General features: G+C 59.5%; 99 protein-coding genes, 1 tRNA gene and 2 pseudogenes (2 of these 102 only partly in view). 46 read left to right on the top strand and 56 right to left on the bottom strand.

Annotated elements, in window-relative coordinates; genetic code table 11:
- Nucleotides 1–224: the final stretch of a hypothetical protein gene (locus NF676_RS15285; protein ID WP_252886328.1), read on the top strand. The gene continues 1171 nt to the left of window position 1, outside the view; only the last 224 of its 1395 coding nucleotides appear in the window; the start codon falls outside the window, past its left edge; its stop codon occupies nucleotides 222–224.
- A 479-nt stretch (nucleotides 225–703) separates the two neighbouring features.
- Entirely contained in the window at nucleotides 704–5599 is a 4896-nt protein-coding gene (locus NF676_RS15280; protein ID WP_095180183.1) for an NAD-glutamate dehydrogenase, read from the top strand.
- A 61-nt stretch (nucleotides 5600–5660) separates the two neighbouring features.
- Here NF676_RS15280 and NF676_RS15275 read toward each other — a convergent pair whose 3' ends face one another.
- The 4 genes from NF676_RS15275 to pdxR all read right to left on the bottom strand — a co-directional run bounded on the left by NF676_RS15275 (nucleotide 5661) and on the right by pdxR (nucleotide 9679).
- Complete coding sequence (locus NF676_RS15275) at nucleotides 5661–6959, bottom strand: NHL repeat-containing protein (protein ID WP_252876433.1); 1299 nt, start codon at nucleotides 6957–6959, stop codon at nucleotides 5661–5663.
- A 275-nt stretch (nucleotides 6960–7234) separates the two neighbouring features.
- Entirely contained in the window at nucleotides 7235–7636 is a 402-nt protein-coding gene (locus NF676_RS15270; protein WP_252884338.1) for a cupin domain-containing protein, read from the bottom strand.
- A gap of 192 nt (nucleotides 7637–7828) precedes the next feature.
- A complete protein-coding gene (locus NF676_RS15265; RefSeq protein ID WP_252886327.1) occupies nucleotides 7829–8122 on the bottom strand; it encodes a putative quinol monooxygenase in 294 nt (97 codons plus the stop codon).
- Between the two features lie 123 nt (nucleotides 8123–8245).
- A complete protein-coding gene (gene pdxR / locus NF676_RS15260; RefSeq protein WP_252886326.1) occupies nucleotides 8246–9679 on the bottom strand; it encodes a MocR-like pyridoxine biosynthesis transcription factor PdxR in 1434 nt (477 codons plus the stop codon).
- A 443-nt stretch (nucleotides 9680–10122) separates the two neighbouring features.
- Between pdxR and NF676_RS15255 the strand changes: the two genes are divergently transcribed.
- Nucleotides 10123–10563 carry a carboxymuconolactone decarboxylase family protein gene (locus NF676_RS15255; RefSeq protein ID WP_095180179.1) on the top strand — a complete coding sequence of 147 codons (441 nt, stop codon included), beginning with the start codon at nucleotides 10123–10125 and terminating at the stop codon, nucleotides 10561–10563.
- A gap of 146 nt (nucleotides 10564–10709) precedes the next feature.
- On the opposite strand, the gene NF676_RS15250 is transcribed toward NF676_RS15255, so the two are convergent.
- Nucleotides 10710–11012, bottom strand: a complete 303-nt coding sequence (locus NF676_RS15250; RefSeq protein ID WP_122601922.1) for a hypothetical protein — start codon at nucleotides 11010–11012, stop codon at nucleotides 10710–10712.
- A gap of 150 nt (nucleotides 11013–11162) precedes the next feature.
- Here NF676_RS15250 and NF676_RS15245 point away from each other — a divergent pair, with 150 nt between their 5' ends.
- The 3 genes from NF676_RS15245 to NF676_RS15235 are packed head-to-tail and all read left to right on the top strand — an operon-like array spanning nucleotide 11163 to nucleotide 13401.
- Nucleotides 11163–11882 carry a secretin and TonB N-terminal domain-containing protein gene (locus NF676_RS15245; RefSeq protein WP_252887971.1) on the top strand — a complete coding sequence of 240 codons (720 nt, stop codon included), beginning with the start codon at nucleotides 11163–11165 and terminating at the stop codon, nucleotides 11880–11882.
- Nucleotides 11879–12430 carry an RNA polymerase sigma factor gene (locus tag NF676_RS15240; protein WP_122698125.1) on the top strand — a complete coding sequence of 184 codons (552 nt, stop codon included), beginning with the start codon at nucleotides 11879–11881 and terminating at the stop codon, nucleotides 12428–12430. Before NF676_RS15245 ends, NF676_RS15240 begins: the two co-directional genes overlap by 4 nt.
- Nucleotides 12431–12462: 32 nt before the next feature.
- Nucleotides 12463–13401, top strand: coding sequence for a FecR family protein (locus NF676_RS15235; RefSeq protein WP_252886325.1), 939 nt, complete (start codon nucleotides 12463–12465; stop codon nucleotides 13399–13401).
- Nucleotides 13402–13846: 445 nt separating this feature from the next.
- Here NF676_RS15235 and NF676_RS15230 read toward each other — a convergent pair whose 3' ends face one another.
- Together NF676_RS15230 and NF676_RS15225 are read right to left on the bottom strand one after the other, a co-directional pair.
- On the bottom strand, nucleotides 13847–14455 hold the full coding sequence (locus tag NF676_RS15230) for a type II secretion system protein GspJ (RefSeq protein WP_252886324.1): 609 nt from the start codon (nucleotides 14453–14455) through the stop codon (nucleotides 13847–13849).
- Nucleotides 14452–14898 carry a GspH/FimT family pseudopilin gene (locus NF676_RS15225; RefSeq protein WP_122506758.1) on the bottom strand — a complete coding sequence of 149 codons (447 nt, stop codon included), beginning with the start codon at nucleotides 14896–14898 and terminating at the stop codon, nucleotides 14452–14454. The genes NF676_RS15230 and NF676_RS15225 overlap by 4 nt, the downstream gene beginning before the upstream one ends.
- Nucleotides 14899–15018: 120 nt before the next feature.
- Between NF676_RS15225 and NF676_RS15220 the strand changes: the two genes are divergently transcribed.
- The 3 genes from NF676_RS15220 to NF676_RS15210 all read left to right on the top strand — a co-directional run bounded on the left by NF676_RS15220 (nucleotide 15019) and on the right by NF676_RS15210 (nucleotide 17404).
- Nucleotides 15019–15456 carry a general secretion pathway protein GspC gene (locus NF676_RS15220; protein WP_252886323.1) on the top strand — a complete coding sequence of 146 codons (438 nt, stop codon included), beginning with the start codon at nucleotides 15019–15021 and terminating at the stop codon, nucleotides 15454–15456.
- Between the two features lie 278 nt (nucleotides 15457–15734).
- Nucleotides 15735–16874, top strand: coding sequence for a DUF262 domain-containing protein (locus tag NF676_RS15215; protein WP_116658786.1), 1140 nt, complete (start codon nucleotides 15735–15737; stop codon nucleotides 16872–16874).
- Complete coding sequence (locus NF676_RS15210) at nucleotides 16871–17404, top strand: HEPN domain-containing protein (RefSeq protein WP_116658787.1); 534 nt, start codon at nucleotides 16871–16873, stop codon at nucleotides 17402–17404. Before NF676_RS15215 ends, NF676_RS15210 begins: the two co-directional genes overlap by 4 nt.
- Nucleotides 17405–17519: 115 nt before the next feature.
- Here the strand turns inward: NF676_RS15210 and NF676_RS15205 are convergent, their stop codons facing one another.
- The 3 genes from NF676_RS15205 to NF676_RS15195 form a co-directional block, all read right to left on the bottom strand.
- Nucleotides 17520–17861 (bottom strand): hypothetical protein, encoded by a 342-nt coding sequence (locus NF676_RS15205; RefSeq protein WP_252886322.1) that lies wholly within the window; start codon nucleotides 17859–17861, stop codon nucleotides 17520–17522.
- Nucleotides 17858–18481 (bottom strand): lysozyme family protein, encoded by a 624-nt coding sequence (locus NF676_RS15200; RefSeq protein ID WP_252886321.1) that lies wholly within the window; start codon nucleotides 18479–18481, stop codon nucleotides 17858–17860. The genes NF676_RS15205 and NF676_RS15200 overlap by 4 nt, the downstream gene beginning before the upstream one ends.
- A gap of 132 nt (nucleotides 18482–18613) precedes the next feature.
- Nucleotides 18614–19111, bottom strand: a complete 498-nt coding sequence (locus tag NF676_RS15195; protein WP_252886320.1) for a PAAR domain-containing protein — start codon at nucleotides 19109–19111, stop codon at nucleotides 18614–18616.
- A gap of 674 nt (nucleotides 19112–19785) precedes the next feature.
- On the opposite strand from NF676_RS15195, the gene NF676_RS15190 reads away from it, so the two are divergent.
- Complete coding sequence (locus NF676_RS15190; protein ID WP_252886319.1) at nucleotides 19786–20145, top strand: DUF6124 family protein; 360 nt, start codon at nucleotides 19786–19788, stop codon at nucleotides 20143–20145.
- A 274-nt stretch (nucleotides 20146–20419) separates the two neighbouring features.
- On the opposite strand, the gene NF676_RS15185 is transcribed toward NF676_RS15190, so the two are convergent.
- The gene (locus NF676_RS15185; RefSeq protein ID WP_252886318.1) at nucleotides 20420–20902 is read right to left on the bottom strand and encodes a GNAT family N-acetyltransferase; all 483 of its coding nucleotides are present in this window, start codon (nucleotides 20900–20902) and stop codon (nucleotides 20420–20422) included.
- Between the two features lie 537 nt (nucleotides 20903–21439).
- Between NF676_RS15185 and NF676_RS15180 the strand changes: the two genes are divergently transcribed.
- Nucleotides 21440–21799 carry a DUF6124 family protein gene (locus NF676_RS15180; protein ID WP_016774969.1) on the top strand — a complete coding sequence of 120 codons (360 nt, stop codon included), beginning with the start codon at nucleotides 21440–21442 and terminating at the stop codon, nucleotides 21797–21799.
- Between the two features lie 366 nt (nucleotides 21800–22165).
- On the opposite strand, the gene gspI is transcribed toward NF676_RS15180, so the two are convergent.
- Nucleotides 22166–22552, bottom strand: coding sequence for a type II secretion system minor pseudopilin GspI (gene gspI / locus NF676_RS15175; protein WP_236169100.1), 387 nt, complete (start codon nucleotides 22550–22552; stop codon nucleotides 22166–22168).
- 148 nt (nucleotides 22553–22700) lie between these two features.
- On the opposite strand from gspI, the gene gspG reads away from it, so the two are divergent.
- From gspG to NF676_RS15130, 9 genes are all read left to right on the top strand, one after another.
- Nucleotides 22701–23159, top strand: coding sequence for a type II secretion system major pseudopilin GspG (gene gspG, locus NF676_RS15170; RefSeq protein WP_123442313.1), 459 nt, complete (start codon nucleotides 22701–22703; stop codon nucleotides 23157–23159).
- 47 nt (nucleotides 23160–23206) lie between these two features.
- Nucleotides 23207–24127, top strand: a complete 921-nt coding sequence (gspK, locus tag NF676_RS15165; protein WP_252886317.1) for a type II secretion system minor pseudopilin GspK — start codon at nucleotides 23207–23209, stop codon at nucleotides 24125–24127.
- Complete coding sequence (gene gspL / locus NF676_RS15160) at nucleotides 24124–25245, top strand: type II secretion system protein GspL (RefSeq protein WP_252886316.1); 1122 nt, start codon at nucleotides 24124–24126, stop codon at nucleotides 25243–25245. The genes gspK and gspL overlap by 4 nt, the downstream gene beginning before the upstream one ends.
- Nucleotides 25238–25786, top strand: coding sequence for a type II secretion system protein GspM (gspM, locus tag NF676_RS15155; protein ID WP_252886315.1), 549 nt, complete (start codon nucleotides 25238–25240; stop codon nucleotides 25784–25786). Before gspL ends, gspM begins: the two co-directional genes overlap by 8 nt.
- A complete protein-coding gene (gspD, locus tag NF676_RS15150) occupies nucleotides 25783–28164 on the top strand; it encodes a type II secretion system secretin GspD (RefSeq protein WP_252886314.1) in 2382 nt (793 codons plus the stop codon). The genes gspM and gspD overlap by 4 nt, the downstream gene beginning before the upstream one ends.
- Nucleotides 28165–29326: 1162 nt before the next feature.
- Nucleotides 29327–30733, top strand: a complete 1407-nt coding sequence (gspE, locus tag NF676_RS15145; protein ID WP_122704102.1) for a type II secretion system ATPase GspE — start codon at nucleotides 29327–29329, stop codon at nucleotides 30731–30733.
- Entirely contained in the window at nucleotides 30733–31944 is a 1212-nt protein-coding gene (gene gspF, locus NF676_RS15140) for a type II secretion system inner membrane protein GspF (RefSeq protein ID WP_252886313.1), read from the top strand. The genes gspE and gspF overlap by 1 nt, the downstream gene beginning before the upstream one ends.
- A 465-nt stretch (nucleotides 31945–32409) precedes the next feature.
- On the top strand, nucleotides 32410–33513 hold the full coding sequence (locus NF676_RS15135) for a substrate-binding domain-containing protein (RefSeq protein WP_095180160.1): 1104 nt from the start codon (nucleotides 32410–32412) through the stop codon (nucleotides 33511–33513).
- A gap of 174 nt (nucleotides 33514–33687) precedes the next feature.
- Nucleotides 33688–46173 carry a filamentous hemagglutinin family protein gene (locus NF676_RS15130; RefSeq protein WP_252886312.1) on the top strand — a complete coding sequence of 4162 codons (12486 nt, stop codon included), beginning with the start codon at nucleotides 33688–33690 and terminating at the stop codon, nucleotides 46171–46173.
- Nucleotides 46174–46229: 56 nt separating this feature from the next.
- Here NF676_RS15130 and NF676_RS15125 read toward each other — a convergent pair whose 3' ends face one another.
- The 9 genes from NF676_RS15125 to NF676_RS15085 form a co-directional block, all read right to left on the bottom strand.
- A complete protein-coding gene (locus NF676_RS15125; RefSeq protein ID WP_236708189.1) occupies nucleotides 46230–46451 on the bottom strand; it encodes a type II toxin-antitoxin system RelE/ParE family toxin in 222 nt (73 codons plus the stop codon).
- A gap of 37 nt (nucleotides 46452–46488) precedes the next feature.
- On the bottom strand, nucleotides 46489–46683 hold the full coding sequence (gene relB, locus NF676_RS15120; protein ID WP_056789559.1) for a type II toxin-antitoxin system RelB family antitoxin: 195 nt from the start codon (nucleotides 46681–46683) through the stop codon (nucleotides 46489–46491).
- A gap of 230 nt (nucleotides 46684–46913) precedes the next feature.
- Nucleotides 46914–47132 (bottom strand): hypothetical protein, encoded by a 219-nt coding sequence (locus NF676_RS15115; protein WP_056789562.1) that lies wholly within the window; start codon nucleotides 47130–47132, stop codon nucleotides 46914–46916.
- Nucleotides 47133–47240: 108 nt separating this feature from the next.
- Nucleotides 47241–48920 carry an MFS transporter gene (locus NF676_RS15110; RefSeq protein WP_252884321.1) on the bottom strand — a complete coding sequence of 560 codons (1680 nt, stop codon included), beginning with the start codon at nucleotides 48918–48920 and terminating at the stop codon, nucleotides 47241–47243.
- 178 nt (nucleotides 48921–49098) lie between these two features.
- Complete coding sequence (phnE, locus tag NF676_RS15105; protein WP_252886311.1) at nucleotides 49099–49866, bottom strand: phosphonate ABC transporter, permease protein PhnE; 768 nt, start codon at nucleotides 49864–49866, stop codon at nucleotides 49099–49101.
- Nucleotides 49863–50690 (bottom strand): PhnE/PtxC family ABC transporter permease, encoded by an 828-nt coding sequence (locus tag NF676_RS15100; protein ID WP_150635119.1) that lies wholly within the window; start codon nucleotides 50688–50690, stop codon nucleotides 49863–49865. Before NF676_RS15100 ends, phnE begins: the two co-directional genes overlap by 4 nt.
- A complete protein-coding gene (locus tag NF676_RS15095; protein WP_056789573.1) occupies nucleotides 50684–51481 on the bottom strand; it encodes a phosphonate ABC transporter ATP-binding protein in 798 nt (265 codons plus the stop codon). Before NF676_RS15095 ends, NF676_RS15100 begins: the two co-directional genes overlap by 7 nt.
- Nucleotides 51478–52341 carry a putative selenate ABC transporter substrate-binding protein gene (locus NF676_RS15090; RefSeq protein ID WP_041480134.1) on the bottom strand — a complete coding sequence of 288 codons (864 nt, stop codon included), beginning with the start codon at nucleotides 52339–52341 and terminating at the stop codon, nucleotides 51478–51480. Before NF676_RS15090 ends, NF676_RS15095 begins: the two co-directional genes overlap by 4 nt.
- Nucleotides 52342–52498: 157 nt before the next feature.
- On the bottom strand, nucleotides 52499–52897 hold the full coding sequence (locus NF676_RS15085) for a RidA family protein (protein WP_252886310.1): 399 nt from the start codon (nucleotides 52895–52897) through the stop codon (nucleotides 52499–52501).
- Between the two features lie 113 nt (nucleotides 52898–53010).
- On the opposite strand from NF676_RS15085, the gene NF676_RS15080 reads away from it, so the two are divergent.
- The 3 genes from NF676_RS15080 to NF676_RS15070 all read left to right on the top strand — a co-directional run bounded on the left by NF676_RS15080 (nucleotide 53011) and on the right by NF676_RS15070 (nucleotide 56309).
- The gene (locus tag NF676_RS15080; RefSeq protein ID WP_056789579.1) at nucleotides 53011–53904 is read left to right on the top strand and encodes a LysR family transcriptional regulator; all 894 of its coding nucleotides are present in this window, start codon (nucleotides 53011–53013) and stop codon (nucleotides 53902–53904) included.
- 118 nt (nucleotides 53905–54022) lie between these two features.
- On the top strand, nucleotides 54023–55183 hold the full coding sequence (locus NF676_RS15075) for a radical SAM protein (protein ID WP_252884317.1): 1161 nt from the start codon (nucleotides 54023–54025) through the stop codon (nucleotides 55181–55183).
- A gap of 115 nt (nucleotides 55184–55298) precedes the next feature.
- Complete coding sequence (locus NF676_RS15070; protein ID WP_191636952.1) at nucleotides 55299–56309, top strand: GlxA family transcriptional regulator; 1011 nt, start codon at nucleotides 55299–55301, stop codon at nucleotides 56307–56309.
- A 219-nt stretch (nucleotides 56310–56528) separates the two neighbouring features.
- Here the strand turns inward: NF676_RS15070 and NF676_RS15065 are convergent, their stop codons facing one another.
- Nucleotides 56529–57563 (bottom strand): alpha/beta fold hydrolase, encoded by a 1035-nt coding sequence (locus tag NF676_RS15065; RefSeq protein WP_095180156.1) that lies wholly within the window; start codon nucleotides 57561–57563, stop codon nucleotides 56529–56531.
- A 306-nt stretch (nucleotides 57564–57869) separates the two neighbouring features.
- Here NF676_RS15065 and NF676_RS15060 point away from each other — a divergent pair.
- Nucleotides 57870–57944: transfer RNA gene (locus NF676_RS15060), tRNA-Gln, on the top strand.
- A 113-nt stretch (nucleotides 57945–58057) separates the two neighbouring features.
- Here NF676_RS15060 and NF676_RS15055 read toward each other — a convergent pair.
- Nucleotides 58058–60046, bottom strand: coding sequence for a peptidase U32 family protein (locus NF676_RS15055; protein WP_252886309.1), 1989 nt, complete (start codon nucleotides 60044–60046; stop codon nucleotides 58058–58060).
- Between the two features lie 224 nt (nucleotides 60047–60270).
- Between NF676_RS15055 and NF676_RS15050 the strand changes: the two genes are divergently transcribed.
- Complete coding sequence (locus tag NF676_RS15050) at nucleotides 60271–60747, top strand: hypothetical protein (RefSeq protein WP_252886308.1); 477 nt, start codon at nucleotides 60271–60273, stop codon at nucleotides 60745–60747.
- Nucleotides 60748–60911: 164 nt separating this feature from the next.
- On the opposite strand, the gene NF676_RS15045 is transcribed toward NF676_RS15050, so the two are convergent.
- Nucleotides 60912–61292, bottom strand: a complete 381-nt coding sequence (locus NF676_RS15045; RefSeq protein ID WP_024013136.1) for a RidA family protein — start codon at nucleotides 61290–61292, stop codon at nucleotides 60912–60914.
- A gap of 215 nt (nucleotides 61293–61507) precedes the next feature.
- On the opposite strand from NF676_RS15045, the gene NF676_RS15040 reads away from it, so the two are divergent.
- Nucleotides 61508–61921, top strand: coding sequence for a cupin domain-containing protein (locus NF676_RS15040; RefSeq protein WP_056789598.1), 414 nt, complete (start codon nucleotides 61508–61510; stop codon nucleotides 61919–61921).
- 12 nt (nucleotides 61922–61933) lie between these two features.
- On the opposite strand, the gene NF676_RS15035 is transcribed toward NF676_RS15040, so the two are convergent.
- The 10 genes and pseudogenes from NF676_RS15035 to NF676_RS14990 all read right to left on the bottom strand — a co-directional run bounded on the left by NF676_RS15035 (nucleotide 61934) and on the right by NF676_RS14990 (nucleotide 69255).
- Complete coding sequence (locus tag NF676_RS15035) at nucleotides 61934–62170, bottom strand: hypothetical protein (RefSeq protein WP_353956296.1); 237 nt, start codon at nucleotides 62168–62170, stop codon at nucleotides 61934–61936.
- Nucleotides 62171–62181: 11 nt separating this feature from the next.
- Nucleotides 62182–62439 carry a DUF6555 family protein gene (locus tag NF676_RS15030; RefSeq protein WP_041480147.1) on the bottom strand — a complete coding sequence of 86 codons (258 nt, stop codon included), beginning with the start codon at nucleotides 62437–62439 and terminating at the stop codon, nucleotides 62182–62184.
- A 231-nt stretch (nucleotides 62440–62670) separates the two neighbouring features.
- Complete coding sequence (locus NF676_RS15025) at nucleotides 62671–63222, bottom strand: ATP-dependent Clp protease proteolytic subunit (protein ID WP_041480149.1); 552 nt, start codon at nucleotides 63220–63222, stop codon at nucleotides 62671–62673.
- Nucleotides 63223–63598: 376 nt separating this feature from the next.
- Nucleotides 63599–63715 (bottom strand): annotated as a pseudogene (locus tag NF676_RS15020) (con-10 family general stress protein); the annotation flags it as partial.
- Nucleotides 63716–64024: 309 nt separating this feature from the next.
- Complete coding sequence (locus NF676_RS15015) at nucleotides 64025–64255, bottom strand: hypothetical protein (protein ID WP_076562638.1); 231 nt, start codon at nucleotides 64253–64255, stop codon at nucleotides 64025–64027.
- Between the two features lie 161 nt (nucleotides 64256–64416).
- Nucleotides 64417–65454 (bottom strand): DNA topoisomerase IB, encoded by a 1038-nt coding sequence (locus NF676_RS15010; protein ID WP_252886307.1) that lies wholly within the window; start codon nucleotides 65452–65454, stop codon nucleotides 64417–64419.
- Between the two features lie 71 nt (nucleotides 65455–65525).
- Entirely contained in the window at nucleotides 65526–66605 is a 1080-nt protein-coding gene (modC, locus tag NF676_RS15005) for a molybdenum ABC transporter ATP-binding protein (RefSeq protein WP_252886306.1), read from the bottom strand.
- A gap of 3 nt (nucleotides 66606–66608) precedes the next feature.
- The gene (gene modB / locus NF676_RS15000; protein ID WP_041480153.1) at nucleotides 66609–67289 is read right to left on the bottom strand and encodes a molybdate ABC transporter permease subunit; all 681 of its coding nucleotides are present in this window, start codon (nucleotides 67287–67289) and stop codon (nucleotides 66609–66611) included.
- Nucleotides 67290–68057: a molybdate ABC transporter substrate-binding protein gene (gene modA / locus NF676_RS14995; RefSeq protein ID WP_252886305.1), complete on the bottom strand. Its 768-nt coding sequence runs from the start codon at nucleotides 68055–68057 to the stop codon at nucleotides 67290–67292.
- 133 nt (nucleotides 68058–68190) lie between these two features.
- Complete coding sequence (locus NF676_RS14990) at nucleotides 68191–69255, bottom strand: NAD(P)H-dependent flavin oxidoreductase (RefSeq protein WP_056789622.1); 1065 nt, start codon at nucleotides 69253–69255, stop codon at nucleotides 68191–68193.
- A 206-nt stretch (nucleotides 69256–69461) separates the two neighbouring features.
- On the opposite strand from NF676_RS14990, the gene acuI reads away from it, so the two are divergent.
- Nucleotides 69462–70445, top strand: coding sequence for an acrylyl-CoA reductase (NADPH) (acuI, locus tag NF676_RS14985; RefSeq protein ID WP_252878298.1), 984 nt, complete (start codon nucleotides 69462–69464; stop codon nucleotides 70443–70445).
- Here the strand turns inward: acuI and ada are convergent.
- From ada to NF676_RS14965, 4 genes are all read right to left on the bottom strand, one after another.
- Nucleotides 70435–71496, bottom strand: a complete 1062-nt coding sequence (gene ada, locus NF676_RS14980) for a bifunctional DNA-binding transcriptional regulator/O6-methylguanine-DNA methyltransferase Ada (RefSeq protein WP_252886304.1) — start codon at nucleotides 71494–71496, stop codon at nucleotides 70435–70437. The genes acuI and ada overlap by 11 nt on opposite strands.
- Before the next feature lie 80 nt (nucleotides 71497–71576).
- A complete protein-coding gene (alkB, locus tag NF676_RS14975) occupies nucleotides 71577–72248 on the bottom strand; it encodes a DNA oxidative demethylase AlkB (protein WP_252886303.1) in 672 nt (223 codons plus the stop codon).
- 7 nt (nucleotides 72249–72255) lie between these two features.
- Entirely contained in the window at nucleotides 72256–72426 is a 171-nt protein-coding gene (locus tag NF676_RS14970; RefSeq protein WP_016774926.1) for a hypothetical protein, read from the bottom strand.
- A 28-nt stretch (nucleotides 72427–72454) separates the two neighbouring features.
- A complete protein-coding gene (locus NF676_RS14965) occupies nucleotides 72455–72757 on the bottom strand; it encodes a DUF1883 domain-containing protein (protein ID WP_007912251.1) in 303 nt (100 codons plus the stop codon).
- A 211-nt stretch (nucleotides 72758–72968) separates the two neighbouring features.
- Between NF676_RS14965 and NF676_RS14960 the strand changes: the two genes are divergently transcribed.
- Nucleotides 72969–73325: a hypothetical protein gene (locus tag NF676_RS14960; RefSeq protein WP_016774925.1), complete on the top strand. Its 357-nt coding sequence runs from the start codon at nucleotides 72969–72971 to the stop codon at nucleotides 73323–73325.
- A gap of 72 nt (nucleotides 73326–73397) precedes the next feature.
- A complete protein-coding gene (locus NF676_RS14955) occupies nucleotides 73398–73628 on the top strand; it encodes a hypothetical protein (protein WP_016774924.1) in 231 nt (76 codons plus the stop codon).
- A gap of 3 nt (nucleotides 73629–73631) precedes the next feature.
- Here the strand turns inward: NF676_RS14955 and NF676_RS14950 are convergent, their stop codons facing one another.
- Together NF676_RS14950 and NF676_RS14945 are read right to left on the bottom strand one after the other, a co-directional pair.
- The gene (locus NF676_RS14950) at nucleotides 73632–73919 is read right to left on the bottom strand and encodes a hypothetical protein (protein ID WP_016774923.1); all 288 of its coding nucleotides are present in this window, start codon (nucleotides 73917–73919) and stop codon (nucleotides 73632–73634) included.
- Nucleotides 73920–74059: 140 nt separating this feature from the next.
- Nucleotides 74060–74245, bottom strand: a complete 186-nt coding sequence (locus tag NF676_RS14945) for a hypothetical protein (RefSeq protein WP_016774922.1) — start codon at nucleotides 74243–74245, stop codon at nucleotides 74060–74062.
- Nucleotides 74246–74503: 258 nt separating this feature from the next.
- On the opposite strand from NF676_RS14945, the gene galU reads away from it, so the two are divergent.
- Nucleotides 74504–75343, top strand: coding sequence for a UTP--glucose-1-phosphate uridylyltransferase GalU (galU, locus tag NF676_RS14940; RefSeq protein WP_024013124.1), 840 nt, complete (start codon nucleotides 74504–74506; stop codon nucleotides 75341–75343).
- Nucleotides 75344–75472: 129 nt separating this feature from the next.
- A complete protein-coding gene (gene gorA / locus NF676_RS14935) occupies nucleotides 75473–76831 on the top strand; it encodes a glutathione-disulfide reductase (RefSeq protein WP_150740947.1) in 1359 nt (452 codons plus the stop codon).
- On the opposite strand, the gene NF676_RS14930 is transcribed toward gorA, so the two are convergent.
- Nucleotides 76828–77844, bottom strand: coding sequence for a DNA-binding protein (locus NF676_RS14930; protein ID WP_252886302.1), 1017 nt, complete (start codon nucleotides 77842–77844; stop codon nucleotides 76828–76830). The genes gorA and NF676_RS14930 overlap by 4 nt on opposite strands.
- 177 nt (nucleotides 77845–78021) lie before the next feature.
- Between NF676_RS14930 and NF676_RS14925 the strand changes: the two genes are divergently transcribed.
- The 3 genes from NF676_RS14925 (at nucleotide 78022) to ahpF (ending at nucleotide 81348) form a co-directional block, all read left to right on the top strand.
- Nucleotides 78022–78960, top strand: coding sequence for a site-specific integrase (locus NF676_RS14925; protein WP_056789641.1), 939 nt, complete (start codon nucleotides 78022–78024; stop codon nucleotides 78958–78960).
- Nucleotides 78961–79097: 137 nt separating this feature from the next.
- Nucleotides 79098–79661, top strand: a complete 564-nt coding sequence (gene ahpC, locus NF676_RS14920) for an alkyl hydroperoxide reductase subunit C (RefSeq protein ID WP_016774916.1) — start codon at nucleotides 79098–79100, stop codon at nucleotides 79659–79661.
- A 124-nt stretch (nucleotides 79662–79785) separates the two neighbouring features.
- A complete protein-coding gene (ahpF, locus tag NF676_RS14915; RefSeq protein ID WP_252886301.1) occupies nucleotides 79786–81348 on the top strand; it encodes an alkyl hydroperoxide reductase subunit F in 1563 nt (520 codons plus the stop codon).
- Nucleotides 81349–81599: 251 nt separating this feature from the next.
- Here the strand turns inward: ahpF and gloA are convergent, their stop codons facing one another.
- On the bottom strand, nucleotides 81600–82121 hold the full coding sequence (gene gloA, locus NF676_RS14910; protein WP_039762746.1) for a lactoylglutathione lyase: 522 nt from the start codon (nucleotides 82119–82121) through the stop codon (nucleotides 81600–81602).
- A 137-nt stretch (nucleotides 82122–82258) separates the two neighbouring features.
- On the opposite strand from gloA, the gene NF676_RS14905 reads away from it, so the two are divergent.
- Nucleotides 82259–82777 (top strand): DUF4946 domain-containing protein, encoded by a 519-nt coding sequence (locus NF676_RS14905; RefSeq protein WP_236169079.1) that lies wholly within the window; start codon nucleotides 82259–82261, stop codon nucleotides 82775–82777.
- A 215-nt stretch (nucleotides 82778–82992) separates the two neighbouring features.
- Here the strand turns inward: NF676_RS14905 and NF676_RS14900 are convergent, their stop codons facing one another.
- Nucleotides 82993–83358, bottom strand: coding sequence for a histone-like nucleoid-structuring protein, MvaT/MvaU family (locus NF676_RS14900; protein WP_041480175.1), 366 nt, complete (start codon nucleotides 83356–83358; stop codon nucleotides 82993–82995).
- A 227-nt stretch (nucleotides 83359–83585) separates the two neighbouring features.
- Complete coding sequence (locus tag NF676_RS14895) at nucleotides 83586–85121, bottom strand: EAL domain-containing protein (protein ID WP_252886300.1); 1536 nt, start codon at nucleotides 85119–85121, stop codon at nucleotides 83586–83588.
- 351 nt (nucleotides 85122–85472) lie between these two features.
- On the opposite strand from NF676_RS14895, the gene hppD reads away from it, so the two are divergent.
- Nucleotides 85473–86549, top strand: a complete 1077-nt coding sequence (hppD, locus tag NF676_RS14890) for a 4-hydroxyphenylpyruvate dioxygenase (RefSeq protein ID WP_016774910.1) — start codon at nucleotides 85473–85475, stop codon at nucleotides 86547–86549.
- Between the two features lie 173 nt (nucleotides 86550–86722).
- On the opposite strand, the gene rarD is transcribed toward hppD, so the two are convergent.
- Together rarD and NF676_RS14880 are read right to left on the bottom strand one after the other, a co-directional pair.
- Nucleotides 86723–87604, bottom strand: a complete 882-nt coding sequence (gene rarD / locus NF676_RS14885) for an EamA family transporter RarD (RefSeq protein ID WP_056789655.1) — start codon at nucleotides 87602–87604, stop codon at nucleotides 86723–86725.
- 289 nt (nucleotides 87605–87893) lie between these two features.
- Nucleotides 87894–89204, bottom strand: coding sequence for an MFS transporter (locus NF676_RS14880; RefSeq protein ID WP_252886299.1), 1311 nt, complete (start codon nucleotides 89202–89204; stop codon nucleotides 87894–87896).
- Nucleotides 89205–89375: 171 nt separating this feature from the next.
- Here NF676_RS14880 and NF676_RS14875 point away from each other — a divergent pair, with 171 nt between their 5' ends.
- The 4 genes from NF676_RS14875 (at nucleotide 89376) to NF676_RS14860 (ending at nucleotide 95035) form a co-directional block, all read left to right on the top strand.
- Entirely contained in the window at nucleotides 89376–90497 is a 1122-nt protein-coding gene (locus NF676_RS14875; protein WP_150635138.1) for a sugar diacid recognition domain-containing protein, read from the top strand.
- A gap of 238 nt (nucleotides 90498–90735) precedes the next feature.
- Nucleotides 90736–91875 carry a glycerate kinase gene (locus NF676_RS14870; protein WP_150635139.1) on the top strand — a complete coding sequence of 380 codons (1140 nt, stop codon included), beginning with the start codon at nucleotides 90736–90738 and terminating at the stop codon, nucleotides 91873–91875.
- Nucleotides 91876–92180: 305 nt separating this feature from the next.
- Nucleotides 92181–93806 carry a methyl-accepting chemotaxis protein gene (locus NF676_RS14865; protein ID WP_150740940.1) on the top strand — a complete coding sequence of 542 codons (1626 nt, stop codon included), beginning with the start codon at nucleotides 92181–92183 and terminating at the stop codon, nucleotides 93804–93806.
- Between the two features lie 41 nt (nucleotides 93807–93847).
- Nucleotides 93848–95035: a pyridoxal phosphate-dependent aminotransferase gene (locus tag NF676_RS14860; RefSeq protein WP_056789670.1), complete on the top strand. Its 1188-nt coding sequence runs from the start codon at nucleotides 93848–93850 to the stop codon at nucleotides 95033–95035.
- Nucleotides 95036–95184: 149 nt separating this feature from the next.
- Here NF676_RS14860 and NF676_RS14855 read toward each other — a convergent pair whose 3' ends face one another.
- From NF676_RS14855 to NF676_RS14835, 5 genes are all read right to left on the bottom strand, one after another.
- A complete protein-coding gene (locus tag NF676_RS14855; RefSeq protein WP_252886298.1) occupies nucleotides 95185–96147 on the bottom strand; it encodes a 2-hydroxyacid dehydrogenase in 963 nt (320 codons plus the stop codon).
- A 13-nt stretch (nucleotides 96148–96160) separates the two neighbouring features.
- Nucleotides 96161–97459 (bottom strand): MFS transporter, encoded by a 1299-nt coding sequence (locus NF676_RS14850; RefSeq protein ID WP_186569106.1) that lies wholly within the window; start codon nucleotides 97457–97459, stop codon nucleotides 96161–96163.
- A 57-nt stretch (nucleotides 97460–97516) separates the two neighbouring features.
- The gene (locus NF676_RS14845; RefSeq protein ID WP_056789679.1) at nucleotides 97517–98536 is read right to left on the bottom strand and encodes a sugar kinase; all 1020 of its coding nucleotides are present in this window, start codon (nucleotides 98534–98536) and stop codon (nucleotides 97517–97519) included.
- Nucleotides 98529–99311 (bottom strand): sugar phosphate isomerase/epimerase family protein, encoded by a 783-nt coding sequence (locus NF676_RS14840; RefSeq protein ID WP_150740936.1) that lies wholly within the window; start codon nucleotides 99309–99311, stop codon nucleotides 98529–98531. The genes NF676_RS14845 and NF676_RS14840 overlap by 8 nt, the downstream gene beginning before the upstream one ends.
- 150 nt (nucleotides 99312–99461) lie before the next feature.
- Nucleotides 99462–100490, bottom strand: a complete 1029-nt coding sequence (locus NF676_RS14835; protein ID WP_290128308.1) for a LacI family DNA-binding transcriptional regulator — start codon at nucleotides 100488–100490, stop codon at nucleotides 99462–99464.
- 237 nt (nucleotides 100491–100727) lie between these two features.
- On the opposite strand from NF676_RS14835, the gene NF676_RS14830 reads away from it, so the two are divergent.
- The 3 genes from NF676_RS14830 (at nucleotide 100728) to NF676_RS14820 (ending at nucleotide 106454) form a co-directional block, all read left to right on the top strand.
- Nucleotides 100728–101573, top strand: coding sequence for a hypothetical protein (locus NF676_RS14830; RefSeq protein ID WP_252886297.1), 846 nt, complete (start codon nucleotides 100728–100730; stop codon nucleotides 101571–101573).
- 105 nt (nucleotides 101574–101678) lie between these two features.
- The gene (locus NF676_RS14825; RefSeq protein WP_056789691.1) at nucleotides 101679–103763 is read left to right on the top strand and encodes a hypothetical protein; all 2085 of its coding nucleotides are present in this window, start codon (nucleotides 101679–101681) and stop codon (nucleotides 103761–103763) included.
- A 249-nt stretch (nucleotides 103764–104012) separates the two neighbouring features.
- Nucleotides 104013–106454 (top strand): autotransporter outer membrane beta-barrel domain-containing protein, encoded by a 2442-nt coding sequence (locus NF676_RS14820; RefSeq protein WP_252886296.1) that lies wholly within the window; start codon nucleotides 104013–104015, stop codon nucleotides 106452–106454.
- Nucleotides 106455–106504: 50 nt separating this feature from the next.
- Here the strand turns inward: NF676_RS14820 and NF676_RS14815 are convergent, their stop codons facing one another.
- From NF676_RS14815 to NF676_RS14800, 4 genes are all read right to left on the bottom strand, one after another.
- A complete protein-coding gene (locus NF676_RS14815) occupies nucleotides 106505–107014 on the bottom strand; it encodes a hypothetical protein (protein ID WP_252886295.1) in 510 nt (169 codons plus the stop codon).
- 167 nt (nucleotides 107015–107181) lie between these two features.
- Nucleotides 107182–107823, bottom strand: a complete 642-nt coding sequence (locus NF676_RS14810) for a DUF1345 domain-containing protein (RefSeq protein ID WP_252886294.1) — start codon at nucleotides 107821–107823, stop codon at nucleotides 107182–107184.
- 180 nt (nucleotides 107824–108003) lie between these two features.
- Nucleotides 108004–111102, bottom strand: a complete 3099-nt coding sequence (locus NF676_RS14805; protein WP_252886293.1) for a multidrug efflux RND transporter permease subunit — start codon at nucleotides 111100–111102, stop codon at nucleotides 108004–108006.
- A 15-nt stretch (nucleotides 111103–111117) separates the two neighbouring features.
- Nucleotides 111118–112275, bottom strand: coding sequence for an efflux RND transporter periplasmic adaptor subunit (locus NF676_RS14800; RefSeq protein ID WP_252867688.1), 1158 nt, complete (start codon nucleotides 112273–112275; stop codon nucleotides 111118–111120).
- Between the two features lie 253 nt (nucleotides 112276–112528).
- On the opposite strand from NF676_RS14800, the gene NF676_RS14795 reads away from it, so the two are divergent.
- Both NF676_RS14795 and NF676_RS14790 read left to right on the top strand, forming a co-directional pair.
- Entirely contained in the window at nucleotides 112529–113230 is a 702-nt protein-coding gene (locus NF676_RS14795; RefSeq protein WP_016774890.1) for a response regulator, read from the top strand.
- Between the two features lie 4 nt (nucleotides 113231–113234).
- Nucleotides 113235–114536: an ATP-binding protein gene (locus NF676_RS14790; RefSeq protein ID WP_252886292.1), complete on the top strand. Its 1302-nt coding sequence runs from the start codon at nucleotides 113235–113237 to the stop codon at nucleotides 114534–114536.
- Nucleotides 114537–114551: 15 nt separating this feature from the next.
- Here the strand turns inward: NF676_RS14790 and NF676_RS14785 are convergent, their stop codons facing one another.
- A complete protein-coding gene (locus tag NF676_RS14785) occupies nucleotides 114552–114731 on the bottom strand; it encodes a hypothetical protein (RefSeq protein ID WP_016774888.1) in 180 nt (59 codons plus the stop codon).
- A gap of 286 nt (nucleotides 114732–115017) precedes the next feature.
- Here NF676_RS14785 and ilvA point away from each other — a divergent pair.
- A pseudogene (ilvA, locus tag NF676_RS14780) lies at nucleotides 115018–115343 on the top strand (threonine ammonia-lyase, biosynthetic) (its annotated part continues 664 nt past the right edge of the window); the annotation flags it as partial.

The raw sequence follows: 115343 nt of genomic DNA, 5'->3' as shown, positions 1-115343 counted from the left end.
GATTCTCAAAGTCGCCGGGCATGTACTGGCGCGACGAACTGGTTCCGCAATTCTTCAGCGCCGTAGCGTTCGACAGCGACTTGCTGGGCAATCTGCGCCTGTTCTGCCGCGAATGCGATTCGAGCAACATTGACGCCAGCATGGACAAGCAGATCCTGCAGACGATGTGCTACGACTGCGCCACGGTGAGCAAATTCAGAGCCTTTGAGGAACTGCCGGACTGATCCGCGTCAACCGCCAGCGCTGAACCGGATGCCACGCTCAGGGTCGATAACAGGGCCTTGGGCGTTTTGGTTTCCGGATATGTAACGTTCCCAAGGATTGTCCTGGCACGAAAGTCCCGTGAAACCGGGGTATCGAGCCTGCATTTCAGCTCACGCCTGCTAGTGTTGATGCAGGCCAAACCCTGCATTTACGTGCCAATGACCGAATATGTCGCAGCACCGCAAGCAGACACATTGTCGCACCCATTAAGCTGCGCAACGGATGAGCACCCGTAAAGGCATTGTCGGCAGTGCTGGCAGTCGCTTTTGCAGATGCTCATTCATGGAAGGTGAATGTGACCTGAGTGTCCCGTCCAGCTTCACCCACCTGTCTCCCTGTTTCCTCTGCCCGAGAATCAGGAACAGGGCGACACCAGCCCCGAAAGGGGTGTTGCACGCGACGCTTTCCATCAATAACAAGCTTAAGCGGAGTACCACAGATGGCGTTCTTCACCGCAGCCAGCAAAGCCGACTTCCAGCACCAACTGCAAGCGGCACTGGCGCAGCACATCAGTGAACAGGCACTGCCACAAGTGGCGCTGTTCGCTGAACAATTCTTCGGCATCATTTCCCTGGACGAGCTGACTCAACGTCGCCTCTCCGACCTCGCTGGCTGTACTCTCTCTGCGTGGCGCCTGCTTGAGCGCTTCGATCACGCGCAACCGCAAGTGCGTGTCTACAACCCCGATTACGAACGTCACGGCTGGCAGTCGACCCACACCGCGGTCGAAGTGCTGCACCACGACCTGCCATTTCTGGTCGACTCGGTGCGTACCGAGCTGAACCGTCGCGGCTACAGCATTCATACCCTGCAGACCACCGTGCTCAGCGTGCGTCGTGGCAGCAAGGGCGAATTGCTGGAAATCCTGCCAAAAGGCAGCACCGGCGAAGGCGTGCTGCACGAATCGCTGATGTACCTGGAAATCGACCGTTGCGCCAACGCGGCCGAGCTGAACGTGCTGAGCAAAGAGCTTGAGCAGGTGCTCGGTGAAGTGCGCGTCGCCGTTGCTGACTTCGAGCCGATGAAAGCCAAGGTGCAGGACATCCTCACCCAGCTCGACAACAGCGCCTATCCGGTCGATGCCGACGAAAAGAACGAAATCAAGAGCTTCCTGGAATGGCTGGTGGGCAACCACTTCACCTTCCTCGGCTACGAAGAGTTCGTGGTTACCGATCAAGCCGATGGCGGCCACATCGAGTACGACCGGAACTCCTTCCTCGGCCTGACGAAACTGCTGCGCACCGGCCTGACCTACGAAGACCTGCGCATCGAAGACTACGCCGTGTCCTATCTGCGCGAACCGACCCTGCTGTCGTTCGCCAAGGCTGCGCACCCGAGCCGTGTGCACCGTCCGGCTTACCCGGATTACGTGTCGATCCGTGAAATCGACGCCGACGGCAAAGTCATCAAGGAACACCGCTTCATGGGCCTGTACACCTCGTCGGTGTACGGCGAGAGCGTGCGGGTCATCCCGTTCATCCGCCGCAAGGTCGAAGAAATCGAGCGCCGCTCCGGCTTCCAGTCCAAGGCTCACCTGGGCAAGGAACTGGCACAGGTCCTCGAAGTGCTACCGCGTGACGACCTGTTCCAGACCCCGGTCGACGAACTGTTCACCACCGTGATGTCGATCGTGCAGATCCAGGAACGCAACAAGATCCGCGTGTTCCTGCGCAAAGACCCGTACGGTCGCTTCTGCTACTGCCTGGCCTACGTGCCGCGCGACATCTATTCCACCGAAGTGCGCCAGAAGATCCAGCAAGTGCTGATGGAGCGCCTGAAGGCGTCCGATTGCGAATTCTGGACCTTCTTCTCGGAATCCGTGCTGGCCCGTGTGCAGCTGATCCTGCGCGTCGATCCGAAGAACCGCCTCGACATCGACCCGCTGCTGCTGGAAAAAGAAGTGGTTCAGGCCTGCCGCAGCTGGCAGGACGACTACGCCGCACTGACCGTCGAAAGCTTCGGCGAAGCCCACGGCACCAACGTGCTGGCCGATTTCCCGAAAGGCTTCCCGGCCGGTTACCGCGAGCGTTTTGCCGCGCATTCGGCCGTGGTCGACATGCAGCACCTGCTGAGCCTCAACGAAAAAAATCCGCTGGTGATGAGCTTCTATCAGCCGCTCGGTCAGGTCTCCGGCCAGCGCGAGCTGCATTGCAAGCTGTATCACGCCGACACGCCGCTGGCGCTGTCCGACGTCCTGCCGATTCTGGAAAACCTCGGCCTGCGCGTACTGGGTGAATTCCCGTATCGGCTGCGCCACACCAACGGCCGCGAATTCTGGATTCACGATTTCGCCTTCACCGCCGCTGAAGGTCTGGACCTCGACATCCAGCAACTCAACGACACCCTGCAGGACGCGTTCGTCCACATCGTGCGCGGCGATGCCGAGAACGATGCGTTCAACCGTCTGGTGCTGACCGCCGGTCTGCCATGGCGCGACGTGGCGCTGCTGCGTGCCTACGCCCGCTACCTGAAGCAGATTCGTCTGGGCTTCGATCTGGGTTACATCGCCAGCACTTTGAACAACCACACCGACATCGCTCGCGAGCTGACCCGGTTGTTCAAGACCCGTTTCTACCTGGCACGCAAGCTCGGCAGCGACGATCTGGAAGACAAGCAACTGCGTCTGGAACAAGCGATTCTGACTGCACTGGACGATGTTCAGGTGCTCAACGAAGACCGCATCCTGCGTCGTTACCTCGACCTGATCAAAGCCACCCTGCGCACCAACTTCTATCAGACTGACGCCAACGGCCAGAACAAGTCGTACTTCAGCTTCAAGTTCAACCCGCATGCGATCCCTGAGCTGCCCAAGCCAGTGCCGAAGTTTGAAATCTTCGTCTACTCGCCACGCGTCGAAGGCGTGCACCTGCGCTTCGGCAACGTTGCTCGTGGTGGCCTGCGCTGGTCCGACCGTGAAGAAGACTTCCGTACCGAAGTGCTCGGCCTGGTAAAAGCCCAGCAAGTGAAGAACTCGGTCATCGTGCCAGTGGGCGCGAAGGGCGGCTTCCTGCCGCGTCGCCTGCCACTGGGCGGCAGCCGAGACGAAATCGCGGCCGAGGGCATCGCCTGCTACCGCATCTTCATTTCCGGCCTGTTGGACATCACCGACAACCTGAAGGACGGCGCCCTGGTGCCGCCGGTCAATGTCGTGCGTCATGACGACGATGACCCGTACCTGGTGGTCGCGGCGGACAAGGGCACTGCAACCTTCTCCGACATCGCCAACGGCATCGCCATCGACTACGGCTTCTGGCTGGGTGACGCGTTCGCCTCCGGTGGTTCGGCCGGTTACGACCACAAGAAAATGGGCATCACCGCCAAGGGCGCGTGGGTCGGCGTACAGCGCCACTTCCGCGAGCGCGGCATCAATGTCCAGGAAGACAGCATCACCGTGGTTGGTGTCGGCGACATGGCCGGCGACGTGTTCGGTAACGGCCTGTTGATGTCCGACAAGCTGCAACTGGTCGCTGCGTTCAACCACATGCACATCTTCATCGACCCTAACCCGAACCCGGCGACCAGTTTCGTCGAGCGTCAGCGTCTGTTCGACCTGCCGCGTTCGGCCTGGACCGACTACGACACCAGCATCATGTCCGAAGGTGGCGGTATCTTCTCGCGCAGCGCGAAGAGCATCGCGATCTCGCCGCAGATGAAAGAACGCTTCGACATCCAGGCTGACAAGCTGACCCCGACCGAACTGCTCAATGCCTTGCTCAAGGCGCCGGTGGATCTGTTGTGGAACGGCGGTATCGGCACCTACGTCAAGGCCAGCACCGAAAGCCACGCCGATGTCGGCGACAAGGCCAACGATGCACTGCGCGTCAACGGTAACGAGCTGCGCTGCAAAGTCGTGGGCGAGGGCGGTAACCTCGGCATGACCCAACTGGGTCGCGTGGAATTCGGTCTCAATGGCGGCGGTTCCAACACCGACTTCATCGACAACGCCGGTGGCGTGGACTGCTCCGACCACGAAGTGAACATCAAGATCCTGCTGAACGAAGTGGTTCAGGCCGGTGACATGACCGACAAGCAACGCAACCAGTTGCTCGCGAGCATGACCGACGAAGTCGGCAATCTGGTGCTGGGCAACAACTACAAGCAGACTCAGGCCCTGTCCCTGGCGGCGCGCCGTGCCTACGCGCGCATCGCTGAGTACAAGCGTCTGATGAGCGATCTGGAAGGCCGTGGCAAGCTGGACCGTGCCATCGAATTCCTGCCGACCGAAGAGCAACTGACCGAGCGCGTCGCTGAGGGCCACGGCCTGACCCGTCCTGAGCTGTCGGTGCTGATTTCCTACAGCAAGATCGACCTCAAAGAGCAGCTGCTGGGCTCGCTGGTGCCGGACGACGACTACCTGACCCGCGACATGGAAACGGCGTTCCCGCCGACCCTGGTCAGCAAGTTCTCCGAAGCCATGCGTCGTCATCGTCTGAAGCGCGAGATCGTCAGCACGCAGATCGCCAACGATCTGGTCAACCACATGGGCATCACTTTCGTGCAGCGACTCAAAGAGTCGACCGGCATGAGCCCGGCGAACGTGGCTGGCGCTTACGTGATCGTGCGCGACATCTTCCACCTCCCGCACTGGTTCCGTCAGATCGAAGCGCTGGACTATCAGGTTTCCGCTGACGTGCAACTGGAACTGATGGACGAGCTGATGCGTCTGGGCCGTCGTGCCACGCGCTGGTTCCTGCGTGCCCGCCGCAACGAGCAGAACGCTGCCCGTGACGTCGCGCATTTCGGTCCGCACCTGAAAGAACTGGGTCTGAAACTCGACGAACTGCTCAGCGGCGAAATCCGCGAGAACTGGCAGTCGCGCTATCAGGCTTACGTCGAAGCCGGTGTGCCGGAATTGCTGGCGCGTATGGTGGCGGGTACTTCGCACCTGTACACGCTGCTGCCGATCATCGAAGCCGCCGACGTCACCGGGCAGAACCCGGCCGAAGTGGCCAAGGCTTACTTCGCCGTCGGCTCTGCACTGGACATCACCTGGTACCTGCAACAGATCAGCGCTCTGCCGGTTGAAAACAACTGGCAGGCTCTGGCCCGTGAAGCGTTCCGTGATGACGTCGACTGGCAGCAACGGGCGATCACCATCTCCGTCCTGCAACAGGGCGACGGCTCCCAGGACGTGGAAGCACGCCTGGCGCTGTGGATGGCCCAGCACGAAAGCATGATCGAACGCTGGCGCGCCATGTTGGTGGAAATCCGTGCTGCGAGCGGTACGGACTACGCCATGTACGCGGTGGCCAACCGTGAACTGCTGGATCTGGCGTTGAGCGGGCAAGCGATCGTGCCTGCGATCACTGCGAATGCCGAGCTTGAACTGGCGTAAGTAGTGGCTGAATGAAGAAGCCCCGCTCTCGAAAGAGGCGGGGCTTTTTCTTGTCTGTCATTCAGAACGTATCGGCGCAGCGAAAGGCGAAGCTACCGACGCCGTCCGTACGGGGCAGGGATGTTCCGGCTACGACAAGCTGATTGTTCTGAATGGCAAGGCCTCCCGCCATGTCGAGCACGGCGGTCAGATTGATGACCAGCACACCGTCGTCGGCAAAATCGCGATCTGGATAGCCTTCCGATTTGAACTGGGCAATGACGATTTCCGAGTCTTGTTCGCCGTGGGTGCTGGAAAGCACGACGATGTGTCCGTCCCTCAGCGTGCCAGCAGTCCATTGGATGCCGAAAAGGGCTTTTGGATAGGACGTCAGGACAGGCCTCCCTTCATTGAAGTCGATGGCGTATTTCCCGTTCCTGTCGACACAAACCAGGACGCCCTGGTGAACAAAATCCTTCGAGGTGGCGCTACCGATGCCAAGGATGTTGCCACCAGGCATTTCGACCAGTTGGTTGATCTGACTGAGCTTGTCCAGGCGGTCGAACAGGGCAAAACCGTTATCGCCAAAGCTGCTGACAGGCTTACCTGTGGCGTCGAAGAGGGCGATCATTGCGCGGTAGCGGTTTTCACGTGAAACGTAACCTGCGATGGCGAATTTGCCGTCCTGGAGCCGGATTAGTGAGCCAGCCCACGTGAAGTTGGCCAGGTATCGAATCACGACGTAACCCTTTCCCTGGCCAAACGCAGTGTCCAGAGCCCCGTTGCTTTGCAGTCTGATCAAAAGACCGCATTGGTCATTGGGGGAATATCGATGGTTGCTCAACACCATCAGTTTTCCGTCGTCCAGTTCAATGGCATGGCCACTGTAATCGGATGCCGTAGTGCGTTTTTGCCCAAGTTCGATCTCGGACGACGTGAGCGCGGGCACCGGAATCGGATCAACGAAGACTACGCCGTTGACGCCAAATGCGGTCTCGGGCGTTCCGTCATTGCGAAACATTGCCAGGCAGCGTTGTGGCTGTGCGTATTCGTGTAGATAAAAGGCACCCTGAAGCAACAGATTTCCGTTCTTGAGGATGCTGATGCTGCCACCCGTGGATTTATAGCCCGGAGCGAAAACCCCGCTGGCCACGCCATCCCGGGCAAACGAAGTGTCCTGTGTGCCATCAGGCTTCAATCGCACAATGGCGAATTTGTTGCCCGGACTTGCGGCGATCAGCAGCTTGCCGTCCGCCGCGACGGCAACTGCGTTGGCGAAGCCGTTTTCCTGATCGGGATATTTAAACCAGGTGAGGCCATTTTTATCGGGGCCGAAAGTGGGGTCCAGATTATGCACAGCGGTGTCTTTTACTTCAGTCATGGTCTGCTCCTCGAATACGCTGTTTTTGCGTAAAGCGATCAGTCGATAGGGACCGGCAAATCAACGCAGTGCTGGTATTTGGGGAGCTTTCGGTCGCGCTGTCCACTGTCAGACCTGACAGTGGACAGCGGCGGATGATTGTGGATTTGGAAGACGGGATGGCCTGTCTTGCCGGGGATTTAATGTCTGAGGGATTTTGTGGTGTCTGGTCTGGCGCCTTCGCGAGCAGGCTCGCTCCCACGGTTGATCGCATTCCAAATGTGATCAGGCAGCCATCAGTTTTCCAGCGGGATCAGCACCTGCTCGTTCGGGGCCATCACCATGAACACCAGCAACCTGGCAGGCTTGGTTGAGCTGGCGTTTTTCGACACCAGATGCTCGGAGCCGGCCGGCTCGTACCAGTACTGGCCCTTTTTGTAAGTGATCGCCTGTTCGCCTTTGACTTGGGAAATCACTTCGCCGTCGAGCACGTAAGCCATCGCCGTGCCTTCGTGTTTATGGGCGATCGAGGATTGCCCGGGCTGGTAGTCGACTTCGATCATCATGGCTTTCTTGCCGGGGGCGTTTTTCAGCAGTTGGTCCTGCAGGACGGTGATTTTTTCGGATGGGTCGTGAGCCATTGCCGAGGCGGAGAGGGTGAAGGCGAGGGCGGCAGCGACGAGGTGCAGGGCTTTCATGGCGGGTTACCTGTGATGGTGGGGGTGTGCTCACAGTAGGCCGCAATGTGGCCGGTTCAAACGGCCAATATTCGCGAAGATCAGGTGACCAATTCTGGTTCAAAAGCAAAGATCGCAGCCTTCGGCAGCTCCTACAGGGGAACGCATTCCAGAGTAGGAGCTGCCGAAGGCTGCGATCTTTTGATCTTGCTTTTAAACGATAGGGAAGCTGTTGAAATCGACGCTACTGGCCAGGCGGCTATCGATCAGGTCGATAAACCCCTGTGCCTCGGGCCGGTTGAAATGCGCCTGCATCGCCGCTTCCGACTGCCAGCGCGCGCTGACCGTCCAGCGGTGGCTGTCCTCGGGGCAGCGGTCGACCAGGTAGGAATCGCAGCCCGGAGTTTCGCGCAGGGTGTCGACGATCTTCTGCAATTGCTTGCCAAGCTCTTCCGAGCGGCCCGCAACCGCCTTGACCTCAACCGTGTTGATCACTTCGTTGGACATTGCTCACACTCCTGAATCAGGCCGGACGAATCCTGCTCACTGAGGGATAACGCCTGTGCAGAATAGGCCTGCCGCCGTGAATCACCAATAACCAATCGGCGGTAAAAGCCTTATACCAACGGCTCATGACAGCTGTTCGAGGATGTCGCGCAGGCGATCGAGGGCGATGTCGATGTCGAGGGTTTCGATGGCGCCGAAACCGAAGTAAAGGCCTTCTTTCGCCGGCTGCTGGTAGTAGAAACCACTGATCGCATACAGGCCGACCTCGACCTTTTTCGCCAGCTCGATGACCAACGGCAAATCGATAGGCACCTTGCAGAACACCGCCATGTGAAACCCGGCGCTGGCCGGCACGGCTTGCAGCCATGGCGCCAGATCCGTCGCCATGCGCTCCAGGATGCGTTCGCGGCGTTGCGCGTAGATCGTGTGGCAGCGGCGGATGTGCTTGAGCAGGCAACCCTCGGCGATGAACTTGGCCAGCGCCCATTGCGGCAGAGTCGAGGCGTGCAGATCGGTGAGCTGTTTGGCGCGGATCACCGCCTCGATGATCGACGGCGGCAGGATCGCGTAGCCCAGGCGCAACTCCGGCAGCAGGGTTTTCGAGAAGGTGCCGACGTAGGCGACGATGCCGCGCTGATCGAGGTTGTACAGCGAGTCGGTGGGCCGGCCTTCGTAGCGGAATTCGCTGTCGTAGTCGTCCTCGATGATGATCGCGCCGAGCTCGTGGGCACGGGCAAGCAGGGCCTCGCGGCGCGCCTGACTCATCGCCATGCCCAGCGGAAACTGATGCGATGGCGTCACATAGATGAGCCGGGTGCCATCGGGAATGTGCTCGACCTGAATGCCCTCGGCATCCACCGGCACCCCGACCACCTCCGCGCCATGCGTGCCGAACAACAAGCGCGCGGGCGGGTAGCCGGGGTCTTCCATGGCCACCAGACTGCCGGGACGGGTCAATACGCGGGCAATCAGGTCCAGCGCCTGCTGCGCGCCGTTGCACACCACGATGTCCTCGTCCTGACAGTTGATGCCACGGGAAAACGCGATGTGCCGAGCGATCGCATTGCGCAGCGCCGGCAAACCTTCGGCAACGCTGTAAAAACCCTTCGACTGCGCCATCTGCCGCATCGCGTGGGCGACGCAGCGGCGGCAGTCGTCGTGGGGGAACTGGCCTTTGCTGGTGGCGCCGCCGATAAAGTCGTAGCGCAGCGAACCTTGCAGCGTCGGGTGACGCAGGAACACCGGCAGATTGCGCCAGCTCTCGATCACCTCGGCACTGGCCAGCTCGGTGTGGCTCTGCTTGCGCTGCACCTGCGCCGGTCGGGCGTTGACGTAGGTGCCTTTGCCGATCACGCCGGTGAGGAAGTTTTCGTAGGTCAGCTGCGCATAGGTGTCGGAAATGGTCTTGCGCGAGATGCCCAATTGCTCGGCCAGCAAGCGGCTCGGCGGCAACTGCGTACCCGCCGCCAACCGCCCGGATTCAATCGCCGCGCGCAACTGCTCATACAACTGACCGGCAAGATCCTTGCGGCCGTTGATCACGACATGAAGTTCCATACCGACGAGGCTCCCGGGTGTTGAGTGAAGTGTCGGTCAGATTAGCGTTGTTGGGCTTTTGGCAGTAGTTGCGTGGAGTAAAAACCGCAAATTGGCGCAAGTCCCTGTGGGAGCGAGCCTGCTCGCGAAGGCGGTGTGTCATTGAACAGATTCGTTGTCTGACACTCCGCTATCGCTGGCAAGCCAGCTCCCACAGTTTTTGCGGCGTGCACAAATCTTGTGAACGACGTTAAACCTTGTGGGAGCTGGCTTGCCAGCGATGGCGGTGGTGCAGTGGATGAATATTTGTCTGGGAAACCGCTTTCGCGAGCAGGCTCGCTCCCACAGGTATTGCGTTTGGCCGAGGTTCATTGGTGTAGCCGGAATTCATGGAATTGGGGCTGTAACACAGCCCGCACAGCCCTTACCGTGAACTCATCATTCCGCCTGCCGAGAGCCGCGCCATGTCCCTGCGTCTGGATTACTACAACGCTTCGCCCAAGGCGATGAAAGCGATGATTGCCATGGAGGCGCTGACCGCCAACTTGAGCATCGAAGCGCCGCTGCTGCAATTGATCCGGATCCGCGCTTCGCAACTCAACGGCTGCGCATTCTGCACCGATATGCACTCGGTGGACGCGCGACGAGCCGGGGAGAGTGATCGGCGCCTCTATGCGGTCGCGGTGTGGCGCGACAGCAACTTCTTCAATCCCCGCGAACGGGCGGCGCTGGCCTGGGCCGAGGCAGTGACGCTGTTGGCCGAAAGCCACGTGCCGGATGACGTCTACCAGCAAGCGCGCGAGCAATTCGATGAAGGCGAACTGGTGGACCTGACGGTTGCAGTCAGCACCATCAACAGCTGGAATCGTTTGGCTGTCAGCTTCCGTCAGACCCCGAGTGACTGAAAGCACCCATCCCTGTGGCGAGGGGATCTGATCGTTCCCACGCTCCGCGTGGGAATGCAGCCCGGGACGCTCTGCGTCCCAATGGAACGCGGAGCGTCCCTTGAGGCATTCCCACGCGGAGCGTGGGAACGATCGAAAGACCTTGCCTAATTCGGCGGCCGCTGCGGCTTCACCGAGGTGCCAAAGGTGTTGCCCATCCGCGTACTGGTCGCCGCCGGGGTCGCCAGCCCTACCTGATTCGGCGCGCGCTTGTGCACCGGCACATTCAACGCTTCCATGTTCTTCTGCGCCGCCGCCGCGCCGTCGGGATTGTTGCCCATCTGCTGGCTCAGGCAATCGTAATTCGGCGCCTTGTAACCGCCGACCGTGACCTCGACACAGCCCAGCGGCTCTTCCGCCTGCGCCGCGCCCACCGTCATCAGCAAGACCCACATCCACCGCGTTTTCATGTCCGCCTCCTGGCCCGCCCGAATGGGCCGCTCTGGGGTTTGAGTCTAGTGCAAGCGCGGCGCAAAACCCGTGATGGTTTTTTTGCACCGCCCGTCATACCAGAGTCATAAATGCCCCGCAGGATAGCGATTTTCAGGGGTGCGCCAGTCGTGCAGCGAGGCAGTTCGCGGATCAGTCTTCAGCGCTCGGCGACGCTTGTGCGCCGCGCGGGTCTGGGGTGGCTGCTCGGTCTGCTGACCTGCGCGGCCAATGCTGATCCGGCGGCGGACATGCGCATGACCTTGCACATCCCGGCGCAGGAACTCGCTCGGGCGCTGGATCAGTACAGCCGCGCCACGGGCGTCGCGGTGCTGGTCGACAGCCAGTTGAGCCGGGGCCGCCGCTCCCTCGCCGTGGATGGCGAATTCACCGCCGCCGATGCCTTGCGCCATTTGCTCGGCGGCACCGGGTTGATGGCGCGCTATGCCCGCGCCGACGCGTTCACCTTGCAAGTGGCGCAGGTGGAAGATCTGCCGGTGCCGACGGACAAACCCACGCCGGCCGCTGTCGCGGTCAACCGCAGTTACGCGACGGCGGTGCAAGCGGCGATCGAGCGCAAGCTGTGCCGCTCGCCGCTGACACGGCCGGGCAGTTATCGCGCGGTGTTGCAGGTGTGGGTCGGGCGCGACGGCGTGGTGCAGCACAACCGGTTGGTCACTTCGACCGGCGATGTACGGCGCGATAACGCGCTGGTGGAAAGTTTTCGCAACCTCACAATCGATCGGCCGACGCCCAGCGCCTTGCGCCAGCCGGTCACGTTGCTGTTGTTACCGGAGTCGTCAGGGAAGCGCATGGAATGCACGAGATGGGAAGGAGTTTCCGGGGGATGAAAGACGCCGGACAAAGCGTGATGGGCCAGCTGTTCCTCAGCTCCTACGAGGACTTTCGCGTGCGCCTGCGCCGCCGCCTCGGTTCCGAGGATCTGGCCAATGACGTGCTGCACGAAACCTGGCTGCGGGTCGATCGCATGGAGACCCCGCCGAACCTGCTCAAGCCCAACGCCTACCTGTATCGCATGGCCCTGAACATCGCCGCCGACCGCCGTCAGGCCGATGCGCGGCTGCTCACCGGTACTGAGGTCGAAGAGCTGCTGCAACTGGGCGACGAAGCGCTCGACCCGGCGCGGGTGGTCGGCGGGCAAAAGGAAATGCAGGCCCTGCTCAGCGCCTTGTACGAACTGCCCGCACGACGTCGGCGGATCTTCATCGCCGCGCGGCTGGAAGAAGCGCCGCACCTGGAAATCTCCCAGCGTTTCGGCATTTCCACGCGCATGGTCGAGAAGGAAATCAAAGCCGCGCTGGGCTTCTGCGCAGCAAAACTGGAAAGAAAAGTGTTTCAGCGGTTCGGTCGCGGGGCCGGAAAACCGTCTAGCGAATAGTGACCCGATTAATCCGTTGAGAATTTGCGCGTTTGAACATCTTTCGACTGAAACCCGCCGAGCCTTCGGCCACCGAGTCTCTGCACAGCGAAGCCCAAGATTGGCTGATCCTGCTGACCTCGGGCCGCGCCACCGTCGCCGACGCCCGCGCCCTGCGCGAATGGTGCGCGCAGAGTGGCGAACACGCCCGGGCCTTCGAAGAGGCCAAGCGGCTGTGGCATCACCTGCAACCGGCCGCCGAAGCCGTGCAGGGCCGACGCAGCTTCGGTCGACGGGCATTTCTCGGCGGCGCGATTGCCGCATCCGCCGCATTCCTGCTGGTGCGCGGCACGATTCCCGGCGGCTTCGAAGGCTTGGGCGCCGACTACATCACCGAAGTCGGCCAACAGCGCCGAGTCGAACCGGCGCAAGGCGTCAGCCTCGAGCTCAACACCCAGACCCGCATCAACCAGCGCAGCGTCGAAAACGGCGTGCAGGGCTTCGAACTGGTCAGCGGCGAAGTCGAAGTGCAAACCGCACGCCTGCCGCTGGCGATGCAGGCCGGAGCAGGGTGGTTGCGCGCCAGCCAGGCCCGCTTCAACCTGCGTAACACCGACCAGCAAGTCTGCGTGACCTGCCTCGACGGCACGGTCGACGTCGCCATCGAAGGCCGCAACCTGCGCCTCGAAGCGGGCCAGCAAGTCACCTACGACGCACGGCAAATCGGCAACGTACAAACTGTCGACACCGCCGCCGTGATGAACTGGCGCCAACAAGTGCTGGTGTTCAACGGCGCCACCCTCAGCCAGATGATCGACGAAATCAACCGCTACCGCCCCGGCATGCTCCTGCTGCTCAACCGCGAACTCGGCCAACGCCGCGTCCAGGCCCGCTTCAACCTCGACCAACTCGCCGGCGTCGCCTTGCTGATCCGCGACGCCTACGGCGTCAAATGCACCGAACTCCCCGGTGGCGTGGTCGTTCTCAGCTAACCAAAGCCCAGCGCGATCCAAATGTAGGAGCTGCCGAAGGCTGCGATCTTCTGATCTTGCTTTTGCTTTCTGTGGGAGCGAGCCTGCTCGCGAAAGCAGTTTCCCAGCTGACCAATATCTTCCGGTCGCACTCGAACCCTGTGGGAGCTGGCTTGCCAGCGATGACGGCCTAACAGACCGCCCCCAATTCAATTGTGGGAGCGAGCCTGCTCGCGAAAGCGGTTGCCCAACTGACCAATATCTTCCGGTCGCACTCGACCCCTGTGGGAGCTGGCTTGCCAGCGATGACGGCCTAACAGCCAACCAACCTGCAACTGACCGCCCCCAACCCAATTGTGGGAGCGAGCCTGCTCGCGAAAACGGTCTACCAGTGACAACAATATTGACTGACCCACCGCAATCGCGAGCAGGCTCACTCCTACAAAAAAAGCTGCGGTGACCCCGGCTATTGCAACAACCCAATCACCTGCCGATACCGCTCAACCCCCTGCGCCGTCTGCCGACTCAAACGAATCTCCAACCCCAACGGATCCTCCCGCCGATTCCCGCTCAACTGCCGCCATCCCTTATCCACCTCCCAAACCCGAACCTGCACATCACTCACCTCACTCAACACCGCCACCCCATTCCCAGGCGCCGGCAACGGATAGCGACTGCGCGCCTCAGCCACCGCCCGATACAACGTATCCCCCTTGACCCACCAGCGAACCCGCTGCAACGCCCCCGGCTGATCCGCCGCGCTACGAATAATGTCCAGCCGAAACCCCTTGCTATCACTACTGCGCACCGTCACCGCCGGCGGCGCGGTCGGCGCCTCATCCTCAGCCCCGACCTTGCGCGGCTCGCTCAACTCCACCCCCGCGCGCAGGTCCACATCCCGCTGCAACTGATTCAACACCCGCAACAACCCATCGCTCTGCTCACTGCTCGCCTGCAAATGACTGTCCGCCCGCGTGACACTGTCCAGCCCGCGCCAGGCAATCAGACTCACCACCGCCATCAGCAGAATCGCGACCATCACCTCAATCAGAGTGAACCCTTGCTGAGTCTTCATTGAATACTGATCCGCCCACTGCCATCGCGCAGCACACTCAGCCGATTGGCCCCATCCGACAAAATCAGCCGCAACGGCGGATTGATCCACTCGGCATTCAGCACCACCGTCTGCCGAGGCTCCACACGCACCTCCACCTTCGGGCTCTGCCACGCACGCGGGCGCAACTGCGCATCCTCCTTGAACGACTCAAACCCCACGCCATCATCCCCACGCCGCCCAAAGCGAAACCCCTTGGCATCCGCCACCCACACAATCGGCCGCCCATCGGCGCGAGCCTCGGCCTGCGCCACCTGCAACAACTGCGCAACCCGCTCGGCATCCTTGCGCAACAACTGCAACGGATCGGGCCTGATACTCAAACTGATCGCCGCGCTGGCAATCCCGATGATCACCAGTACTACCATCAACTCGATCAACGTAAAACCCTGCTGCCTGCTCATCACCCACGCGCTCCTTGGCGTCCCACCCCATCGTGCCCGGCGAACATGTAAGGCATGTGAAATAAAACGGAGAGAATTGCCGCGTAGGCTGGCAACAGGGACAACAAGGAACGACAACCCATGAAATTCACCACACGGATTACCCCGGCGCAAACCGTCCAGGCCCTGGCACTGCTCACCGCCCTGGTGGGCGTCGCGACATGGTCGTCGCTGCTGCTGACCACGGCGGAATCCCACACACCCGCAGCCACCCCGCAAGTGCTTGCGGCGAGGAGTGATAGCCCGGCGTTGCAGTGGTTTTCCAATGAGACTGCACCGGTGGATATCAAGGTGAGCGGGGTGATCGCGGGGGGGAGTGGGACGGTGGCGATATTGAGTTTGAACGATGGCGCGCCGAGGAGTTTTTTGGTGGGGGAGAAGGTTGGGGTTGGGGTGAGGTTGGTGGGTGTTGAGGGGGATGGGGTGGTGATTGAGCGGGGAGGGGAGAGGGTGAGGTTGGGGGTGGAGCGGTTTGGGGAGGGGGTGGAGATGCCGAGGCTGAGTGGCCCTGCGCGGTAGGATTAAAATCAATTATTTTTTTCGGTTTGACTGGGTGACTGTCATCTGAATATGCAAACAATGAATAGCCCACGATTGTACGGTGGGCCTGAAGCGATCTCGTCGCGTGATAGCAAAGTCCGGAACCAAGCACTAAACCGGATTTATGATGTAAGCCGCTTCCGCTTCCGCTTCCGCTTCCGCTTTGGCGAAACGCCGCGTGTTGCGAAACATAAACAGCTCAGCTATGTTGCTGAACGTTAGGGCATTTCGCCATCATGACGTACAGGACGCTAGGCATGAGCGCTGAAGAAAGCAACGTAATTTTAGATCTGCCTTCTGAAGAAAATGAAGACTTTTATAGCGATGATGATTTGTTTGAAATTTCATCTTGGGGGGCCGATTTAAGCTTTCGCGAACTTATAAGTCGCTACGATGACAATGAGCTGGTAAAACCCGAATTACAAAGAAACTATGTTTGGGATAAGTCGGAAGCGTCAAGGTTCATTGATTCCATTTTACTTGGACTCCCCGTTCCAAGTATCTTTTTAGCAAAGACTAACGATGAAAAACTCTTGATAATCGACGGCTATCAAAGGTTGATGACGGTAAGAGACTATGTGAAAGGTATCTTCACAAAAGATAGCTCGGTCTTCAAGCTTTCAAAAAGCGAAAAGATCCATGATCGATGGAAGGGTAAAGCTTTCTTAGAGCTACAGCCTGAAGAGCAGCGTAAGATCAGAAATACAACTATTCACGCCATTGTTTTCATGCAAAAGTCCCCAACGGACGGCGATACTAGTCTTTTTCAAGTGTTTGAGCGAATCAATTCTGGTGGTAGATCTTTGCTGCCGCAAGAGATACGTAATTGTGTTTATCAAGGTCCATTCAATTCTTTGCTTTTTGAGTTGAATAAAGATTTAATTTGGCGAAAGCTTTGGGGGCGAGAGGAAGCCGACTCTAGGATGCGAGACATGGAATGTATATTACGCTTCTTCGCTATCTCCGATTTGGCATCCCTGGATTCGAGCAGAGCTCCTTCTAGGATTTCGCTAAAAAAATATCTTAATCAATACATGGGAGTGCACAATCGCGACGATTGCTGTGATGAATTTCGCAATAGGTTTCTGTCGGCGACGCGCTACATACACGATCATATAGGCGACGAAGCCTTCCACAACCTATCACCTAGCAACCCCGATCGTGTGGTTCCTGCGTTTAGCGCGACCGTTTTCGATTCAGTAATGATCGCAGTTGATATCGGCCTACGACGTAATATTGCACGCAGGTATGGAGATGGTTTGTCTGCGCGACGTAAAAAAGCGCTACAGGACAAAAGCCTTCAAAACTTTCTTTCCTTTGAGACCATGCGTACTGAAACTATCCGTAATAGAGTCGGAATGATGTACGACGAGTTGTTTAAGGGAGCATCTCAATGAGAAATCAGGAGGTGTTGCAACAACTAGAATTATGCAGTCAAGAACTCGAAGGGATCAGGCAGCTTTTGGTAGGAATGGGAGCAGGCGCCAACCCCACACCTTATATGCGCCGCTATGCGGTGATTAGGGCGTCGGGAGCGATTGAGGTAGGTTTTAAAAAGATAATTGCCGACAAGGTTGATGCGGAGTGCGCAATACAGGCAAGAAATTTTGTAAAAAAGAAAATTCGTGATAGTTCATTTAATCCGCGCCTAGGGCAAATTGAAAATATTCTTTCGGACTTTGATTTGAGGTGGCGCAAAAAATTTGAAGAATTAATAGGTTTAAGTGATAAGCCTAAATTTAATAGTGCATTGAACAAGTTAGTTAAAGCAAGAAATGAATTTGCTCACGGCGGCTCTCCAAATGTCGAAATTGACGATACGATCGAATGCTATCAAGGCGGGTGCGAAGTGCTGCGTATCCTTGATCAAGTCGTGCATCATGAGTTCGAAGAGGGTGAGGATGAGCCTGTGAATGAATTAGAATGAAATGTTTTTGGGTTTATGAGTTTAATAGTTCGCTTCACCGATGAAAAAGGGGACTGATTTATTTCCATAGATAAATCAATCCCTTTTGTTATCACTTAGCTATCGATTTCTGGTTTTAATCCTTTTCAGGACATTTGAAGTTCCAGGAATAAACTTTCATGTCTTTGACTTCTTCGCCGACAGTTCCTACACCTAAACAATCTCCGTTCTTGATGTAGTTGAAGCTGCAGAAACGGACGCCCTCCGTGCAAGACTCGATTTCAATGAAGCCTTTTCTTTGGATGACGTTTTCAACCCCGAACTCACCTGAGTAGGATGGATTCGGGTTCCAGCCATTTTTAATCAAGGCTTTTCGAGCTTTCGAAAATGGCATCCCCTCTTTGATAGGAACGTCTGCTGCGCTAGAAAATAAACTGACGCAGCATAGAAGACTGATGGCTAATATTTTTAGTTTCATTTAACAGTACCGCCAAAGCCTTTATATATTTTTTCTACTTCGTCGTACTCAGTATAAGGTTGGCCGGAAGGCTTTCCATTGATTGGTCGATTTGCCAAACCCGGCCCCATAGGCAACGCTTCCCATTTTTTTGATGCTTTTCCAACTGCAGTTTTTAAGTCGCCACCGATCAGCGGTTCGATGGCACTCACGTTGCGAAGGAGTTCAACGGCAATCAAGTCCTGCGTTCCGGGGCTGAAGTCAGATAGCCCCATTGCTTTGATGGAGAGTTCCGACCATGTGGCTTTCGTGATTTGGTACCTTCCAGAAGCTGTAGTTGAACCACCATAACCTGGTCCTGGGTGAGTCGACTCATCACTGAATGTCCATTTCCCGGATTTCCAGCCGGCTGCCCAGCCATATCCGAATTTCGCGTGATAATTGCCACCCTCGACTTGTGCCAACGTATCGAGAAAGGCCTTCACATTTTTATTCTTTAAGAACTCTGCATTCTCGGCACGCCTCTTTTGTTGCTTTGCGTCTACGGATACAGCTTTAGGGCTGGAGTCTTTGACAGGCGTCACCGTTCTGGTGGCTACAGATGACATTTTTCGGCCGTTTTTGCTAATGACTTCAGTCATGAGCAAAACTTCCGTTATTTTCTTTGACACTCTGCTGGTGGCTGTTTTGGAGAGTGGAAATAAAGAAGTTTATGCTTTTGGCCATGGAGCCTTGTACCCGGTAGTTTTCTTGAGTTTTACCTACATCCATTCTCAATCCTCCAAAAACAACTGGATTGTTTCGGCGAGGTGCGAGCTAATTACGTGCGTATACCCCATTGAATCGCTGACACCGTGCTCAATGCTGCCGTCAGCTCGCTGAATGGCGTAATCAAGATTAGCTAGCGGCTCCCCTGACTCGTCGTCAATAAGCCTGAACTTGTCACTAAAGTGCACCGGCATCGGCAGCAGACCACTGAAGGGCGCTGATACGACGGTGTCGCCGATAATGACCGTGCCGGATCCGCCGATAACCACGTTGCCGTGGCCACCGGTACTGCCTTGAGTAGCGGCATTCAGTCCATTGATAAAAACCGTCGAGCTGATTGCTCCGGTGATCGGGCTACCGCACGCGGACTTGTCCGTCATTCGAGCGGCGGCAAGGCCATCGAAATTCACATTGGGCGAACCGCTGACAATAGGGTTTGTGCCATGCCCAGGCAGCGGGCAACTGGTTGGATCTGTGACTCGCGCAGCGGGTTTTCCACTCATGAATAATTCCTTTTCAAAGTTTCAGTTTTCCTTGGCCTGAATGGAGTCGATAAGGGGGCGATGGATATCGGCTGCCGAAATAGTGCGATGGTGTCCAGCGTGTACGCGAGAAGAATGGGCATATCCTTGGAGGGGTGCATAAAGTTTTACTGTCCATGTAAATGTGCTGCGCGCAGCATGCCCGAGGCAGGCGATGCGCTCAATATCTACTTACAAATTATTAGTTGACTGTTTGGCGTCATAAAGACCGGGCGAGCTAAGGTAATCCCTGGCAACGGGTGACGGATCGTTTTTAGAAATCGGAGCGCGATAGGACTTGTTGAACACCAACGTTTAAAAAGACATCTCCGGTCACGCTCCCAAGCTACATATCCTTGCGCCTTTGCCTACAGCTACGCCAGAATCCGCCGGCTTGTGCGCCTAGGGGGCGGGTTCTATTGTGGTCGCGTCGCTGACGAATCAGCGATCGGATTTGACCGTCCGCCCAATATCAAGGCGCGCCAGCGTTCTGCACCTGTTCAGGCATTGTCTGAAATTCTGTTGCGGTGGCTGTGCGTGGGACACCTTCGGGTGTGCCGGATTCCTTGATGTCCGGTCGGTCAACCCGCGTACAGCTGCCACCCTGTTTGTTTGACCGCGAACGGTGGCGGCTCCAGTCATCAAGGAGCTTCACCATGATCAAACCAACACCCAACCCACCCGAAACCGATCCCACGTCTCCCTACGAATCCCTCGATCCTAACAAGCTCCACGAAGCCGCTGACCGCGCACTCGATCATTACCTGTCGCCAAACAATCTCCTGCCTTCGCCGCGTAAGGCGCGTGGGATGTATGCGGTGACGGCGGATACCAAGAATGAAGAACTGCTGGCTGATGCGAGTGAAACGCTTGCTTCGGCGAAGACGATTGCTCAGGACATTTCCAGTTTGCTGCCAGCGCCGCAGCGGCGGGCGTTGTTGGGGGTTGCGCAGTTGATCATGTTGGGGGAGCTGGCGGTGAATCGGGTTATGGATAATTTGGAGGTGGCGGGGTGAGGTAGATGTCCGGGGGCGCCAGATAGGTGATTTGCCATTAGGGCTGGTGCTTTCGCGAGCAAGCTCGCTCCCACAAGATTGTGTGTTGGTCGCGAGATTTGGTTTGGTGGCTGAGATCTTGGGGGCGTTGGCAAAACGGCCGGATTTATTTTTGAACAATAGATCCGGCCCTTTTGAATGTTCAGCGGGCGAATGAAATTACCGACCTATCGCCGCACAGATGGTTGCCCATCTAACGGTGCAACCGCTGACGGGGCACCATATCAACATTTGCCTAGTCGCCCAAATCAACGGCATTACCGTTAGCCCGAACATAATAGTTATCGAATTCACCGCTTTCGACGAACACAAAGCCATGGCGAGTGTAAAAACGATTTGAGGCGCTTTCTTTGAGAGCTCCAACCTTGATGGGACGCCCGATCTCATCAGCCTCTCTGAAAATCCGAGTAAGAACTTCAGAGCCGATTCCTGCTCCTTGAGCACTGGGTATCACATACAAGTGGTCAAGTAGAAGCTCGCTCTGGTGGTCTTTGATGACGACAAAACCGACCAGATCACCTGATACTTCTATGCGGCGGGTGCTGTTAGCGTCGAAGCCAGCAAGAAATCGTTCGCGCGCACGATCCGGGTCAAATCGTCCAAGCCGTTCAAGGCTCTCGCGCATGGCCTCAATCCTGATGGCGACCAGATCTTCCAGGTCGTTATTGGAAGCTGCGCATAAAACGACAGCGGAGTTTTGATCAGCGGAGGCTGGCATTTCAAGCACCCTAAGCATGGCCGGTCAGTCATTATAGAAAACAGAATCCGCATCACCACTGCTGTCTCGGTTCAATGGAGGCGATGGCATCAGCTTCAGGAGGATGTTTCGCCGAACGCTTACGTCTTTTGGGGCAAGGGGACCGGATCTGCCGTGAGATCCGAGACGCACTCAGGGTTTCGATAAACACCAATGTTTAAAAAGACATCTCCAGTCACGCTCCCAGGCTACATATCCTTGCGCCTTTGCCTACAGCTACGCCAGAATCCGCCGGCTTGTGGGCTTTGTACCTGGTCTATATCGTCTATGGGTCGCTGGCAATCCAGCGACCGGGTTTAGCGACCCGACCAGGTATAAGTTCAACGACGCTCCAGTTTGTCGCGTTTGCGATGACGCTATGGTGGCTGTGCGTGGGAGACCTTCGGGTCTGCCGGGTCTTATACCTCTCGGTTCGCTAACCCGCGCACAGCTGCCACCCTTACTTGTTTAGCGACAGGTTTTGGTGGTTCCACCAGGTATAAAAATGGAGATTCACTCATGATCAAACCAACACCCAACCCGCCCGAAACCGATCCCACGTCTCCCTACGAATCCCTAGATTCCAACAAACTCCACGAAGCCGCTGACCGCGCGCTCGATCATTACCTGTCACCAAACAATCTCCTGCCTCCGCCGCGTAAGGCGCGTGGGATGTATGCGGTGACGGCGGATACCAAGAATGAAGAACTGCTGGCTGATGCGAGTGAAACGCTGGCTTCGGCGAAGACGATTGCTCAGGACATTTCCAGTTTGTTGCCAGCGCCGCAGCGGCGGGCGTTGTTGGGGGTTGCTCAACTGATCATGTTGGGGGAGCTGGCGGTGAATCGGGTGATGGATAATTTGGAGGTGGCGGGGTGATGTCGTTGGCCTTGATCCGGCGCTGGGCCTTGGGATTTTAGGTGCGGCAGAAAAGCCCCTCACCCCAGCCCTCTCCCGGAGGGAGAGGGAGCCGACCGAGGTGTCTTGCGTTGTGCATCGACCTGGACGAGCGTGTTGATTATGGATTTTTGATGCTTATGCACCGCGGCAGAAGAGCCCCTCACACCAGCCCTCTCCCGGAGGGAGAGGGAGCCGACCGAGGTGTTTTGCGTTATACATCGACCTGGAAGACCTTAGCGACTATGGCTTTGCTGGGCTTCAGCGATGCTGGATTCAGAGCGATACGTTCAGGTCGGCGTATCTCTGGAACATCCCCGAATCGGTTCCCTCTCCCTCGGGAGAGGGCTAGGGTGAGGGGCTTCCTGGCCGTGACAACAGGGTCTCCAGTCTGGCCAACGGCGGCGCATCCTGGTTGCGATCAAATACTTGGATTCCAATCCTGAGCAACCGCCCATTCTCTGCGCTGGCGATCACCTGTTCGCAGCGCAACATAAGCCGTCCTTGATCACATTCAACAGCCTTCATCCCATTCGGCAACCGGCCCTCCAGACGCAACTCAGCCATCCGACTCTGCGCCGCAATCAGCGCAATCGATCTATCCCGCAACACCCCATTACTCTGCGTCATCAAACCCGCGACGCGCACGGCGGCGGACATGGCGACGGCGATGATTGCCAGTGCCACCAGCACTTCAATCAGGGTGAATCCTTCCTCTCGCGTTCGCGCGCGCATACATGGCCCAAAATCAAAACCCAGCCCTCGACGCTAACCCCCGTCCTTGACGGCTTGACGACGGAAACACCCGAGGATTTTCAACATCCCTGACATATCTTCTTGCAACACTGCGCGTCGAATTCGGATCAAGCCAGGGAATGTCGAGATGGATATCGCACCTTTGAACACGCTCAGTCAGTCGCCGCGCACACCGCGTAGCCAGCAGGGTTTTACCTTGATCGAGATCATGGTGGTGGTGGTGATTCTGGGGATTCTGGCGGCGATGGTGGTGCCCAAGGTGCTCGACCGGCCGGATCAGGCGCGGGCGACGGCGGCGAAGCAGGATATTGGCGGGTTGATGCAGGCGTTGAAGTTGTATCGCCTCGATCACGGCACGTATCCGAGCATGAATCAGGGGTTGAAGGTGTTGGTCGAGCGGCCGGCGGATGCGAAGAACAGTAACTGGCGTTCGTATCTGGAGCGTTTGCCGAATGACCCGTGGGGCCGGCCTTATCAGTACCTCAACCCGGGCGCGAATGGCGAGGTCGATATCTTTTCCCTCGGCGCCGATGGCCAGCCTGACGGCGATGGCGTGAATGCCGATATCGGTTCCTGGCAGTTGTAAGGCCGGCCGTGAACACAGGTTCGCTCAACGGGGCGAAGCAACGGGGAATGGCGATTATCAGCGCGTTGTTGATTGCCGCCGTGGTGGCGGTGATTGCGGCGGGGATGTTGACGCGTCAGAGCGTGGCGACCCGGGCGCTGGAGGCCGATCAGCAGCGGGTGCAGGGGCGTTGGGTGGCGCAGGGTGGTCTGGAGATCAGCCGGCAGTTGCTCTGGGATGCGCGCCTGCGTGATCCGTTGACCCGGCGTGATCAGCCTTGGGCGCAGCCGTTGCTGGCGGCGGGTTTTGCCGGGCGGCTGGAGGACGAGCAGGGCAAGTTCAACTTGCGCAATCTGGTCGCCAATGAGCGCATCGATGAGGCGCAGGTGCAGGCGTTCGAGCGGTTGTGTGAGCTGGTCGGTGTGAGCGCCGTTGTCGGCCAGCACATTCGCCAGCGGGTGATCGCGAGCTATCCGCATCTGCTCAATGCGCAGATTGGCGCGACGGGCAAAGCGGGTTTCGACAGTGGCCGCGCGACGTCGCCAGATGCCGATCACAAACCGCAATCGCCGAAGGTGCCGATGCTGCGCACGCTGGATGATTTGCGCAGCGTCGAAGGCGTGACCGATGCGCTGGTCGGCCAACTGGCGCCGTACATGACGGTGATTCCGGCGACGACGTGGATCAACGGCAACACCGCCACGGCGCAGGTGCTGGCGGCGTATGTGCCGGGGCTTTCGCTGGAGCGGGCGACGGCGTTGATTGCCGAGCGTGACGCCGGGCGCTGGTTTATCAATCGCGGCGATTTTGTGAACCGCTTGCGCATGCCGCAGCTGGAAATGAGCAGCGTCAAAGTCGGCATCACCAGTGACTGGTTTCGTTTGCGCGGTGAGGCGCGGCGTGATCAGCGCCGGGTCAGCCTCGATGCTTTGCTGCACCGCAGTGAGGATCGGCTGCCGCAGGTGATCTGGTCGCGGGTGGGCGCATGAGCCAGTTGCGCGTCGCGTTGCCGCCGCTGGCGGAGCTGGAGTTGCACAGCGAAGTGAGCTGCGCCTGGCTGGATCGTCAGGGGCAGGTCAGTCGTGAGGAACGGCTCACCCTGAACCAGTTGGGGCAGCAGCCGAAACAGCCGCCATTGCTGTGTTTTCTGCATCCGGCCGACAGCCTGCTCGCCAGCATTGATCTGCCGCCGCTGCCCGCGAACAGAACGGCGGCCGCTGTGCAGTGTGCGGCGCAGACGTTGATGCTCGGCGACAGCAGCCAGATGCATATCGGCCACAGCCCTCGTGATGCGAGTGGGCAGGTGCAAATCGCCTGGGTGGCGCGGCAGCATTTGCAGCGTCTGGCTGCGGTACTCAAGCAGGCGGGGTTGACGCTGCGCGGTTTGTATCCGGCGCCGTACAGCCTGCCAGTGCTGCCGGGGGTTGTCGCTTGTGTGGCGGACGGGCATTTGCTCCGGCGCGAGAGTTTGAACAGTGCGCAGGTTGAGCCGTTGCTCGGTGACGAAGTTGATGAGGCATCGTTCGCAGCTGAAGCGACGCAACGCTGGATCGGCCCCTTGCCCGGTTGGGGTTTGCACGGTGGTCTGCAACAAACCGGCGGCGAGCAACGTGGCTGGGGTCGTGCTGTCGGGTGTCTGGCTTTGGCGGCGGCCGTTTGGGTGATTGGCCTGAATCTTTATGCCGCTCGCGAGGCGCGACAGGGCCAGCAGCTCAAGGCGCAGATGAGTCAGCGGGTGAAGCAGGCCTTCCCCGAATTGCCGGTGATTCTCAACCCGCTGCAACAGGCGCGTCAGCAACTGGAGCAGCGGCAAAAAGGCGCGGTCGATGAACCGGCGCAGAACTTCAATCGGCTGGTATTGCAGGCCGGCACCGGCATGCCGTTCATGGCTGGCAGTGTCGAGCGTCTGACCTATCGCGACGGCGTCTTGCAGCTGGCCTTGCTAAGCGATGCAAACCGTGGCGGCAACGACAAGGACTGGCAAAGCACCTTGGCCCAGGCCGGCATCAGCGTCACTGCCGATGACGCAGGCTGGACCTTGCGCCCGAGCGATGAATCCAGCGCCAACACCAACGAAGATGACGACAGCGGAGCAGACGATGAGTAGGGCGACGCTGGCGATTTACCGTGCGCGCTGGCAGCGCTTCAGCAGCCAGTTGCAGGCGCTTTGGCAGCCGTTGGCGCTGCGTGAAAAACGCATGGTCGGCGGCATGGCGCTGGTGCTTGTCGGTCTGCTGATCTGGCTGACGCTGGTCAAGCCGCCATTGGCCAGGATCGCTTTCTGGCAGAGCGAAACGCCCAAGTTGCGCGCGCAGACCGAAGCACTGGAAGTGCTGTTGCGCAGCGTCAATGCGCGGCCGCAGGGGCAAAGCGTTGGCCAGTCGTTGGAGCAAAGTCTGCAAGCGGCGGGGCTGGCCGGGCATTACCAATTACAAGCGGCGGAGGGTGGCGCGTGGCAGTTGAATGTCGACGCCGCGCCCGCCGATGCGCTGCTCGACTGGCTGCTCAGCCAGCCGTCACAACTTTCTCTGCAGGTGGTCGAGGCGCAGTTGCAGCGCGCAAGTGAGGCCTCGACCGAAGTCACTGCCGGCACATTGTCAGGCACCGTTCGCATGGATCAGGCGCAGGGCGCTAAGGAAGCTTCATGAAGGAGTCACGCTGCAAACCGGCACGTCTGGCGCTGCCGTTGTTGCTGATGGCATTGAGCGCGTGCAACAGCACCACGGCGCCGCAGAATCAGCCGCCGCTGTTGGTCGACAGCGAACTCGGGCGGCCGCTGGCCAACACCCAGCGCAGCGGCGATGCGGTAGCCGATCGCGAACGGGCGCAGGCTCAGGCGCGGCCGGTGCCCAAGCAGTTGCATAACATCAGCCAGCGTGGGCGCAGTGGTGGTGCTGCGCCCAGCAACACGGTTGCGCGCAATCCGTTGGGCGAGCAACCGGTGACGCTGAATTTTGTCGAGGCGGATATTCAGGCGGTGGTACGGGCGCTGTCGCGGGCCACCGGGCAGCAGTTTCTCGTCGATCCACGGGTCAAGGGCAATCTGACCTTGGTCTCGGAAGGTCAGGTGCCGGCCCGTCAGGCCTATGACATGTTGCTCGCGGCGTTGCGCATGCAAGGCTTCAGCGTGGTCGATGTCGGCAGCGTGGCGCAGGTGGTTCCCGAGGCCGACGCCAAACTGCTCGGCGGGCCGATCTACAGCGCCGACAAACCGGCCGGCAACGGCATGCTCACGCGCACGTTTCGCCTGCAATACGAGAACGCGGTGAACCTGATCCCGGTGCTGCGCCCGATCGTTTCGCCGAACAATCCGATCAACGCTTATCCCGGCAACAACACCGTGGTCATCACCGATTACGCCGAGAACCTCACCCGCGTCGCGCAGTTGATCGAGAGCATCGACACGCCGAGCGCGATCGACACCGATGTGGTGCAGATCCAGAACGGCATCGCTGCCGACATCGCGCCGATGGTCGCCGACTTGCTCGACGCGCCGGGCAATGATCCGACGCAGAAAATCGCCGTAATCGGCGACCCGCGCTCGAACACCATCATCATCCGCGCCGGCAGCCCCGAGCGCACCGAGCTGGCGCGCAACCTGATCTACAAACTCGACAACGCGCAGAGCAATCCGAGCAATCTGCACGTGGTTTATCTGCGCAACGCCCAAGCGGCGAAACTGGCGCAGGCGCTGCGCGGTTTGCTCACCGGCGAGAGTGACAGCGGCAGCAGCGACGCGGCGCGGTCGGTGCTCAGCGCGATGGGCAGCAGCACCGGCGGCAATGCCGGGCAGAACGGCCAGAGCAGCACGCCGAGCACTGGCACTTCAACGACGACTGGCAGCGGCGCAACCGGCGGTAGCTATGCGCAGGGCAGTGGCGGCGGCAGCAGCAGTGGCGGTACGCAGAGCAGCGAACAGAACGTTGCTTTCAGCGCTGGCGGTGTGACGATTCAGGCTGACGCCACCACCAACACACTGCTGATTTCCGCGCCGGAACCGCTGTATCGCAATCTGCGTGAGGTTATCGATTTGCTGGATCAGCGCCGTGCGCAGGTGGTGATCGAGAGTCTGATTGTCGAGGTCGGCGAGGACGATGCCAGTGAATTCGGTGTGCAATGGCAGACCGGCAATCTTGGCGGCAAGGGCGTGATCGGTGGCGCCAATCTGGGTGGCGCGGGTCTCAATACGGGAGCGAAGAACAGCATCGACGTACTGCCGCAGGGTTTGAACCTCGGCTACGTCAACGGCACCGTCGACATTCCCGGCATCGGCAAGATTCTCGACCTGAAAGTGCTGGCCCGAGCGTTGAAGAGCAAGGGCGGCACCAACGTGCTGTCGACACCGAACCTGCTGACCCTGGACAACGAAGCGGCGAGCATTTTTGTCGGCCAGACCATCCCGTTTGTCAGCGGCAGCTACGTCACCGGCGGCGGGGGCACCAGCAACAACCCGTTCCAGACCGTGACCCGCGAAGAGGTCGGCCTCAAGCTCAACGTACGCCCGCAGATCTCCGAGGGCGGCACGGTGAAGCTGGATATCTATCAGGAAGTCAGCAGCATCGATGAGCGCGCATCCAACAGCGTGACCGCCGCCGGCATCGTCACCAACAAACGGGCGATCGACACCAGCATTCTGCTCGACGATGGGCAGATCATGGTTCTCGGCGGGTTGCTCCAGGACGGTTACAGCCAGAGCAGTGATGCAGTGCCGTGGCTGGGCAGCCTGCCGGGCATCGGCGCGCTGTTTCGCAACGAACGCCGGGCGATCACCAAGACCAACCTGATGGTGTTCCTGCGCCCGTACATCATCCGCGACAGCGAAGCGGGGCGCAGCATCACCCTCAACCGCTACGACTTCATGCGCCGCGCCCAGGGCGGCTTGCAGCCGGAACGCAGCTGGGCGATGCCCGACATGCAGGCGCCGCAATTGCCAAGCGCTGCGCAAGGCGTGCCAGCGCCGGGGCCGACATCAGGCCCACGGGCCACGATCAAAGCCGTACCGATTGAAGGGAGCACCCGGTTTTGACTGAGATGATGACTGTGGTAAGGGGATTTATCCCCGCTCGGCTGCGCAGCAGTCGTAAAACCGGTATACGGGATTTGCCTGTAGAAACCGGTTCTCAAGGTTTGGGTCTGCTGCGCAGCCCAACGGGGATAAATCCCCTCGCCACAGAGGTTCCCATTGCCACAGGGGATCTCATTGCCACGGTACCGATTGAAGGGAGCACCCGGTTTTGACTGAGATGATGATTGTGGTGAGGGGATTTATCCCCGCTCGGCTGCGCAGCAGTCGTAAAACCGGTGCTCGCGATTTGTCTGTAGAAACCGGTTCTCAAGGTTTGGGTCTGCTGCGCAGCCCAACGGGGATAAATCCCCTCGCCACAGGGGGGCTCATTGCCCCAGAGGATTTCATTGCCCCAGAGGATCCCATTGCCACAAGGGATCCCATTGCCACGGTTTCGATTGAAGGGAGCACGCGGTTTTGACTGAGAGGATGACGGTGGCGAGGGGATTTATCCCCGCTCGGCTGCGCAGCAGTCGTAAAACCGGTACACGCGATTTGCCTGGAGAAACCGGTTCTCAAGGTTTGGGTCTGCTTCGCAGCCCAACGGGGATAAATCCCCTCGCCACAAGGGGATCGCATTGCCACAAGGGATCTTGTTGCCACAGGGGATCCCATTGCCACGGTACCGATTGAAGGGAGCACCCGGTTTTGACTGAGATGATGATTGTGGTGAGGGGATTTATCCCCGCTCGGCTGCGCAGCAGTCGTAAAACCGGTACACGCGATTTTCCTGGAGAAATCGGTTCTCAGGTTTTGGGTCTGCTTCGCAGCCCAACGGGGATAAATCCCCTCGCCACAAGGGATCTCATTGCCACAGAGGATCGCATTGTCACTGAGGATCCCATTGCCACGGTACCGATTGAAGGGAGCACCCGGTTTTGACTGAGATGATGACTGTGGTGAGGGGATTTATCCCCGCTCGGCTGCGCAGCAGTCGTAAAACCGGTACACGCGATGTGCTTGTAGAAACCGGTTCTCAAGGTTTGGGTCTGCTGCGCAGCCCAACGGGGATAAATCCCCTCGCCACAGAGGATCGCATTGCCACAGGGGATCTCATTGCCACTGAGGATCCCATTGCCACAGGGGATCTCATTGCCACGGTGGATTGTGGGGAGCATGGACGATGAGTGTATTGCCGTACGCCTGGGCCAAGGCGCAGCGGATTCTTTTGCGCGATGGCGTGTTGACGGTGTGCCCATCGACGCCCGGCTGGTCGATCAGCGAAGTGCGTCGGCAGTTCGGCGCGACGCAGGTCGAGCGGGTGCGCGATGACGAGCTCGACGGTTTGCTCGCCAGCGCTTACGCCGACACCGGCAGTGCGGCGGCGGTGGTGGGGGCTGCGGAAAACGAGGTCGATCTCGATCGGCTGATGCAGGACATGCCGGAGATCACCGACCTGCTCGACACCCAGGACGGCGCGCCGGTGATTCGCATGATCAACGCCTTGCTCACCCAGGCCGCGCGCGATGAAGCCAGCGACATTCATATCGAACCGTTCGAAACCCATTCGGTGGTGCGCTACCGCGTCGACGGCACTCTGCGCGACGTGGTCTCGCCGCGCAAGGCGTTGCACGGTGCGCTGGTGTCGCGGATCAAGATCATGGCTCAGCTCGATATCGCCGAAAAACGCTTGCCGCAGGACGGTCGCATTGCCTTGCGCGTAGCGGGGCGGCCGATCGATATTCGGGTGTCGACGGTGCCCACCGGCCACGGCGAGCGCGTGGTGATGCGCCTGCTCGACAAACAGGCCGGGCGCCTGCATCTGGAAACTTTGGGCATGGATGCGCAGGTGCTGGCCAAACTCGATCATTTGATCCGCCAGCCCCACGGCATCGTGCTGGTCACCGGGCCGACCGGCAGCGGCAAAACCACCAGCCTCTACGCGGCGCTGGCGCGGCTGGATGCGAGCACCAGCAACATCCTCACCGTGGAAGATCCGGTGGAATACGATTTGCCGGGGATCAGCCAGATTCAGGTCAACGCCAAGATCGACATGACCTTTGCCCTCGCGCTGCGGGCGATTCTGCGCCAGGACCCGGACATCATCATGATCGGCGAAATTCGCGATCTCGAGACTGCGCAAATCGCCGTGCAGGCCTCGCTCACCGGGCATTTGGTGCTGGCGACGCTGCACACCAACGACGCGGTGTCGGCGGTCAATCGCCTGATCGATATGGGTGTAGAGCCGTTCTTGCTCGCGTCATCCATGCTCGGCGTCCTCGCGCAACGCCTGGTGCGGCGCTTGTGCAATCAGTGCAAACAGGAAGACCCGGCGACGCCCGGCACCTGGCGTCCGGTCGGTTGCGCGGCGTGCAATCACACCGGTTACAGCGGCCGCACCGGCATCCACGAATTGTTCTGCATCGACGACGACATCCGCACGCTGATCTACCAAGGGGCAGGGGAGCAGGCTTTGCGCGCGGCGGCGTCGAAAGCGGGCATGTTCAGCCTGCGTGAGGACGGTGAGCGCTGGATTCGCAGCGGTGCCACCGCGCCGGAAGAAATCCTTCGTGTGACACGGGACGCCTGATGAATCGCTATCGCTTTGAAGCGGCGGATGCCACCGGGAAAATCGAGTCCGGGCACCTTGAGGCCGACAGCCAGAGCGCGGCGTTCAGTGCCTTGCGCGGGCGTGGCCTGACGGCGCTTTCGGTGCACGAGGAAAGCAACGTCGCCCGACACGGCGGCGGCGGTTTGTTCAGCGCCAGACTCTCCGACAACGACCTCGACTGGGCCACCCGGCAACTGGCGAGCCTGCTCGGCGCCAGTCTGCCATTGGAAGCAGCACTGAGCGCCACGGTCGAGCAGGCCGAGAAAAAGCACATCGCCCAGACCCTCAGCGCCGTGCGCGCCGATGTGCGCAGCGGCATGCGTCTGGCGGAATCGCTGGCGTCGCGGCCACGGGATTTTCCCGAGATTTACCGCGCGCTGATTGCCGCTGGCGAAGAGTCCGGCGATCTGGCCCAGGTGATGGAGCGGCTGGCCGATTACATCGAGGAACGCAACAACCTGCGCGGCAAGATTCTCACCGCGTTCATCTATCCCGGCGTGGTCGGGCTGGTGTCGATCGGCATTGTGATTTTCCTGCTCAGCTACGTGGTGCCGCAGGTGGTCAGCGCGTTTTCTCAGGCGCGGCAGGATTTGCCGGAGCTGACGCTGGCGATGCTCACCGCCAGTGATTTCATTCGCGCGTGGGGCTGGTTGTGTGCGGCGCTGATGGCCGGGGCGTTCTGGAGCTGGCGGCTGTATTTGCGCAATCCGGCGGCGCGTTTGAGCTGGCATCACCGGGTGCTGAAGTTGCCGCTGTTCGGGCGTTTCATTCTCGGCCTGAACACCGCGCGCTTCGCCTCCACCTTGGCAATTCTCGGCGGCGCCGGCGTGCCGTTGTTGCGTGCGCTGGAAGCAGCGCGGCAGACCTTGTCCAACGACCGCTTGAGCCTGAGCGTCAGCGAGGCCACGGCGAAAGTGCGCGAAGGCGTCAACCTCGCCGCCGCGCTGCGGGTGGAGAATGTGTTTCCGCCGGTGCTGATTCACCTGATCGCCAGCGGCGAGAAAACCGGCTCGCTGCCACCGATGCTCGAGCGCGCGGCGCAGACGCTTTCCCGGGACATTGAACGACGGGCGATGGGCATGACCGCGTTGCTCGAGCCGCTGATGATTGTGGTGATGGGCGGGGTGGTTCTGGTGATTGTGATGGCGGTGTTGTTGCCGATTATTGAGATCAATCAGTTGGTGCAGTAGCCAAATTTGATGTTGGCCGGGCTGGCCTCTTCGCTGGCAAGCCAGCTCCCACAGGTTTTTGTGTTGTACCCCAGATTGCATTAACAACACTGCACCCCTGTGGGAGCTGGCTTGCCAGCGATTGGGCCATTCCAGCCAACAAATTTCCCAAATAACTTTCACCGGTCTGCCTACCCCCCGAGCCCCAATCCGCCCATCCTCGGGTTCTCCATTCTGTCATCTGCAACCACCCGCCAACGGCTCCAGCCCGATTCAGCCAAACCCCCGATCCAGACGCGCCGCAACCCACCGCAAACACCCGAGAAATCCGCACCAAAATCCCCGCGCAGCTCCCGAGGTTTTTTCCTTTATCTGTCACCGGAAGCTGCGAATTTCTCCCTGCGGCTCCACTGCGGTGGACCCTCCCGGTGTCATGCAAGCCTTCCGAAACCTGTGTTCCAAACCAAGTTGAAAAGGAGATTCTTCATGTTCAAGCGCACTCTGATCGCCGCCTCACTGACCGTCGCCGCTCTGGCTTCCGCCCAGGCCATGGCCGTAACCGGTGGTGGCGCCTCGCTGCCTGCCGCGCTGTACAAAGGTTCTGCCAACAGCATCCTGCCAGCCAACTTCAGCTACGCCGTGACCGGTAGCGGCGTCGGCAAAAGCGCTTTCCTGACCAACAACGCTGCCCAGTTCAGCACCACCGGCACCGTGCACTTCGCCGCTAGCGACTCGATCCTCAGCGCTTCGGAACTCAGCACCTACACCACCAACTTCGGTGCTTCGTACGGCCCGCTGATCCAGCTGCCATCGGTGGCCACTTCGGTTGCCATTCCGTACAAAAAATCCGGTCAGACCGCGCTCAACCTGACCAGCGCTCAACTGTGCGATGCGCTGTCGGGCACCGCCACCACTTGGGGCGCTCTGCTGGGTAACGCCGACAGCACGCCGATCCGTGTGGTTTACCGCAGCGTGTCCAGTGGCACCACTGAAATCCTCAGTCGCCACCTGAACGCCGTTTGCCCAGGCAAATTCGCCGTCAACTCCACCTTCACCAACGCTCGTCTGCCGGCCGGTTCCGCGCTGCCATCGACTTGGGTCGGCGTAGCCAACACCGCTGATGTGGCCACTGCGGTGAACGCCGTGGACGGTTCGATCGGCTATGTGGGTCCGGATGGCGTGAACGCCACCAGCAACGCTGTGGTTGCCCGCGTCAATGGCGTCCAGCCAACCAACGCTAACGTGACGCTGGCGCTGAGCACTGCACCTGTGCCAAGCGCACCTGCCAACCCGGCTGGCTGGGCCCCGGTCGTGCCTAACCCGGCAAGCGGTTACCCGATTGTGGCTTACACCAACTTCATCTTCGGCCAGTGCTACAAAGATGCAGCCGTGGCCACCGCCGTGCGCAACTTCCTGACCACCCACTACAGCAACCCGGGCAACAACGTCGCCACCGTCGCCCACAGCTTCACGCCGGTTCCCAACAACTGGAAAACCGCTGTGACCGCCAACTTCATCACCAACACCTCGGGCAATAACCTGGACATCAACAACGCCAACGCCTGCAACGGCATTGGTCGTCCTTTGTAAGCCTTGTCTCAACTGCAATGAAACGGCAGCAGCCTTCGGGCTGCTGTTTTTTTTTGCCGATTTACTCCTCGAACATGAAGTTTGTGTGACATCCGTTCGGTCGTGAGGCTCGCCAACTGCCTATGTCGTAACAGCAGGGCTGATCCGACCTGCCACCCAAAAGGACCTGTAGTGATGCTTGCTCGCACCTCCCGTCACAGTAACCGTATCCGGCCGATCAAACGTGGCGCGGGCGATCCCGCACAGTGGCTGCTCAAGCCATTGGCGCAAGCTGTCGCCTTGTGTCTGGTGGCGGGCAGTGCCGAGGCGGCGACAGCGTTCAGTTCCACCTGGTTTGCCGCGAAGGGCGCGGCGCAGCAGGCTTCGGCGTCGCGTCCGAGTGGGAGCGGTCTGCCGGGGATGACCCCACCGCTGGCACAGCAGCAACGGGCCAGCCAGCAGTTGCAGCGCTCTTTGCAGACACTCAATAACACCGTTGCAGCGATTGCCGCTCAGCAGGCCGCACAAGCCGCTGGACGTGCCGCCGCATTGGGCAGTGTGCAAGTGGTTCCGGACGGATTGGGCGAGGGCGGCCTGAAGGTCGATAACAGCCTGAGCCAGGGCTGGATGAACGCCAAAGGCCCGCAACAAACCCAGGCCGACGGCAAGACCACGGTGAAGATCGAGCAGACCGCCGACAAGGCGATTCTCAATTGGGAAACGTTCGACGTCGGCCGCAATACCACAGTGGAATTTGCCCAGCAGGCCAACTGGGCGGTGCTCAATCGCGTCAACGATCCGAGCGCACGGGCCAGCCAGATCCAGGGGCAGATCAAAGCGGACGGCACGGTGATGCTGATCAACCGCAACGGCATCGTCTTCAGCGGTGGCAGCCAGGTCAATGTGCGAAATCTGGTAGCGGCAGCCGCGAACATGACCGATGCACAATTTCGCGATCGGGGTCTGTATTTCGACAGCACCGGCAGTCAGCCGACCTTTACCGACGCTGCTGGCAAAGTCCTGGTGGAGCGTGGCGCAGCCATACAAACGCATCAACCTGCGCTCTCCACCGACGCCGGCGGCTATACCTTGCTGCTCGGCCAGGACGTGCAGAACGACGGCTCGATCAGTACGGCCAAAGGTCAGACGGTGCTGGGTGCGGGGGACCGTTTCTATATCCGCAAGGGCTCGGGCACCGACGGCAATGGTTATTCAACCACCTTCGGCAGTGAGGTCATTCCCGGTTTCAAGGCTGACAGCTCGGGCAAAGTCAGCAACACCGGCCTGATCCAGGCATCCACCGGCGACATCACCCTGACCGGCCGCGATGTTGTGCAAAACGGTGTGCTGCTGGCGAGCACTTCGGTGGCGACGCGCGGCACCGTGCATTTGCTCAATCCGGCCAGCGATGCCCAAGGCCGTGTGACCCTGGGCGAAAATGGCGTCAGTGCGATTCTGCTCGACAGCAGTGATCTCACGGCCCTGGACAGCCAGCGCGAGGCGGCGCTGACCGGCGTCAACGCCAACAACCGGATCCGCAGCGATCAGTCACGCATCGACATCGGCAGCGGCGGCACCGTCGAATTCAAAAGCGGCTCGATCACCCTTGCCACCGGTGGGCAGGTGGCAGTTGCCGCCGGACAGCGCAGTCTATTGCGCGAGGGGGCGGTGATCGACGTGTCCGGCGCCCTCGGCGTCAAAGTGGCGATGGCAAACAACAACATCAAGATCAACGTCCAGGGCAACGAGCAGCGTGATGCGCCGGTCAATCGCGAGAACGGCGCGCTCAACAGTAACGACATCTGGGTCGATGTCCGTGAGCTGGTATTCGTGCCGGCGGGCACCAACGGTTACGCCACCGACCGCTGGTACACCGCCGGTGGGTTGTTGGAGGTCGGCGGATACCTCGGCACTCAGGGCCATGGCGTTGGTGAATGGATGGCGCAGGGCGGTGAGGTGCGGTTTTCCGGAAAGGACGTGATCAGCGAAAAAGGTTCGCTGATCAATGTGTCCGGCGGCACGCTTGATGTGCAGGGCGGCGAGATTCGCCAGAGCTGGCTGCGCGGTGCGGACGGGCGGTTATACGAAGTGTCGCGTGCGCCGGGCGATATTCTCTACAACGGTCTTTACAAAGGTTACGAAAGTCACAGCGAGCGCTGGGGCCAGACGGATTATTTCTATAGCCCGCTGATCGCGCCGACGCGTCGCCAGGAGGCGGGGTACACCGTTGGCCGGGATGCCGGCCAGTTGGTGATCGCCACGGGCAACGCCGTGCTGGATGGCCAGCTGTTGGGTGAGGTGTTTCAGGGCGAACGGCAAATCCAGGCACCGCGGGCAGGTCTGGACGGCTATGCCCAGACCCAGACCGCCCGGGCGCGGCGAGGGCAGTTGGTGGTTGGCAGTTACGATGCTGCTTATGTCGCTGCCAGTGCCGGCCTGCTCTATCAACTCGACCCGTTGCTCGATCAGGTGCAAGTGGGGGGCGCGCATGCCAGCGTAGCGAACGCAGGGCTGACCGATGCGGTCGCGGCAGAACGCGCAGGCAAACTGTTCCTCGATGCCGGGCTGCTCAATGGTTTCGCGCTGGGCGCGCTGAAGATTTCGGCGAAAAACACGATTGAAGTCAATGAAGGCGTGACGGTGGATCACGGTGGCAACATCACCCTGTTCAGCCCTGACGTGCAGGTCAATGCCGATCTGATTGCGCAAGGCGGCAGCCTGCAATTGGGCAACGTTTTGAACCAGCTCGCCACCGATCGGCGTGATGACACCAGTCTCCAGGTTTCAGCAGGCAAGCAAGCGCGAGTGACGGTTGCGCAGGGTGTGCAGCTGCAGACACGCGGTCTGTGGCGCAACCTGTCGAGTAACCCGGACGACGCGGGCGGCCTGGCGTACCTCAATGGCGGGACGGTGTCGATCCGCAGTACCGGCGACATTCTGCTGGCCAGTGGCAGTCTGGTCGATGTTTCGTCGGGCGGTGCGGTATTGGCCAACGGCAAGACGCGTGGCGGCAAGGGTGGCGACGTGACGCTTGAATCCAGCGCCAACAGTGCGCCAGGCCAGTCGCGCATGGTGCTCGATGGCGAGGTGCAGGGCTATGGCGTGAACGGCGGCGGCACCTTGACCGTGCAGGCCAGCAAGGTGCGGATCGGCGCTTCCGGCGAAGTGTCCGAAGAACAGACCCTGCGCCTGACGCCGGAGCTGTTCCGCACGGGGTTCAGCGCCTACAACATCATCGGTCTGAAGGGGCTGGAGGTCGCCGCGCAAAGCGCGATCGATGTGCAGATGCCGGTCTATCGATTTGGCGAATCCGCCTCGACCATTGTGTCCGGTATGTCGCCGCGCGCTGCGCTGGAGCTATGGACGCCCGCGTTATTTCAGGAAGACCCGCTCAAGGGCGTCTTGACGCAAAGGGCCGGCGCTTCTGTCGCATTGCAGGCGGGCGCGACGCTTGCTGGCTTGATTGATCCCGCCAACAGTCCGTTGTCGATTGGCGAAGGCTCACGGATCAGTGTCGATCCCGGCCAGCGCATCGGTTTGCGCGGGGCAGGCCAGATCACGCTTGATGGTGAACTCAACGCCTGGGGCGGTATTGTCGATATCCGTCAACAGCAGTTCGGCGCGATTGATGTGGCGACGTCCTTGCAAGAGGCCGATCCGACCCCGCACAACCGTTCGATCTGGATCGGTGAACATGCCTTGATCGATGTCGCCGGTCGGGCAGCGACCGCTGTCGATGCGCTGGGCCGCGTCTACGGCCAAGTTGGCAAGGGTGGCTCGATCATTGTCGGTGGCGAGATTGATGTGAAGAAAATCACGGCGACCGCTGCCGATGCTTACGTCATCATCCGCCAAGGTGCGCGACTGGAAGCGTCCGGTGCGCAAGCCGTGCTCGATAGCGGTGGGCAAGGCCCCGCTCGTGTGGCCACCGATGGCGGACGGATCACCCTGAGTTCCTACAATGGTCTGTTCATCGAGGGCAGTCTGCAGGCCAATGCTGGCGGTGCAGGTGCGGCGGGCGGGCGTCTGGAGATCGCTCTGGATACACCGGCGTACGGTCCCGCGAACTTGAGCAATGCGGTGCGCGTGCCACGTGAAATGATCATTGCCCAAGGGCCAGCGCCGGCACTGCCGCAGCCGCTGCGAGCGGGTGAGGCTTCGCCACTTTTACGCTACGGGCGTGCACGCTTGAGTGCCGATCAACTGATGAGCGGTGGCTTCGGCAGCGTGAGTCTGCTGAGCAACGGTCTGATGACGTTCGACGGCGATGTCGACCTGCATATGGGGCAGGGCCTGAGCCTGTTCGCCGGTTCTCTTTCATTGGCCGAGTCGGCGAGTGACAGCGCCCGGGTCAACCTCAGCGCACCTTACCTGCGCCTGTCAGGGCTGGGCACCTATTTGAGCTCGGAAGTCAAAGTGCGTCCGCGGGTGATGAGCAATCCGACAGCGCAGTTGTCCGGCGCGCAATTCACCGCCAGCGCGAACCTGCTGGACGTGGGCAACTCGCTTTCATTCGGCACCGAAGGGACTCTCGTGCAATCGGCCGCACCGGCGCTGACGGTCAGCCGCCGTGGCTTTGGTCTGGTCACGCTCGACAGCCAGGGCGACCTGCGCTTCCTCGCGCCAACCGATGAACAGCAGCGCAGCCGTCTGTGGACTGCGGGTGACATGCACATGCGGGCTGCGCAGATCTACCCGGCCAGTGGCGTCTCGGCTGAGGTGCGAGTGGGCTATCAAAGTATGGCCGGATCGGTGCCGGAGCATACGTTGCGTATCGGCAATCACGGGGCGGCGCCGACCGCTTTGCCTTACTCGGTGTTCGGCAGCCTGACACTCAGTGCGGGACAGATCGAGCAGGGCGGCGTCATTCGTGCGCCTTTGGGGCTGATATCCCTGGGTGATGACGTCATTGTCAAAACCCGTGAACTTCAACTTCTGCCGGGCAGCGTGACTTCAGTCAGCGCCGCCGGACTGGTCATGCCCTATGGAGGAACCACCGACGGTATCGACTATCGGTACAACGGTAAGTCGGTGATGTTGAATGGCATTGCCGGAGCGACCTCCGGGGTCATCCTTGATGCGCAATACACCAATGTGCAGGCCGGGGCGGTGATCGATCTTTCGGGCGGCGGCGATTTGCGCGGTGCCGGTTTTGTCTCCGGACGAGGTGGCTCCACCGATGCGCGTTTCAATCCGCTGGTACGCAATGCCACCGATGGCACCTTCAGTTTGCCGGGACTGGCCAGCAACCCCGTGTATGCAATCGTGGCCGGTGACCAGAGCCGCTATGCGCCGATGCTGGCCGAGGCCGGCGCGGTCGACCCGCGTATCGGCCAGCAGATCACCCTCGGGACCGGCGTTGCCGGACTGGCACCCGGCACCTACACCTTGTTGCCATCGACCTTTGCCTTGTTACCGGGCGCCTTGCGGGTCGAAATCAATGGTCAAGCGATTGCGGGGCCGATGGACAGTGCGTTGAAGTTGCGCAATGGCTCGTGGACCACGGCCGGACAGCTGTCGATTGCCAACACCGGTATCCGCGACAGTTTGCCCAGCCAGGTCATCGTGACGTCTGCCGATGTGCTGCGGCGCTATTCACAGTACAACGAAACCGGGTTCAGCCAATTTGTGCTCAACGATGCTGCCCGCCGCGGTCTGCCGCGCGCCCGCACACCGCTGGACGGCAACACGCTGCACCTGCGCATGGTCAGTGGCGGCGAGCACGACTCAGCCCTGGATTTCAACGGGCAGGTGCTGTTCAAACCTGCCAGCGGCGGAGTCATTGGTACGGCGGTCGTTCAGGGCGGTTATACCGGCGCAGAGTTTGAAATTCTCGGTGCCGGGCATACGCGAACGCCAGGGTTCGACGGTGTATCGCTGTACGCCGACACCCTCAACCGCTTGAATGCCGGACGCTTGACCATCGGTGGCACCCCAACCGTGTATTACGGTTCGGAGGGCGGCTCGATCAAGGTGATCGGCAATACCTCGGCGATTCGTCTGCGCGAAGGCGCGATCCTCTCGGCGCCAGAGGTTGTGCTGAGCAGTAACAGCGCCAATGGCGGCATCACCATCGATGCGGGAGCGGGGGTCAATACCTTGGGGCGAGGTAACGTCCCGTATGATGCCGCAGCCGGTTTCGTCTACGAACCGGGGCGTTCCAGCCTGCTGGTGGTGTCCAACGGCTGGACGCCGGTGCTTGCGCCCTCCGATGGCGGGGGCGGGAGCATTCGTATCGGCAACTGTCCGACGGCCGATTGCACCGCTGCGGCGTTGCTGTACTCCAACGGCAGCATCATCGCCGCCACTGACAAAGACTTCGAACTGGGCGAAAGCGTGCGCTTTGGCACTCGCCAACTCGGGCTTTCGGTCGGTGTGGTCAATACCGGCAGTCCGCAAGCACTGGCCGCAGCCAGCGGCCGCACACCCGCGGGCCTGACGCTTAACCAGAACGTGCTGGATCGCCTGTTGCAGGGCGACACGCAATCTGGCGCCCCCGCGCTGGAAACCCTGAGTCTGGTGGCCCGCGATGCGTTCAACTTTTTCGGCAGCGTGACCCTCGACACCATTGATCCGCAGACCGGCCAGAGCCGTTTGCAGAATCTGGTGTTGGGTAGCCCGGCTATCTACGGCTCGGGCGCTGCCACCGATGTCGCGACGATCCGCACCCGCAATCTGATCTGGAACGGGGCGACTCAGGCCCCGGGTACGGTGGTCAACGACGGCGCCGGCAACGGGCACGGCACGCTGGATATTCAGGCGCAGCGGATCGAATTGGGTTATGGCCCGAACCCGCAGCCCAATGGCCTGGATCGCAATAACCGACTGGCCCTGGGATTTGCCAACGTCAACTTCAACGCCAGCGAGCGCATCACCGCCAACCACAAGGGCAGTCTGGCGGTGTACGAATCCCAAGGAGCTTATGACGCGGTCAAGGGGTTCAGCTACAGCGGCGGCAATCTCAATCTGCGCACGCCATTGCTGACCGGCGAGGCCGCCTCGGTCAGTGAACTCAAGGCGGGCAACAACCTGACTCTGAGTGGTAGCGCCACAACGGCTGCCGCGGATGCCCTCGGTGCGCAACTGAGCCTGACGGCACGCAGTGTTGTGCTCGACAGTCGCATCGTCCTCGCCAGCGGCAAGCTGCTGGTCAATGCCGAGGATGATCTGCTGCTTGGCAGCGGCGCGCAGGTGGACATGGCGGGCCGGGTTCTGCCGTTCAATGATGTGCAGAAATACAGCTGGGGCGGCGACGTGTCGTTGCAGAGCAACAACGGCAATATTCGTCAGTTGGCGGGCTCGCGAATCGATCTGTCCGCCGTCAACAATCAGGCCGGGCAATTGAACGTTGTGGCCCTGGCCACTGACGCTGGACAGGTTGATCTGCAAGGGCAGATTGTCGGCAGCAGCAGTGGCTATTACGACGCGGGCGGTACGTGGGTGCCGTACAAGGCCGGTGGCGTGGACATTCGCGCCCAGCGCCTGGCGGGTGATTTGAGCGAGGCCTTTGCCAGCCTTAACCTGCGCTTGAATGCCGGCGGGGTAGTGGGCAGTCGAAGCTTCCAGTTCAAGCAGGGCAATCTGCGTATCGGTAACGAACTCAAAGCGGGCCAAGTCAATGTCTCGGTGGACAACGGCAACCTGACCGTGGACGGGGTGATCGATGCCAGTGGTGAACGGGTCGGCAGCATTCGCCTTGCCGGCAAAAACGGTTTGAACCTGACGGGCAACGCGCTGCTCGATGCCCATGGCCGCGTACTGCGCGTCGACAGCTACGGCAAAATCATCGACGCACCGAACCGCGCCATGGTTGAACTCAATTCAGGTGACGGCGTGCTGACGCTGGCCGCTGGTGCACGGATTGATCTGCGTCACGGCACCGATGCAGTGCCTGGAAACCAGGCGGGACAACGCGATGACGTGTTGCGTGGGACGCTGGAGCTGAATGCACCGCGCCTGGGCGGCGGTGACATTGCGGTGGATGCCAGCGGTACGTTGAGTATTCAAGGTGCCCGCTCCATCGGGCTGAATGCCGTGCGAAGTTACAGTGATGCTGCCGATGGCACCGATCCGGCGGCCAGCGGTCGCCCGTATCAAGTGATCGATCAAGCCTACCTGGATCGCATTCACTCAGACAGCAGCGGCTTTATCGATGCGGCGCTGGGTAACAGTGATCTGCTTCAACGCAAACTGGCCGGCCTCAACAATGCGACCTATGCCGATGCGTTTCATCTGCGCCCGGGGGTGGAAATCGTCAGCAAAACCGCTGACGGCGATCTGGTGGTGCAGGGCGATCTCGACTTGTCCGGCTACCGTTACGCCAGCCTCAACCCGCACACTCGCCGGACCTCGGTGTATGGCAGCGGAGAAGCGGGCAGCCTGTTGATCCGTGCCGGTGGCAACCTCGATATCTACGGCAGCATCAACGACGGTTTCGCACCGCCGCCGGAAACCGTGGACGACGCCGGCTGGAAACTGTTGCCGGGGATACAGCCTTTCGGCGGTGACCTGATCGTACCGGGCAGTGGTGTCAGCCTTGCCGAAGGGACGCTCTTTCCGGTTGGTGCCACCTTGAATTACGACCTGCCGATTCAAGCCGCCACACTGGCCGCGGGCACGGTGTTGCCGGTTCAGAGCACTTTGGCCGCACCTTACGTGTTACAGGGTGGAACGGTGCTGGCCGGCGATGTGCATGACGCGGCGGGTAACCTGATGTATGCCGCCGGTACGCTGCTCGACAACGCTGTGACCCTGCCGACCGGCAGTCGTTTGGGTGCAGGTATTCGCTTGAACAACGCCACCGCACTGCAGGCCCTGCTCTGGCCCAAAGGCGTGCCGCTGCCGGGTGCGGTTGATGCCGACAATAAAACGGTGGGTGTTGTGTTGAACGGAACGTTGGCGCTGTTGCGGGGTTCGCTGATCCCCTCCATGACCAACGTGAAGCTCGCCGATGGCACGGTATTCCTCGACCTGCGTCCTGCCAATGGAAACCAGCAAGGTCGAAACTGGGCGATCGCCAGCATGCTGCCGGCGGGCAGTGCGTCGTGGTCGATGCGCATGGTGGCAGGGGCCGATCTGACCGCGGCCGACAGCCGTAGCGTGAAACCTCAGGCCAGCGTTGGCAACTTGCAGATGGCCGACACTCACTATGGTGTGAGCATGATCGAGGTGGCCGGCAAACTGGTCTGGGCGGTGGATAACGAGTATGGCTTTACACCGTACGAACCGGTTCCCGAGGAATACCTTGTGCTCTGTGATATCGCTCCCGGTTCTTGCGCGCCCATGGCGCGCAGTGTGTGGGCGCCTGGCAACTGGATGGGCATGCCGGATTACACACCGATGAACGATGACGAATTGTTCTGGTGCTCCATCGACCCGGCACTGTGCATTGAAAACAATCCGAGCAAGAGCGCCAAGGCCCACACGCAGATGTTCAGCGTTTTGCGTACTGGCACCGGCGACCTGGATTTGATGGCGGCCGGTAACCTGAGCATGGCCTCACCTTTCGGCGTCTACACCGCCGGCACCCAATCGGCAGACGTCGACGCGCGTTATAACCAGCCCCGCGGAAGGCTGTCGGCTGATGGCTCGGTATTGGGCAGCGCTGGCAGCGATTACGAAAAATGGGTCGATGGCGGCAGTGCCAGCCTCTATCAGGCCTGGTATCCGCAGATGGGCGGTAACCTGACGATCAATGCCGGCGGGTCTGTGTCGGGTGACGTGCTTGGCCGTCGCTCGGTCGCCACGGGCGACGGTACGCGGGAGCAGGTGCCGAGTGTGGCGGTGGGCAATTGGCTCTGGCGCCAAGGTACCGGCAACAACGATGTACCGACTGCCTGGTGGATCAATTTCGGCAGCTACGCTGCGCAGCCATTGCCAGCGCTGGGCGAGGAAACCAGACCTTATCTGGTGGGCTTTACCGGGTTCGGTACGCTGGGCGGCGGCAACATCAGTCTGAGCGCCGGCGGGGATGCAGGCATGCTCAAGGCCATGGGCGACGACAGGTATGCGTCGTACCCTCGCAGTCAGGGGTTGATCGTGGCTGTCGGCAGTACGGGCCGCGTGGACAGTGACGGGAACCTGCAACTGACCGGTGGCGGAGACCTGGATATTCGTCTGGGCGGTGTCCTTAATCCGTCTCTGCAGGCACGTGCCGGCCTGGCGGGTACCGGCACGCCGACGCACGACTTGCAGGGCGCGCTCATCAACCTGCGCGGTGCGGCGCAACTGACGGGCGCCGCGTTGGGCGGTATCAATCTGCAGTACGGCGCCTCGGCGCTGTTTCATGACCCACGGGAAACGCGCGCCTTCGACCCGTTCAACTCGACGGCCAGTAATGCCAGTGGTGGGCTGGTGCTGATTCCCGGTGACTCCGGCATGCGCCTCAACACCCGCGGCGATCTGGTGTTGGGTGGCGCCGCCGATCCGGGCCGCGTGAGGTTGCAGAACTCCACACCGTTTACCACGGCGGATGGCATTTACCATGCCGGTGGCGGTTTGAGTGGTTTCTCGCTGTGGACCGATCACACGGCCATCGATTTGTTCTCGGCCGGCGGCAACCTGACGCCCAGCACCCAGTTGATGGAAACCACCGGGCAGGACCCCGTCGCCGGGCTTAACGGGTCACCGACCGATGACCGCTTCGTCTTTCCTTCGATATTGCGTGCCGTGGCCGGCCAGGGCTCGATTTATGCGGGACCATCAGCGGCCTACGGCATAGGCAACCCGGCGCCGGCTCTGGCCTGGTCATTGCTGTTGGCACCTTCCAGCGCGGGGCAGCTTGAACTGATCGCTGGGGATTCGATCTATGCCGGCGGCTACGCCATCAACCAGTCAGGGGCCAGCCCGGCGGCGCTCGCCACACCGTTTGCACCCGCGTTCAATGGCTACGGCAACAACCAGTCCGCTCGGCCGATCACGACCAACGCCGGCAGCGATGGTGTGCTGGCGCAAACCAATTCGCGCTATCCACTGTTTGCCTTTGGTCCCGATAGCTACTCGGGGTTGAGCAGTGTTCAGGGGCCGGCGCGCTTCTATGCACTGACCGGTGACCTGGTAGGAATTCGCACGGGCGAAACGCTGGCGTTCGCGACCACGAAGCGCACCTGGTATGAATCGGCAGGCCCGGTGTGGATGGTGGCGGGGCGTGACATCGTGGCGTCCGGTACCAATTTGGGGCAACCCACGTTTGCGCCCGTTGGGGGCATGGGTCGCAATAACGAACAGATCGCGTCTACCGGCAATCTGTTCGTGCACAACGATGCGCGCGACATTTCGCGGGTTTCGGCCGGGCGAGACATTCTCTACAGCAGCTTCGACATTGCCGGCCCGGGTGTTCTGGACGTCAATGCCGGGCGCAATATCCTGATGGAAGATCGCGCCAGCATCACCAGCCTCGGTCCTGTCGTGGCAGGCGATCAGCGCCCCGGTGCGAGCATCGTGATGCAAGCGGGTGCGGGTGCGCAGGGGCCGGATTACTCACGGTTAATTGCGCGTTATCTGAACCCGCAAAACGTCGCGGATTCAGCGGTGGCCCTCAGCGCGCAGCCGGGCAAAGTGGTCAAGACCTACGTCGAAGAACTGCAGAGTTGGCTGAGCCTGGGTTATGGCTTCATGGGTGGCGACGAACAGGCGCAAGCGTTCTTCGCCGCACTGCCGAGTACCGAACAGGCGATCTTCGCCCGCCAGGTGTACTTCGCCGAATTGCGTGCCGGTGGCCTGGAATACACCGATGCCAGTGGTCCGCGCACAGGCAGTTACCTGCGCGGTCGCAACGCCATTGCGGCACTGTTCCCGACCACTGATGTCGCCGGCAATCCGATCCGCTACGACGGCGATATCACGATGTACGGCGGCGCCGGGGTCAAGACGCTGTTTGGCGGCGATATCCAGATGCTCACGCCGGGCGGTGGTCAGGTGTTCGGCATCGAAGGCGCGGCGCCGCCGTCGACGGCGGGGATCATCACCCAGGGCTCGGGCGATATTCAGTTGTACTCCCAAGGCAGCATTCTGCTCGGCCAGAGCCGGATCATGACCACGTTCGGCGGCTCGATTCTCGGCTGGTCCGCCGAGGGCGACATCAACGCCGGTCGCGGCTCGAAAACCACCGTGGTCTACACGCCGCCAAAACGTGTCTACGACACCTGGGGCAACGTCACGCTGTCGCCGTCGGTGCCGAGCACCGGCGCCGGTATCGCCACGCTCAACCCGATCGCCGAAGTGGCGCCGGGCAACATCGACCTGATCGCGCCACTGGGCACCATCGATGCCGGCGAGGCGGGGATTCGCGTGTCAGGCAACGTCAACATCGCCGCGCTGACGGTGGTCAACGCCGCGAACATTTCGGTGCAGGGCAAGGCAACCGGCGTGCCGGTGGTGTCGGCGGTGAATACCGGCGCGATCACCTCGGCCAGTTCGGCGGCATCCTCCGCTACGCAAGCGGCGGAAGACGTCGCCCGGCAGCAACAGGCAGCGGCGCGGCAGAACCAGGCCTCGGTGTTCACTGTGCAGGTGCTCAGTTTCGGCAACGAGCAACTGGCACCAACGCGCGATGGTGCCAGTCGCGCGCCGGCGACCGGTTATAACCCGGACAGCCCGGTGCAGGTGCTGGGCGCCGGGGCGCTGGATGAACAGGCGAAACAGCAGCTGACCGAGGAGGAGCGTGGGCAGCTGACGTTGTAAAAGACTCTCGTGCAGTACGTTTGGGCGGCCGGTTGGCCGCCTTTTTTTATGAATGGTTATGGATATTTTTTACGGGCGTGCAACACGGTCAGAATTTTGATGTGGTCTGTCACCTGATAGACCAGTAAATAATTCGAGTTGATGACCATTTCGCGAGTGCCCGGTATTCGGCCGGAGCGGAAACCATGCGGTATCCAGGAAAGCCTTCGCGCTGCGGCGCTGAGCTTTTGGTGCAGTGCAACTGAAGCGACAGTGTTGCGTTGTTCTACGTATTCGATGATGTCAGCCAGGTCTCCAAGAGCCGGTTTACTCCAGCTAACCGGCAGCGCGTCGATTCTTGCGTCTCTCTTCCAGCATCTGACCTAGCAGCACCATTGCCTCATCGTGGGGGATAGGCGGACGTGGATCATCAAGTGCGGCTTGTACCTTGGCGCGATACCAAAGATCGTAATCCGCAGCCTCTTCTTCGGTTTCGAAGTCTGAAACGATAAGTGAAAGTTCAGCGCTCATCATGACCTCCATGATCAATGTGAAGCAGTCTAAGGGGATGTGGGCTCGTTGTCGTCACTGGCGGGACGAGGGAGACATCATCCGCAAACAGACGATGCAAATCTGTCAGACGCTTCGCTTGTGATGCACGTGAAGTCGATCAGCTGTGTAGTTCAATTCTGTAGGAAATCAGCTTTTGGTCATCGGGCTGACAGCCGCCGCTCAAAGCCGCGGCCACAGCCACGCTGCACTCAGTTACCGTCTGCAACCTTACGCTCGATCTCATCGACTTTGCGCTGTAGCTCTTCAGCTTCCTGCTCTTTGACCCGAGTGGAAGACGGCGTGATGATTTTGTCCACGCCTTCGGTTTTGCCGTCGCGGTCCTGCAGATCGCGCTCGACCACGTTCACCGGTTTGCCGCTGGCATCGGTGGGTGGGGCGTTGGGGGTTTTGTCGTCGTTGGGGTTCATGGCGCTGGCCTCCTGTGGGTGTACACATTGGAGACAGCGCGGCGGCAGACGTTCGAAATTTTTCAGCTGCGAGGCCCTCTCCGGCAGGAGAGGGCGCTGCGGCTTTTTTCAGTCCTTGAGAATGTCGCGATCCTTGGTTTCCGGCAGGAAGAACGTGCCGAGTATTGCCGTCGCCACTGCAATCACGATCGGGTACCAGAGCCCGTAGTAGATGTCACCGGTGGCGGCGACCATGGCGAACGCCACGGTCGGCAGGAAGCCGCCGAACCAGCCGTTGCCGATGTGGTAGGGCAGCGACATCGAGGTGTAGCGGATGCGCGTCGGGAACAGTTCGACCAGCCACGCGGCGATCGGGCCGTAGACCATGGTCACGTAGATCACCAGCACGGTCAGCAGGAGCAGCATCATCGGGTAGTTGATTTTCGCCGGATCGGCTTTTTCCGGGTAACCGGCTTCCTTCAACGCCGCGCCGAGGTTGGCGGTGAAGGCGTCGTTGCGGGCCTTGAAGTCGGCGGCGGTGAGGGCGCTGCCTTCGAAGCTCTCGACAACGCGGTCACCGATGCGCACCTGCGCGACCGTGTTCGGTTCGGCAGCGACGTTCTCGTACGGGATCGCGCGTTTCGCCAGCAAGGTTTTCGCCAAGTCACAGGAGCTGGTGAATCTGGCCTTGCCCACCGGATCGAACTGGAACGAACACTGATCAGGATTGGCGATCACTTTGACCGGATTTTTTTCCTGAGCGACGAACACGTCCGGGTTGCCGTACTGGGTCAGCGCAGTAAAGATCGGAAAGTAGGTCAAAGCAGCCAGAATGCACCCGGCCATGATGATCGGTTTGCGCCCGATGCGATCGGACAGGCTGCCGAAAATCACGAAGAACGGTGTGCCGATCAGTAGCGATCCGGCGATCAGCAGGTTGGCGGTTTGCGCGTCGATCTTCAATGTTTGCAACAGGAAGAACAGCGCATAGAACTGCCCGGTGTACCAGACCACTGCTTGCCCGGCGGTGCCGCCCAGCAGCGACATGATCACCACTTTGAGATTGTCCCAGCGCGCAAAGGATTCAGTCAGCGGTGCTTTCGAGGCCTTGCCTTCGTCCTTCATTTTCTGGAACACCGGCGACTCGCTCAGTTGCAGGCGGATGTACACCGACACGGCCAGCAGAATGATCGACAGCAGAAACGGAATCCGCCAGCCCCAAGCCTCGAACGCCTCGTTACCCAGCGCGGTGCGACAGGCGAGAATCACCAGCAGCGACATGAACAGACCGAGGGTGGCGGTGGTTTGAATCCACGAAGTGAAAAAGCCACGGCGGTTGCGTGGCGCGTGCTCGGCGACGTAGGTCGCCGCGCCGCCGTATTCACCACCCAGCGCCAGGCCTTGCAGCAAGCGCAGGGTGATCAGAATCACCGGGGCAGCGACGCCGATGGTGGCGTAGCCGGGCAGCAAACCGACGATTGCTGTGGACACGCCCATGATCACGATGGTGATCAGAAACGTGTGTTTGCGCCCGATCATGTCACCCAGACGCCCGAAGACGATGGCGCCGAACGGCCGCACCGCAAACCCGGCGGCGAAGGCCAGCAGGGCAAAGATGAATGCGGTGGTTTCGTTGACGCCGGCGAAGAAGTGTTTGGCGATGATCGCCGCCAGCGAGCCGTAGAGGTAAAAGTCGTACCACTCGAAAACCGTGCCCAGCGAGGAAGCGAAGATGACCTTGCGCTCCTCCTTCGTGATACCGCCGCTGCGGGGCGGTGTGCCGGTGGATGCTGTGTCGATTGTGGCCATGGGTGTTCTCCGTCGTGCTTATTGTTGTAGGCCGGAGTCCCCCGTTACTGCCTGTCGCACTCTGGCCCGTTGGCATCTGCCGCCGTTGCTCTAGCGTGAAGCTTGCACAGTCTGACCGCCTCGCAGGGCTGCAAGGTTTCCTGAAGCATAATCAGCTTTTGCCAGATATCCACTCGGCCTACGCTTTGACCCAACGCTGCCGGCTCCAGGCGCTCAACCAATCGACCAGAAACACCAGCAACAGCATCGCCAGAATCACCGTACTGGCCTGGGCTTCCTGGAACAGACTCAAGCTGACATACAGCATCTGGCCCAGGCCGCCGGCGCCGACGAAACCGAGCACGCTGGCCATGCGGATGTTGTTTTCCCAGCGATACAGGCAGTAGGCGAGCAGTTGCGGGGCGAGGTTCGGCAGGGTGCCGTAGCAGAAAGCCAGGATCGGATTGCCGCCCTGCAAGCGAATAGCCTCGGCGGGTTGCGCCGGGGTGTTTTCCAGCGCTTCGGCGAACAGCCGACCGAGTACGCCGGTGGTGTGCAGGGCAAGGGCGAGGGTGCCGGCGTTCGGTCCGAGACCGGCGGCAAGCACCATCAGCGCGGCCCAGACCAGCTCCGGAATCGCCCGCAAGCCGTTGAGCAGCAGACGCGCCGCACTTTGCAGCGGCCAGCCGAAACGCCCGGCAGCGGGCAGCGCGAGAACGATGCCGAACAGTGCCGCAAGCAGGGTGCCCAACGCGGACATGGCCAGGGTTTCCAGCGAACCGTGGGCAATGGCTTTCAGGTAACCGGCGCTCAAGTCGGGACTGAGAAAACGCTGAACATAACTGCCCATCTGCTTGAGGCTATTGGCGCTGCCGAGTTCGGCGAGATCCAGTTCCAGATAAGCGAAGGAAGCGAACACCGCAAATGCGATCACGACGATCAGCAGCAGGTTGATCAGGCGCCTCATGCCAGCCTCCAGCGCAGCAAGCGGCTGAGTTGATCAGCGCACAGCACCAGCAGCAGGAACGTCAGCAACATGCTGGCGACCTCACCGCCGGCAAACATGCGGATCGACAGGTCGATCTGTTGCCCCAGCCCACCGGCACCAACAAAGCCCATCACCACCGAGGCACGGATCGCGCACTCCCAGCGATACACCGTGTACGAGAGCAATTCGGCGGCGACATTCGGCAGCGTGCCGTAGGCAAACGCCGCCAGTCGACCGCTGCCGGCCTGCAACAATGCGTGCGCCGGGCGCTGGTCGGTGGACTCGAATATCTCCGCGTAAACCTTGCCGAGCATACCGCTGTAGGTGATGGCGATGGCCAACACGCCCGCCGCCGGGCCGAGGCCAACGGCACGCACAAACAACAGCGCCCAGACGATCTCCGGCACGCTGCGCAAAAAGATCAGCAAGCCGCGTACCGGCCAGCGCAGCAAGCGCCCGGGCAGGCTCGGCACGCCGCCCCGTGACGCCGCCGAGAGCGACAACGCGCGACTGGCGATCAGGCTTGCCGGCACTGCCAGCAGCAACGCCAGGGCCATTCCCGCTGTGGCAATCGCCAGGGTTTGCAGGGTGGCTTTGAGCAACAGTTGCAGGAACGCTTGATCGTGCGCCGGCGGCCAGAATGCCGAAACAAAACGGCCCATTTCGTTCTGGCTATCGGCCTGAAACAACACGCCCAGGTCCAGTTCGCTGAGCTGAATGCCCGGCCACAGCAAAGCCAGCGCCAGCAGCGTCAGCAACAATCGCGGCCACGCCGCCGGGTCCCGTGAATCGGCCTTCAGCATCGAGGAATCTGCACAATCAAAGGCGCGACCGCTGGTGCAGGCGATTGCAGTTGTTCATTGGCGTACAGCGCATCGAGCTTGTCGCGGCTGACCTGATCGGATGGGCAATCAAAAAGAATCTGCCCGTCGCGCAGGCCAATGATCCGTGGAAAATGCGCCAGCGCCAGATCCACCGCGTGCAGGCTCGCCACCAGCGTGACGTTGTGCTCGCGGGCGTGACGCGAAAGGATCGACAGCGTATGGCCGGCAAGCACCGGGTCCATGGCCGAGACAGGTTCGTCGGCAAGCAATATTTCCGGCGCCTGATACAGCACTCGCGCAATGCCGACGCGCTGCAATTGCCCGCCGGACAACTGCTGGCAATGGGCGAACAGTTTGTCGCCCAGATCCAGCCGCGCCAACGCCGCGCGAGCGCCCGCCACATCCAGTGGATGCAGCAGGTTCAGCAGACTTTTGCCCAGACTCCACTGACCGAGCTTGCCGGCCAGCACCGCCGTAATGACCCGCTGACGCGGCGGAATCGGCGGCGCCTGATGCACCAGGCCGATGCGCGCACGCAGGCGCTGCCGCTGGTGCGCCGACAAGTGCCAGGCGCGTTCGCCAAGCACTTCGATGTCGCCACTGCTGGGCTTGAGCGCGGTGGCCAGCAGATTGAGCAGGCTCGACTTGCCAGCGCCGGACGGGCCGATGATTGCGACCTGTTCGCCAGCGCCAATCTGCACGTCGATGTTACGAAGGGCATCGACGCCATTGGCATGGCGCAGGCTGCCCTGGGTGAGGCGTAGGGTCATTTCAGCAGTTCGGCGGCGCGGGCGGCTTCCTCGATGCCCTTGTAGTTCTCGGGCTTGGTCTCGATGAAGCGACTGGCGGCCTGCAGATCGAGGATCTTCTTCTGCTCAGGATTGGCCGGGTCGAGGTCGAGGAAGGCTTGCTTGATCTTCGCGGCCAGCTTCGGATCAAGGGTGCCGCGCACGGTCCAGTTGTAATCGAAGTAGGTCGGCGTGGTGGCGAAGACTTTGACCTTGTTGGTGTCGACCTTGCCGGCGTCGACCAGTTTCTGCCAGACGCTGGCGTTCAATACACCAGCGTCGACCTTGCCGGCCTGCACCCAGGCAACGGTGGCGTCATGCGCGCCGGAGTAGGCGACACGGCTGAAATAGCCTTCAGGCTTGATGCCGTCGTTCTTCAGCATGAAGTAACGCGGCATCAGACTGCCCGAGGTGGACGACACCGAACCGAAGGCGAAGGTCTTGCCCTTCAGGTCGGCGAGGCTTTTCACGTTCGGGTCGGCGGTGATGAATTTGCTGGTGAACTGCGCATCCTGTTCGCGCTGCACCAGCGGGATCACTGGTGTAGTGGCGTCGGTCTTCAAACGAGCCTGCACAAAAGTGAAACCGCCGAGCCAGGCCATGTCGAGGCGATCGGTGGCCAGCGCTTCAACCACCGCCGGGTAGTCGGCGACAGGCACAAACTGCACCTTCATGCCCAACTGCTGCTCAAGATAGGCACCCAGTGGTTCGAACTTGCGCAGCAGCTCGGTCGGGGCTTCGTCGGGAATCGCGCTGACGCGCAGGACATCAGCGGCTTGCGTCATCAGGGCAGAAAAGGACAGCGCCAGACCGGCGGTGAGGGCGAGGGTACGCTTGAACATAGAATTCTCCGTTTCGTAAGCGTCAACATTCGAAGGGCAGCCGCTACCGGGCGGCGCGCCACGTCAGGGTAGACGAAACGGCGAGGTTATACGCATTCGCGAGGAGATTGGCCAGCCTCCGTGCCGGCGCGGTGTGTCTGTTTGTGTACGGTTGTGGTCAAGCCGCCTCGGGCAGTTTGGCAATCACCTTGATCTCGAAATCGAAACCCGCCAGCCAGGTCACGCCGACAGCGGTGATGGTCGGAAACGGCGCTTCGCCCCAGAACTCCGGCACCACAGTCCAGATCGTTTCGAACGTCGAGTGCGGATCGACCATGAACACGGTGACATCCACCGCATCATCGAAGCTGCAACCGGCCGCAGCGAGGATCGCGTTGAGGTTGTGGAAGGCGGTGCGCACCTGATCGCGCAGATTGGCCTCGGGCGAGCCATCCTCACGGCTGCCGACTTGTCCGGAGACAAACAGGAAACCGTTGGAGCGAATCGCCGGCGAGTAACGGTGACGTTCATACAGGGCGTGGCGGGCAGGTGGAAAAACTACATCGCGCTTGGACATGGGGCTGACTCCATCAGTGGTTGATGGGGTGACTTTAGGTGTTTGCAGCTGCTGGATAAACGCGCAAGCTTGGCGTTCACTGTTTGCAAATTCCAAACAATCGAGGGGCGCGGATGGACCGGTTCGATGCGATGCAGGCCTTTGCCCGGGTGGTCGAGGCGGGCAGTTTCACCAAAGCTGCCGAAACCCTGCACATGAGCAAGACCACGGTGACGCAACTGGTGCAGCAGCTGGAGGCGCGGCTGCGGGTCAAGCTGCTCAATCGCACTACGCGCAAGGTCAACGTCACCGCCGATGGTGCGGCGTATTACGAGCGGGTGATCAAGTTGCTGGCCGACATGGACGACGCCGAAACCAGCCTGCCCGGTGCCGCCGCACGGCCACGGGGGCGCTTGCGCATCGACGTGCCGAGCCCGTTCGCGCGGCACATTCTGGTGCCGGCGTTGCCGGAGTTTCATGCGCGCTACCCGGACATCCAGATCGACATGGGCGTCAGCGACCGCATCGTCGACATCATCGATGAGAACGTCGATTGCGTGGTGCGCGGCGGCGAATTGCTCGATCAATCGCTGATGGCGCGCAAGCTCGCCGATCTACCATTGGGGGTATTTGCCGCGCCGGCTTATCTGGCTCGCGAAGGTACGCCCGACCATCCACGCGAACTGGAAGACTCCCATCATCGGGTGGTCGCGTTTCTTTGGGCTCGCACTGGTAAACCTCTTCCGTACACGTTGCACAACGGCACCGAGCGCTTGCAGATCAAGGGCCGGCATGTGCTTGCGGTAGATGACGGCAATGCCTATCTAGCGGCGGGACTGGCGGGCATGGGGGTGTTGTGGTTGCCGACGTATATGGCCGATGCGCATGTCGCGCGCGGCGAGCTCGTGCCGTTGTTTGAGGGCTGGCGCCTGGAAAGCATGCCGCTTTACGTCGCGTATCCGCCGAACCGGCATGTCAGCTTGAAATTGCGGGTATTTATCGACTGGATTGTGGCGTTAATGGCGTAGGGCTCTGGTGCGCTTATTGCTTTACGTGAAGGCAGGTCGTCAGAAAAACAACCAACCCGGCGACCCGAACGTGCTCGTGATGAGAGGCGCACGTTCGACCCAAGGAGCTATGCGCGTAATGAATATGTACATCGATATCGTCGGCGCCTGCAATCTGAGCTGCCCGTCATGCCCGATGGGTAATTCGGAAAATGCCAATTTCAAGAAAGCCATGCAGCTCGATATGTTCACGCAGATTGTCGATAAGGCACGTCGTGAAGGGGTCAAGGCGATCTTCTTGTACAACTGGACCGAGCCGTTGATTCACCCGCGCATTGGTGAGTTCGTCGAAATCATCAACGCAGCTGGCTTGCAAAGCGGCATCAGCTCCAACCTTAACCTGGCCAAGAACATTGAAAGCGCGATGCTCGCCAATCCCTGGTTCTTCCGTGTCTCCCTGTCCGGGTTCCACCAGGATACCTACCGCCAAGGGCATGTCGGCGGCGACATCGAAGTGGTCAAGCAGAACATGATCAAGCTGCATGACCTCAAGCAGCGTCACGGCCTGAATACGCTTATCGAGGTCTATTACCACCGCTATCTGGATAACCTCGAAGAAGAGGGGCTGATGCGCGAGTTCAGCGAGCGCCTGGGTTTCAATTTCTCCACCGGCTACTCGGTGATGATGCCGCTGGAAAAAACCTTCGCCATCGTCGAAGACGATGCCTCGGTCACCGACACGGACCGGGAAACCCTCAAGCGCCTAGCGTTGCCACCGTATGCAGACCTGGTCAATCTGGTCAAGCAATACCCCAAACAGGCGTGCACCCTGAAAGATGATTGGCTGGTACTCGATTGCAATGGCAATACCGTGCTGTGCTGCACGATTTTCAATCAGGCGGAATACAGCGTCGGCAAGTATCTGGACATGCCGGTGCAGGAATTGATGAGTCGCAAATCCACGCAAAAGAACTGCGTGGACTTGTGCAGCCGCTGCGCGAAGAACGGTCTGCACATCTACTCCGCATCGCCCAACAAGGGGCCGCTGGAGAGTCATGCGGTCAATCGCATCATCGACTTTCAACGACGCACGATTCTCGAACAGCCGATCGATAGCGAACGTCTGGGCCGTACAGGTGAAGTCAGCGCCGAGCACTTCGATGAGGAGCAATATTTGCGCCTCAATGCCGACGTAAAGACTGCAATCGCCACAGGCGCCTTCTCCAGTGGCTATCAACACTACGTCCTGTTTGGGCGCCTCGAAGGTCGGCTCGGGGCGGGGTTGAATACGATCGTTTGAGATACCCGGGGCGACGGCCATGGGTTGTTTGAAGGTGTGGCCTGATGACGTGATTGACTCTTTACCGGTTCCGGCCAACTATCGGCGCACAACAATTTGACCGATGGATTGAAACTTGACCGAACGACGCCAATTCAGCGGAGGCATGAAGGGGAAAAACCTCCGCTATCTGAATGAGCAAAGCGATAACGCGCAGTTGACGCGCACCGGTTTTCTGCTGCTCGAACACTTTTCGCTACCGGCCTTTACGCAGACGCTGGACGCCGTGGTGACTACCAATCTGTTGCGCCCGGGGCTGTTTACCTCGCGCACCTTCGGGCTGGGTGAGGGCGAGGTCATCAGCGACCTGGGGCTGGTGATCCGCCCCGATGCGCGTCTGGACTCAGCAGCGCTCGAGGAATTGGATCTGCTGGTGGTCTGCGGCGGTTATCGCACTGAACTGCGAGCGAGCGATGGGTTTGTGCACTTGCTCAAACTGGCGGCGGAGCGGGGCGTCAGTCTGGCCGGGTTGTGGAATGGTTCGTGGTTTCTCGGGCGTGCCGGGTTGCTCGACGGCTACCGTTGCGCGATTCACCCGGAACATCGCCCCGCGTTGACGGAAATTGCCAAGGCTACGCACGTCAGCAGCGAGCCTTATGTGATCGACCGCGACCGTCTCACCGCGTCGAGCCCATCGGGGGCTTTCCACATGGCGCTGGACTGGATCAAAAGCCTGCACGGCAAGGCGCTGGTCGAGGGTGTCGAGGACATTCTGGCGTTTGAGGAATCGCGCTACCGGCGGATCAAACCGGATGAAAACATCTGCGTCAGCGCGCCGTTGCGGGAAGTGATCAAGCTGATGGACGCCAACCTCGAAGAACCGTTGGAGCTGGAACAATTGGCGGTCTACGCCGGCCGCTCACGGCGCCAGCTCGAGCGCTTGTTCAAGGAACAACTGGGCACCACGCCGCAGCGCTATTACCTGGAACTGCGCATCACCGAAGCACGGCGCCTGCTGCAACATACCGAGCTGTCGCAGGTGGAAGTGCTGGTGGCGTGTGGTTTCGTTTCACCGAGCCATTTCAGCAAGTGCTACAGCTCGTATTTTGGTTATCGGCCTTCGAAGGAAAAACGGCTGGTTAAATAGATCGACCGGTGCAATCCCCAAAAACCCTCACCCCAGCCCTCTCCCAGAGGGAGAGGGAGCCGACCGAGGTATCTTGCGCTGTACATCGACCTGAAAGATGGACGTCGACTTTGGATTCAATACAGCGCTTTCAGGTCGGCGTAAATCTCGAATATCCCCCAATCAGTTCCCTCTCCCTCCGGGAGAGGGCTAGGGTGAGGGGTATTGAGGGCGGGTCTGTCAGAGACGATCAGCATCGATTACAGCTTGCGCAAACGCCGCCGGGCTTTCCTGGGGCAAATTGTGCCCAACCCCACCCTCAATCAACCGGAACTGATATTTCCCGGTAAAACGCTTGGCATAGTCCTCAGGCTTGGGATGTGGCGCACCATTGGCGTCGCCTTCCAGGGTAATCGTCGGCACGCTGATCGAAGGCGCAGTAGCCAATTTTTCTTCCAGCGCGGCATATTTCGCCTCGCCCTGCACCAGGCCCAGCCGCCAGCGGTAGTTGAACACGGTGATTTCGACGTGATCGGGGTTCTGCAACGCTTGGGCGCTGCGGTCGAAAGTGGCGTCGTCGAACTTCCACTGCGGCGAAGCCAGCTGCCAGATCAGTTTGGCGAAGTCGTGGGTGTTTTTTTCATAGCCGGCACGGCCGCGTTCGGTGGCGAAGTAGAACTGGTACCACCATTGCAATTCGGCTTTCGGCGGCAGCGGGTTTTGCCCGGCGGCCTGATTGCCGATCAGGTAGCCGCTGACCGCCACCAGCGCCTTCACGCGCTCTGGCCACAAGGCCGCGACGATGTCCGCCGAACGCGCGCCCCAGTCGTAGCCGCCCAGCACTGCTTGCTTGATCTTCAGCGCATCCATGAAGTCGATCACGTCGCTGGCCAGCGCCGCCGGTTGGCCGTTGCGCAGGGTGTTTTTGGACAGGAACTGCGTGTCGCCATAACCGCGTGCATACGGCATCAGCACGCGGTAACCCTTGGCCGCGAGCAGTGGTGCGACTTCGTCGTAGCTGTGAATGTCGTAGGGCCAGCCGTGCAGCAGAATCACCACTGGGCCATCAGCGGGGCCGGTTTCGGCGTAGGCCACGTCGAGCAAGCCAGCCTTGATGTGCTTCAGCGGGCCGAAAGGCGAGGGCGCGGAATAGCTGACGGCGGCGGGTTCTGTGGTTTGCGCCTGAGCGCTGCCGACGGCGCCGAACAGTGACAGCGCCAGGACTGACAAGCCGAGCGCGGCGGTGATTTTAGAGGTGTGCAGAGCCTGTTTCATGCTGACGTCTCCTTTGCGAGCCTGTGGCCAAGGGGCTGGATGAACCCTTGAAACCCTGGGTGCATTGAAGCGTGGCGAGGTATCTGCTCTGTGTCGCCAGAGAGCGTTTTTGCATTGGGTTGTGTAGCAGCGGGGCGCGTACACAGTGTGATACATGGCGATGAAACGGTGAGTTTTCGCGCGAAAATAATAAGTGGCTGTTTTAAAACAAAAAAAAATTTATTCCGGGCTTCCCAAATGAAATGAATGTTGTTAAATTGCGCCCCGTTCTCACAGCGATCCTAACGGAGCCGCTGACAGAGCTACAGGGGCGTCGCCAAGCGGTAAGGCAGCAGGTTTTGATCCTGCCATGCGTTGGTTCGAATCCAGCCGCCCCTGCCATCTACGAAAAAACGCCAACTTCGCAAGAAGTTGGCGTTTTTTTATGCCTGCGATTTACTGCGCTTGAGCCAAGCAGGCGTGCGCGATGCCGAAGCACCGCGCACGCCGGTCACTCAGTGCGGTGCGCGCGGGATGGTTTTCATCAGGTCTTCAGGGCTGATGTGGCCGACCACGCTGCCCGGCTGCGGCAGGTTGAGGATGTGGCCTTTCATCTTGCCGATGATGTGCATCTCGCACGGCTTGCAATCGAACTTCAACGTCAGCACTTCATCGCCGTGGATCAACTGCATCGGCGCGACCTTGGTGCGCACGCCGGTCACGCCTTTGGCCTGCTTCGGGCACAGGTTGAAGGAGAAACGCAGGCAGTGCTTGGTGATCATCACCGGCACCTCGCCTGGCTCTTCGTGAGCTTCGTACGCCGCGTCGATCAGCTTGACGCCGTGACGGTGGTAGAAGTCGCGCGCCTTCTGGTTGTAGACGTTGGCGAGGAAGGTCAGGTGCGAATCCGGGTACACCGGCGGCGGCGTGGTCTCGGCCTTGCGGCTGCCACGCGGATGCGCGGCGACACGTGCCGCAGTCAGCGCTTCGATCACTTCGCGACGCAGCGACTTGAGCTGCGAGTTGGGAATGAAGAACGCTTGCGGCGCATCCAGCTTGATGTCGGTGGCGTGATACTGCGTGGTGCCGAGCTGGCCGAGCAGGTCGCGCAATTGCTCCAGCGCTTGTTCAGGCTTGTTGGCGACACCAAACGGCCCGTTGAGGGTGACGCTGGCGCTGATGCCTTCTTCGCTGGTCGCGGTCACTTCCAGCTGTTCTTCGCGCAGGCAGGCGAACCAGCTCAGGGCTACGCGACGTTCCGAAGAAGTTTTCTGCAACGCCTGCTGCCAGTTGTGATCAAGGTTGCGATTGAGCGGGTGGCTTGGACGCAGCTTGAACAGGCCCTCGGGCATTTCGTTCGGCTCGACGCGGTAGCGGTAGCGCTTCTCGCCGTCTTCTTCGAACTCGCCTTTGGCCTCGGCGATGTTGGCGCGGAAACCGACCACTTCGCGTTTGACCAGCACGTTCAGGCCGTCGCCGTTGGACAGCGGCTCGTGAGTGACAACCTGCATGTCACGCTTGCCGACTTTTTCCACCGTGCCGACTGGCAGACCGGTGAAGGTTGGTGAATCGAAGGCGCCGATGTCGATCTTGCGATCGGTGACGAAATAGTCGGTGCTGCCACGGTGGAAGGTCTTTTCCGGGTCGGGCAGGAAGAAATGCACGGTGCGGCCGCTGGAGGCGCGGGCCAGGTCAGGGCGGTCTTCGAGCACGTCGTCCAGACGCTGGCGGTAATAGGCAGTGATGTTCTTCACATAGCCCATGTCCTTGTAGCGACCTTCGATCTTGAACGAACGCACGCCTGCTTCGACCAGCGCGCGGATGTTGGCGCTCTGGTTGTTGTCTTTCATCGACAGCAGGTGTTTTTCGTAAGCGATCACGCCACCCTTTTCGTCTTTCAAGGTGTACGGCAAGCGGCAAGCCTGGGAGCAGTCGCCCCGGTTGGCACTGCGGCCGGTTTGCGCGTGGGAAATATTGCACTGGCCGGAGAAGGCCACGCACAGCGCGCCGTGAATGAAGAATTCGATGGCCGCGTCGGTTTCATCGGCGATGGCGCGGATTTCTTGCAGGTTCAGTTCTCGGGCCAATACCAGCTGGGAGAAACCGGCCTGATCGAGGAACTTCGCTCGCTCAAGGGTGCGGATGTCGGTCTGGGTCGAGGCGTGCAGCTCGATCGGCGGAATGTCCAGCTCCATCACGCCCAGGTCCTGAACGATCAGCGCATCGACGCCGGCGTCGTACAACTGATGGATCAGCTTGCGCGCCGGCTCCAGCTCGTTGTCGTGCAGGATGGTGTTGATGGTGGTGAAGATGCGTGCGTGGTAACGGCGGGCGAACTCGACCAGTTCGGCGATTTCGCTGACTTCGTTGCAGGCGTTGTGGCGTGCGCCGAAGCTCGGGCCGCCGATGTACACGGCGTCAGCGCCATGCAGGATGGCCTCGCGGGCAATGGCGACATCGCGGGCAGGGCTGAGCAATTCCAGGTGATGCTTGGGCAAGGACATAGTTTTTTTAGTCAGGCGGTCACGGGCAAGGGGCGCATTGTACCTGTGAAACACCTGGGCGGCATCAGCGTGCCGATATCAGGTACGAAGGACCTAGCACAATACGAGGCAATGCATAACTGTAAAGACTGTCAGTTGTCCGCCCGCGTCCAAAGCGTGAACATCAGGTGGGAGCGGGAAAGTCGCTCTGGCCTATATCACGCAAGACATTGGAGATTAATATCATGAAAGGTAATAACGCCTTCGCGACGATTGGTATCTCGGATTTCGCGTCGTTTAAACCGCGTCCTCGCAAGACGGCCGAAGTGTATTACAAAGCGGTCGTGTCACCCGATCATCCGGGCATAGGCAAGCCAATATTCTCCGCTACTCGGCATCTTTATTTCGGCACAAAAGAGACGTTTAGCGTTATTGGTCAATATTTTACGGACGAGGTGGGTGAGATTATTTCATTTGTGATAGATCGCTCCCTTGCGGACGGTAGACATGAAGTTGGCGGGTTCGGAAGCCCTGTGGCGGGATTGATGACTATGTCGCATGAAATTTTATATGCGAAAACAGGAACAATAGAGTTTGCTCGCAAACACGAAGAAGGCATCGATTCGATTACGGCAACATTCAATTTTGAAATCGAGCACCGCGGGCAAACATACCGGGTATCAGAAGGTAAACTGTTTGTTATAGCTAGTGGTCCCCTTTAAGTTTTGTGAATAGACCGTTGACGCCAATTCGCTCAACGAGCGAGCCAGCGCATGCCAAACGGCCGCATCCTGGTGGCTGCTGTGTTTGGCGCGCGCCCTTGAGTATTTCACTGCGTACGCCGCAACCGGAATCGTGGCGGCAGCCTACGCAGTATTTCCGCAAATCAGCCCTTGGCCGCCATCGCCGTCACCTCCACACGCATCCCTTCAACCGCCAGCGAGGCGACGCCCACCGCTGCCCGCACTGGCCAAGGCTTGGCGAAATAGCGTTTGTACACTTCATTGAAAGCCCCGCGATCGCCCATGTCGGTGAGGTAAATGGTCAGGTGCAGCACCCGGTCCATCGAACTGCCAGCACGTTCCAAGGCGACTTTCAGCGCTTGCAGCGTGCACTCGCTTTGCTCGGTGATCCCGCCGAGTTCCAGGCTGCCATCGGCGCGGGTCGGGATTTGCGTCGAGACCATGATCCCGCCAAAGGTGGCGACGTCGGAAGAAATCGAATCGGTGTCCGGATCAGGCGTGAAGATGATGTCTTGATTGGCCATGGGCATCTCTTGTTTGGGTGAATGAAGATTGCGGCAGTTTACAGATTCTTTCCCACCATGGCCCGGACGGGGACCGCGACACGTTTGTATAAGCGTGTATCAGCCCTCAGCGGATACACACGGCAACGCCAAACTGCGCTTTCGAGACACATCCGCCTTACATGCCGAGCCCAAAGTAGCCCTCACACCAACACTACGTTCAAGAGGGCACCACCATGTACCGTCCACTGTTTCTGGCTTCTGCCGTTGTCTTCGCCTCCCTTGCCGGTTTCGCCCATGCGGCAGATGCGCCGGCGACGAGCTGGCAGAAAGGTCTGAGCCGTACTGATCTGGTTCGCCAGGATCTCGGCGCTGACAATCGCGAGGTGATTCAGGCGCGTATCGATTTCGACGCTGGCGTCACCTCGCCTCGGCATGCTCATCCCGGCGTGGAAGTGGCCTATGTCATCAGCGGCACGTTCGAGTATCAGCTCGAAGGGCGGGCGCCGGTAATACTCAAGGCCGGTGATTCGTTGTTCATTCCGGCGGGCGTGGCGCATGTGGCGAAAAACATTGGCAGCGAAAAGGGCGTGGAACTGGCCACTTACGTCGTGCCGAAAGGCGAGCCGCTGCTGATCCTCAAACCATGACCTGCCAGGCTGCTATTTCGAGCGCGGCTTGCTCATTGCGCGCTTGATGCGCATCCAATCCTGATAGGCCGCCGTTCGCTTGGCGTCGGCCAAGGCTTTTGCTTCGCTGAAGCGAGCCCAAGACTCAGGGCTGTCGGCGTCATGCTCAATGATTCTGTAGGCCGCCTCTTCCAGCAGGTCGGCCTCGCGGAACATCGCGGCGTTTTCTGCCATCTCGTCATCCCACGATCGGCCGAAACCGAATTTCAACGTGCGCTCATTCATTTTGCGTGATCCTCCTCCCACACCAGAGGCACCGATTCGCGCCATTGCACCTCGGTTACGCCGAAGCGTTCCGCCATTGGTTTGGAAAAACGTTTCAACGGAGGCCGACCGGGGCGCGGGATGGGCGCGATTCCTGCGTCGCAACTTGCCCACTGCCACGCTTCGGCGTTGTTCATGTTTTTTGTGCGAATGACGAATGACCTGGGCTTTCCATGTAACAGGTACTCGATCACGTACAAGTCCACTGCGCTCATACATTTCCTCCGGCTGTTAAAAAGAGGGATGTCTGGCGAAATAAATAATTCAGAGAAAATTCTTTTGGCTGGGATGACCGGCATACGCCGCTTGTTTTGCGTTATACCGCCCGTTGGGGCGTGTACAAGTGATGCGCCAATGCACTACATGATCTTGTAATGTCGCTGCTGAGAGTGGCGATCTCACTAGAATGAAACGCATCTAAAACGGCGCGTTATTCAGGAGGGGCTTCAGGAGTAAATGCATGAGCAGACAAAGTCTGCGTGAATCTCGGTGTCTTCAACCGCTGTGATCAGACCTGCATGCAAAGCTTCTTCAGGATTGATAATGCGCGGAGCCGCTGTCAGGTATTTTTCTGTCTCCAACGCATTTTTCCCGTTACTGGTACGCTCGGCGACAATCTGCGCGTACAGATGCAAGTCGTAATCCAGGCTCATGGCATATTCCGACATGCGCGAATGATCAACCGCTCCCTGCAAGTGCCAATGAAAAGGGTGAAACAGAAACTTGCTATGAGTGCACGCAGTGCGGCGCTGGCCGGCGAGGAAAACGATATTGCCCATCGACTCGACCGTTCCCAGGTTATGCGTGTGTACCGGGACGGGCAGCGCCATCAGAAAGTTGTACATCGTGAAACCGTAACTGCATTCGCCACCCATGGTAGCGATGTTCAGAATCAACCTGGGTGCATCTTCCTTTACCGCACGCGAGGCTCTATCAATCAGCTGACCGCAGGTTGAAGCATTGATCGGGCCGGTAAAGTTAATCACGTGAACAGGCATGGCAATTTCCTCGACGGGCCGGGGCTCTGCGAACGGGCTCTTTGCGCAAGGACTGGTGCCCGTGAGTCAGGAGCAGCGTTCGTACGTTGGCGTCGTTTGCGTTTCTCGAGAGTTTTCAGAGTCAACGTTCAACTGCCTGCGCTCGTAACATTCATGTTGGGCACGATCGCTGTGCTGCGGGTGGCCTGGTTCTCTTTCAATGCACGAAGACCCAGCGTCGTCCGGCAGCTTCTCCGGGGGGCCGCGCGTCGCTTCTGGAACAACTTCAGCGCTTTCGTGTTGGTGTAACTGGCTTGGAGGCGTATGTGTGGAGGTGTTCATCTATGCGCTCCGTCGAATATTACAAGGGCAGCGAGGCTGCCCTTGTACCGCTCATTTACGACTTGCGACCTCCACTGTGGCTGGATTGTCCGCCTTTGCGACCAGCCTCGGATGCTTTTTCACGATCGTTGGCGAAGTTGCCGCCAGACTGTCCGCCTTTTTTCCCGGACTCTTGCATCTTGTCACGATCGTTGCCGGCGTTACCTGTATTTTTATTTCCGGTGGTCATGATAGCTCTCCGATATCTATTAACGTTTCGCTAGTGATGTCCGTTTTCGTCATGGACACCTACTTCGATTACATATCGGTTCACGGTGTTTTGATTTTTTTTAATTGATCCGATGAGCGGTGCCTGCACTTTCAACTTGTATCGGCCAGTAGTGCACATATAACTAAAGGGGCTACGCTCAATCGCGATGGATAATAAAGAAAAACAGTTACACCGACGCCGAGCCGGTTGTTGAAGTTAATTGAACCTCGACTATCTGAATCGTGGCAACGGCCGATCAATTGGCTTGAGCGTCGAAAGTGTATCGCGAATAAGCGGCGTATCCTTCTCGATGTCGTGCAGTCGATCGCGGATGCGCAGTGCTGTCGGATGCCCGCCTTGGTGATCAACCCAGTCGGCGATCTCTTTGCAGGCGGCTGCCAGGCGCGCCTGACGGGCGTCGAGCAGGGTGAGGAGGGTGGTGATGGACTCTTTCTCGGACATGAAACACCTCCGTTCGCTGAAACGGCTGAGTTGCAACAAAACGCCCGCATGGCGCGAACCTTCAGATCAACTATAGAAGCCCTGCGCGATCGTGCAAAAAATACCCAGCTCAGCTCATCGGCAAATCTTGTAGGAGTGAGCCTACAGGGGGGTTGTGCGACTCAGGACGCCTCGCTCACCTCACACATCCGCTCGAGAAACATCGCCAAGGCTACTTCCTCAGCGCGCAGGCCTTTGCGCACGCGCGGGCGGGGCAGTTCGGCGAGCGCGCCGAGCATGAAATGTTCGAGCACCGCAGGGTGGATGTAGCATTTGCGGCACACCGCCGGCGTGTTGCCCAGCTGTTTGGCGACGTTCTTCACCGCTTCGACCACATGGCGCTTGGCCTCGGTTTCCGACTCATGCTGCAACTCGCGCAGCACTGCCAAAGCCAATGCGCTGCCCGCCCAGGTGCGGTAGTCCTTGGCGGTGAATTCAGCGCCCGTGAGCTTTTGCAGATAGGCGTTGACGTCGGAGGAGGTGACAGTGTGCCGTTCGCCGTGTTCGTCAAGGTACTGAAACAGGTTTTGCCCGGGAATCTCCAGGCAGCGCTTGATGATTCGCGCCAGACGCCGATCCTTGACGGTGATCTGGTGCTCGATGCCGCTCTTGCCACGGAACTGGAACAGGATCGCGCTGCCGTTGACCTCGACATGCCGACTGCGCAACGTGGTCAGGCCATAAGAGCGATTGTCCCGCGCATATTGGGTATTGCCGACGCGGATCAGCGTGGCGTCGAGCAGGGTGATGACCGTGGCCATGACCTTGTCGCGGCTGAAGCCCGGGGCGTCGAGCAGCGCCTCAAGCTGGCGCCGCAGTTTGGGCAAGGCCAGGCCGAACTCGCGCAGGCGCGAGTATTTGTCGGCGTCGCGCACTTCGCGCCAGCGCGCGTGATAACGGTACTGCTTGCGCCCGCGCGCATCGCGGCCGGTGGCTTGCAGATGACCGCGCGGGTCGGCGCAGATCCACACATCGGTGTAAGCCGGCGGCACCGCCAGGGCATTGATGCGTTTGATTTCCTCCGGGTCGGTGATGCGCTGGCCCGACGGTTCGAAATAGACGAACTTGCCGCGCAGTTTTTTCCGGGTGATACCAGGCTGAGTGTCATCGACGTAATGCAGATCGGCGGGCAGGGCATCTGTCAGCACGGTATCGGGCATGGCGGTTTCCTTCGGTCATACGGCAGTCTGTAACTGATTGACCGCAGGCGCTGGCCGTCGTGCCGAATGATTTACGCGAGCACCGCCACCGCCTTGATCTGCGCCCACAGCCGCTGGCCCGGGTGCACGCCCAATTGGTCACGCGAGAAGCGGGTGATCCGCGCCAGCAGCGGCGTGCCGCCGGCATCGAGGCGAATCAGCACGTGGGCACTGTTGTCAGCGGCCTGTTCGCTGATGACGGTAACGGGCAGACGATTGAGAATGCTGCTGGCTGCATCGTTGTTCAGCGCCAGGCTGATGTCACGGGCGTGCACCTTGCAGCGCAGGGCTTGGCCCACGGCCATCGGCGCATGGGTGACGCGAATGTTCATTGCAGTGGCCGGCAGTTGCAGGCTGAGCAATTGATAGGTGGCGTCGTAGGCGCTGACCTGACCTTCGATGATCACCCCGGCGTCATCACCCATTGCCAAGGGCAGATCCAGGCGTGCGAGGGTCTCACCGATCGGGCCGCTGGCGAGGGCTTTGCCGTCACGGAGCAATACCAGATGATCAGCCAGACGCGCGACTTCATCCTGGGCATGGCTGACGTACAGCAGCGGAATATCCAGTTCGTCGTGCAGGCGTTGCAGGTACGGCAAGATTTCGCTTTTGCGCCGGCTGTCGAGAGCCGCCAGTGGTTCGTCCATCAGCAGCAGTTTCGGGCTGGTCAGCAGGGCGCGGGCGATGCCGACGCGCTGCCGCTCGCCGCCGGACAGATGCTGCGGATGGCGCTCGAGCAAATGGCCGATGCCGAGCAGTTCGGTCGCTTGGTTGATATCGACCCGGCGTTGCGACTTGGCGATGCGTTTGAGACCAAACTCCAGATTGGCCAGCACCGACAGATGCGGGAACAGGCTGGCTTCCTGAAACACGTAGCCGAGCGCACGTTTATGCGGGGCTACGAAGATGCCATTGGCGCTGTCCTGCCAGACCTCGTCGTTGATCTGCACAAAACCCTGCTCGGCGCGCTCCAGCCCGGCGATGCAGCGCAGGCAGGTGGTTTTGCCGGAGCCGGAATCGCCAAACAGCGCGGTGACGCCCCGGCCCGGCACTTGCAGATCAACATCCAGTTCGAACCCCGGATAAGTGCGTTTCAGGCGTACATCAATCATCGATCAGCTCCAGCCTGCGCGGGTTTTGCGGCTGGAATACAGCGCCAGCAACACCAGAAACGAGAACACCAGCATCGCCGCGGACAGCCAGTGCGCCTGGGCATATTCCAGCGCTTCGACATGGTCGTAAATCTGCACCGAGACCACGCGGGTCTTGTCGGGAATGTTGCCGCCGATCATCAGCACCACGCCGAATTCACCGACGGTGTGGGCGAAGCCGAGAATCGCTGCGGTGATGAAGCCGGGGCGCGCCAGCGGCAGGATCACGCTGAAGAACGTGTCCCAGGGATTGGCGCGCAACGTCGCGGCGACTTCCAGCGGGCGTGTGCCGATTGCCGAGAAAGCGTTTTGCAGCGGTTGCACCACGAACGGCAGGGAATAGATCACCGAGCCGATCACCAGCCCGGTGAAACTGAACGTCAGCGTGCCCAGCCCCAGCCATTGAGTGAACTGGCCGAGAAAACCGTGCGGCCCCAGCGCCAGCAGCAGATAAAAGCCGATCACCGTCGGCGGCAGCACCAGCGGCAGGGCGACGATGGCGCCAATCGGGCCGCGCAACCAAGACGAGGTGCGCGACAGCCATAACGCGATCGGTGTGCCGATTATCAGCAGGATCACGGTGGTCAGCGACGCCAGTTTCAGGGTCAGCCAGATCGCGGCGAAGTCGGCACTGGTCAGCGACATTTACAGTTCATATCCGAAGGATTTGATCACCGCAGCGGCTTTCGGCCCTTTGAGGTAATCGACCAGGGCCTTGGCAGCAGCGCTGTCCTTGCCTTTGTTCAAGATCACCGCGTCCTGTTTGATCGGATCATGCAGGGTGGCCGGAACAATCCATGCCGAGCCGCTGCTGATTTTGCCGTTCTTGAAGATTTGCGACAGCGCCACAAAGCCCAGTTCGGCGTTGCCGGTGGAGACGAACTGGTAGGCCTGAGTAATGTTCTGGCCTTCGACGATTTTGCTTTTCGTGGCTTCGCTCAACTGGAGTTTTTCCAGCACCTGGGTGGCGGCGAGACCGTATGGCGCGGCTTTCGGGTTGGCGATGGACAAGTGCTGGTATTGGTTGGTTTTCAGCACGTCACCCTGTGCATCCACATAACCTTCTTTTGCCGACCACAGCGCCAGGGTGCCAATGGCGTAGGTGAAGCGCGAGCCTTTGACGGTTTCGCCTTCCTGTTCGAGTTTTGCCGGGGTGCTGTCGTCAGCTGCGAGAAACACTTGGAAGGGCGCGCCGTTTTTGATCTGGGTGTAGAACTGGCCGGTTGCGCCGTAAGCAGCAACCAATTTGTGCCCGGTGTCTTTTTCGAAATCGGCAGCGATGGCCTGGATTGGCGCGGTGAAATTGGCGGCGACCGCCACTTGCACTTCGTCAGCTTGCGCGGCACTGATGCTGAAAAATGTGAGGAATGAGGCGAGACAGGCAGGGGCGAGGCGTGTGGCAGCAGGTGTCATGTAAAGGCTCCGTGATCGGCATTGAATGCTTTGCTTTGGATAACGCCGATACACGGGCGCAATCGCTGTATACGGAAATATATAGCGATATGCCGCCAAGTGGCGAGGGAATAAATCCGCTCGCCGCGTAGATTCAATGACGGTTGAGTTTCGCCAATGCGCCCTCGGCGAGTTGCCGGGTCAGTTCAGCGCTGCCGATATCCTTGCCCAACGTCAGCGCCTGACCGGCCCACAGATTGGCAAAATCGGCGTCATCCTTGGCTCGCAGCGGCATCAGCGCGCCGCCGGCCAACGGGAAGGCTGGCGCTTGCGCTGACATCGGGCCGAGTTCGCGCATCGCCCGATTGACAATACCCCGCGCCGGACGTCCGGTGAAAATGTTGGTGATGGCGGTCTCGCTTTCCTTGGCGGTGCGCAGGGCCTTGTGGTGCGAGGCGCTGACCTTCGCCTCCGGGGTAAACAGAAACGCCGTGCCGACTTGCACCGCCGAGGCGCCGAGCATCAACGCGGCTGCTACGCCTCGGGCATCGCTAATCGCACCAGCCGCAATCACCGGCACCTTCACCGCGTCGACCACCTGCGGCACCAGTGCAAAGGTGCCGACCTGGCTGCTCAGATCATCGCTGAGAAACATCCCGCGATGCCCGCCCGCCTCATAACCCATGGCGATGATCGCATCGCAGCCGTGTTGCTCCAGCCAGATCGCTTCTTCGACCGTAGTCGCAGACGAAAGGATTTTCGCCCCGGTTGCCTTGACCCGATCAAGCAGATTTTTCTCCGGCAACCCGAAATGAAAACTCACCACTTCGGGGCGGAATTCTTCGAGCACGGCACACGCAGTCTCGTCGAAAGGAGCACGGTTGGACACCGGCGTCGGCGCCTCGAAATCGGCACCGAGTTCGCGGTAGTAAGGTTCGAGCAGATTTTTCCAGTCCCGGGCTCGCTGCTCATCAGGCGCCGGTGGCTGATGGCAGAAGAAATTGACGTTGAACGGCTTGGTGGTGTGCTGGCGAATCGTCTTCAGTTCTTCGCGCAGTTGCTCGATGCTCAGCATCGCTGCGGGCATTGAACCGAGGCCGCCGGCATTGCACACGGCAATCACCATCGAAGAATTGGTCGCACCGGCCATCGGGCCTTGGATGATCGGCAGTTCGATACCGAGAAGATCAAGGATACGGGTGTCTGGCCACTGGCTCATAAAGCAATTCTCCGAACGATGAAACGGGCAGGGACGGCAAGCGGTTTTAGCAGCAAAACCGGCTGCGGGGCCAGTCTGAAATTCTGAACATTACGTGCAGTTTTTCAGCGTCGGTGCGGGTGGCTTAGCGAAAGTCGAGTGTGGCAATGTGTTGCGATGTGTTATTTCAGGGCACGCTTTCTTCCCATTATTTTCGAGGGGCCGTCATGTTCAATGCCATTCTGATCGACAAAGACGACAGCGGTTATCGCGCCAATCTGCAGCAAATCGATGAGCAGCAACTGCCCGAAGGCAACGTCAGCGTGAACGTCGCGTACAGCACCCTGAATTTCAAAGATGGCCTGGCGATCACCGGCAGCAGCCCGGTGGTGCGCAAGTTTCCCATGGTACCGGGGATCGACCTGGCGGGGACTGTCGAGTCCAGTTCGCATGCCGATTTCAAGGCGGGCGATCGGGTGCTGCTCAACGGTTGGGGCGTCGGTGAAAGCCACTGGGGCGGACTGGCGCAAAAGGCTCGGCTCAACGGTGACTGGCTGATTCCACTGCCCGAAGCTTTCACCCCGGCGCAAGCCATGGCCATCGGCACCGCAGGTTACACGGCAATGCTGTGCATTCTGGCGCTGGAGCGCCATGGCCTGACACCGGATCACGGCGAAGTGCTGGTCACCGGCGCCAATGGCGGGGTCGGCAGCTTTGCCATCGCCTTGCTCAGCAAGTTGGGATACCGCGTGGTGGCATCCACCGGCCGTGTATCCGAGCATGAATACCTGCAGCAATTGGGTGCTGCCGAAATCATCGATCGAGCCACCTTGTCCGAACCGGGCAAGCCGTTGGCGAAAGAGCGCTGGGCGGCGGTGGTCGATTCGGTCGGTAGTCATACGCTGGCGAATGCTTGCGCCAGCACACGCTCGGAAGGCGTGGTCGCGGCATGCGGGTTGGCGCAAGGCATGGATTTCCCGGCCTCGGTAGCACCGTTCATTCTGCGCGGCGTAACGCTGGCCGGGATCAACAGCGTGACCCAGCCCAAGGCGCGCCGTATCGAGGCCTGGGGCCGACTGGCCAAGGATCTGGATTTCTCGTTATTGCAATTGATCAGTCACGAAATCAGCTTGAGCGAAGCCCTTGAGGCCGCGCCCAGATTACTCGCCGGGCAACTGCGGGGCAGGGTGGTGGTCGACGTCAATCGTTGAGTTCGCGCTCAAGCAGTTGGCGTTTGCGCTCGACGCCCCAGCGGTAGCCGGAAAGATTGCCGTCACTGCGCACCACGCGGTGGCAGGGAATCGCCACCGCCAAACGGTTGGCCCCGCAAGCCTGGGCCACCGCACGCATCGAAGTCGGCGCGCCGATGCGTTGCGCGATCTCGGCGTAACTGGCCGTGCTGCCTGGCGGGATCTCGCGCAGCGCCTGCCAGACGCGCTCCTGAAACGCTGTGCCGCGTATATCCAGCGGCAATTTCAGGCCCGTCGCGGGCGCTTCGACAAAGCCGACGACGCTGGCGATCAACTGTTCAAATTCGCGGTCGGCGCCGATCAGGTTGGCCTTGCGAAACTGATCCTGCAGGTTGCAGACCAGCTGATGCGGATCGTCGCCGAGCAGAATCGCGCAGATCCCACGTTCGCTTTGCGCCACCAGAATCGCCCCCAGCGAGCATTGGCCAACGGCAAAGCGAATGTCGTTGTTCTGCCCGGCAGCGCGATAGTCGGTGGGCTTCATGCCCAGCAGTTGATCGGCTGATTCGTAAAAGCGGCTGTTGGAATTGAAGCCAGCGTCATACAGCGCGTCGGTCACCGAGCCGCCGTCCGCCAGGCGCGCACGCAGTTTGCGTGAGCGATGCGCCGTGGCGTAAGCCTTGGGCGTCAGGCCGGTCGCGGCTTTGAATAGCCGGTGGAAATGAAAAGGGCTGAGGCCAGCGGTGGCCGCGAGGCTGTTGAGCGCCGGCAGCGTCTCACAGGTCTCGATCTGCCGACAGGCTGCAGCCACGATCGCTGCATGCTGCGCATCACTCTGATCCTTGCTGGCGCGTTTGCTTGGCCGATACCCGGCAGCTTCGGCCAGTTCGGCGCTGTCGAAAAACTCGACGTTCTGCGGTTTCGGCAGGCGCGCCAGACTGCTCGGTCTGCAGTAGATGCCAGTGGTTTTGACCGCATAGACAAATTGCCCGTCGGCACGCGGATCGCGCGCCACCACAGCGGCCCAGCGGGGATCGTGTTCAATGCTGATTGTCTTCGAAAGCTTGTCCATGAGAGGGGATCCGTTGACCTGTTTGAGTCAGGTTAACCAGCATCGTAACCCGCAACACTCCGCGCCTTGCGGTCAAACTTTTATTGATCGCCAGCAACGCGGAAGGTGATGTTGATGCGCCGTTCGCCCAAGAGCGGGTGATGGCCGGGTTTGATTGGCAGCACGCCGTGATAGCGCAGGCGGTCCACGCCGCCCCAGACCACCATGTCGCCATGCAGCAGCGGGATGCGCTGGGTTTTATCGCTGCGTTCGAAGCCGCCAAACAGAAATATCGCCGGCAAACCCAGCGACAGCGAAACGATGGGCGCGGCATAACCTTTTTCGTCTTTGTCCTGATGCAGCGACATCTTGGCGCCGGGGACGTATTGGTTGATCAGGCAGGAGTCGGCTTGAAAACCCGTAAACCCGGCGCGTTCCGCCGCCTCGTGCGCCAGATCGGCAAACACCGCCGGCATCGACGGCCACGGCAAGCCGCTGAGTGGATCGACGCTGGAATAACGGTAACCGCTGCGATCGGTGATCCAACCCAGCTGTCCGCAACTGCTGGTGCCGACCGACATGCTGAAACCGCCGGGCGTGACCATGTGGCGTAGCGGGGCGGCGGCAAGAATGGCGTCGAGCTCGGTCAGCAGTTGCTCGACCTGTGGCAAGGCGAATCCGCGCAGCACCCACGATTGTTCGCCGATCTGCTCGGCGCGGGGCTGCTGTACGGGTTCGTTGTCGGCGAACAGGTCAAACGTGGTCGGTTGCATGACTCGGTTACAGCGCTTTGCTGACCTTGATGTCACTGAGTTCTTCGTCAGCGTGCATTTTCTTCAGCGCCGCTTTCGCTTCCTCGTCAGTGCCGGTTTCCAGTTCAGCGAATTCGAAACGCTGTTCACCGTCCAGTTTGTACTTGATCACGTATTTGGTTTTTTGCGCCACGGTCATGTTTCCCTTGCAGAATAGGCTGCGCGTCTCAGCTCAGTTTAGTGCTGGAGCGACGGATGATCTTGATCGAGTGGGTCAGCGTCGGCTTGCGCGTCACGCTGATTGCGCGGCGGTTGACGGTGTCGATGGTGATGTTCCAGAAGCCGGTGCTCGGTGCGGTGATGCGTGCCGGGAACGTGTCGAACGCGCCGCCGTGGTAGGTGTGACGGCCGCCGTTTTTGAAGCTGCGGAAGTTGGCGTCGTTCATCAAACGGATGTTGCACATCTGCGAGCATTGAATGACGACGATGTCGTCTTCGTTGAGGTGCTCGCGCTGGTGAATGAATTTCATGGGCGCCTCCAGAAGGGCTTTTTCTACTAAATCAAAACGATAGCTTGTCGATGGGCGCAGTTTATCAGCCCGCACGGGTTATTATCTGGCCGTCGGGCGTTGCTTTGACAAATTTTGAACAGAACTTCGCCATGGCGGGCGGGTTAAATGCACAAGGCCCCGGAGAAAAGCGGCATTTGTGCTGTCGGACGGTCTTTAACGGAGGATTTCTATGAAGTGGGGTGTGGTGTGTGTGCCGTTGATTCTGGCGATGGCCGGTTGTGCAAATGTTTCCGAAATCAATGAAACGCTGCCAACCATGAGCGTGATCTCCGGCAAAAAGCCCCAGGAGTATGCGCAGTGTCTGACCGACAAGCTCGCTGACAGTCGTGGTGCGTTGCAAGTCCAGCCGCAGAAGGACGGTGTACGAGTCATCGTTCCCGGCAAACTTTCGTCAGGCCCGGCAGCCGTGTTTGATATCGAAGATCGCGCCGGCGGCAGCAGCATCAAGCTGCATGAGCGGATGTCCAACGTGCCGGTTCGCCCTCGCGATGTACAGAAAGCTGCGAACGCCTGTATTTCCGGCTGATAGACTAGCGAACATCAGCACCCGATGCCGTCACAGTCCTGCTGTGGCGGCATTGTCATATATGGAGTCGCAATGAAGCGAGAGCACGTGCGGGAGCGCCACGCAGAGGGCCTTATCTCTGCCACTCATGTCATCCAGAATCCGGCGAATCCGGGTGAATGGATCGTGTTTTTCAAGAAGAGTGCAGGGCGCAGCTACTTTTTGGTGGATGACAATGACGAGGTCGAGTCCTTCAATCGGCTCGACGACCTGATCGAGGTCGTCCGTGGCCTCGGGATCAAATTCGCCGAAATCCACATGTAAGGCTTACTTGCAGACGACCACGACGTTGCGCGTCTTGTAGTTGCCAACGTCAACGCCCAGGGTTTTGTCATCTTCCTTGGGCGCCGGTGTGCCATCAGTGCCGACGATGCGATAGCCGGTGCCGGCGCAGGAGGCATCGGCCTTTTCGTAGCACATGGCCCATGAGTTGGCTTCGCCGGAACAGTCGATGCTCAGACCCTGTTCGCCATTGTTCAGATAGGTGGGCTGCGAAGTGGCACAGCCGCTCAGTACCAATACCGCGAAAAGCGGCTGCAGTTTGTTCAGGTTCATGGTTGCGAGGTCTTCAAGTGGGGGACTGGTTGCTCTGACAGCGCCGCGATGAAAAGGTTATAGCGATTGGCCACTTGTTTGCCAACAAAGCACAAAAAAGCCCTGCATGCTGGCAGGGCTTGGCGCAAGTGCTAAAAGGATCAGTCCTGATCTTTGCCTCGGCGCTTGGAAGAAGCAGGCGTATCAGTGAACACCGAGGCCACATCTGTCGCCATCTGCTCGCTGTCGAAAGGCCCGGCGATATGTTCGCCATTGGTAGTGGTCAGCGTCCACTTGCCGTCTTTCTTGTCGATCACATACCCGTTGATGATTTTTACCGCAGCCATCTAGTCTGTCTCATTCGCTGGTTCAAAGGCGCCATGATAGCGGCAAATGCTCGCAATGGGGGCTGATAAGCGTATGGTGATCCTGTTTGCCCGGATCTTGAGCTACGCTGACTCCGCCGCTGAAATACCCGGATGGAACTATCCGCGCGAATATTTCTCTATGTTGGCATCGGTTAGCCAGCGCGGGGCATTGTAAGGCGCACGCCGCCTGATTAGACTGCCTCGAAACTCGTACACACAGCCTTTTCAAGGACTTATATGATCAAGAAATGCTTGTTTCCAGCAGCCGGTTACGGCACTCGCTTCCTCCCAGCGACCAAAGCCATGCCTAAAGAAATGCTGCCGGTGGTAAACAAGCCACTGATCCAGTACGGCGTTGAAGAAGCACTGGACGCGGGCCTGACGGAAATCTCCATCGTCACCGGCCGTGGCAAGCGTGCTCTGGAAGACCACTTCGACATCAGTTACGAGCTGGAAAACCAGATCAAGGGCACCGACAAGGAAAAGTACCTGGTCGGTATCCGCAAGCTGTTGGACGAGTGCTCGTTCTCCTACACCCGTCAGACCGAAATGAAGGGTCTGGGCCACGCGATCCTGACTGGCCGCCCGCTGATCGGTGACGAACCGTTCGCCGTGGTTCTGGCGGACGACCTGTGCGTGAACATCGATGGCGACGGCGTACTGACCCAGATGGTCAAGCTGTACAAGCAGTTCCGCTGCTCGATCGTCGCGATCCAGGAAGTCGATCCGCAGGAAACCAACAAGTACGGTGTCATCGCTGGCGAAATGATCCGCGACGACATCTACCGCGTGCACAGCATGGTCGAGAAGCCAAAGCCGGAAGACGCGCCGTCGAACCTGGCGATCATCGGTCGTTACATCCTGACCCCGGACATCTTCGATCTGATCGAGCAGACCGAACCAGGCAAGGGCGGCGAAATCCAGATCACCGACGCCCTGATGAAGCAGGCCCAGAACGGCTGCGTCATGGCCTACAAGTTCAAGGGCAAGCGTTTCGACTGCGGTGGTGCTGAGGGCTACATCGACGCGACCAACTTCTGCTTCGAAAATTTCTACAAGACTGGCAAGGCTTACTAATAGTCTTCGCCTCGTCTGCAAAAGAAAGCCACCTTCGGGTGGCTTTTTCATTTTCCGCCCTTATATGGATGGCAGTGCTTGCCCAATGAATGGCTGCGGGTATGCTGATGGCCTGCCGAGGAGATAGAAATGGCCTACGATTTTGACCTTTATGTGATTGGTGCCGGTTCCGGCGGTGTGCGGGCTGCGCGGTTTGCCGCCGGCTTCGGGGCGAAAGTGGCGGTGGCCGAAAGCCGTTACCTGGGCGGCACGTGCGTCAACGTCGGCTGCGTGCCGAAAAAGCTGTTGGTCTACGGCGCACACTTTGCCGAGGACTTCGAGCAGGCGTCCGGTTTCGGCTGGAACCTGGGCGAAGCCAACTTCGACTGGGCCACGCTGATCGCCAACAAGGACCGTGAGATCAATCGCCTCAACGGCATTTATCGCAATCTGCTGGTCAACAGCGGCGTGACCCTGCACGAGGCGCACGCGAAAATCGTCGGGCCGCACGAGGTCGAGGTTAATGGCGAGCGCTTCACCGCAAAGCACATTCTGATCGCCACCGGCGGCTGGCCGCAGATCCCTGAAATTCCGGGGCATGAGCATGCGATCGGTTCGAATGAAGCGTTCTTCCTCAAAGAGCTGCCCAAGCGTGTGCTGGTGGTCGGCGGCGGTTATATTGCCGTCGAGTTCGCCGGAATTTTCCATGGCCTCGGCGCCAACACCACGCTGCTGTATCGCGGCGATCTGTTCCTGCGCGGCTTCGACGGTGCGGTGCGCAAGCATCTGCAAGAGGAGTTGACCAAGCGTGGCCTCGATCTGCAATTCAATGCCGACATTGCGCGCATCGACAAGCAGGCCGACGGTAGCTTGAAGGCGACGCTCAAGGATGGTCGCGTACTCGAAGCCGACTGCGTGTTCTACGCCACCGGCCGCCGTCCGATGCTGGACAATCTGGGCCTGGAAAACACCGATGTGCAGCTCGACGACAAGGGCTTTATCAAAGTCGACGACGAGTATCAAACCACCGAGCCGTCGATTCTGGCGCTGGGCGACGTCATTGGTCGCGTGCAACTGACCCCGGTCGCTCTGGCCGAAGGTATGGCCGTGGCGCGGCGTCTGTTCAAGCCGGAGCAATACCGTCCGGTGGACTACAAGATGATTCCGACCGCCGTGTTCAGCCTGCCGAACATCGGCACGGTCGGTTTGAGCGAAGAAGAAGCGCGCGAATGCGGCCACGAGGTGGTGATCTTCGAGAGCCGCTTCCGGCCGATGAAGCTGACCTTGACTGACTGCCAGGAGAAAACCCTGATGAAGCTGGTGGTCGACGCCAAAACCGACAAGGTGCTTGGCTGCCACATGGTCGGCCCGGACGCTGGCGAGATCGTGCAAGGTCTGGCGATCGCCTTGAAGGCCGGCGCGACCAAGCGCGACTTCGACGACACCATCGGGGTGCACCCGACGGCCGCCGAAGAGTTCGTCACCATGCGTACGCCGGTCAGCGCTTAAGCGTCTGTCGCTTCGGCCGAGTCTGGCGCTGCCGCAACGGTAGCCGCCAGACGCTGGCTGTCTTCAAGGCTTGCCTGAACCTTGAGCAATTCCTTTTCCAATGACTGATTGAGCTGCGTTTGTTCGTCGACGCTCTGCTTGAGCGCCTGGCTTTCCAGTGCCGCCACGCGCAGACGTTCCTGGAGGAGGGTGCGCTCGCTGTCCATGCGCGTGGCCTGCTCGAGCAACTGATCCTGACGCTGATTGCTGTGCTTGAGCTGATCCTGCACCAGGTTCAGCTCGCGCTGAGTGCCACGGTTTTCGGTGAGCAAGCGTTCGTTGTCACGGTGCAACTGTGTGATCTCATCCTGACGCACCAACGCGCTCTGCTGGGCTTGACGCAATTCTGCCTGTATCTGCTGAAGTTGCCCTTCATGGCGGGCCTGCTCCTGCTCGCGCTGTTCCTTGGTTGCGTTACGGTAATGCTCAAGCGCATCGCGGGCGTGCAGGTGCTTCTCTTCCAGTGAGCGAATCTGTTCGTCCTTGTCCTGCAAGCGCAATTCAAAGTCGGCCAATGCCTGGTTGAGGCCGGCGTTGCGCGTCTGTTCGGTTTGCAGCATCGAGCGGGTGTTGCCCAGCGCTTCGGATTCGCGTTGCAGCGCGGCGCCTTGAATGTCGTGCTCATGCTCGAGTTTTTCCAGCGCCTGGCGCGTCTGCTTCAGCTCGGCTTCCAGTGCTTGGCGTTGTTCCTCGAACTGTTCGCGGGCTTGCTCGATGGGTTCCTGTGCTTGTTCTTTCAGGCGCTGGGCGAGTCGAGAGACGAGGGCGGTGAGCTCATCATCGATCGGTTCTGCCGACGCCTCATTCGGCTGGGCGCCGTCGTCCAGTTCTTTCAGATAGCGATGGATCGTGGTTTTCGAGCCGGTGTTGCCCATTTCAATGCGTACTGCATCGATGCTTGGGTGTTCGCCGCGAGCCAGGATCGCTGTGCGTGCGATTTGCACCAGTGCTTTGGTAATGCCGCCACGGGCCATGTGAACTCCTACGTTTACGTACTGTGGTACATGCCACTGAAGTACACAGTGTACCATGCTGAAAATATAGGTAAATCGTTAAGGTAAAACAGGCGGGATATACTGGTATTACCCAATGTCAGGGGGCAAAATGCGCATCTGCATGCCTGAACCCGTACGCCAGCGAGAAAACTGCCCATGAGCGACATTGATCGATATCTGCAAGCCGCCACCCGGGACAACACTCGCCGCAGCTATCGCATGGCCATCGAGCACTTCGAGGTGACGTGGGGCGGATTTCTGCCGGCTACTGCCGATAGCGTGGCGCGCTATCTGGTGGCGCACGCTGGCGTGCTGTCGATCAACACGCTGAAGCTGCGTCTGTCGGCGCTGGCGCAGTGGCACAACAGTCAGGGGTTTGCCGATCCCACCAAGGCGCCAGTGGTGCGCAAGGTGTTCAAGGGCATTCGTGCTTTGCACCCGGCGCAGGAAAAACAGGCTGAGCCGCTGCAATTGCAGGATCTGCAGCGCGTGATCGATTGGCTTGAGCAGGAGGTGCAGACGGCCCGGGAAGAACAGGACCGCCCGACTTTGCTCAAGGCGTATCGGGATCGCGCGCTGATTCTGTTGGGCTTCTGGCGCGGCTTTCGCAGCGACGAGTTGTGCCGCTTGCAGATCGAGCATGTGCAGGCGAGTGCTGGCAAAGGAATCACTTTGTATTTGCCGCGCAGCAAGGGCGACCGGGAAAACCTCGGGCAGACTTATCAGGCCCCGGCGCTGCTGAAGCTGTGCCCGGTGCAGGCCTATATCGATTGGATTACAGAGGCTGCGCTGGTGCGCGGCGCGGTGTTCCGCAGCATTGATCGATGGGGCAATCTGAGCGAGGAGGGCCTGCACGCCAACAGCATCATTCCGCTTCTGCGCCAGGCGTTGCAGCGCGCCGGGATTGCCGCCGCCAACTACACCAGCCATTCACTGCGGCGTGGCTTTGCCACATGGGCGCATCAAAGCGGCTGGGACCTGAAATCGTTGATGAGTTATGTTGGCTGGAAGGACATGAAATCCGCCATGCGCTATGTTGAGGTCAGCCCATTCCAGGGAATGGCTCGGATTATGGATAAGCCGGATCAGCCGTAGAGATCGTTTTCTTCTATTAATACAGTCAGCTAATAGCGAAAACAAATCAGCAGTATCAGGTTTGCCAATGAGCCTTCCGTCGAGTGAGTGGGTAGGATTCACCCATCAACTTCATAACCCCTGACGGAGAGTCATCGATGCCTATCATCAACAGCCAAGTAAAACCGTTCAAAGCTACCGCGTTCAAAAACGGCGACTTCGTTCAAGTCTCGGATGCTGACTTGAAAGGCAAGTGGTCCGTAGTGTTCTTCTACCCAGCCGACTTCACCTTCGTGTGCCCAACCGAGCTGGAAGACCTGGCTGACAACTACGCTGAGTTCAAGAAGCTGGGCGTGGAAATCTACAGCGTTTCGACCGACACCCACTTTGCTCACGCTGCCTGGCACAACACTTCGCCAGCCATCGGCAAAATCGAATACACCATGATCGGCGACCCTACCCACGTCATCTCCCGCAACTTCGACGTGCTGATCGAAGAAGCTGGTCTGGCTGACCGTGGCACCTTCGTGATCAACCCTGAAGGCCAGATCAAAATCGTTGAACTGAACGATGGCGGCGTTGGCCGTGACGCTTCCGAGCTGCTGCGCAAGATCAAGGCTGCTCAGTACGTCGCTGCACACCCAGGCGAAGTTTGCCCGGCCAAGTGGAAAGAAGGCGAGGCCACTCTGGCTCCGTCGCTGGACCTGGTCGGCAAGATCTAAGTCTGTGACATGCAACGCAGGGCGGCACGCCGCACCTTCTTAAGTTAGCTGCACCGCCCAATAAAAATGCCCGGGCGAGATTCGCTCGGGCTTTTTTTCGCCTCAAATAAAGGAAATCGCCCGTATGTTGGACGCCAATCTTAAAGCCCAGTTGAAATCGTACCTGGAACGGGTCACCCAACCGATCGAGATCGTTGCATCCCTCGACGACGGTGCGAAATCCCGTGAAATGCTGGACCTGCTGAAAGACGTTGCCAGTCTTTCGAGCCTAATTACCCTGATCGACAGCGGTGACGATGCCCGCAAGCCATCGTTCTCGATCAATCGCCCTGGAGCCGACATCAGTCTGCGTTTCGCCGGCATTCCAATGGGCCACGAATTCACCTCGCTGGTGTTGGCTCTGCTGCAAGTCGGTGGCCACCCGTCGAAGGCCAGCGTTGAAGTGATCGAGCAGATCCGCTCGCTCAAAGGCGAGTTCAGCTTCGAGACTTACTTCTCGCTGTCTTGCCAGAATTGCCCGGACGTCGTTCAGGCGCTGAACCTGATGGCCGTGCTCAACCCGAACATCCGCCACGTCGCCATTGACGGCGCGCTGTTCCAGGACGAAGTCAACGATCGCAAGATCATGGCTGTGCCGAGCATCTACCTCAATGGCGAAAACTTCGGCCAGGGCCGCATGGGCCTGGAGGAAATCCTTGCCAAACTCGACACCGGCGCGATTGAGCGTCAGGCCGAGAAGATCAGCGCCAAAGAAGCCTTTGACGTGCTGGTCGTCGGCGGTGGCCCGGCGGGTGCTTCGGCCGCTATCTACGCCGCACGTAAAGGCATCCGCACCGGTGTCGCGGCTGAGCGCTTCGGCGGTCAGGTGCTGGATACCATGGCCATCGAGAACTTCATTTCCGTGCAGGAAACCGAAGGGCCGAAACTGGCCACGGCGCTGGAAGAACACGTCAAGCAGTACGACGTCGACATCATGAATCTGCAACGCGCTGACAAGCTGATCCCGGGCAAGAATGGCGAGCTGCATGAAGTCCACTTCGCCAGCGGTGCAACCCTGAAAGCCAGGAGCGTGATTCTCGCGACCGGCGCACGCTGGCGCGAAATGAACGTTCCGGGCGAGCAGGAATACCGCAACAAAGGCGTGGCGTACTGCCCGCACTGCGACGGCCCGCTGTTCAAGGGCAAGCGCGTAGCGGTGATCGGCGGCGGTAACTCCGGCGTTGAAGCGGCGATCGATCTGGCGGGTATCGTGGCGCACGTAACGCTGCTGGAATTCGACGTGCAACTGCGTGCCGACGCCGTGCTGCAACGCAAGCTGCACAGCCTGTCGAACGTTACCGTGATCACCAGTGCGCAAACCACTGAAGTCACCGGCAATGGCGAGAAGGTCAACGGCCTGCGCTACAAGGACCGCACTACCGATGAACTGCGCACGGTTGAGCTGGAAGGCATTTTCGTGCAAATCGGTCTGCTGCCGAACACCGATTGGCTGAAGGGCACCATCGAGCTGTCGCCGCGTGGCGAGATCATTGTCGATAATCGTGGCGAGACTTCCATTGCGGGGATCTTTGCAGCGGGTGACGTGACGACTGTGCCGTACAAGCAGATCGTGATTGCAGTGGGCGAGGGCGCCAAGGCTTCGCTGAGTGCGTTCGATCACTTGATCCGGACTTCGGCCCCGGCGTAACTGCCAGGTCGAAAACGAAAAAGCCCATGAGCGATCATGGGTTTTTTATTGCGCGTGGAAAGCCACCCCTCACCCCAGCCCTCTCCCGAGGGAGAGGGCTGGGGTGAGGTGTCTGAAGTCATCCATCGACCTGAGAGAGCCGGTCGATTATGGATTCACCGCCAATCGTTCAAGTCGGCGTAATTCTCCAACATCCCGCAATCAGTCCCCTCTCCTTCTGGGAGAGGGCTAGGGTGAGGGGCTTTCAGCTTTTACAGCGGCGCAGGCTGAATGATCTCGACCCAGTAGCCATCCGGGTCCTTGATGAACGCCAGGCTCTTCATCCGGCCGTCGGTCAGGCGCTTCTGGAAATCGCAACCCAGCTCTTCAAAGCGTGCACACGCTGCGACGATGTCCGGCACCGAAATGCAGATGTGACCAAAGCCACGCGGATCGGTGTTGCCATTGTGATAGGCGAAGTCGGCATCGTTTTCGGTACCGTGGTTGTGGGTCAATTCGAGAATGCCTGGAATCGATTTCATCCATTCGGTACGCGCAGCAGCATCGGCCGGGATCTGCGCTTTATCGACCAGCGCAAGGAAGTACAGGCTGAATTCGGCTTCCGGAAAATCACGCTTCTCGACCAGCGAGAAACCCAGGACGCGGGTGTAGAAATCCAGCGACTTGGTGATGTCCTTCACGCGCAGCATGGTGTGGTTGAACACGAAGTTGCGGGTTGCGCTGTCTGGCGTGGCTGTCACACCGGGGAAAGTGTTCAGTTCGTTGAGGCTCATGGGCCCTCCAATAACAATGGGCGAGTGAATGGGCGCAATGATACGCATGCCGGCCGGCATCGCCAAATGCAAGGCGGGCTTGCCCTGCGCGAGGGCGGGGCTCAGACTTTGCTCTCTACCTTCGAGTGCGTCCGGCAATGATCCGACTGTTCAAATCCGTGTTTGTTTTTTTTGCTTTGTCATTGGCCGTGGTTTTCCCGGCCATGGCCGAACCGAGCATCACCTGGCCGGCGGGCTGGAAGGTTGAAATGTTGCCGGATACCGCGCCGCCAGTCTCGCGGCAAAGGGCGGTGAAGCTCGATGCCGACGGCAATCAGGTGATGGTGATGGAGTTGACCATGACGCAAGTGGAGGCGGGGCATCAGGTCAATTTGCAAGGCGTGTTGCTGGAGATGCGCAAGTCCATCCAGAAGGATTTCTTCCGCAGTGGTTATCAGAGCGTCTGCAACCGAATCCATCCGGCTGCGCTCGGATCATTGACCGGGCTGGAGACGACCTGCACGATCACCGAGAACGGCCGGCACGTATTATCACAAACGCTGGTGGCTGCCGTGGAAACAGACAAGGCTTATGTACTTTCATATGCCGGTCAGGCTGAGGTTTATAAGGCGAGCGCCGACGACATAGAGGCGGCACGTAACAGCCTGAAATTATAAACGTCCGTACTAACTCGCGGTGTTTTGAATGCCGGAAAGGATTAAGCACAAAGTTTGATTCATCGTTTGCAGCAACATCGCGCAGCAAAATGTTTAGCGTGATGACTCAGTAACGTTACACAATTTTCCAACTTGTTCGATGAAAATCATTTCATTTGTTAGATATTGTCAATAAAAAAGCCCTGCATCGCGCAGGGCTTTTTGTTGGCGTCAGATTAACCGCGCAACCATGAATCCACGGTGGCCGCACCGTACTGTTCTTTCCAGGCTTTCAGGCCGCGATGGTTGCCGCCCTTGGTTTCGATCAGCTCGCCAGTGTGCGGGTTCTGGTAAACCTTGACGACGCGGGCGCGGCGGGTCTTCGGCGCTGGGGCGGCCTGCAGACCGGACTTCGCCGGGTTCGGGTCGAGGATGGCGATGATGTCTTTCAGGCCTTTGCCATAGGTTTTCATCAGTCCCTGGAGCTTTTCTTCGAATTCGATTTCTTTCTTGAGCCCGGCGTCATTCTTCAGTGACTCCAGCTGTTTGAGCTGTTCCTGAAGGGCCTTTTCAGCTGCGCGAAATTCAGCGAGTCTGGACAATATCTTTACTCCAATAGTGTGTTTGGCTGATACCAACCGCAAACAAAGCTATAAGCCAAGAGCCTGGAAGCGACTCGGTGATAATTGGCTCACCTGTCAGTCTGGCTCAGGTTGAAAAAATTGTAGTAGTTAATGCGACAAGAGTAAATCCTGATGTTGTCGCCATGTAACAACAATGACTTTTTGTATCAATTTGGTGCGGTTGTTGGACGGGCTATGCTAATGAGTTAACGATCACTTAATGCGCTGATGAAATCCGCTGCCGGCATCGGTTTGGCAAACAAATAGCCTTGCATGAAATCTACCTGATGCTCCGTCAGGTAATCGGCTTGGGCCTGTGTTTCGACACCTTCGGCAACAATGGCCAGATCCAGCTTTGCCGACAGTTCAATGATGGAGTCGAGAATATGCCGTGATAGCGCATCGATGCCGATCATGGCGACAAAGCTCTGATCGATCTTGAGAAAGTCGACCTTGAAGGCGCGCAAGTAGCCGAGGCTTGAGTGGCCAGTACCAAAATCGTCGATCGCGATTTTCACTCCAAGTGCGTGCAATTGCTCAAGCAGTTGCAGGGTCATGTCGTTCGGTTCGATCAGCTCGCGCTCCGTCAATTCCAGCACCAGCTCGACGCTGCCGGGCGCAAACGCCGCCAGGAGGTCGCGACAGTCTTTGACCAGTTCCAGATCCTTGCAATGGCTGGCAGTGATGTTGATGCCGATATGGAAAGGTTTGGCGAAGACCGCAGAATGCGGTCCCAGCAGGGCGGCAGTCTGTTGCATCAGCGCGCGGGTCATCGGCACGATCAAGCCTGAATGCTCGGCAAATGGAATGAACAGATCCGGGCGTACGAGGCCCTCTTTCGGGTGATTCCAGCGCATCAGCACTTCAGCGCCGGACCACTGCTTGCTGTCACCGTGAACCACCGGCTGGAAATAAGGAATGAATTCCCCGGCCTCGAGTGCGCGAAGCATTTCGTGACTGGGCGAGTTCGAGCGTTTCTGCACGACATGGCCGATGGCGCCCGAGATCACGCCGAAAAATATCAGCAGGCTGAACAACGGCGGATAATTGGCCGCCATGTAACGCCAGGTTTCTCCTTCGGGAAAACCCGCCGACACGTTGAAACCGTATCGTTCGGATTCGAGCATGCTATGCGCGACCGGCAAAGCGGGCAGGGGCCCTTGATGCACTCTGCCGTCGGCGGACAGCCAGTTATCGCCCACCTGCAACATCAGTAATGCCTGGCGGCCGATCAGGCGCAGGATGTTGCTCAGGTGATAACCATCAAGCGTGGTCAGCGCGCCGCCACGACCGTCGCTGAGGCGGTAGATCAACAATGCCGTGTCGGGGGTGACGGGATTGCCGTTCATCAACCACAGTTTGCCTTGATGATAGTCCCCGGCATTGACCGCTTCCTTGAACTGCCCGAACAGTGAGCTGCAGTAGAGCGTGTTGTCCCAGACCAGATTGGTCGAGCGCACGAAGGGGCGGCGGGTCACTTGTTCGCGCAGGGCCAGTTTCACGTCTTCGCAATTTTTCCCGGCCAGAGGCAGCAGAACCCGAGCGGCTTCTCCCGTGTTGTCGAGCATCAGATCGAACTGTTGCAACGCTTGTTCGGCCGTTTCCCCGGCACTTTGCTCCAGCGTTCGTTTTGCCTGCATATAAAGAATCCCACTGCCCAGCACGATTGGCAGCAGACCGCTGAGCAAAGTCACGGCGATTCGGGTGCTGCGTTTGCGGCGGGATCTGTGGGTCAATGGCATGGGCACATCCTGTGGTTTAGAAATCCGACCCGATAAACAATTGGGCCAGAGGGGAGAATAGATGGCAGATGGCGCTTGTGCCGTAGGTAAAAAAGCGGATTTTATACATAGGGCAGACAGGTCTGGTTACGCTGTGTAGAATCGGGTTACGCATACAATAATAATCGTCTTCTGGCAGCAGAAGCCTCGCCCGCAAGAGCCTTGGGTCGACAATGAAGATATTCGGGTTTCAACTGATCTACGGAGACTTCCTCGCGCGCAGCGTGCGTGGCATCTCCTGCGCGCCGCCCTCCACATCACTTTCCTGACAAATAACCCTGGTTAATTGATAAGAAATGATGAGGCGTCACCATGGCAGATTTATACGAAAACCCAATGGGTCTGATGGGCTTTGAATTCATCGAGTTCGCAGCGCCGACTCCTGGCACACTGGAGCCGATCTTCGAGATCATGGGCTTCACCAAAGTCGCGACCCACCGTTCCAAGAACGTGCACCTGTATCGTCAGGGCGCAATCAACCTGATCCTCAATAACGAACCCAACAGCGTCGCCTCGTACTTCGCCGCCGAACACGGCCCGTCCGTTTGCGGCATGGCGTTTCGCGTGAAGGATTCGCAGAAGGCCTACTCGCGCGCGCTGGAGCTCGGCGCCCAGCCGATTCACATCGAGACCGGTCCGATGGAACTGAACCTGCCGGCAATCAAAGGCATTGGCGGCGCGCCGCTGTACCTGATCGACCGTTTCGGTGAAGGCAGCTCGATCTACGACATCGACTTCGTGTTCATCGAAGGCGTTGATCGCAACCCGGTCGGTGCCGGCCTGAAGATCATCGACCACCTGACCCACAACGTTTATCGCGGTCGCATGGCCTATTGGGCGAACTTCTACGAGAAGCTGTTCAACTTCCGTGAAATCCGTTACTTCGACATCAAAGGCGAATACACCGGCCTGACCTCGAAGGCCATGACCGCACCGGATGGCATGATCCGCATTCCGCTCAACGAAGAGTCGTCGAAGGGCGCCGGGCAGATCGAAGAGTTCCTGATGCAGTTCAACGGTGAGGGTATCCAGCACGTTGCGTTCCTCACCGACGACCTGATCAAGACCTGGGATCAACTGAAGAAAATCGGCATGCGCTTCATGACCGCGCCGCCGGATACCTACTACGAAATGCTCGAAGGTCGCCTGCCGAATCACGGTGAGCCGGTCGATCAGCTGCAATCGCGCGGTATCCTGCTCGATGGCGCATCGGAGCAGGGCGACAAGCGTCTGCTGCTGCAGATTTTCTCGGAAACCCTGATGGGGCCGGTGTTCTTCGAATTCATCCAGCGCAAGGGCGATGATGGTTTCGGCGAGGGCAACTTCAAGGCCCTGTTCGAATCGATCGAGCGTGACCAGGTGCGTCGTGGTGTGTTGACCACCGAGTAATCTGAAACGAAAAAATCCCGGCCTGCAGAAATGCAGGGCCGGGATTTTTTTGCTTCATACAAAACCTGTGGGAGCGAGCCTGCTCGCGAATGCGGACTTTCATTCAACAGTCATGTTGACTGGTCTGACGACTTCGCGAGCAGGCTCGCTCCCACATTTGTCTTGTGTTGCATTCAAGAGCGGCGTTGGCGCATCAAGTGTTTGAAGCCTTCGAACACCAGCACCACAACCGCCAGCCAGATCGGGATGTAAGTCAGCCACTCGCCCGACTTGATGCTCTCTCCCAGCAACAATGCCACCGCGAGCAACAGCACCGGTTCGACATAACTCAACAACCCAAACAGACTGAACGGCAGCAAGCGGCTGGCGATGATATACACCACCAGCGCAGACGCACTGATCAGGCCGAGCAGTGGAATCAGCCACATCAGCCCCGGATATTGATCGAACACGGCCAGGCCCTGTTCGCCGCCCTGCACAAACCAGTAGGCGACCGGCAGCATCAGGGTCATGTCGACCCACAGGCCACCGAGGTTGTCGGTTTGCAGGTATTTGCGCAGTACGAAGTACAGCGGATAACCGACCACGACCATCAGCGTCGCCCAGGAAAATCCGCCAACCTGATACAGCTCGTTCAACACGCCAAGACTGGCGAAAAATACCGCGATTTTCTGCAGGTAAGACAGGCTCTCGCCATAGGCAATCCGCCCGGTCAGCACCATCGCCAGTGGCAACAGGAAATAGCCCAGTGATACATCCAGGCTGTAATCATTGAGCGGTGCCCACATGAACAGCCACAGCTGAACCCCGAGCAGGGCTGAAGAAACCAGCAGCCCGGCAATCAGCTTCGGCCTGGCTGCCATCAATCGGAACAGCTCCAGCACCCGCCGCCATTCCCCGGAAACCAGCATGAACACCGTCATGCACGGCACGGTCAGAAGCATGCGCCAGCCGAAGATTTCCACGCCGCTCAGAGGGGTCAGCAGCGACGTGTAGTAATACATGACGGCAAACAGCACGGAGGCTGAAACCGATAGAGCGATACCTTTAGACAAACTGTCCTCGCGACGTGATGGTTGAACGGGGCGCGCAGGATACGTGGTTTTTGTGCTGAATATTGAGCGGATGCTCATTATTTCCCACATCCTGGAGCCAAGCACAAAACCTGTGGGAGCGAGCCTGCTCGCGAAGAGGCCAGCAGATTCAGCATAGATGTTGCGTCGGCTGGCGCTATGCATGATTGCATCGCTTAAACGCAAAAGATCGCAACCTTCGGCAGTTCCTACAGGGAACGCATTCCACAGTAGCTGCCGAAGGCTGCGATCTTTTGATCTGCGCGTCTGATTAGGCCCGCAACCTCCCCGTCATCCGCAACGCCAGCAGACTCCCGCCGACGATCACCGCCGCCAGCACGTACAACGCTGCATCCGTCGAACCCGTGCTGTCCTTGACCCAACCCACCAGGTACGGGCTGAGGAACCCGGCCATCTGCCCCATCGAGTTGATCAGCGCCAGCCCACCAGCCGCTGCGCCCGCGCTCAGCATGGCGGTCGGCACCGGCCAGAACATCGGCAGACCGGTCAGTGCGCCCATGGTCGCTATGGTCAGGCCGAGAATCGCAATCGCCGGATTGGCCGCGAAATTCACCGCGATCACCAGCCCGACAGCGCCCATCAGCATCGGTACCACCAAGTGCCAGCGGCGCTCCTTGCGCAAGTCCGCCGAGCGGCCGACGACCAGCATGAACACCGCCGCGAGCAGGTACGGAATCGCACTCAGCCAGCCGATCACCAGGTTGTCGCTGAAGCCGAGGTTCTTGATGATCGACGGCAGCCAGAAGTTGATCGCGTACACGCCGCTCTGGATGCAGAAATAGATCAGGCCGAAGGCCCAGATCGCTGGGTTCTTGAACACCGCGAGCAGCGAGTCGGTGGCGGTTTTCGGTTTGTTGGCGAGGTCTTCGGCGTGGTCGGCTTCGAGCACCGAACGTTCATGGGCGGTCAGCCATTTGGCATTGGCGAAGCTGTCGCTCAACAGGAAATACGCCAGTGCGCCGAGGATCACCGTCGGAATGCCTTGCAGGAGGAACATCCACTGCCAGCCGGCCAGGCCACCCTGGCCAGCGGCGAAGTGGTTGAGAATCCAGCCGGAAAACGGGCTGCCGAGCAAACCGGAGACCGGGATTGCCGACATGAACAACGCCATGATCCGGCCACGGCGGAAGGTAGGGAACCACTGCGAGAGATACAGCACGACGCCCGGGAAGAACCCGGCTTCAGCGGCACCGGTGAAAAAGCGCAGGGTGTAGAACTCGGTCGGGGTGGTGACGAACAACAGGCAGGTCGACAGCGTGCCCCAGGTGATCATCATCAAGGCAATCCAGCGCCGAGGACCGAAGCGGGTCAGTGCCAGGTTGCTCGGCACGCCGCACAGCACATAACCGATGAAGAAAATCCCGGCGCCGAGGCCGTACACCGTTTCGCTGAATTTCAGTGCATCGAGCATCTGCAGTTTGGCGAAGCCGACGTTGACCCGGTCGAGGTAGTTGAACAGATAGCAGATGAAAATGAAGGGAATCAAACGCAGGGTGATGCGTTTGTAGACGGCGTTTTTACCGTCGTCGATGGTCTGGGTAGCTGCGGCGCTCTGCGACATAGCGGCTCTCTCTTTATTATGATTTTTTGCGATGCAAAGGGTAACGTTGATCGCCCTGAGAGTCTCGGCCACCTTTGGCCGGATTGTCTTTGTGCCTGAGCACAGGGTTTGCCGCCAGACCCTGTGCGGCTGAACAACCGTTCGTGCCTGAACTGAAGGATTGCCGCCGCTATGTTCGAACTCGATCACGACCTTGCCCAAGACATCGTCGACCGGGCCATGGCCATTTTGCCGTACAACGTCAATGTCATGGACAGTCAGGGCCTGATCCTCGGCAGCGGTGAACCGGAACGCATCAACACCCGGCATGAAGGCGCGCAACTGGTGCTGGCCAACGGGCGTGTGGTGGAAATCGACGCGCAGACGGCGGTGCATCTCAAAGGTGTGCAACCGGGGATCAATCTGCCGCTGCTGCTCGATCAGCGCTTGATCGGCGTGCTCGGCATCACCGGCGAGCCGGAGCAATTGCGCACCTACGCCGAGCTGGTGCGCATGACCGCTGAAATGCTGGTCGGCCAGCGCAACCAGCAGGCCGAGCAACAATGGCGACGGCAGCGTTGCGATGATCTGCTGGCGTTGCTGCTGAGCGAGGCGGGGGATTCGCCGCGTCTGATCGATGAGGCGCAGCAACTAGGGCTCAAGCCGCAATTGACCCGGGTGCCGTATTTGTTTGAGCTGGGTCTTGAGCACGGCCCGGGGCAAACCGTCGAGGCACTGAGTGCGTGGCTGACCTCGCGTTACCCGGACAGTTGGTGCGTGAGTTCGGCGAAGTCTTCGTTGTTGTGGTGTCGCCCGGCGAGCCAGAACGTCGAGCATGATCGCCTGCTGGAAAAACTCGATGGCCTCGGCTGGAAGATTTTGCGCATCGCCGTCGGCGGGCAGGCGGATGGTCTGGCCGGGTTGCGTCGCTGTTACCGACGAGTCGGCGATTTGCTCGCTTATGGTCGTGACGTGCTGCCGAATTCGAGACTGCTGACGCTCAATCGTTATCGCTTGCCGGTCATGCTGTGGCGTCATCGCAACGATGATGCGCTGGACGAACTGCTCAAGCCGCTGCGCCAGGTCATCGCCAAGGACAGCAACGGCCAGTTGCTTGCGACCCTGCGCAGTTGGTGCGAGCACGACGGGCAGAGTCAGGCCTGTGCCGAGGCGTTGGGCATTCATCGCAATAGTCTGCGTTATCGCATGGAGCGGATTGCCGAGTTGAGCGGGGTTGATCCGTTGAAGCTAGATGGGATGCTGGCGTTGTATCTTGGGGTGCAGCTGCTGCCGCAGACTGATCCATTGCCATGAGTTGTCCTTGAGGCCGCCATCGCTGGCAAGCCAGCTCCCACAGGTCAGAAGGCGTTCATAACTTCCATAGTCACCGCAGAACCCTGTGGGAGCTGGCTTGCCAGCGATGAGGTCGGTACGACCAACACATATCTTTTGTGGAAATGAACAATAAACGTCGACGCCACTTGTGCAGCCGACCGGCGTCAACGCTCACGACCGCTGGCAGCATGAATGCCACTGCAACCGGAGAATTCCCATGAAGATCGTCATCGCCCCCGACTCGTTCAAGGACAGCCTGAGTGCCCAAGGCGTTGCCGAAGCCATTGCCCTCGGACTGGCGCAGGTCTGGCCGCAGGCGACGCTGATCAAATGCCCGATGGCCGATGGCGGCGAAGGTACGGTCGAGTCGATTCTCGCAGCCTGCGAAGGTGAGTTACGCCGCACCCGCGTGCGCGGTCCACTGGGCGCGCCGGTCGAAGCCGCATGGGGCTGGCTGCCGCACAACCACACCGCGATCATCGAAATGGCCGAGGCCAGCGGTCTGCAACTGGTCCCGCCGGGACAGCGCGATGCCTGCATCAGCAGCACCTTTGGCACAGGTGAATTGATTCGTGCAGCGCTGGATGCCGGCGCGCAACGGGTGATTCTGGCGATTGGCGGCAGCGCGACCAATGACGCCGGCGCCGGGGCGATGCAGGCGCTGGGGGTGAAGTTGCTGGATGCGCAGAATCAGTCGCTGGTGCCCGGCGGCCTGGCCTTGGCGCAACTGGCGCGACTGGATCTGAGTGGACTTGATCGACGTCTGGCCGATGTGCGTTTCGACATCGCCGCTGATGTCAACAATCCGCTCTGCGGCCCTCACGGCGCCTCGGCCATTTTCGGCCCGCAGAAAGGCGCATCGCCTGCGCAGGTTGAGCAGCTCGATCAGGCGCTGGGGCACTTCGCCGAGCTTTGCGCGCAAGCATTGGGCAGGGACGTGCGCGATGAACCGGGCAGCGGCGCGGCGGGTGGTCTGGGGTTTGCGGCCAAGGCTTTTCTCGGTGCGCAGTTTCAGGCGGGCGTCGAGGTGGTAGCGGAACTGGTCGGGCTCGCTGACGCGGTCAAGGGTGCGGATCTGGTGATTACCGGAGAAGGCCGCTTCGATGCGCAAACCCTTCGCGGCAAAACGCCGTTCGGTGTTGCGCGAGTTGCCAAACAACACGCTGTGCCGGTGATTGTGATCGCCGGGACCTTGGGCGAGGGCTACCAGGAACTCTATCAACACGGCATCGACGCCGCTTTCGCCGTGACCAGCGGACCGATGACACTCGAACAAGCCTGCGCCGAAGCACCGCGCCTGCTGCGTGAACGCGCCACCGATATTGCTCGGGTCTGGCAACTCGCCGCCCAACGCTGATCGGCTTGCCTATGTAGGAGCTGTCGAGTGCAACGAGGCTGCGATCTTTTGACTTTTAAAAGCAGGATCAAAAGATCGCAGCCTCGTTGCACTCGACAGCTCCTACCAAGGGCAGCGGAGCAGTTTTTGATTGTTGCCACGTCCTGAAAAATATTTACCGCAGACCCGAAACCTTCCTCAAGCCTGGCCGATACAACGGTCAGGCGCACACAAAACCACAACTCAGTGCCGCCGGACTGTCGCCCGCTATGGGCCAGTGCTCACGGCATGGACGCTCGCAGTTTCTTTCTTTCGAGAGTCCGACCATGTCCCTGCGTAACCTGAATATCGCGCCCCGTGCTTTCCTCGGTTTTGCCTTTATCGCCTTGTTGGTGATTGTCCTCGGCGTGTTCGCGGTCAGCCGCATGACGGTCATTCGTCAGGCGTCGGTCGACATGGACACCAACCAATTGCCAAGCGTGACCCACCTCAGCGTGGTCACGGAAAACGTCCTGCGCATGCGCATTCTCTCGTTCCGTGTGCTGGTCAATCGCGAACCGGCCAGCCTGCAAGAGGCAGAAACCCGCATCGCGGTGCTCGTCGACAAGGTGCGCAAAGCGCAGGCCAGCTACGCTGCGTTGCCGGCAGGCCCTGAAGAGCGCGCGGTCTTCCAGACGTTTTCGACGACGCTCGATAATTACCTGCAAGCGCAGAATCAGATGATTGAGCTGTCGCGCAAGGGCGATCTGGAAGCGATGCGCGCGTTGATCAACACGCGCATCAAGGAAGGCACCGATCAGATGGGCGAGCAGCTCAACAAGCTGATCGGCATGAATACCGCCGGGGCCAGAGCGGCGGCCATTAAGGCCGGTGAAAACTATGACAGCGCCATCACCGGGATCATCATCGTCGCCGTGATTGCGGCGCTGGCCACCGTGTTGCTCGCCTGGTTGCTGACCCGCAGCATCGTCACGCCGCTCAACCGCGCCGTGCTCGCTGCGCAAACCATTGCTGGCGGTGACCTCAGTAAAGCCATCGAAGTCGACGGCAAGGACGAACCGGCGCGCCTGCTCGAAGCCTTGGCCGCGATGCAGACCAACCTGCGCAAAACCATCGAGCAGATCGCCGGTTCCGCCACGCAACTGGGCGCCGCTGCCGAAGAACTCAGCGCGGTCACCGAAGAAGCGTCGCGCGGGTTGCAGCAGCAGAACAACGAAATCGAACAGGCCGCCACGGCCGTCAACGAGATGACCGCTGCGGTGGAAGAAGTGGCGCGCAATGCCGTTTCGACTTCCGAAGCTTCCAATCAGTCGACCCACGCCGCCCGCGAAGGTCGCGATCAAGTGGTGAAAACCGTCGACGCGATCCAGACCATGACCCACGACGTGCAGAACACCGCGCAGATGATCGAAGGCCTCGCCGCGCAGGGCCGTGACATCGGCAAGGTGCTGGACGTGATTCGTGCCATCGCCGAGCAGACCAACTTGCTGGCGCTCAACGCTGCGATTGAAGCCGCGCGTGCCGGCGAGGCTGGCCGTGGCTTTGCCGTGGTGGCTGATGAAGTGCGAGCCTTGGCCCATCGCACCGCGCAGTCGACCCAGGAAATCGAGAAAATGGTTGCCGGCATCCAGAACGGCACTGGTGAAGCGGTCTCCTCGATGCAGCAAAGCAACCAGCGTACCCAGTCCACTCTAGAAATGGCCCGCGCGGCTGGCGTGGCACTGGAGCAGATCACGCAATCGATTCACCAGATCAACGAACGCAACCTGGTCATCGCCAGCGCGTCGGAAGAGCAGGCGCAAGTCTCGCGCGAGGTCGATCGCAACCTGGTCAATATTCGCGACCTCGCCACGCAATCGGCCGCCGGGGCCAACCAGACCAGCGCCGCGACCCACGAGCTGTCGCGACTGGCAGTGGATTTGAACGCGATGGTGGCGCGTTTCGTGATTTGAGATACGGTGAAGGCTGGAAACCGCGCTAACAGGAGACGTACATGCGCTATTCAGCCTTGACCCAACGAATCGCCGGGGAGGGTGCCGCTGCCTGGCAGATTCACGACCGAGCGCTGGAACTGCGCGCCGAGGGCGTTGATGTTTTGTTGTTGAGCGTCGGCGATCCGGATTTCGATACGCCGTTGCCGATCGTCCATGGCGCGATCGATAGCCTGTTGGCCGGCGATACCCATTACGCCGATGTGCGTGGGCGGTTTGAGCTGCGCAGGCTGATTGCCGAGCGTCATCGCCAGCGCAGTGGTCAACGGGTTGATCCTGATCAGGTGATTGTCCTGCCCGGCGCACAATGCGCGGTGTACTCGGTGGCGCAGTGCCTGCTCGATCCGGGCGATGAAGTGATCGTCGCCGAGCCGATGTACGTCACTTACGAAGGTGTGTTTGGCGCCTGCGGTGCCAAGGTGATTGCGGTGCCGGTACGCCCCGACAACGGTTTCCGTGTCGACCCGGCCGATGTTGCCGCGCGCATTACCCCGCGAACGCGCGCCATGCTGCTCAACAGTCCGAACAACCCCAGCGGCGCGAGTTTGCCCTTGCTGATCTGGCAGGAGCTGGCAGCGCTGTGCATTCGTCATGATCTGTGGTTGATCAGCGATGAGGTGTACAGCGAGCTGTTATATGAAGGCGAGCACATCAGCCCGGCGAGCCTGCCGGGCATGGCCGAGCGCACCGCGACGATCAACAGTCTGTCGAAATCCCATGCGATGACCGGTTGGCGTATCGGCTGGATGATCGGCCCGAATGCCTTGGCCGAGCATCTGGTGAATCTGTCGCTGAGCATGCTCTTCGGTCTGCCGGATTTTGTACAGAAGGCCGCGCAAGTAGCGCTGCAAAGTGATCTGCCGGAAGTCTCTCAGATGCGCGAGGAATACCGCTTGCGGCGCGATCTGGTGTGCGAGCGTTTGCACGGTTGCCCTGGGTTGCAGCCGATTCGCCCGGATGGCGGCATGTTCGTGATGGTCGATGTGCGCCAGACTGGCCTCGGCGCCCAGGCATTTGCCGAGCGCTTGCTGGAAGGTTACGGGGTATCAGTGTTGGCCGGTGAAGCGTTCGGGCCGAGCGCGGCGGGGCATATTCGCATCGGGCTGGTGGTGGATCGGGTCAAACTGGCGGATGCCTGCGCGCGGATTGCGTTGTGTGCGGTGCAGCTGTTGCAGGCGCGCAGTGCCTGAGGGTCTTGCATTGCCTGAACCGGCGCCTTGCTGATCGTTCCCACGCTCCGCGTGGGAATGCCTCTAGGGACGCTCCGCGTTCCAACTTTCGGAAGGGACGCGGAGCGTCCCGGGCTGCATTCCCACGCTGAGCGTGGGAACGATCAGCATCAAGGATTCACCAGATTCGCCGGCCGCTGTCCATTCAACGCCGCCAACAGATTCTCCACCGCACACCGCGCCATTGCCTCACGCGTTTCATGAGTCGCCGAGCCCATGTGCGGCGTCGCCACCACGTTGCTCAACTGCAACAACGGCGAGTCATGATTCAACGGCTCGCGCTCGAACACATCCAGCCCCGCCGCGCGAATCCGCTTGCTGCGCAACGCCTCGATCATCGCCGCCTCATCAACCACCTTTCCCCGCGAGATATTGATGAAAATGCTTTCCGGCCGCATGAGCGCAAATTGCTCGGCGCCGATCAAACGTTCGGTCTGCGCCGTCAGCGGCAAGGTCAGGCAAATGAAATCGGCCTGCTGGAGCAACTCTTCGAGGCTGCGATATTGTGCGTCGAAACGCTCCTCGACCGCCGGTTTGCGCGACTGGCTGTGGTAGATCACCGGCATGCCGAAACCGAAATGCCCGCGCTGGGCCAAGGCTTCGCCGATTCGGCCCATGCCGATGATGCCCAGCGTCTTGCCGTGCACATCGGTGCCGAAATGCGCCGGGCCGATGTTGCGGCTCCACTGCCCGCCACGGACCATGTTCGCCAGTTCGACCACCCGCCGCGCGGCAGCGAGGATCAGGGCGAAACCGGTGTCGGCGGTGGTTTCGGTGAGCACGTCGGGGGTGTTGGTCAGCAGAACCTTGCGCCGATTCAGATACTCGATGTCGTAGTTGTCAACACCCACCGAGACGCTGGCAATCGCCTCCAGCTGCGGCGCCAGATCGAGCAACGCCGCATCCAGTTTCAGGCTGGCGCCGAGCAAACCGTGGGCGCGGGGCAGGGCATCGCGCAACTGCATGAGGCCATCGGCGTCGAGGCTTTCGATCAGCGTCACGTCAAACTGCTCTTGCAGGCGCGCCATCAGCGCGGGCGAAAGTTTCTTGTACAGCACGACCTGTTTTTTCATGGCAAAAGTCCTTTCAGGAATGCGCCGGCACACGCGGTGTGGCGGCGGCTTTGGCGACGACGCGATCACTGGCGCCGGGCTTGAGGAAAATCGTCAGTACCACCGACAGCAGCAGCGCGCCGCTCATCAGCAGATAGGAAGCGCCGGGCGAACCGGTGGAGCTGTTCAGATAGCCGACCAGATACGAGCCGCCAAAAGAACCGAGCGCGCCCATGCTGTTGATCAGCGCCATGGCGCCACCGGCAACGTTGGCCGGCAGGATCTCCGGGACGATGGCGAAGAACGGCCCGTATGGCGCGTACATGCAGGCGCCGGCAATGACCAGCAGCGTGTACGACCACCAGAAGTGTTCGGCGCCCAAGGCATAAGAGCCGTAGAACGCGATGGAGGCGATCAGCAGCGGCGGCCAGACGAAGCGTTTGCGCTTCTGCAATTTGTCCGAACCCCACGACACCGCGAGCATGCCGATCACGGCCGCCAGATACGGCAGCGCCGACAGCCAGCCAGCCTCGATCATGTCCATCTGCGCGCCGGCCTTGAGGATCGATGGCAGCCACAAAACGAAACCGTAGACGCCGATGCTCCAGCAGAAAAACTGCAGCGCCAGGATTATCACCTTCGGCGAGCGGAACGCCTCGGCGTAGTTCTTCACCGCTTTGATCCCGACCTGCTCAGCGGCCAGCGCGCTTTCCAGATCGTGTTTTTCCTGCTCATTGAGCCACTTGGCCTGGGCCGGGCGGTCGTCGGCCAGACGCCACCAGATAAACGCCCACAGCACCGCCGGCAGACCTTCAATGATGAACATCCAGCGCCAGCTGAAATGCTGCACCAGATAGCCCGACACCACCGACATCCACAGCATCGTCACCGGGTTACCGAGGATCAGAAAGGTGTTGGCCCGCGAACGTTCGGCACGGGTGAACCAATGGCACAGATACACCAGCATCGCCGGCATCACCGCCGCTTCGACCACGCCGAGCATGAAGCGAATGACGATCAGCCAATAGGCGTTGGACACCACGCCGGTCAACGTGGCCAGACCACCCCAGAGGATCAGGCTGACGAAAATCAGCTTCTTGACGCTGTGCTTTTGCGCGTAGATCGCGCCGGGAACCTGGAAGAAAAAGTAACCGAGAAAGAACAGCGCACCGAGCAGCGAGGACAGACCCGGTGTAATCATCAGGTCTTCGGCCATGCCCGACGCGGCGGCAAAACCGTAGTTGGCGCGATCAAGATAGGCCAAGCTGTATGTGATGAACACAATCGGCATGATGTACCACCAGCGGCGGGTGGCGAGGGTTGCAGTTTTCATCGGTGTGACTCCTGAGCTTGTTGTTTTTGTCGCAGCAGGTTCATTGATTTGCGGTGATCAGGCGGGCCTCTTCGCGAGCAGGCTCGCTCCCACAGAGGATTGCATTCCAAATGTGGGAGCGAGCCTGCTCGCGAAGGCGGATTCAAATTCAACCGATAACTCTTGGCGAGTCGGCAACCCCTCCATGTCGCCACGACTCTGCACCGCGCGACTGCCAATCCAGTTCGCCCGCTGCACGGCCTCGGCAAAACTCTGGTGCTCGAGCAGGGCGCTGATCATGCCGACCGCAAAGCCATCTCCGGCACCCACGGTATCGACCACGTTGCTCACCGGCACGCCGGCAACGAAGCCCTGATCCAGCTGCGTGCGGTAGTAAGCACCCGCAGGCCCGAGCTTGATCGCCACGGCCTCGGCGCCCTGATCCAGATAGAACGCAGCAATGTCGGCCGGGTCGTCGAAACCGGTGAGCAAGCGACCTTCACTCAACCCCGGCAGGACCCAGTGGGCAAGGGCGGCGAGGCGGTTGATCTGGCGGATCATCTCGCCCTCGCTGGCCCACAGGCTCGGGCGCAGATTCGGGTCGAATGACACGCTGCGCCCGGCGTTGCGCATCCGGGTCATCAGCTCGAAGGACATTTCCCGGCTGGAGCCTGACAGCGCCGGCGGAATACCGGTGGCGTGCAAATGGCGGGCGCTCAGCAGGTTGTCGCTGATGGAGTTCGGCGACAAATGACTGGCCGCCGAACCGCGCCGGAAATATTCGACCTGCGGGTCGCTGCCATCGTCGTTGCGCGATTTGAACTGGAAACCCGTTGGCTGGTTTTTATCGACTTCGACGTGGCTGCAATCCAGACCTTCCTTGATCAGCGTCTCGACCACAAAGCGTCCGAGTGAATCGTTACCCACCCGGCTCAGCCACGCGACGTTGAAACCCAGGCGCGACAAGCCGATCGCGACGTTGCTGTCGGCCCCGGCAATCCGTTTGTGAAACTGCTCGACCTTGGCCAGATCGCCGGTCTGCTCGGCGACGAGCATTGCCATGGTTTCACCGAAAGAAAGAATATCGATCTCAGACATGAGCTGGCTCCAGGCGCGATTGACCGAGGCGGGCGAGGGCGGCGACGTGTTCGCGGGTCAGTTGCACCAGGTCATCGCCTTGCAGCGGGTATTCGGCGGCGCGCATAACGCCTTGGTCCATGTGCCGCAGCAGTTGTTCCCACAGATGCAGATCGCTGATGGCCGGCGGTACGGCGATCAGTTTGCCGTCGGCGCGGCGCGCAACGGCTTTGCAATGCACATAACCGACGTGACGGCCGAGCGCGCGTGCGGCGCTGGCGGCGGACTGGTCCTGCCAGTGCCAGTTGCCAATGTCGAAGGTCATCTTGATCGGCAGGTTGTACTGCTCGACGGCGGCAAAGAAACGCTGGAACGGCTCGATACGTCCGCCGTGCAAGGTCTGGTCGTTCTCCACCAGCAGTTGCACCGGGCTTTGCTTGAGTCGCTCGGCCAGTGCCTGCAAGTCAGAGTTGTCGGTGAAATAACCGAGGGACACTTTCAGCCATTTCGAGCCAAATGCCTGGGCCTGCTGCAGCGCGGTAATCAGTTCGGGATTTGGCTGCGCTTGCCCTGCGAGCCAGAGTTCGGTGGGTGAGGAATAAATGCTTTGCAGGCCCTGCGCCTGGGTAGCCTGAGCCAGTTGCGCCGGGTCTTCACGGGTCAGCAGCTCTTCACGCCACTCGATGCGATTCGCCCCGGCTGCCGCGAGGATGTCGATAAAACAATCCTGCCCACGCTGGCGCACGAGCTCGGCGCCGTAGCTGGACAGACTGATGGAAACGGCTGGTTTATTCATTGTTATTGACCTCTGAAACCGGTTTCATTTTTGTTCAAAAAAAATCAGGCGATTCTGTAGTGTTTTTGCAGGCCCTTTGGCGAGCAGGCTCGTCCCCACATTTGCAACACGGTCACCTGTGGGAGCGAGCCCGCTCGCGAAAGCGCCAGATCAGACGCCGGCAATCCCTCGGGTCGAACCCCGCTCAATCAGCACCGGCGCAAAATCCACAATTCGCGCCACCTCATCATCCCCGCGCAAGCGCTTGAGCAGACACTCAAACGCCCGCGCGCCTATCTCTTGCGTCGGCTGTGCCAGCGCGGTAATCCCGCTGCCCACCAGCGGATACCAATCCAGATCATCCAGGGCAAGCAGCCCGACATCCTCGAACAAGCGCACACCGAGTGCGCGCAACGCGTGAGTCGCCGCCAACGCCGCCACGCCATTGGCGCAAAACAGTGCTTTCGGGCCATCACCGGGTGTGTTTAAAAAGGTTTGAAGTTGCGCGTTCAGATCATCACCGGTTTCCAGCACCGCCCCAGTCAGGGTCGAGCGCTGAGCAATCTGCGCCTGAAAACTGCTGACCCGTTCGATCCGCGAACTGGTGCCGTCAAATGGTTCGGTGACCAGCAATAAATCCCGATATCCGCGCTGCTCAAGGTGCGCGAGCGCCATCTCTACTGCTTGCGAGTTGTTCAACCCGACCATGTCGCTGTCGAGCCCGTCGACCTTGCGATCCACCAACACCATAGGCATCTCGCGGCGCAGCTCGTGCAATTCGTCACGGTGATGGCCCAGCGTGTTCACGATCAGCCCTTCGATGTTGTACGAGCGCAACAGCGCCAGATGCTGGCGTTCCTGCTCATCATCGCGATCGGTGTTGCACACCACCAGGCTGTAGCCGTGCGCACGGCAGGCGGTTTCCACCCCGTGCATCACGGCAATCGAATAGGGGTTACGGATATCGGCGACGAGCATGCCGATCAGCCGAGTGCGCCCGCGTTTCAGGCCGCGGGCCATTTGGTTGGGGCGGTAACCGAGTTCATCAATCGCCTGCTCGATGCGCCGGGCAATGGCATCGGAGAGCAGCGCGCGGTCGTCGCCAATGAAGCGCGAGACGCTGGCCTTGGATACACCAGCGCGTTCGGCAACATCAAGCATGGTCACGCGGCTGCGCTGGGCGGCGGAGAAGTCGTTCAATGGGTCAGACCTTATTTTTGAAATGTAGCGTTTTAACGGCATGGATACCGCTGAAACCGGTTTCAGAAGACACTATCTGACCGTGAGCCGTCAACCTTCAAATGCAGCGGAAGCAGTCACGGCAAAATGGATTTCCGACAAACGGTTGCTTTACCTGTCAGATCTGACAGTAGGCATCTTTCCAATACCAGCGCTTAATTTCTTTCAGGCCTAGATGACCAGCCAGTGAGAAATTCCATGCCGATCGAAACGCCGATTACCTCCAGCGATCCATTGAATCCCGGCGTGCTTCTGAGCCTGCCACGAGTGGAAGGCGTCGATCCGCTTGACCCGGCCGGAACATTGCCGCCGGACGCAAAACAGGTGGGCATCGTTTGTATTATTGACCGCTGGCCGAACTTTCCTGTTTCAGGCGTGAATAAAGATCGTGTTGAAATTTTCATTGTTGGTAACCCTGATTTCGTCGCCTTTGGCGAGTATGGGGCCGCGGACGATGCGCCGGAGTTTCGTATTCCAGTAGCTCCCGAGAAACTTCCGGATGTGGCTACGTTTGAGCTTTTCTACACAGTACGTTCGATCAACCCTACTACGTCACCTTCACGACGCCTGACTTTTGCGATAGTTAAGCCGCCGCAACTTTTGAAGGAGGTTACTTTTCCCGATGCGGATGCCTGGGGATATATCGGATGTTACAAGAACCATCCCGACGATCCGGAAGCCTTGTTTATCTGGGAAGGGGTACGTATCGAAATTCCTTTCGATGACTTGTTTCAGCTTGCGGATGTCCTCAGCCTGGATTGGCAGGCATGGGATTCTTTAAACGGGTCGGGAAACCCTTTGACACAGGTGTTTAACTTTACTGAGGTTGTGACAGATGTTGTGACCAAGGAGCCAGTCAAGATCGTAATCAGACCATTTGCTTCACATATAGAACCCATGGAGGAAAACGATTCGGCCTTAGTTAATTACCAACTATTGCGCGACGGTGTACCTATCTTTCGCTCGTTTACCGGGCTGGTGAAGGTAGACAGGAAAATTCCGGGAGAAAGCAAGTATTGCTCGGATGCAAGTTGGATGAAGTGATCAGGCCGCAACAGTAGCAGCGATATTACGACTGCAGTTGGCGACATTCGCCATTGTCGAAGATGCATGGATCAAAAAACATTTTCTACGCAATGGAGAAGGCACATGACAAGTATTCAAACTGCGGAGTCAGGCACACCCTTGGGCGTTCTGGTCGCACCTACCCCCGAATTGCCAGACGGGCGCGGCACGAACAAGGACATCATTCCGATAGCTGCGATACCTGTGGGCGCCGCGCTGACACTTATGGTCAAGACCAATGTGTGGTCGAATCCTAACAGCAGAGATCAGATCGCCCTTGACGTTACGCGAACCCAGCCTCCTGCCAATCCGCTGCCGACAGACTTCACGCGGTTAAACAGGGTAAACCTCGGCGACGTGGCCAGCCGTCCTGTAGATTTTCCGATCACAGTGCCTACCGAATTTCTGGGTGAGGATGCAACCCCGGTGGGGCCGACGCCGATCTGGGTGCGTAGCGTGCTGTATGAGCGGGGGCTCAACCCGCTGACCGGTCCGGTGATGAAGTTTTTTATCGACCGTACTGGTGCCTGGCAAGCGAAACCTGCACAAACAGGTACAAATCCAGGACAGGTTCCAGGCGCCAGAACAATTCCGCCAGCCACCTTTCCAAATGCCCCCGGGGATCTGGATGACACATGGGCGGGTCAGCCAGGTAACGAAGGGGGATTGCAGGTACAAATTGATACCGGCTACGCCAACGTTCAGCCTGATGACACGTTGACCCTGTACGTGGCAGGTACACGTACCAACCCTCCGCAGGTGCCCCCTTTTTTCAACGGACCGATGCCCACCGATGGCAAGCTGTCCATCCCGACCGCAGAGCTACGCAAGGTAACGAGCGGCCGGGCCTTCATCTGGTTCATCATTACTGACGCTGCTGGCAACCAGAGCGCATGGGGCGTGTATTTCAAAAACGTGCGTTTTCTGCCACTGCCCAAACTGGGCGTCATTACCGTCCCGGCAAACGAAGATGGTCTGATCGATTTAAAAGATGCGCGTGCAGGTGTGAAGGTAAAAGTCAGCCGGTTGGTAGATACAATCGGCACCGACGTAGTGAGCCTGACATACGGCGCTCAACCAGCCCAGGATCTGCCATTCAACGCACTCACGGAGCTGGAGTTCACCATTCCTTGGTCGAGTCTGAGCAAACAATACTTTGATAACCAGACGGGTACGAATTTTGAATTGGACGTGGTCGTCAAAGCTGACTTGATGCGTGGCGGCTTATCCATCGACGACGGATCAACAACTGTCAAAACAGATTTCTCGACGCATCCGCCTTATACCGTCGACCCGACGACCCCGCCCCCTGAAGTTAATCCCGAATTCCGGAAACTGATCGTCCGCGGACAGCCACCTGTCACGGATAACTTACTGGGCCCTCAGGATGTCGATCAGACAGCCAAGGCTCACATCGATGTCTCGCCTGTCACCGCCGGGACGTCGTTTCCCGATCCCGAACCGGGCGATCTGGTTACCCTGAAGTATCTTGGGGATCAAGGCGAAATTATCGTTAATTCCATTCAAATGACTCAGTCGAATATCAATAATGTCGTTCAGATAGATTTGCCATATACCGTTGTCGGTCCGGGTGGTATCGGGCTTAAAGAGGCTTGGTGGACATATGAAAACCCCGCCCGGAATAATACTCAAGACTCGGCAAAGGAGACGGTAACTGTCAATACTGTAGTCATCGTTCTCGATAAGCCAGAATTCCAACGCCCACCTACAGATGGCACCGAAGACCCATACATTATTTGCGAGAGCTTGACGGGGGATGATCACGTTGCGACGTTCAAGATCAAACCTAATGATCATTTCACCGATGGGATGAATATCACATTCAATTGGCAAGGCTGGCATGACGATAAATACACCATAGACGCACCGCCGGATACGGTTTTTTCCGATACTCGTGCGATCACTTCGCTCGAGTTAACGGAGGGGATGCTTTGGGAAGTGCCATACGCACCTTTTATTCGTAATCTTCCTCGTCCACCTGCTACCACGCCTGATCCGACCGACTTTTACGCAGGTTATGTCAAAATCTGGTATTCGACGCCAATTGTAACCACGTCAGAAGTTCAGGAAATGATTGTCTACCTGCTCAATGCTGACTTCTTGTACTGCGAATCGGAACCGGGCTGGGATCCTGCGCCTGCTCCATAAACGGCATTCGCGATCATTGCATTGCCGGAGAGCCAACCTCTTCAGGCAATGCAATTTAATTGGGGAAGCAAGAAATAGCTCGAAATGTCGCGAGTGGGCGATTAAGCCCACCTACTAAGAGGATTAGTCCTACAGAGAAAGTCCAGACTAGCAGGTATTCTCCGGCGTCGCCTACAAAGGTCGTCTGATGGAATATGTACGTCTGAACCGTCCTTCTTCCGTCCCGATAAACCTCAACGAGAAGTGTATATGACGTTTGAAAATAGCTTGGGACCGACAGTTTTGAAACTCACTGGCACGCTCTCTTGTGCAGCATTACTGATCGCAATATCCGAGACGGCCTTTTCCCGAAATCTCAATCCTGGTGAAGTCGAAACCGTATCCGTCGGTGCTACGCCAGAAGCCTGGTTCATCCCTGCCACTGCCACGCTTAACGTCAATGGCGGTGATACGCTGAACATCGTTGTCGGCGGTGGGACGTTAAACGCGATTTCCGCCAGCACTTCACAGATTGAAGCCTCAGCAGACGCCCGAGTGTCTCTGGACGCGGCAACGGTGACGGCTAGCAATTTCGACACTGCGCTGAGCTTGACCGACAGCTCGGCAGTGGTATCCGGCAGTACGCTGTCCAGCGATGGCAGAGCAATGTCGCTTGCGCGCGACCTGAATATACCCGTTGGCTCAACAGCGACCGTCACTGGCAGTACGTTGACAGGCGGTTTTTCGGGTGCAGCGGTGACATCCCTCAGTACGTTGAATCTGGTGGACAGCCGGGTTGAAGGGACCGACGCAGACGGTGTTGGCCTCGAACTTTACGGCGGCAACGCCAACATCAGTGCAGCCAGCGAGGTCATCGGAGAACTGGATGGGATCATCTTTGGCGAGGATACTGTCCTGAACCCGAGCGATGTCACCGCACAGAGTGTACTGAAGATTGATGGGTCAACCGTGCAGGGCCGCACCGGCGCAGCGATCAAAGTCGATTTTGCGACGCCGGACGATCAACCGGTATTGATCGAGATAGCTAACCGTTCGAATCTGATCGGCGGCAACGGTAATATCCTCGAGGTCATGGATGGCGCAGCAGCGCGCTTTCAAATCGACGACAGCCAGTTGACCGGCAATGTAGCGGTTGCTGACGGCGGGACCGCCGCGGTTTTCTTGCAAAACAATGCCAGCCTTGACGGCGATTTGACCAACGTCGATTCTGTTTCGCTCGATACCCGAAGCATACTCACCGGTAACATTCAGGGCTCCGGGACTGGCGTCGTGATGCTGGATAACGACTCGATCCTGCACGGTTCGGTTACCGGCGTCAGTGCTATGTCCATCGGGCGTGGCGCTGAATGGAACCTGGTTGGCAGCAATTCGTTATCGAATCTCGAAATGCAGGGCGGGAATGTGAGATTCGGCACGCCCGCCGAGTTCGTCCGCCTGGATGTTGCCAACCTGTCAGGCAACGGCCGGTTTTTTTTGGATGCTGACGTGTCCACCGGTGAAACGGACTTTCTCAATGTCACGGAATCAGCCAGTGGCCGTCACGAGCTGGTAGTTGGTGCAAGCGCCAGCGAACCTGTCACCGGTGCACCGCTTCAAGTGGCTAACATCGCTGGCGGGGATGCTGAGTTCGATCTGAGAAACGGTCAGGTTGATCGTGGTGCTTTGGCGTACAAACTGGTGCGAGAGGGCGAAGGTATTTTCCTGCGGCCTGATGGGACAACGCCGAGCACTGGTTCACAAACAGCATTGGCAATTGCCGGTACCGCTCCTACTGTTATCTATTCGGAAATGACCACTCTCAATACCCGCCTCGGCGACCGTCGCATGGCCGGCACTCAGCCCCGATCGCGATCGATTGCGTCACTGGACTCAGATAATCAGAACGCGACCAGCGGCCTGTGGATACGCACTCATGCCAATCAGTACAACGTCAAGAATGCCTACGGTGATGGTTATAAACAAAATCAGACTGGCGTCTCATTGGGGGTGGACACGCCACTACCGATAGGTGATGGCCAATGGTTGATCGGGGTTTTTGGTGGCTACAGCACCACTCGCCTTAACCTGGCCCGCGGCAGCGCCGGCACGATCAACAGCACCTATGGCGGGATGTATCTGTCCTGGTATGACGAAACGACCGGGTATTACGTGGATACCGTTGGCAAAATCAACCGTTTCAGTAATGACGTCAAAGTCACCTTGAGCGATGACACTCGAACAAAGGGTGACTTCGATAATCTCGGCATCAGTGGAACCGTCGAAGTAGGTAAGCATATAGTCTTTAACCGAGGTTACTTCATCGAGCCCTCTGCTCAGGTTGGTGTTGCGACGGTAAAAGGCAAGGACTACAAGTTGGACAACGGACTGCAGGTAGACAGCAACGAGACCCGCTCATTGCTCGGCAAGGTCGGAATGACCGTTGGTCGCGAGGTGGTGCTGAACAATGGCGGAAAATTGCAACCCAGGCTGCACGCGGCGTTAAGTCATGAATTCGTCAACAATAATCGTGTCAGCGTGAATGACACTGGATTCAACAACGATTTGTCCAGCACCAGCCTCGAACTGACCGGGGGCCTCAATTGGGTTCCGGCCAATAACAAATGGCAACTGTATGGCGAGATAGGGACCAGCAGGGGCAGCAAAGCTGACCAGGAGCTAGGAGGGAGTGTCGGGCTGAGCTTCAGTTTCTGATTGCATCAGCATTAAAAAAAGGAAGCCTCGCAGCTTCCTTTTTGTCGTAGTCAGTAAGCGTTTTTTCTCTTGCTCAGGTCTGCGTTAGCGACAAACTCCCCAGTGATCGGAAACTCTTCGTTGCCGCTCTCTCCACCATGGTCATATGTGCCGGACCAAGTGCCACTCAGGGTTTTTTCAATGTCGTCATATTTCAATGTCAGGCTCCCGCTCACAGAGACGTGCAGATCACCCGTCGCAGGATTGGAATAGTAGGTACTTCTGACATCATCGCTATCTTTGGAGAGTTCATAGGTCAACGATTGGGGTTTAAAAGGGAACACAAACTCAAGCGTACGCGTCACACCATCCTTAGTGTGTCCAGCTGTCAGAACGTAACGCAGGCCTTCCGGGTAGGGCTTCGGCCCGAAGGAAGGTACAGAGGTAGATCGAAACTCCATGAATTGAGGGATTTTGACAAACCTGTAGTTTGGGTTGGCATCGCCGTTGATAGTGGCTGACAAATAGGTCGGCGCTAAAACCGGAGAGATCGTCGTGTAGGCTCGGGCTGCATAGCTCATGAGTTTTATCTCCATACAATATGGTTGGGGACATCCAAAGACTGACCCGTCCTACTTCTGGATGTTGTATGGAAGCGTGAATACAGTACGCCTGTAAACTGTCAGTGTTGACAGTTTACAGGCGTACGTTTTTGTGAGCTTTGAACTGCCAGAACAAGCCGTGTTTTTCAGCCGAACAATCCTGCTGCAATGTTGATCGAGAACCCGAGGATCGCCGTATTGAACACAAAACCGATCAACGACTGCGCCAGCACAATCTTTCGAATATTCCGCGTTGCAACACCCACATCCGAAGTCTGCACAGCCACGCCGATGGTGAACGAGAAGTACAGAAAATCCCAGTAATTGGGGGTGGTCAGTCCTTCAGCAAAACGCAGCGCCGGCTCTTTGCCGTCCCAGGTGTAAAACAATCTGGCGTAGTGCACACAGAAGATCACACCTATCAGCAGCCATGATCCGGTCACTGTCAGCGCTGTGAACCCGTAGTGCATGAGTTTGCGTGAGGTTTCCAGGTCTTTGCTGCCGGCCAGTTCAAGGGTGATGGTGGCGAGACTGGCCAACGCGGCAATGCACACCACAAACAGCACCAGCCCGGCGTTCTCGTCTTCGACTTCGGCGATGCGTCGCACGTCCGGGGCCTTGGCGCGTATGGTCAGCCAGAACATCAGGATCAGGTAAGTCCAGACACCGAGGTTCCAGCCAATGAGGATTTTGCTGACGATGGAATCGGCCGGGACCAACAGGCCGGTGGCGAGGCCGAGCAGAGCGGCGGCGGAGAGGCGAGGGTGGGTGCGGGCGAGGAAGGGCATGAAAGCTCGGTAGGCGAGGGAGGTTTCACCACCTTAGCCCAGCGATGACAGATGTGGCCACTGCGCATGATGTTGGCCAATCCTTGTGGGAGCGAGCCTGCTCGCGAAGACGTCAGCATATTCAACATTAGTGTTGGCAGACCGGACGCATTCGCGAGCAGGCTCGCTCCCACAGTTTGATCAGCGTTGTTTGGTGAATCGCTGTACGAGCTTCATGACCACGACGAAAAACACTGGCACGAAGATTACTGCCAGTGTCGCGGTGATCATCCCGCCAATCACACCTGTGCCGATCGCTTGCTGACTTGCCGAGCTCGCGCCAGTTGCAATCGCGAGCGGCACCACACCGAGAATGAACGCCAGCGATGTCATCACGATCGGCCGCAGACGCAAACGCGCGGCCTGCAACGTCGCATCGATCAGATCGTGACCTTCGTCATACAAGCTCTTGGCGAACTCGATGATCAGGATCGCGTTTTTCGCCGACAGACCAATGATGGTGATCAGTCCGACCTTGAAGAACACGTCGTTGGGCATGCCGCGCAGTGTCACGGCGAGTACCGCGCCGAGCACACCAAGCGGGACAACGAGCAATACAGAGGTCGGAATCGACCAGCTCTCGTACAGCGCCGCCAGACACAGGAATACCACCAGTAGCGACAGGCCCAGCAGAATCGGCGCCTGATTGCCGGACAGGCGTTCCTGCAACGACAAACCGGTCCACTCTTGACCCAGACCTTTCGGCCCCAGCGCAACCAGTCGTTCGATTTCCGCCATGGCCTCGCCGGTACTGTGCCCAGGTGACGGTTCACCAGATATCGCGATCGCTGGATAGCCGTTGTAACGAGTCAACTGCGCCGGGCCTTGAATCCAGTTGGCCTGAACGAAGGCCGACAGCGGCACCATGTTCCCGGCGTTGTTGCGCACATGCATTTTCAGCAAATCATCCACCTGACTGCGCTGATCACCTTCGGCTTGCACGACCACCCGCTGCATGCGGCCCTGATTGGGGAAGTCATTGATGTAGCTCGAACCCACGGCAGTGGACAGCACGTTGCCAATGTCGGCGAACGATACGCCCAAGGCATTCGCCTGCTTGCGGTCGACGATCAGCTGCACCTGCGGTGCTTCGGCCAGTGCGCTTTCACGGACGTTCATCAATACCGGACTTTTCTCGGCGGCGGCGAGCAGTTCCGTACGCGCCTGCATCAACGTCGCATGGCCCAGACCACCGCGATCCTGCAAGCGGAACTCGAAACCGCTGGACGTGCCAAGGCCATCCACCGGCGGCGGCAGCACCGAGAAGGCCATGGCGTCCTTGATCTGGCTCAGCGCCGCGTTGGCGCGATCGGCGATCGAGCTGGCAGCATCGTCACTGCCACGTTCCGACCAATCCTTGAGCGTCGAAAACGCCAGCGCTGCGTTCTGCCCGCTACCGGAGAAACTGAAACCCAGGATCACCACACTGTCACTGATTCCCGGCTCACCGGCGTTGTGCGCTTCGAGCTGTTCGGCCACTTGTACAGTACGGTTCTTCGTTGCGCCGGGTGGCAGCTGAATATCGGTGATGGTGTAGCCCTGATCCTCGGTCGGCAGAAACGAGGAGGGCAGGCGCGCAAAACAGATTCCGAGTCCAATCAGCAGGACCACGTAGATCATCAGGTAGCGACCCGTACGCTTGAGCGCATAGCCGACCCAACCCTGATAACGGTCGGTCAATTGCTCAAATCGGCGATTGAACCAGCCGAAAAATCCGGACTTCTCGTGATGCTCGCCTTTGCCGACAGGCTTGAGCAAGGTCGCGCACAATGCCGGGGTCAACGTCAGAGCAAGGAACGCCGAGAATAGAATCGAGGTGGCCATGGACAGCGAGAACTGTTGGTAGATCACCCCGACCGAACCCTGCATGAACGCCATCGGAATAAACACCGCGACCAGCACCAGAGTAATGCCGATGATCGCCCCGGTGATCTGCGTCATCGCCTTGCGCGTGGCTTCCTTGGGCGACAGGCCCTCGCTGGCCATGATGCGCTCGACGTTCTCCACCACGACGATGGCGTCATCCACCAGAATGCCGATGGCCAGCACCATGCCGAACATGGTCAGCACGTTGATCGAGAACCCCAGCGCCAGCATGGTCGCGAAAGTGCCCATCAACGCCACCGGCACCACCAGTGTCGGGATCAGCGTGTAGCGCACGTTTTGCAGGAACAGGAACATCACTGCAAATACCAGCAGCATCGCTTCGCCGAGGGTGTAGATCACTTTGGTAATCGAGACTTTGACGAATGGCGAAGTGTCGTAAGGAATCTTGTATTCCACGCCAGCCGGGAAGTAGCGCGCCAGTTCGTCCATTTTCGCCCGCACCAGTGTCGCGGTGTTCAGCGCGTTGGCGCCTGGAGAAAGCTGCACGCCAACGGCGGTGGACGGCTTGCCGTTCAGGCGTGTACCGAACTGATATTCCTGACTGCCGATCTCCACTCGCGCGACATCACCGATGCGCACCGTGGAGCCATCGCGATTGGCCTTGAGCACGATGTCGGCGAATTCCTGCGGAGTCAACAATTGGCCTTTGACCAGAATTGTCGCGGTGATTTCCTGCGTCGAAGGTGACGGCAGATCACCGATGCTACCTGCCGAAACCTGGGCGTTCTGCGCAACAATGGCGTCGTTGACATCGGCCGGCGTCAGGTTGAACGCGATGAGCTTCTGCGGATCGATCCAGATGCGCATAGCCCGCTCGGCACCATACAACTGCGCCTTGCCGACACCGTCCAGACGCTTTATCTCGTTCATCACGTTGCGCGCCAGATAATCGCTGAGCGCCACGTCATCGAGCTTGCCGTCGCTGGAGGTCAAAGTGATCAGCAAGAGGAAACCGGAAGAGACCTTCTCCACCTGCAATCCCTGCTGATTGACCGCTTGCGGCAGGCGCGACTCGACCACCTTGAGGCGGTTTTGCACATCGACCTGCGCCAGCTCGGGATTGGTGCCCGGCTGAAAGGTTGCCTTGATCGTCGCGCTGCCCAGGCTGCTCTGCGATTCGAAATAGAGCAAGTGATCGGCGCCGTTGAGCTCTTCCTCGATCAGGCTGACCACGCTTTCATCGACGGTTTGCGCCGAGGCGCCAGGGTAGACGGCGTAAATCTCGATTTGCGGCGGGGCGACGTCGGGGTATTGCGCCACCGGCAACTGCGGAATGGCCAGCGCACCGGCCAACAGAATGAACAGGGCGACCACCCAGGCGAACACCGGGCGGTCGATAAAGAACTGCGGCATATAGAAGCGTCCTGCTTACTGACCAGTGGTCTGGGCAAGTGGAAGTGGGGTTTCGTCGATCTGCACCTTTTCCCCGGGACGGGCGTGTTGCAGGCCTTCGATGACAACACGGTCGCCGGGCTTCAGGCCGCCGGTGACGATCCAGCGATTGTTCTGCACCGCACCCAGTTGCACCGGTTGCTGCGCCACGCGCATCTGTTCATCGACAGTCAGCACCTGGGCAATGCCGGCACTGTCACGCTGCACCGCGCGTTGCGGTACGGTGATGCCGTTCTGGATGGTTGCCTGCTCAAGGCGTACGCGGATGAAGCTGCCCGGCAGCAAGTCGAGATCCGGATTGGGAAACTCGCTGCGCACAATGATCTGCCCGGTGCCGGGATCGACCGTGATGTCGCTGAACAGCAGCTTGCCGGGCAACGGATACACGCTACCGTCATCCTGAATCAGCGTGGCCTTCGCTTGATCCTGACCGACTTCCTGCAACTGCCCGGAGCGCAATGCCCGGCGCAGTTCATTGAGCTCGCGGGTCGACTGGGTGAGGTCGGCATGGATCGGGTTGAGTTGCTGAATCAACGCAAGCGGCGTGGTTTCGTTCTGCCCGACCAGCGCACCCTCGGTGACCAAGGCGCGACCGATACGGCCGGAAATCGGCGCGGTCACGGTGGCATAACCGAGGTTCAGTTTTGCCCGTTCCAGCGCTGCTTTGCTGGCCGCGACATCAGCGGCGGTCTGCCGGGCAGCGGCGCGGGCGTTGTCGTAGTCCTGACCGCTGATGGCCTGATCCTCGATCAACTGCGCATAGCGTTGTTCTTGCAATCTGGCCTGAAAGGCGTTGGCCTCGGCTTTGCGCAGCGCGGCTTCGGCACTGTCCAGATCCGCCTTGAAGGGTGCCGGGTCGATGCGGAACAGCACATCGCCTTTTTTCACGTCACTGCCTTCGCGGTAGGTGCGTTGCAACACTACGCCGGCCACTCGCGCACGCACTTCGGCAATCCGTGGCGCGGCGATGCGGCCGCTCAGTTCGCTGCTGATCGACAATGGCTGGGTTTTGATGGTCTCGATGCGCACCGTAGCCGGCGGCGTCTGCTCTTCGGCGTTCGAGGATGAGTCACAGGCGCTCAGCGTCAGCGCCAATGCGATCAGGCCGAGCCCGGCCAGCAGTTTTCCAGACATGTACAACCCCCAATATTGAAGGCCGCATCCTACGGCCAGACGGGGAGGTTAGCGGTGAAGCTTTGTAGCTGCTGTGTGAAATTGTGTAAGGGTTTTGCTCGGTGGTGCGCGAGGGCGTATATCCTGCAGGCCTTGAAATTTATTGCGACAGTTCGATCGCTTTCGCGAGCAGGCTCGCTCCCACAGGAGATCGCATTTCAATGTGCGAGCGAATGAGTCCCGACTGTCGCCACAGCATTCTCTGGAACACCCCATGCCCAACATTCTCCTGGTCGAAGACGACACCGCCCTCGCCGAACTGATTTCCAGCTACCTGGAGCGCAACGGTTATTCCGTCAGCGTCATCGGCCGTGGCGACCATGTGCGCGAGCGGGCGCGGATCAGTCCGCCGGATCTGGTGATCCTCGACCTCATGCTGCCGGGCCTCGACGGCTTGCAGGTGTGCCGTTTGCTGCGTGCCGATTCGGCGACACTGCCGATCCTCATGCTCACGGCCCGCGATGACAGTCATGATCAGGTACTGGGCCTGGAAATGGGCGCTGACGACTACGTCACCAAACCCTGCGAGCCACGAGTGCTGCTGGCGCGAGTGCGCACGTTGTTGCGGCGCAGCAGCCTCGGCGAACCGCTGGCGGTCAACGATCGGATCGTCATGGGCAATCTGTGCATCGATCTGTCCGAGCGCACCGTGACCTGGCGTGATCAAGCGGTTGAACTGTCCAGCGGCGAATACAATTTGCTGGTGGTGCTGGCCCGGCATGCCGGCGAAGTGCTGAGTCGCGATCAGATTCTTCAGCGGCTGCGCGGTATTGAATTCAATGGCACTGACCGCTCGGTGGACGTGGCGATTTCCAAGCTGCGGCGCAAATTCGATGATCACGCCGGCGAGGCGCGCAAGATCAAGACCGTGTGGGGCAAGGGCTATCTGTTCAGCCGCTCCGAGTGGGAATGCTGAGCTGATGTTTCGCATTCTGTTTCGCCTGTATCTGGTGACAATCGTCTCCTATAGTGCGGCGATCTATCTGGTGCCGGATCTGGTGGTCATGGCCTTTCGGGACCGCTTCGTCACCTACAACCTGGAGTTCTCCCGAGGTCTGCAATCGCTGATCACCAAGCAGTTTCATGCTGCGCCGCAAGAGCAATGGCCGGCGATTGCGGCGGCGATGGACAAGGAATTCCAGCCGCTGCACATCGTCCTGACGCCAATCGACGACCCGGTGTTCACGCCCATCGAGCAGGAACGTTTGCACCGTGGTGAGAACGTGGTGCGCATCGGCGATTGGGGCTGGCGAACGCTGGCGGTGACTCCGCTGAATGCGGACATAGCCGTGCGTATGGTCGTACCGCCGGATCCTGTCGACGTCGATCTGTTGTACTGGAGCATCAACGTGCTGATCGGCGCCATGTTGCTCGGCTGCCTGCTGCTCTGGTTGCGCCCGCACTGGCGCGATCTTGAACGTTTGAAAGGCACCGCCGAACGCTTCGGCAAAGGCCACTTGAGCGAGCGAACCAGAATTGCCCCTAGTTCGAACATCGGCAGTCTCGCCAATGTGTTCGACACTATGGCCGGCGATATTGAAAACCTGCTCAACCAGCAGCGCGATCTGCTTAACGCTGTTTCCCATGAGCTGCGTACGCCGTTGACGCGTCTGGATTTCGGCCTGGCGCTGGCGTTGTCCGAAGACTTGCCAGCCGCCAGTCGCGAGCGTTTGCAGAGCCTGGTTGCGCATATTCGTGAACTGGATGAACTGGTGCTGGAGTTGCTTTCCTACAGCCGCTTGCAGAATCCGGCGCAATTGCCCGAGCGCATCGAGGTGTCGCTGGACGAGTTCATCGACAGCATTCTCGGCAGCGTCGATGAGGAACTGGAGTCGCCAGACATCGTGATTGACGTTCTGCTGCACGGTCAACTCGAACGCTTCGCGCTGGATCCGCGCCTGACCGCCCGGGCTATCCAGAACCTGTTGCGCAATGCCATGCGCTATTGCGAAAAGCGCATTCAGATCGGTGTGCAGGTCATTGCCGGAGGGTGTGAGATATGGGTCGACGATGATGGTATCGGCATTCCCGACGATGAGCGCGAGCGGATTTTCGAACCGTTCTACAGGCTCGACCGCAGCCGTGATCGCGCGACGGGTGGGTTCGGCCTCGGTTTGGCGATAAGCCGCCGAGCGCTGGAAGCGCAGGGCGGCACACTTACCGTTGAGAGTTCGCCGCTGGGTGGGGCGCGATTCAGGCTGTGGTTGCCGGCCACGGCCTGAACCGTATGACGAATTTCAGGGCTGCGTTGTGCCGCTGGTCTGCAACACACATTGCTGGGTTTTACTGTCCCACACCTGGCCTTTCGGACATTCGGGCTTTTTCACGGCGTCGCTTTCATCGACAGCGAATACAGCAGGGCTGGACAGGGCGGCGACCAGCAGCGGGACGGCGAATAGCGCTTGGCGGATATTCATGGTCAATCTCCACTTTCATCGGCTTGGAGCGGAAGTTGTTGTGCTCTTTTGCAGTGACTGTTCAGTCATTAGGAAGATTCAAAGTTCTGCAGCGGGCCATTGACTTGTCATCCGCTGGCAGGCTAATTTCCAGCCCATGACTTTCACCGTATCGCGCTGCCAGCCAAGCATTATTACCGCCATTCCTCATTTGGCGGGCTAGCTCACGGCTGCAGCACCCAACCCGCCCTAGAGGCGGGTTTTTACTTTCTGTCTCCGGGGTTCTGAAAAATGTCAGGAGACGACCATGCCGCACAGCCCCGACCAGCAAGCCCTGCTTGAGCATTACGTGAAAAAGATCCTGGCCGCACCGGTGTACGACATTGCGGTGCGTACGCCGTTGCAGCTTGCGCCGGCGTTGTCGGAAACATTGGGCAATCGGGTCCTGCTCAAGCGCGAAGATCTGCAACCGACGTTCTCTTTCAAGATCCGTGGTGCTTACAACAAACTCGTGCAACTGAGCGATGAGCAGCGAGCGCGGGGAGTGATCACTGCATCGGCGGGTAATCACGCGCAGGGTGTAGCGCTGGCGGCACGGGAATTGGGCATTGCCGCGACGATCGTCATGCCGTC

The organism is Pseudomonas siliginis (assembly GCF_024072275.1).
GTDB lineage: Bacteria > Pseudomonadota > Gammaproteobacteria > Pseudomonadales > Pseudomonadaceae > Aquipseudomonas > Aquipseudomonas siliginis.
Note: the sequence above shows the minus strand (reverse complement) of the source record. Positions and strands in the feature narration are given on the sequence as shown.

What these genes read in the sequence shown, in the direction of transcription:
- NF676_RS15280 (WP_095180183.1), top strand. Translation starts at nt 704, where the DNA reads ATGGCGTTCTTCACCGCAGCCAGCAAAGCCGACTTCCAGCACCAACTG.
- NF676_RS15275 (WP_252876433.1), bottom strand. Translation starts at nt 6,959, where the DNA reads ATGACTGAAGTAAAAGACACCGCTGTGCATAATCTGGACCCCACTTTC.
- NF676_RS15270 (WP_252884338.1), bottom strand. Translation starts at nt 7,636, where the DNA reads ATGAAAGCCCTGCACCTCGTCGCTGCCGCCCTCGCCTTCACCCTCTCC.
- NF676_RS15265 (WP_252886327.1), bottom strand. Translation starts at nt 8,122, where the DNA reads ATGTCCAACGAAGTGATCAACACGGTTGAGGTCAAGGCGGTTGCGGGC.
- pdxR (WP_252886326.1), bottom strand. Translation starts at nt 9,679, where the DNA reads ATGGAACTTCATGTCGTGATCAACGGCCGCAAGGATCTTGCCGGTCAG.
- NF676_RS15255 (WP_095180179.1), top strand. Translation starts at nt 10,123, where the DNA reads ATGTCCCTGCGTCTGGATTACTACAACGCTTCGCCCAAGGCGATGAAA.
- NF676_RS15250 (WP_122601922.1), bottom strand. Translation starts at nt 11,012, where the DNA reads ATGAAAACGCGGTGGATGTGGGTCTTGCTGATGACGGTGGGCGCGGCG.
- NF676_RS15240 (WP_122698125.1), top strand. Translation starts at nt 11,879, where the DNA reads ATGAAAGACGCCGGACAAAGCGTGATGGGCCAGCTGTTCCTCAGCTCC.
- NF676_RS15230 (WP_252886324.1), bottom strand. Translation starts at nt 14,455, where the DNA reads ATGAAGACTCAGCAAGGGTTCACTCTGATTGAGGTGATGGTCGCGATT.
- NF676_RS15225 (WP_122506758.1), bottom strand. Translation starts at nt 14,898, where the DNA reads ATGAGCAGGCAGCAGGGTTTTACGTTGATCGAGTTGATGGTAGTACTG.
- NF676_RS15220 (WP_252886323.1), top strand. Translation starts at nt 15,019, where the DNA reads ATGAAATTCACCACACGGATTACCCCGGCGCAAACCGTCCAGGCCCTG.
- NF676_RS15215 (WP_116658786.1), top strand. Translation starts at nt 15,735, where the DNA reads ATGAGCGCTGAAGAAAGCAACGTAATTTTAGATCTGCCTTCTGAAGAA.
- NF676_RS15210 (WP_116658787.1), top strand. Translation starts at nt 16,871, where the DNA reads ATGAGAAATCAGGAGGTGTTGCAACAACTAGAATTATGCAGTCAAGAA.
- NF676_RS15205 (WP_252886322.1), bottom strand. Translation starts at nt 17,861, where the DNA reads ATGAAACTAAAAATATTAGCCATCAGTCTTCTATGCTGCGTCAGTTTA.
- NF676_RS15200 (WP_252886321.1), bottom strand. Translation starts at nt 18,481, where the DNA reads ATGACTGAAGTCATTAGCAAAAACGGCCGAAAAATGTCATCTGTAGCC.
- NF676_RS15195 (WP_252886320.1), bottom strand. Translation starts at nt 19,111, where the DNA reads ATGAGTGGAAAACCCGCTGCGCGAGTCACAGATCCAACCAGTTGCCCG.
- NF676_RS15190 (WP_252886319.1), top strand. Translation starts at nt 19,786, where the DNA reads ATGATCAAACCAACACCCAACCCACCCGAAACCGATCCCACGTCTCCC.
- NF676_RS15185 (WP_252886318.1), bottom strand. Translation starts at nt 20,902, where the DNA reads ATGCCAGCCTCCGCTGATCAAAACTCCGCTGTCGTTTTATGCGCAGCT.
- NF676_RS15180 (WP_016774969.1), top strand. Translation starts at nt 21,440, where the DNA reads ATGATCAAACCAACACCCAACCCGCCCGAAACCGATCCCACGTCTCCC.
- gspI (WP_236169100.1), bottom strand. Translation starts at nt 22,552, where the DNA reads ATGCGCGCGCGAACGCGAGAGGAAGGATTCACCCTGATTGAAGTGCTG.
- gspG (WP_123442313.1), top strand. Translation starts at nt 22,701, where the DNA reads ATGGATATCGCACCTTTGAACACGCTCAGTCAGTCGCCGCGCACACCG.
- gspK (WP_252886317.1), top strand. Translation starts at nt 23,207, where the DNA reads ATGGCGATTATCAGCGCGTTGTTGATTGCCGCCGTGGTGGCGGTGATT.
- gspL (WP_252886316.1), top strand. Translation starts at nt 24,124, where the DNA reads ATGAGCCAGTTGCGCGTCGCGTTGCCGCCGCTGGCGGAGCTGGAGTTG.
- gspM (WP_252886315.1), top strand. Translation starts at nt 25,238, where the DNA reads ATGAGTAGGGCGACGCTGGCGATTTACCGTGCGCGCTGGCAGCGCTTC.
- gspD (WP_252886314.1), top strand. Translation starts at nt 25,783, where the DNA reads ATGAAGGAGTCACGCTGCAAACCGGCACGTCTGGCGCTGCCGTTGTTG.
- gspE (WP_122704102.1), top strand. Translation starts at nt 29,327, where the DNA reads ATGAGTGTATTGCCGTACGCCTGGGCCAAGGCGCAGCGGATTCTTTTG.
- gspF (WP_252886313.1), top strand. Translation starts at nt 30,733, where the DNA reads ATGAATCGCTATCGCTTTGAAGCGGCGGATGCCACCGGGAAAATCGAG.
- NF676_RS15135 (WP_095180160.1), top strand. Translation starts at nt 32,410, where the DNA reads ATGTTCAAGCGCACTCTGATCGCCGCCTCACTGACCGTCGCCGCTCTG.
- NF676_RS15130 (WP_252886312.1), top strand. Translation starts at nt 33,688, where the DNA reads ATGCTTGCTCGCACCTCCCGTCACAGTAACCGTATCCGGCCGATCAAA.
- relB (WP_056789559.1), bottom strand. Translation starts at nt 46,683, where the DNA reads ATGAGCGCTGAACTTTCACTTATCGTTTCAGACTTCGAAACCGAAGAA.
- NF676_RS15115 (WP_056789562.1), bottom strand. Translation starts at nt 47,132, where the DNA reads ATGAACCCCAACGACGACAAAACCCCCAACGCCCCACCCACCGATGCC.
- NF676_RS15110 (WP_252884321.1), bottom strand. Translation starts at nt 48,920, where the DNA reads ATGGCCACAATCGACACAGCATCCACCGGCACACCGCCCCGCAGCGGC.
- phnE (WP_252886311.1), bottom strand. Translation starts at nt 49,866, where the DNA reads ATGAGGCGCCTGATCAACCTGCTGCTGATCGTCGTGATCGCATTTGCG.
- NF676_RS15100 (WP_150635119.1), bottom strand. Translation starts at nt 50,690, where the DNA reads ATGCTGAAGGCCGATTCACGGGACCCGGCGGCGTGGCCGCGATTGTTG.
- NF676_RS15095 (WP_056789573.1), bottom strand. Translation starts at nt 51,481, where the DNA reads ATGACCCTACGCCTCACCCAGGGCAGCCTGCGCCATGCCAATGGCGTC.
- NF676_RS15090 (WP_041480134.1), bottom strand. Translation starts at nt 52,341, where the DNA reads ATGTTCAAGCGTACCCTCGCCCTCACCGCCGGTCTGGCGCTGTCCTTT.
- NF676_RS15085 (WP_252886310.1), bottom strand. Translation starts at nt 52,897, where the DNA reads ATGTCCAAGCGCGATGTAGTTTTTCCACCTGCCCGCCACGCCCTGTAT.
- NF676_RS15080 (WP_056789579.1), top strand. Translation starts at nt 53,011, where the DNA reads ATGGACCGGTTCGATGCGATGCAGGCCTTTGCCCGGGTGGTCGAGGCG.
- NF676_RS15075 (WP_252884317.1), top strand. Translation starts at nt 54,023, where the DNA reads ATGAATATGTACATCGATATCGTCGGCGCCTGCAATCTGAGCTGCCCG.
- NF676_RS15065 (WP_095180156.1), bottom strand. Translation starts at nt 57,563, where the DNA reads ATGAAACAGGCTCTGCACACCTCTAAAATCACCGCCGCGCTCGGCTTG.
- NF676_RS15055 (WP_252886309.1), bottom strand. Translation starts at nt 60,046, where the DNA reads ATGTCCTTGCCCAAGCATCACCTGGAATTGCTCAGCCCTGCCCGCGAT.
- NF676_RS15050 (WP_252886308.1), top strand. Translation starts at nt 60,271, where the DNA reads ATGAAAGGTAATAACGCCTTCGCGACGATTGGTATCTCGGATTTCGCG.
- NF676_RS15045 (WP_024013136.1), bottom strand. Translation starts at nt 61,292, where the DNA reads ATGGCCAATCAAGACATCATCTTCACGCCTGATCCGGACACCGATTCG.
- NF676_RS15040 (WP_056789598.1), top strand. Translation starts at nt 61,508, where the DNA reads ATGTACCGTCCACTGTTTCTGGCTTCTGCCGTTGTCTTCGCCTCCCTT.
- NF676_RS15030 (WP_041480147.1), bottom strand. Translation starts at nt 62,439, where the DNA reads ATGAGCGCAGTGGACTTGTACGTGATCGAGTACCTGTTACATGGAAAG.
- NF676_RS15025 (WP_041480149.1), bottom strand. Translation starts at nt 63,222, where the DNA reads ATGCCTGTTCACGTGATTAACTTTACCGGCCCGATCAATGCTTCAACC.
- NF676_RS15015 (WP_076562638.1), bottom strand. Translation starts at nt 64,255, where the DNA reads ATGTCCGAGAAAGAGTCCATCACCACCCTCCTCACCCTGCTCGACGCC.
- NF676_RS15010 (WP_252886307.1), bottom strand. Translation starts at nt 65,454, where the DNA reads ATGCCCGATACCGTGCTGACAGATGCCCTGCCCGCCGATCTGCATTAC.
- modC (WP_252886306.1), bottom strand. Translation starts at nt 66,605, where the DNA reads ATGATTGATGTACGCCTGAAACGCACTTATCCGGGGTTCGAACTGGAT.
- modB (WP_041480153.1), bottom strand. Translation starts at nt 67,289, where the DNA reads ATGTCGCTGACCAGTGCCGACTTCGCCGCGATCTGGCTGACCCTGAAA.
- modA (WP_252886305.1), bottom strand. Translation starts at nt 68,057, where the DNA reads ATGACACCTGCTGCCACACGCCTCGCCCCTGCCTGTCTCGCCTCATTC.
- NF676_RS14990 (WP_056789622.1), bottom strand. Translation starts at nt 69,255, where the DNA reads ATGAGCCAGTGGCCAGACACCCGTATCCTTGATCTTCTCGGTATCGAA.
- acuI (WP_252878298.1), top strand. Translation starts at nt 69,462, where the DNA reads ATGTTCAATGCCATTCTGATCGACAAAGACGACAGCGGTTATCGCGCC.
- ada (WP_252886304.1), bottom strand. Translation starts at nt 71,496, where the DNA reads ATGGACAAGCTTTCGAAGACAATCAGCATTGAACACGATCCCCGCTGG.
- alkB (WP_252886303.1), bottom strand. Translation starts at nt 72,248, where the DNA reads ATGCAACCGACCACGTTTGACCTGTTCGCCGACAACGAACCCGTACAG.
- NF676_RS14970 (WP_016774926.1), bottom strand. Translation starts at nt 72,426, where the DNA reads ATGACCGTGGCGCAAAAAACCAAATACGTGATCAAGTACAAACTGGAC.
- NF676_RS14965 (WP_007912251.1), bottom strand. Translation starts at nt 72,757, where the DNA reads ATGAAATTCATTCACCAGCGCGAGCACCTCAACGAAGACGACATCGTC.
- NF676_RS14960 (WP_016774925.1), top strand. Translation starts at nt 72,969, where the DNA reads ATGAAGTGGGGTGTGGTGTGTGTGCCGTTGATTCTGGCGATGGCCGGT.
- NF676_RS14955 (WP_016774924.1), top strand. Translation starts at nt 73,398, where the DNA reads ATGAAGCGAGAGCACGTGCGGGAGCGCCACGCAGAGGGCCTTATCTCT.
- NF676_RS14950 (WP_016774923.1), bottom strand. Translation starts at nt 73,919, where the DNA reads ATGAACCTGAACAAACTGCAGCCGCTTTTCGCGGTATTGGTACTGAGC.
- NF676_RS14945 (WP_016774922.1), bottom strand. Translation starts at nt 74,245, where the DNA reads ATGGCTGCGGTAAAAATCATCAACGGGTATGTGATCGACAAGAAAGAC.
- galU (WP_024013124.1), top strand. Translation starts at nt 74,504, where the DNA reads ATGATCAAGAAATGCTTGTTTCCAGCAGCCGGTTACGGCACTCGCTTC.
- gorA (WP_150740947.1), top strand. Translation starts at nt 75,473, where the DNA reads ATGGCCTACGATTTTGACCTTTATGTGATTGGTGCCGGTTCCGGCGGT.
- NF676_RS14930 (WP_252886302.1), bottom strand. Translation starts at nt 77,844, where the DNA reads ATGGCCCGTGGCGGCATTACCAAAGCACTGGTGCAAATCGCACGCACA.
- NF676_RS14925 (WP_056789641.1), top strand. Translation starts at nt 78,022, where the DNA reads ATGAGCGACATTGATCGATATCTGCAAGCCGCCACCCGGGACAACACT.
- ahpC (WP_016774916.1), top strand. Translation starts at nt 79,098, where the DNA reads ATGCCTATCATCAACAGCCAAGTAAAACCGTTCAAAGCTACCGCGTTC.
- ahpF (WP_252886301.1), top strand. Translation starts at nt 79,786, where the DNA reads ATGTTGGACGCCAATCTTAAAGCCCAGTTGAAATCGTACCTGGAACGG.
- gloA (WP_039762746.1), bottom strand. Translation starts at nt 82,121, where the DNA reads ATGAGCCTCAACGAACTGAACACTTTCCCCGGTGTGACAGCCACGCCA.
- NF676_RS14905 (WP_236169079.1), top strand. Translation starts at nt 82,259, where the DNA reads ATGATCCGACTGTTCAAATCCGTGTTTGTTTTTTTTGCTTTGTCATTG.
- NF676_RS14895 (WP_252886300.1), bottom strand. Translation starts at nt 85,121, where the DNA reads ATGCCATTGACCCACAGATCCCGCCGCAAACGCAGCACCCGAATCGCC.
- hppD (WP_016774910.1), top strand. Translation starts at nt 85,473, where the DNA reads ATGGCAGATTTATACGAAAACCCAATGGGTCTGATGGGCTTTGAATTC.
- NF676_RS14880 (WP_252886299.1), bottom strand. Translation starts at nt 89,204, where the DNA reads ATGTCGCAGAGCGCCGCAGCTACCCAGACCATCGACGACGGTAAAAAC.
- NF676_RS14875 (WP_150635138.1), top strand. Translation starts at nt 89,376, where the DNA reads ATGTTCGAACTCGATCACGACCTTGCCCAAGACATCGTCGACCGGGCC.
- NF676_RS14870 (WP_150635139.1), top strand. Translation starts at nt 90,736, where the DNA reads ATGAAGATCGTCATCGCCCCCGACTCGTTCAAGGACAGCCTGAGTGCC.
- NF676_RS14865 (WP_150740940.1), top strand. Translation starts at nt 92,181, where the DNA reads ATGTCCCTGCGTAACCTGAATATCGCGCCCCGTGCTTTCCTCGGTTTT.
- NF676_RS14860 (WP_056789670.1), top strand. Translation starts at nt 93,848, where the DNA reads ATGCGCTATTCAGCCTTGACCCAACGAATCGCCGGGGAGGGTGCCGCT.
- NF676_RS14855 (WP_252886298.1), bottom strand. Translation starts at nt 96,147, where the DNA reads ATGAAAAAACAGGTCGTGCTGTACAAGAAACTTTCGCCCGCGCTGATG.
- NF676_RS14850 (WP_186569106.1), bottom strand. Translation starts at nt 97,459, where the DNA reads ATGAAAACTGCAACCCTCGCCACCCGCCGCTGGTGGTACATCATGCCG.
- NF676_RS14845 (WP_056789679.1), bottom strand. Translation starts at nt 98,536, where the DNA reads ATGTCTGAGATCGATATTCTTTCTTTCGGTGAAACCATGGCAATGCTC.
- NF676_RS14840 (WP_150740936.1), bottom strand. Translation starts at nt 99,311, where the DNA reads ATGAATAAACCAGCCGTTTCCATCAGTCTGTCCAGCTACGGCGCCGAG.
- NF676_RS14830 (WP_252886297.1), top strand. Translation starts at nt 100,728, where the DNA reads ATGCCGATCGAAACGCCGATTACCTCCAGCGATCCATTGAATCCCGGC.
- NF676_RS14825 (WP_056789691.1), top strand. Translation starts at nt 101,679, where the DNA reads ATGACAAGTATTCAAACTGCGGAGTCAGGCACACCCTTGGGCGTTCTG.
- NF676_RS14820 (WP_252886296.1), top strand. Translation starts at nt 104,013, where the DNA reads ATGACGTTTGAAAATAGCTTGGGACCGACAGTTTTGAAACTCACTGGC.
- NF676_RS14815 (WP_252886295.1), bottom strand. Translation starts at nt 107,014, where the DNA reads ATGAGCTATGCAGCCCGAGCCTACACGACGATCTCTCCGGTTTTAGCG.
- NF676_RS14810 (WP_252886294.1), bottom strand. Translation starts at nt 107,823, where the DNA reads ATGCCCTTCCTCGCCCGCACCCACCCTCGCCTCTCCGCCGCCGCTCTG.
- NF676_RS14805 (WP_252886293.1), bottom strand. Translation starts at nt 111,102, where the DNA reads ATGCCGCAGTTCTTTATCGACCGCCCGGTGTTCGCCTGGGTGGTCGCC.
- NF676_RS14800 (WP_252867688.1), bottom strand. Translation starts at nt 112,275, where the DNA reads ATGTCTGGAAAACTGCTGGCCGGGCTCGGCCTGATCGCATTGGCGCTG.
- NF676_RS14795 (WP_016774890.1), top strand. Translation starts at nt 112,529, where the DNA reads ATGCCCAACATTCTCCTGGTCGAAGACGACACCGCCCTCGCCGAACTG.
- NF676_RS14790 (WP_252886292.1), top strand. Translation starts at nt 113,235, where the DNA reads ATGTTTCGCATTCTGTTTCGCCTGTATCTGGTGACAATCGTCTCCTAT.
- NF676_RS14785 (WP_016774888.1), bottom strand. Translation starts at nt 114,731, where the DNA reads ATGAATATCCGCCAAGCGCTATTCGCCGTCCCGCTGCTGGTCGCCGCC.